Source organism: Streptomyces sp. NRRL F-6676 (genome assembly GCF_000725625.1).
Classification (GTDB): domain Bacteria; phylum Actinomycetota; class Actinomycetes; order Streptomycetales; family Streptomycetaceae; genus Streptomyces.
Genome location: NZ_KL647083.1, coordinates 1 through 115,343, shown reverse-complemented (window position 1 = coordinate 115,343; position 115,343 = coordinate 1). Strand labels below are relative to the sequence as shown.

95 protein-coding genes are annotated in these 115,343 nt (G+C 71.4%); 62 read left to right on the top strand and 33 right to left on the bottom strand.

Translation table 11 applies throughout. The features are described 5' to 3' along the window. Positions 1-335: 335 nt before the first annotated feature. Both IO29_RS31935 and IO29_RS31930 read left to right on the top strand, forming a co-directional pair. Positions 336-1,235, top strand: coding sequence for a helix-turn-helix domain-containing protein (locus IO29_RS31935; protein WP_078618127.1), 900 nt, complete (start codon positions 336-338; stop codon positions 1,233-1,235). Continuing rightward, complete coding sequence (locus tag IO29_RS31930) at positions 1,232-1,417, top strand: DUF397 domain-containing protein (protein ID WP_030378414.1); 186 nt, start codon at positions 1,232-1,234, stop codon at positions 1,415-1,417. Before IO29_RS31935 ends, IO29_RS31930 begins: the two co-directional genes overlap by 4 nt. A 52-nt stretch (positions 1,418-1,469) precedes the next feature. Here the strand turns inward: IO29_RS31930 and IO29_RS31925 are convergent, their stop codons facing one another. From IO29_RS31925 to IO29_RS31910, 4 genes are read right to left on the bottom strand one after another with little or no spacing between them, the layout of a single operon-like run. Then, positions 1,470-2,597, bottom strand: coding sequence for an EcsC family protein (locus tag IO29_RS31925; protein ID WP_030378415.1), 1,128 nt, complete (start codon positions 2,595-2,597; stop codon positions 1,470-1,472). Positions 2,598-2,635: 38 nt separating this feature from the next. Then, on the bottom strand, positions 2,636-6,793 hold the full coding sequence (locus IO29_RS31920; RefSeq protein ID WP_030378416.1) for an Eco57I restriction-modification methylase domain-containing protein: 4,158 nt from the start codon (positions 6,791-6,793) through the stop codon (positions 2,636-2,638). After that, positions 6,793-9,834, bottom strand: a complete 3,042-nt coding sequence (locus tag IO29_RS31915) for a DEAD/DEAH box helicase (protein ID WP_030378417.1) — start codon at positions 9,832-9,834, stop codon at positions 6,793-6,795. Before IO29_RS31915 ends, IO29_RS31920 begins: the two co-directional genes overlap by 1 nt. A 39-nt stretch (positions 9,835-9,873) precedes the next feature. Further along, positions 9,874-16,218 carry a protein kinase domain-containing protein gene (locus IO29_RS31910; protein WP_033224524.1) on the bottom strand — a complete coding sequence of 2,115 codons (6,345 nt, stop codon included), beginning with the start codon at positions 16,216-16,218 and terminating at the stop codon, positions 9,874-9,876. A gap of 160 nt (positions 16,219-16,378) precedes the next feature. Between IO29_RS31910 and IO29_RS35830 the strand changes: the two genes are divergently transcribed. From IO29_RS35830 to IO29_RS31890, 4 genes are read left to right on the top strand one after another with little or no spacing between them, the layout of a single operon-like run. Next, on the top strand, positions 16,379-20,191 hold the full coding sequence (locus IO29_RS35830) for a sigma-70 family RNA polymerase sigma factor (RefSeq protein WP_158709278.1): 3,813 nt from the start codon (positions 16,379-16,381) through the stop codon (positions 20,189-20,191). A 59-nt stretch (positions 20,192-20,250) separates the two neighbouring features. Next, complete coding sequence (locus IO29_RS31900) at positions 20,251-23,394, top strand: helicase-related protein (RefSeq protein WP_030378420.1); 3,144 nt, start codon at positions 20,251-20,253, stop codon at positions 23,392-23,394. Continuing rightward, positions 23,391-25,265 (top strand): DUF1998 domain-containing protein, encoded by a 1,875-nt coding sequence (drmB, locus tag IO29_RS31895; protein WP_030378421.1) that lies wholly within the window; start codon positions 23,391-23,393, stop codon positions 25,263-25,265. The genes IO29_RS31900 and drmB overlap by 4 nt, the downstream gene beginning before the upstream one ends. Continuing rightward, positions 25,262-26,371, top strand: a complete 1,110-nt coding sequence (locus IO29_RS31890) for a DEAD/DEAH box helicase (RefSeq protein ID WP_030378422.1) — start codon at positions 25,262-25,264, stop codon at positions 26,369-26,371. Before drmB ends, IO29_RS31890 begins: the two co-directional genes overlap by 4 nt. Positions 26,372-26,392: 21 nt before the next feature. On the opposite strand, the gene IO29_RS31885 is transcribed toward IO29_RS31890, so the two are convergent. Further along, positions 26,393-27,058, bottom strand: coding sequence for a TetR/AcrR family transcriptional regulator (locus IO29_RS31885; protein ID WP_051707244.1), 666 nt, complete (start codon positions 27,056-27,058; stop codon positions 26,393-26,395). Between the two features lie 90 nt (positions 27,059-27,148). Between IO29_RS31885 and IO29_RS31880 the strand changes: the two genes are divergently transcribed. Then, a complete protein-coding gene (locus IO29_RS31880) occupies positions 27,149-27,679 on the top strand; it encodes a TetR/AcrR family transcriptional regulator (RefSeq protein ID WP_030378424.1) in 531 nt (176 codons plus the stop codon). 307 nt (positions 27,680-27,986) lie between these two features. Here the strand turns inward: IO29_RS31880 and IO29_RS31875 are convergent, their stop codons facing one another. Further along, positions 27,987-29,135 (bottom strand): DnaJ-like cysteine-rich domain-containing protein, encoded by a 1,149-nt coding sequence (locus IO29_RS31875; RefSeq protein ID WP_158709277.1) that lies wholly within the window; start codon positions 29,133-29,135, stop codon positions 27,987-27,989. Between the two features lie 99 nt (positions 29,136-29,234). After that, entirely contained in the window at positions 29,235-30,095 is an 861-nt protein-coding gene (locus IO29_RS31870; protein ID WP_234307434.1) for a CDP-alcohol phosphatidyltransferase family protein, read from the bottom strand. A gap of 264 nt (positions 30,096-30,359) precedes the next feature. On the opposite strand from IO29_RS31870, the gene IO29_RS31865 reads away from it, so the two are divergent. The 5 genes from IO29_RS31865 to IO29_RS31850 all read left to right on the top strand — a co-directional run bounded on the left by IO29_RS31865 (position 30,360) and on the right by IO29_RS31850 (position 35,308). Further along, positions 30,360-31,307 carry a zinc-dependent alcohol dehydrogenase gene (locus tag IO29_RS31865; protein ID WP_030378427.1) on the top strand — a complete coding sequence of 316 codons (948 nt, stop codon included), beginning with the start codon at positions 30,360-30,362 and terminating at the stop codon, positions 31,305-31,307. A 197-nt stretch (positions 31,308-31,504) separates the two neighbouring features. After that, the gene (locus IO29_RS31860) at positions 31,505-31,903 is read left to right on the top strand and encodes a 6-pyruvoyl trahydropterin synthase family protein (protein WP_030378428.1); all 399 of its coding nucleotides are present in this window, start codon (positions 31,505-31,507) and stop codon (positions 31,901-31,903) included. Between the two features lie 140 nt (positions 31,904-32,043). Further along, positions 32,044-33,207: a glycosyltransferase family 4 protein gene (locus IO29_RS35825; RefSeq protein WP_106969698.1), complete on the top strand. Its 1,164-nt coding sequence runs from the start codon at positions 32,044-32,046 to the stop codon at positions 33,205-33,207. Then, entirely contained in the window at positions 33,204-34,181 is a 978-nt protein-coding gene (locus tag IO29_RS31855; protein ID WP_420705335.1) for a class I SAM-dependent methyltransferase, read from the top strand. Before IO29_RS35825 ends, IO29_RS31855 begins: the two co-directional genes overlap by 4 nt. Continuing rightward, complete coding sequence (locus IO29_RS31850) at positions 34,178-35,308, top strand: lysylphosphatidylglycerol synthase transmembrane domain-containing protein (RefSeq protein ID WP_033224520.1); 1,131 nt, start codon at positions 34,178-34,180, stop codon at positions 35,306-35,308. The genes IO29_RS31855 and IO29_RS31850 overlap by 4 nt, the downstream gene beginning before the upstream one ends. On the opposite strand, the gene IO29_RS31845 is transcribed toward IO29_RS31850, so the two are convergent. Then, complete coding sequence (locus IO29_RS31845) at positions 35,305-36,054, bottom strand: creatininase family protein (RefSeq protein WP_030378432.1); 750 nt, start codon at positions 36,052-36,054, stop codon at positions 35,305-35,307. The genes IO29_RS31850 and IO29_RS31845 overlap by 4 nt on opposite strands. 46 nt (positions 36,055-36,100) lie before the next feature. Between IO29_RS31845 and ribA the strand changes: the two genes are divergently transcribed. After that, positions 36,101-36,730 carry a GTP cyclohydrolase II gene (gene ribA / locus IO29_RS31840; RefSeq protein ID WP_030378433.1) on the top strand — a complete coding sequence of 210 codons (630 nt, stop codon included), beginning with the start codon at positions 36,101-36,103 and terminating at the stop codon, positions 36,728-36,730. A gap of 171 nt (positions 36,731-36,901) precedes the next feature. Here ribA and IO29_RS31835 read toward each other — a convergent pair whose 3' ends face one another. Further along, positions 36,902-38,086: a serine hydrolase domain-containing protein gene (locus IO29_RS31835; RefSeq protein WP_030378434.1), complete on the bottom strand. Its 1,185-nt coding sequence runs from the start codon at positions 38,084-38,086 to the stop codon at positions 36,902-36,904. An 86-nt stretch (positions 38,087-38,172) separates the two neighbouring features. On the opposite strand from IO29_RS31835, the gene IO29_RS31830 reads away from it, so the two are divergent. Further along, on the top strand, positions 38,173-38,595 hold the full coding sequence (locus tag IO29_RS31830; protein ID WP_030378435.1) for a TIGR03618 family F420-dependent PPOX class oxidoreductase: 423 nt from the start codon (positions 38,173-38,175) through the stop codon (positions 38,593-38,595). A 4-nt stretch (positions 38,596-38,599) separates the two neighbouring features. Here the strand turns inward: IO29_RS31830 and IO29_RS31825 are convergent, their stop codons facing one another. Continuing rightward, positions 38,600-39,511 (bottom strand): MBL fold metallo-hydrolase, encoded by a 912-nt coding sequence (locus tag IO29_RS31825; protein ID WP_030378436.1) that lies wholly within the window; start codon positions 39,509-39,511, stop codon positions 38,600-38,602. Between the two features lie 99 nt (positions 39,512-39,610). Here IO29_RS31825 and IO29_RS31820 point away from each other — a divergent pair, with 99 nt between their 5' ends. Further along, on the top strand, positions 39,611-40,009 hold the full coding sequence (locus tag IO29_RS31820; protein ID WP_033224516.1) for a winged helix-turn-helix transcriptional regulator: 399 nt from the start codon (positions 39,611-39,613) through the stop codon (positions 40,007-40,009). On the opposite strand, the gene IO29_RS31815 is transcribed toward IO29_RS31820, so the two are convergent. Beyond that, positions 40,006-40,929, bottom strand: a complete 924-nt coding sequence (locus tag IO29_RS31815) for an NAD(P)-dependent oxidoreductase (protein ID WP_420705334.1) — start codon at positions 40,927-40,929, stop codon at positions 40,006-40,008. The genes IO29_RS31820 and IO29_RS31815 overlap by 4 nt on opposite strands. 93 nt (positions 40,930-41,022) lie before the next feature. Here IO29_RS31815 and IO29_RS31810 point away from each other — a divergent pair, with 93 nt between their 5' ends. Then, the gene (locus tag IO29_RS31810) at positions 41,023-41,616 is read left to right on the top strand and encodes a TetR/AcrR family transcriptional regulator (RefSeq protein ID WP_030993870.1); all 594 of its coding nucleotides are present in this window, start codon (positions 41,023-41,025) and stop codon (positions 41,614-41,616) included. 144 nt (positions 41,617-41,760) lie between these two features. Here the strand turns inward: IO29_RS31810 and IO29_RS31805 are convergent, their stop codons facing one another. From IO29_RS31805 to tkt, 7 genes are all read right to left on the bottom strand, one after another. Beyond that, positions 41,761-43,224 carry a hypothetical protein gene (locus IO29_RS31805; RefSeq protein WP_030378791.1) on the bottom strand — a complete coding sequence of 488 codons (1,464 nt, stop codon included), beginning with the start codon at positions 43,222-43,224 and terminating at the stop codon, positions 41,761-41,763. 99 nt (positions 43,225-43,323) lie between these two features. After that, entirely contained in the window at positions 43,324-44,205 is an 882-nt protein-coding gene (gnd, locus tag IO29_RS31800) for a phosphogluconate dehydrogenase (NAD(+)-dependent, decarboxylating) (protein WP_030378790.1), read from the bottom strand. A gap of 1 nt (position 44,206) precedes the next feature. Next, positions 44,207-45,892, bottom strand: coding sequence for a glucose-6-phosphate isomerase (pgi, locus tag IO29_RS31795; protein WP_030378789.1), 1,686 nt, complete (start codon positions 45,890-45,892; stop codon positions 44,207-44,209). Next, positions 45,885-46,826 carry a glucose-6-phosphate dehydrogenase assembly protein OpcA gene (opcA, locus tag IO29_RS31790; protein WP_030378788.1) on the bottom strand — a complete coding sequence of 314 codons (942 nt, stop codon included), beginning with the start codon at positions 46,824-46,826 and terminating at the stop codon, positions 45,885-45,887. Before opcA ends, pgi begins: the two co-directional genes overlap by 8 nt. Continuing rightward, entirely contained in the window at positions 46,823-48,640 is a 1,818-nt protein-coding gene (gene zwf, locus IO29_RS31785) for a glucose-6-phosphate dehydrogenase (protein WP_234307455.1), read from the bottom strand. The genes opcA and zwf overlap by 4 nt, the downstream gene beginning before the upstream one ends. Continuing rightward, positions 48,640-49,809: a transaldolase gene (gene tal / locus IO29_RS31780; RefSeq protein WP_051707240.1), complete on the bottom strand. Its 1,170-nt coding sequence runs from the start codon at positions 49,807-49,809 to the stop codon at positions 48,640-48,642. Before tal ends, zwf begins: the two co-directional genes overlap by 1 nt. A gap of 62 nt (positions 49,810-49,871) precedes the next feature. Further along, on the bottom strand, positions 49,872-51,956 hold the full coding sequence (tkt, locus tag IO29_RS31775) for a transketolase (protein WP_030378786.1): 2,085 nt from the start codon (positions 51,954-51,956) through the stop codon (positions 49,872-49,874). 348 nt (positions 51,957-52,304) lie between these two features. Here tkt and IO29_RS31770 point away from each other — a divergent pair, with 348 nt between their 5' ends. From IO29_RS31770 to IO29_RS31660, 25 genes are all read left to right on the top strand, one after another. After that, the gene (locus IO29_RS31770) at positions 52,305-53,183 is read left to right on the top strand and encodes a helix-turn-helix domain-containing protein (protein WP_030378785.1); all 879 of its coding nucleotides are present in this window, start codon (positions 52,305-52,307) and stop codon (positions 53,181-53,183) included. Between the two features lie 240 nt (positions 53,184-53,423). Continuing rightward, positions 53,424-53,684, top strand: a complete 261-nt coding sequence (locus tag IO29_RS31765) for a phosphopantetheine-binding protein (RefSeq protein ID WP_030378784.1) — start codon at positions 53,424-53,426, stop codon at positions 53,682-53,684. Between the two features lie 528 nt (positions 53,685-54,212). Beyond that, a complete protein-coding gene (locus IO29_RS31760; RefSeq protein ID WP_234307454.1) occupies positions 54,213-55,286 on the top strand; it encodes a ParB/RepB/Spo0J family partition protein in 1,074 nt (357 codons plus the stop codon). Positions 55,287-55,365: 79 nt separating this feature from the next. Beyond that, positions 55,366-56,289, top strand: a complete 924-nt coding sequence (locus IO29_RS31755) for an isocitrate lyase/phosphoenolpyruvate mutase family protein (protein WP_051707236.1) — start codon at positions 55,366-55,368, stop codon at positions 56,287-56,289. Between the two features lie 2 nt (positions 56,290-56,291). After that, a complete protein-coding gene (locus tag IO29_RS31750; protein WP_030378781.1) occupies positions 56,292-56,762 on the top strand; it encodes a type II toxin-antitoxin system RatA family toxin in 471 nt (156 codons plus the stop codon). Next, entirely contained in the window at positions 56,759-58,114 is a 1,356-nt protein-coding gene (locus tag IO29_RS31745) for a nucleotidyltransferase family protein (RefSeq protein ID WP_030378780.1), read from the top strand. Before IO29_RS31750 ends, IO29_RS31745 begins: the two co-directional genes overlap by 4 nt. Beyond that, a complete protein-coding gene (locus tag IO29_RS31740; protein WP_063738081.1) occupies positions 58,111-59,412 on the top strand; it encodes an aspartate aminotransferase family protein in 1,302 nt (433 codons plus the stop codon). Before IO29_RS31745 ends, IO29_RS31740 begins: the two co-directional genes overlap by 4 nt. Beyond that, positions 59,409-60,044 carry a dTMP kinase gene (locus IO29_RS31735; protein ID WP_030378778.1) on the top strand — a complete coding sequence of 212 codons (636 nt, stop codon included), beginning with the start codon at positions 59,409-59,411 and terminating at the stop codon, positions 60,042-60,044. Before IO29_RS31740 ends, IO29_RS31735 begins: the two co-directional genes overlap by 4 nt. Before the next feature lie 18 nt (positions 60,045-60,062). Further along, on the top strand, positions 60,063-60,794 hold the full coding sequence (locus IO29_RS31730) for a PIG-L deacetylase family protein (RefSeq protein WP_051707234.1): 732 nt from the start codon (positions 60,063-60,065) through the stop codon (positions 60,792-60,794). Continuing rightward, positions 60,791-61,834, top strand: coding sequence for an aminotransferase-like domain-containing protein (locus IO29_RS31725; RefSeq protein ID WP_030378776.1), 1,044 nt, complete (start codon positions 60,791-60,793; stop codon positions 61,832-61,834). The genes IO29_RS31730 and IO29_RS31725 overlap by 4 nt, the downstream gene beginning before the upstream one ends. 55 nt (positions 61,835-61,889) lie before the next feature. Further along, complete coding sequence (locus tag IO29_RS38280; RefSeq protein WP_030378775.1) at positions 61,890-62,573, top strand: 2OG-Fe(II) oxygenase; 684 nt, start codon at positions 61,890-61,892, stop codon at positions 62,571-62,573. 17 nt (positions 62,574-62,590) lie between these two features. Further along, positions 62,591-63,058, top strand: a complete 468-nt coding sequence (locus IO29_RS31715) for an NUDIX domain-containing protein (protein WP_030378774.1) — start codon at positions 62,591-62,593, stop codon at positions 63,056-63,058. Next, positions 63,055-63,915, top strand: coding sequence for a hypothetical protein (locus IO29_RS38740; protein WP_030378773.1), 861 nt, complete (start codon positions 63,055-63,057; stop codon positions 63,913-63,915). The genes IO29_RS31715 and IO29_RS38740 overlap by 4 nt, the downstream gene beginning before the upstream one ends. Positions 63,916-63,950: 35 nt before the next feature. Beyond that, a complete protein-coding gene (locus IO29_RS38735; protein WP_051707231.1) occupies positions 63,951-64,706 on the top strand; it encodes a methyltransferase domain-containing protein in 756 nt (251 codons plus the stop codon). Between the two features lie 9 nt (positions 64,707-64,715). Next, positions 64,716-65,390, top strand: a complete 675-nt coding sequence (locus tag IO29_RS31700) for a dTMP kinase (protein WP_030378771.1) — start codon at positions 64,716-64,718, stop codon at positions 65,388-65,390. Then, complete coding sequence (locus IO29_RS31695) at positions 65,369-65,836, top strand: NUDIX domain-containing protein (protein WP_030378770.1); 468 nt, start codon at positions 65,369-65,371, stop codon at positions 65,834-65,836. The genes IO29_RS31700 and IO29_RS31695 overlap by 22 nt, the downstream gene beginning before the upstream one ends. 4 nt (positions 65,837-65,840) lie before the next feature. Then, positions 65,841-66,824, top strand: a complete 984-nt coding sequence (locus IO29_RS31690) for a nucleotidyltransferase domain-containing protein (protein ID WP_030378769.1) — start codon at positions 65,841-65,843, stop codon at positions 66,822-66,824. Further along, positions 66,821-67,309: a hypothetical protein gene (locus IO29_RS31685; protein ID WP_030378768.1), complete on the top strand. Its 489-nt coding sequence runs from the start codon at positions 66,821-66,823 to the stop codon at positions 67,307-67,309. Before IO29_RS31690 ends, IO29_RS31685 begins: the two co-directional genes overlap by 4 nt. A 1-nt stretch (position 67,310) precedes the next feature. Next, positions 67,311-68,270: a hydroxyacid dehydrogenase gene (locus IO29_RS31680; RefSeq protein ID WP_030378767.1), complete on the top strand. Its 960-nt coding sequence runs from the start codon at positions 67,311-67,313 to the stop codon at positions 68,268-68,270. A 136-nt stretch (positions 68,271-68,406) separates the two neighbouring features. Beyond that, on the top strand, positions 68,407-70,302 hold the full coding sequence (locus tag IO29_RS31675; RefSeq protein WP_078618169.1) for a radical SAM/SPASM domain-containing protein: 1,896 nt from the start codon (positions 68,407-68,409) through the stop codon (positions 70,300-70,302). A gap of 55 nt (positions 70,303-70,357) precedes the next feature. Beyond that, positions 70,358-70,528 (top strand): hypothetical protein, encoded by a 171-nt coding sequence (locus IO29_RS38730; RefSeq protein ID WP_158709276.1) that lies wholly within the window; start codon positions 70,358-70,360, stop codon positions 70,526-70,528. Between the two features lie 95 nt (positions 70,529-70,623). Further along, positions 70,624-70,767, top strand: coding sequence for a hypothetical protein (locus IO29_RS39155; protein WP_199806822.1), 144 nt, complete (start codon positions 70,624-70,626; stop codon positions 70,765-70,767). A gap of 140 nt (positions 70,768-70,907) precedes the next feature. After that, positions 70,908-71,828, top strand: a complete 921-nt coding sequence (locus IO29_RS31670) for an aKG-HExxH-type peptide beta-hydroxylase (protein ID WP_030378765.1) — start codon at positions 70,908-70,910, stop codon at positions 71,826-71,828. Position 71,829: 1 nt separating this feature from the next. Beyond that, the gene (locus IO29_RS31665) at positions 71,830-72,165 is read left to right on the top strand and encodes a hypothetical protein (RefSeq protein ID WP_030378764.1); all 336 of its coding nucleotides are present in this window, start codon (positions 71,830-71,832) and stop codon (positions 72,163-72,165) included. Then, complete coding sequence (locus IO29_RS31660; RefSeq protein WP_030378763.1) at positions 72,162-72,941, top strand: class I SAM-dependent methyltransferase; 780 nt, start codon at positions 72,162-72,164, stop codon at positions 72,939-72,941. The genes IO29_RS31665 and IO29_RS31660 overlap by 4 nt, the downstream gene beginning before the upstream one ends. A gap of 74 nt (positions 72,942-73,015) precedes the next feature. On the opposite strand, the gene IO29_RS31655 is transcribed toward IO29_RS31660, so the two are convergent. Together IO29_RS31655 and IO29_RS31650 are read right to left on the bottom strand one after the other, a co-directional pair. Then, the gene (locus IO29_RS31655) at positions 73,016-74,575 is read right to left on the bottom strand and encodes a class I adenylate-forming enzyme family protein (RefSeq protein ID WP_158709275.1); all 1,560 of its coding nucleotides are present in this window, start codon (positions 74,573-74,575) and stop codon (positions 73,016-73,018) included. Next, positions 74,572-75,588, bottom strand: coding sequence for an SDR family oxidoreductase (locus IO29_RS31650; protein ID WP_078618168.1), 1,017 nt, complete (start codon positions 75,586-75,588; stop codon positions 74,572-74,574). Before IO29_RS31650 ends, IO29_RS31655 begins: the two co-directional genes overlap by 4 nt. Positions 75,589-75,692: 104 nt before the next feature. Between IO29_RS31650 and IO29_RS31645 the strand changes: the two genes are divergently transcribed. The 5 genes from IO29_RS31645 to pgk all read left to right on the top strand — a co-directional run bounded on the left by IO29_RS31645 (position 75,693) and on the right by pgk (position 82,916). Next, entirely contained in the window at positions 75,693-76,637 is a 945-nt protein-coding gene (locus IO29_RS31645) for a hypothetical protein (RefSeq protein WP_158709274.1), read from the top strand. A 151-nt stretch (positions 76,638-76,788) separates the two neighbouring features. Beyond that, positions 76,789-77,955 carry a cytochrome P450 gene (locus IO29_RS31640; protein WP_158713246.1) on the top strand — a complete coding sequence of 389 codons (1,167 nt, stop codon included), beginning with the start codon at positions 76,789-76,791 and terminating at the stop codon, positions 77,953-77,955. Between the two features lie 113 nt (positions 77,956-78,068). Continuing rightward, positions 78,069-79,787 carry an ABC transporter ATP-binding protein gene (locus IO29_RS35820; protein WP_158709273.1) on the top strand — a complete coding sequence of 573 codons (1,719 nt, stop codon included), beginning with the start codon at positions 78,069-78,071 and terminating at the stop codon, positions 79,785-79,787. Beyond that, a complete protein-coding gene (locus IO29_RS31630; RefSeq protein ID WP_051707223.1) occupies positions 79,784-81,634 on the top strand; it encodes an ATP-binding cassette domain-containing protein in 1,851 nt (616 codons plus the stop codon). Before IO29_RS35820 ends, IO29_RS31630 begins: the two co-directional genes overlap by 4 nt. After that, positions 81,621-82,916, top strand: coding sequence for a phosphoglycerate kinase (pgk, locus tag IO29_RS31625; protein WP_030378756.1), 1,296 nt, complete (start codon positions 81,621-81,623; stop codon positions 82,914-82,916). Before IO29_RS31630 ends, pgk begins: the two co-directional genes overlap by 14 nt. On the opposite strand, the gene IO29_RS31620 is transcribed toward pgk, so the two are convergent. Then, a complete protein-coding gene (locus tag IO29_RS31620; protein ID WP_051707222.1) occupies positions 82,883-83,509 on the bottom strand; it encodes a CYTH domain-containing protein in 627 nt (208 codons plus the stop codon). The two genes, pgk and IO29_RS31620, sit on opposite strands and share 34 nt — an antisense overlap. Positions 83,510-83,733: 224 nt before the next feature. On the opposite strand from IO29_RS31620, the gene IO29_RS31615 reads away from it, so the two are divergent. Beyond that, positions 83,734-84,888 (top strand): glycosyltransferase family 2 protein, encoded by a 1,155-nt coding sequence (locus tag IO29_RS31615; protein ID WP_078618165.1) that lies wholly within the window; start codon positions 83,734-83,736, stop codon positions 84,886-84,888. Between the two features lie 16 nt (positions 84,889-84,904). Beyond that, positions 84,905-85,957, top strand: coding sequence for a methyltransferase domain-containing protein (locus tag IO29_RS31610; RefSeq protein ID WP_051707217.1), 1,053 nt, complete (start codon positions 84,905-84,907; stop codon positions 85,955-85,957). On the opposite strand, the gene IO29_RS31605 is transcribed toward IO29_RS31610, so the two are convergent. Genes IO29_RS31605 through IO29_RS31585 form a run of 5 tightly spaced genes read right to left on the bottom strand, consistent with a single transcriptional unit; the run spans position 85,950 to position 90,851 of the window. Beyond that, positions 85,950-87,068: a hypothetical protein gene (locus IO29_RS31605; RefSeq protein ID WP_030378752.1), complete on the bottom strand. Its 1,119-nt coding sequence runs from the start codon at positions 87,066-87,068 to the stop codon at positions 85,950-85,952. The genes IO29_RS31610 and IO29_RS31605 overlap by 8 nt on opposite strands. Then, positions 87,065-88,087 (bottom strand): phosphotransferase family protein, encoded by a 1,023-nt coding sequence (locus IO29_RS31600; protein WP_234307453.1) that lies wholly within the window; start codon positions 88,085-88,087, stop codon positions 87,065-87,067. The genes IO29_RS31605 and IO29_RS31600 overlap by 4 nt, the downstream gene beginning before the upstream one ends. Before the next feature lie 9 nt (positions 88,088-88,096). Beyond that, the gene (locus tag IO29_RS31595; protein ID WP_030993880.1) at positions 88,097-89,413 is read right to left on the bottom strand and encodes an ATP-grasp domain-containing protein; all 1,317 of its coding nucleotides are present in this window, start codon (positions 89,411-89,413) and stop codon (positions 88,097-88,099) included. Positions 89,414-89,415: 2 nt separating this feature from the next. Next, complete coding sequence (locus tag IO29_RS31590) at positions 89,416-89,673, bottom strand: acyl carrier protein (RefSeq protein WP_030993881.1); 258 nt, start codon at positions 89,671-89,673, stop codon at positions 89,416-89,418. A gap of 5 nt (positions 89,674-89,678) precedes the next feature. After that, positions 89,679-90,851 carry a radical SAM protein gene (locus IO29_RS31585; RefSeq protein ID WP_030378748.1) on the bottom strand — a complete coding sequence of 391 codons (1,173 nt, stop codon included), beginning with the start codon at positions 90,849-90,851 and terminating at the stop codon, positions 89,679-89,681. Positions 90,852-91,045: 194 nt separating this feature from the next. Between IO29_RS31585 and IO29_RS31580 the strand changes: the two genes are divergently transcribed. The 9 genes from IO29_RS31580 to IO29_RS31540 all read left to right on the top strand — a co-directional run bounded on the left by IO29_RS31580 (position 91,046) and on the right by IO29_RS31540 (position 101,339). After that, positions 91,046-92,443 (top strand): condensation domain-containing protein, encoded by a 1,398-nt coding sequence (locus IO29_RS31580; protein WP_078618163.1) that lies wholly within the window; start codon positions 91,046-91,048, stop codon positions 92,441-92,443. A 35-nt stretch (positions 92,444-92,478) separates the two neighbouring features. Continuing rightward, the gene (locus IO29_RS31575) at positions 92,479-92,820 is read left to right on the top strand and encodes an acyl carrier protein (RefSeq protein WP_030378746.1); all 342 of its coding nucleotides are present in this window, start codon (positions 92,479-92,481) and stop codon (positions 92,818-92,820) included. 38 nt (positions 92,821-92,858) lie between these two features. Continuing rightward, positions 92,859-93,794, top strand: coding sequence for a transglutaminase-like domain-containing protein (locus IO29_RS31570; RefSeq protein WP_030378745.1), 936 nt, complete (start codon positions 92,859-92,861; stop codon positions 93,792-93,794). A 14-nt stretch (positions 93,795-93,808) separates the two neighbouring features. Further along, on the top strand, positions 93,809-94,777 hold the full coding sequence (locus IO29_RS31565) for a ferritin-like domain-containing protein (protein ID WP_051707212.1): 969 nt from the start codon (positions 93,809-93,811) through the stop codon (positions 94,775-94,777). Then, complete coding sequence (locus IO29_RS31560) at positions 94,777-96,423, top strand: AMP-binding protein (RefSeq protein WP_051707210.1); 1,647 nt, start codon at positions 94,777-94,779, stop codon at positions 96,421-96,423. The genes IO29_RS31565 and IO29_RS31560 overlap by 1 nt, the downstream gene beginning before the upstream one ends. Positions 96,424-96,545: 122 nt before the next feature. Next, positions 96,546-97,766, top strand: a complete 1,221-nt coding sequence (locus IO29_RS31555; protein ID WP_051707209.1) for an MFS transporter — start codon at positions 96,546-96,548, stop codon at positions 97,764-97,766. A 52-nt stretch (positions 97,767-97,818) separates the two neighbouring features. Next, complete coding sequence (locus IO29_RS31550) at positions 97,819-98,913, top strand: LLM class flavin-dependent oxidoreductase (protein WP_051707207.1); 1,095 nt, start codon at positions 97,819-97,821, stop codon at positions 98,911-98,913. Next, entirely contained in the window at positions 98,903-99,910 is a 1,008-nt protein-coding gene (locus IO29_RS31545; protein ID WP_234307452.1) for a UDP-glucuronic acid decarboxylase family protein, read from the top strand. The genes IO29_RS31550 and IO29_RS31545 overlap by 11 nt, the downstream gene beginning before the upstream one ends. Positions 99,911-99,929: 19 nt before the next feature. Beyond that, complete coding sequence (locus IO29_RS31540; protein ID WP_030378739.1) at positions 99,930-101,339, top strand: condensation domain-containing protein; 1,410 nt, start codon at positions 99,930-99,932, stop codon at positions 101,337-101,339. A gap of 30 nt (positions 101,340-101,369) precedes the next feature. Here the strand turns inward: IO29_RS31540 and IO29_RS31535 are convergent, their stop codons facing one another. From IO29_RS31535 to IO29_RS31525, 3 genes are all read right to left on the bottom strand, one after another. Continuing rightward, a complete protein-coding gene (locus IO29_RS31535) occupies positions 101,370-102,473 on the bottom strand; it encodes a DegT/DnrJ/EryC1/StrS family aminotransferase (protein ID WP_051707205.1) in 1,104 nt (367 codons plus the stop codon). A gap of 148 nt (positions 102,474-102,621) precedes the next feature. Next, entirely contained in the window at positions 102,622-103,725 is a 1,104-nt protein-coding gene (locus IO29_RS31530; RefSeq protein ID WP_030378737.1) for a 3-dehydroquinate synthase family protein, read from the bottom strand. Positions 103,726-104,171: 446 nt separating this feature from the next. Beyond that, positions 104,172-105,584 (bottom strand): glycoside hydrolase family 16 protein, encoded by a 1,413-nt coding sequence (locus IO29_RS31525; RefSeq protein ID WP_030378736.1) that lies wholly within the window; start codon positions 105,582-105,584, stop codon positions 104,172-104,174. A 185-nt stretch (positions 105,585-105,769) separates the two neighbouring features. Here IO29_RS31525 and IO29_RS31520 point away from each other — a divergent pair, with 185 nt between their 5' ends. Further along, positions 105,770-106,978: an RNA-guided endonuclease InsQ/TnpB family protein gene (locus tag IO29_RS31520; protein WP_030378735.1), complete on the top strand. Its 1,209-nt coding sequence runs from the start codon at positions 105,770-105,772 to the stop codon at positions 106,976-106,978. 256 nt (positions 106,979-107,234) lie between these two features. Here IO29_RS31520 and secD read toward each other — a convergent pair whose 3' ends face one another. The 3 genes from secD to IO29_RS31505 all read right to left on the bottom strand — a co-directional run bounded on the left by secD (position 107,235) and on the right by IO29_RS31505 (position 111,395). After that, complete coding sequence (gene secD / locus IO29_RS31515) at positions 107,235-109,559, bottom strand: protein translocase subunit SecD (protein WP_030378734.1); 2,325 nt, start codon at positions 109,557-109,559, stop codon at positions 107,235-107,237. 150 nt (positions 109,560-109,709) lie between these two features. Then, on the bottom strand, positions 109,710-110,387 hold the full coding sequence (locus IO29_RS31510; protein WP_030378733.1) for a response regulator: 678 nt from the start codon (positions 110,385-110,387) through the stop codon (positions 109,710-109,712). Positions 110,388-110,390: 3 nt separating this feature from the next. Next, positions 110,391-111,395, bottom strand: a complete 1,005-nt coding sequence (locus IO29_RS31505) for a HAMP domain-containing sensor histidine kinase (protein WP_030378732.1) — start codon at positions 111,393-111,395, stop codon at positions 110,391-110,393. Between the two features lie 479 nt (positions 111,396-111,874). On the opposite strand from IO29_RS31505, the gene IO29_RS31500 reads away from it, so the two are divergent. From IO29_RS31500 to IO29_RS40470, 4 genes are all read left to right on the top strand, one after another. Beyond that, on the top strand, positions 111,875-112,204 hold the full coding sequence (locus tag IO29_RS31500) for a TraR/DksA C4-type zinc finger protein (RefSeq protein WP_030378731.1): 330 nt from the start codon (positions 111,875-111,877) through the stop codon (positions 112,202-112,204). Positions 112,205-112,387: 183 nt separating this feature from the next. Further along, on the top strand, positions 112,388-112,762 hold the full coding sequence (locus IO29_RS31495; protein WP_030378730.1) for a TraR/DksA family transcriptional regulator: 375 nt from the start codon (positions 112,388-112,390) through the stop codon (positions 112,760-112,762). Between the two features lie 255 nt (positions 112,763-113,017). Beyond that, entirely contained in the window at positions 113,018-113,563 is a 546-nt protein-coding gene (locus tag IO29_RS40475) for a hypothetical protein (protein ID WP_324609245.1), read from the top strand. Positions 113,564-113,618: 55 nt separating this feature from the next. Further along, the gene (locus tag IO29_RS40470; protein ID WP_030378729.1) at positions 113,619-114,239 is read left to right on the top strand and encodes an Rv1733c family protein; all 621 of its coding nucleotides are present in this window, start codon (positions 113,619-113,621) and stop codon (positions 114,237-114,239) included. Positions 114,240-114,380: 141 nt separating this feature from the next. Here the strand turns inward: IO29_RS40470 and IO29_RS31480 are convergent, their stop codons facing one another. Continuing rightward, positions 114,381-115,142, bottom strand: a complete 762-nt coding sequence (locus tag IO29_RS31480) for an IclR family transcriptional regulator (RefSeq protein ID WP_030378728.1) — start codon at positions 115,140-115,142, stop codon at positions 114,381-114,383. Between the last annotated feature and the right edge of the window lie 201 nt (positions 115,143-115,343).

Sequence of the window (115,343 nt, the reverse complement as noted above, 5' to 3'; positions counted from 1 at the left end):
GAAGATCCGCGCGGACGCGGCGGACGAGGCAGGGCTGTGACCTGACTGGAAGTGGGATGACAACCCGAACGAGGAGTACCCAGACCGCCGGCCTCCCGGTCGGTGTCATCGCCGAGGTGGGGCGGATCGCCACCGAACAGTTATCGCGTTGACCTCGGCAACGGGCATTTCCGGAAGTGCTCCTGCGGACTGCCGCGTGAACGTGTCCGTACGGTGCGTCAGCGTACGGACGCGTTCGGTGGACTGTACGAATTCCGGTGGGTCACGGTGGGAACCTTCGCACCCTGATCGCGGGGGACTTGGCGCGTGTGTATGTATCTGGAGGTGACCTCGCAATGACGACGACCGACCACGTGGGGGCCGTGGATCCGGCGGAGCCGGGGGGAGCGGTGGGGCCGGGGGTGTCGGGTGGGGAGTGTGAGCGGGAGCCGGATCCGTCGGACAGCCTGCGGACGTTCGGGGCGGTGGTGCAGGCGCTGCGCGAGCACGCGGGGCTGAGCCGGGCGGAGTTCGGTGAGCTGGTGCGGTTCTCCAGGCACACGGTGGAGTCCGTGGAGTTGGGGAGGAGGATGCCGGACGAGTCCTTCGTGGAGCGGGCGGAGGGGGCGACCGGTAACACGGGGGCGTTGCGGCGTTCGGCCAGGTTTTTGACGAGGGGGGACGTGGGCCTTGCGGCCTGGTTTCGGCAGTGGGCAAGGCTGGAGCGTACGGCGGTGAGTCTGTGCACGTACGAGTGTCGGCTGATCCCTGGGCTGTTGCAGTCGGAGGGGTACGTGCGGGCTCTCTGCGAGAACGAGATCCCGCCTCTGTCGGATGACGCTCTGGAAACCACCGTGCAGGTGCGCATGGAGCGTCAGCGACTGCTCCGCGAACGACCCAACACGGCGTTCGACTTCATCATCGAAGAGGCAGTGTTCATGCGCCACTTGGGAGGGCCGCAGGTCACTGCGGAGCAGCTCGACCTCATTCTTGAGCTTGGCTTGCTGCGCAACGTCACCGTCCAGGTCATGCCTGCGAACAGCGAGCAGCACGCGTGCCTTTCGGGGCCCGTACGACTGCTGGAGGTGCCGGACGGCCGCTGGCGAGCGTACTCCGAGGGGCAGGAGAACGGCCGCTTGATCACTGGTGCGAAAGAGGTGAGCCGCATCCATATGCGCTATGCAAGACTGCGTTCGCAGGCACTCTCACCCAAGGACTCCATGGGCCTGCTGATGCGGATCAGAGGAGCACTATGAAGACGTCCGAACTCGGTTGGTTCAAGTCCAGCTACAGCAGCGCACAGGGCGACGACTGTGTGGAGATCGCCGTCGCTGAGGAAGCCGTCCACGTACGGGATTCCAAGGACGTGGCAAGGCAGCCGTTCGCCGTAGGGCGTGAGGGCTGGGCTCACTTCGTGGCGTTCGCGGCCGGGGACTGAGCCGCTTGCTCCCGGCGGTGGGCGTGGGGACGCGCACCGCCGGGACGTCACGTCAGCGAAGGTCCGGGCCGCCCTCGTCGACGATCTCGTCGAGCACGCTGATCTTCTCGTCGACGTCGTCGGAGACGTCCGCGTCGGTGAACGTCACGAACGCCTCCTCCTCCGCGAGGTACGGGTACTTCTCCAGCAGGAACCGGCGTCGATACGCCATCTCGGCCGCGTCGACGATCCCTTCCAGCGTCGCCCAGTTGAGCGTGGAACCGACGACGATGCCGAAGGCGGGTACGGCCTTGCCGAGCCCCTTCTTGGTGAGGCGGACGCCGAACGCCTTGGTGAACTTCTCGGCGACCTTGGTGACGAAGGAGTTGCTGAGGACGTCCCACGTCTTGCCGCGGAAGAGTGCCTGGGTGAGCTTCGAGATGTCGGCCATCGCGGCGTTCTTGGCAGTGGCCGAACTCGCGGTCCCCAAGTTGACGACAGACATGATGAAGAGCTTCTCGGACGGGTCTTCGGGGTCGTATCCGTAGAACAGGGAGATCTGACCGACGGCCCGGGACGACAGTCCGAGTACGGCTGCGGTGTCGGCAGTGAACGCTCCCGCGATCGCACCGGCCGAAGGAGCCGCCGCGGCGCCGGCGGAGGCGGTGATCGCGAGCTGTCCACCGGTGATCGCAAGCCCGGCGCCCGCTCCTGAGAGCGCTGCCATGATGGGGTAGTACCAGTTCGCCGCCCGGCCGCGCACCTTCTCAACGAGTTCGAGGTCGAGTTGGCGCACGTCGGAGAGCGAGGCGACCTCGTGGCCTCGCTTGGTGTGGAGCGCCACCACCCGCTTGGGAGAGAGTCCCGCGCGCGAGATCTTCCCCACCGTCTTCCGTACGGACTGCACGGCCGTGCCGCCCCACTCCGGCATGTTCTCGGCGGCGTTGCGTGCCTTCGCGCCGGCCTTGGAGGCGCCCTTGGCTACGAACTCCTGACCTCGCGACACGGCCGACGCGGCGCGAGGGTGCTTCTCCAACTGTTTCGCCGCCTGCTTGCCGAGCCGTGTGACGCCGTTGGCCACGTGCTCGCCGGCGTTCTGCATCGCCTGTGACAGTGGGCGGCCCTTGTACTGCTGGATGGAGTCCCACACCTCGAGTTCGTACTTCGAGGGCATCGGATCGGGCTGGGTCGGGTTGCTCATGGTCCCCCCTGGGATGTGGATGGCGGTGGTGTGCTCTGTCAGGCGCTGTGGCGGGGGCCGTGGCCAGGGGGTGGAGTGAGGGGCGAGGTGTAGGCCTCGCTGCCCACGAGGGGGGACTCCAGGGTGAGGTCGGCCTGCGCCATGCGGTTGTACTCGGTGAGGACGAGGCGCTTGGTGCGGTACTCGCCGTGCTTGGCGATCTCGTTGTTCTTGAGGCCGCCCGACTCAGACTGGAAGGTCTCCAGAATGTAGTCGGTGTCCTCGGCGGAGATGCCGTACAGGTGGAAGAAGTAGGCGTCCAGCTCGGCACGGAGCTGAGCCCTACGGGACTCGTCCCAACGGAACGGCTCGCCCTCGTCGCCGAGGTCGCGGGCGAGGGGGGTCATGTCGTTGGCGGTGTAGACGAGTTCCAGGACGCGGGGGAGGAGGAAGGGGAGGTGCGGTTCGAGGGTGGTGGGGGTGGGGACGGGCAGTTGCTTCCACACGAACAGCTTCATGTGCGCGTCGCTGATCTTCTGCCGGCTGACAAAGTCGAAGATCAAGGAGGACTGGGTGGCGATGAGGGTGGCGACCAGGGGCGGCGAGACGCGCGGGAGCATCAGGGGGTACGTGTGGCCGACGGCGGCTCGTGGCAGGAACGCGGGAATGGCCGTTCGCTCGTTGGTGAAGTACGTGACGTCACGCCAGCCGATCAACCAGTCATGCTCCCAGTTCACTTCGCCGAGGCGGTCCGCGATGCCACGTTCCTTCAGCTCCTTGCCCTTGCGGACGGTGGCGATTGGTCCATGCTCCGCGACCCAGTAGCGCGGGTCGGCGCAGGCGGCCGGGTCCTGCTTCTCGACGGGGTCGATTCGACGGCGGTCCTCGGTGCCCGTTCCGGTGTAGCTGTTCCAACGGTGGTCGAACAGGTGCGCCATCTTCCCTTCGTACAGGGGCAGCATCCGTTCCTTACCGCGCAGGAACACGTTCCCGTCCAACAACCAGCCGGCGTCCTCCAGTTCCTTCCGTGAGCGGAAGAGGTCGGAGTCGTCGGTCATGTCGAAGAGGCGTTTGAAGAGGATGCCCCAGGGGTTGCCGTTCCGACGTCCCTCATCCCACAGCACCGGGATACGCCGATAGATGTCTGCCGCCAGGGCTGCATCACGCTGGGAACGGAACTTGGGAAGCGTGCCCGTATTGGGGTTGATGAGGGCCAGGTCCTCTGAACTCAAGGCGAAGACGCGCTCGGGATCATCGAGTTCGGTGATGTCGCCGATGGAGAAGCCGAACCGAGCAGCACTCTGCCGCAGGCCACGCCCAGTGAGGGAGAGCAGGCAGAACGACTGCTTTGAGTCGATGTCGAACCACTTGCCGCCCTGGGGCAGCGCTGCCGACCTGGGACGCCTCACCTCGAAGTCGTACAGCGAGACCAATGACTTCTGCCTGGTGAAGTGGGAGAAGAGGTGCTGTGAGCCCGCTCCCGTCGCGATGGAGGTCGGCAGGATCACGCCGAACCGCCCCTCTGGCCCCACCACACTGGACATGCGCTCGGCGAACAAGGTGTCGGTCTGGAGAGAGTTGACGCCCTTGACCGTCAGCCCCTTCGCGCACAGCGGGAACACTCCCGAGTTCCCGAGGAAATGGAAGTTCCCCTTGACCGTCCGCCGCGCCTCCCGGTACCGCGCCCCCGCCTCCGGGTGCTCGATCTCCCATTCCGCGATCCGCGTACGCCGAGCCGTACCGGAGATCGCCGCGATGTCCGGGTCGACCACGCTGAAGTACTTCTTGTCCTCGAAGTCGACCTTGTCCCACGGCGGGTTGCCCACCACGCACGAAAACCCGCCCGCCCAGCCCGTGCCCGGGTCGACCTTCGCCGACTCCCCGGAGCCGTCCTCCGGGACCGTGAAGATCTCCGGGAACTCCAGGTGCCAGTGGAAGAACGCGTACTGGTCCCGCAGGCGGGTGATCTCCTCGTGCGTGGACTCGGGGGCCGCGTCGCCCTCGGGGTCCTCCAGGCCGCGGAACACCTTGTCCGTGAGGGCCGGCGGTGCGTCCTCCCGCTTGACCCACACGAACGCCGCGCACCACGCGTCGGCGAGGTGCAGTGCCTGCCGGTAGTCGCCGGACGTCGACCACTCGCGGAACGCGGCCTCCTTGCGGCGTACGTCCGCGAGGTCGTGCGCGGGCGCCGTCGTGATGCGGCGCAGGCCGGACGCGAACGCCGTGTTGGCGACCCGCGTCTCGGACTCGACGTCGAACAGGCCGCCCTGTCCCGCCCGTTCCTGCTCGTTGCGGGCGAGCAGCATCTTCGCCCAGGCCTCGTCGTCGCCCTCGGCCTTCTTGAACGCCTTGTCGGGGATGCCGTCCCGCATCAGCGCGGGCGTCGCGCCGATCAGGCCGTTGCCGTGCCGGATATGGGCATCCAGGAAGCCCAGCGGACGGCCCGGTTCCATGGCCTCCAGCCACAGGGAGACCTTGGCCAGCTCCACGGCCATGGGGTTGAGGTCGACGCCGTAGACGCAGCGCTCGACCACCTCGTGCAGCGCGTGCCGTACCGCCTCCGCCGTCGGCTCGGGGTTGCGCTCGCGGACGGAGGCGACCCGCTTGGCGATGCGGCGGGCGGCGGCGACGAGGAAGTGGCCGGAGCCGCAGGCGGGGTCGCACACGGTGAGGGAGAGCAGTTCCTCGACGATCGCGTCGGAGGCGTCGGCGGGGTCCGTGCGGCCCGCCGCCGCGGCCCGTTCCTCACCGCGCGCGACGGCGGCGTCGATCACCGGGTTCAGCGTCGAGTCGAGGAGGGTCTCGGTGAGCGCGGTGGGTGTGTAGTAACTGCCTGTCTTCTTGCGGTCGTTGCCGAGGCGGTCGACGAGGGCGAAGGTGCGGTCGGAGGCGCTGTGCTTGGGGACCAGCTCCAGCAGCGCCTCGTAGACCGAGCCCAGTTCCTCGGCGCCCATGTTGCGGTAGTTGACCGGGCGCCAGCGCGAGGAGCCGTGGTCGCGCACGCGGGCGAGGTGGCGTACGGCCTCCAGGAAGTACCGGTTGGAGAGGCGGACGCCGTCGAGGGGCGCGTCGGCGTCCGTGGTGTTGAACAGGCCGCCGAGGCCGCGCAGGGCGAGCTCGGGGCGGCCCTCCTCGTCACCGAGGGCGGCGAGGACGAGTTGCAGGGCCTCGTACTGGTCGCTGTGGGCGGTGCCGGTCCGGCGCAGGGCGCGCTCGCGGAGGCGGACGGTGGAGAAGTAGCGGGTGTAGCGGTCGCGGTCCCGCCCGTCGGCCCGCGGGTCCGGTAGGGCCTCACGGTCCTCGGCGACGAAGAGGAAGATCAGCCGGTAGACGAGGCGGAGCAGAGCGGACTGGAACGCGGCCGGGTCCAGGTTCTCGCGCAGTGCCGCGTTGTCGGGGTGGCGCAGGAAGCCCGTGCCGAGCGCGGTGAGGGCGGCCTGGACGCCGTCACGGTAGTGCTCCAGCGCGCGGGTGCCGGACTCGATGGCGACGGTCCGCCAGCTCTCCAGCCAACAAGCCGACGGCGCCGCCCCCTCCGCCACCTCGAACCGGGACACGTGCAGCAGCCGGTACAGCAGCACGAACTCGCTGAAGAGTTCGCCGTCGAAGATCGACTCCAGGTCGAACTCGACGTAGGACGCCGTCGCGAGGGCGCTGGAGTCGCGGAGGAGGCGGACCTGGCGGCCGTTGGTGAGGACGGCCCACAGGTGGGCCTCCGTGCGGTTCAGGCACTCCTGGAGCATGGACTGGGGCGGGACGCTGCCCGGGCCGGCCGGGCGCTTGTCCAGCTCCGCGTTCCACGGGGTCTGGTGGACGAGGGCGTGCTGCCAGTGGTGGGAGACGGGGAACTTCTTCTCCGGGTCCGAGTCCGCCGTGATGCCCGCCGGGCCGACCGGGGTGAGCCGGCCGAAGCCCAGCTCGCGCCAGAGCGGGGCGAGCCAGTCCGTGTCGGCGCGGCCGGTGGGGTCGGTGGACGGGGCGCCCGTCTCCGTCGAACCGGGCAGGTGCTTGCGCAGGTCGCGCCAGAGCGGCTTGAGGTACTCCCAGCTGCGCTCCGCCTCGTCCCGTACCGAACGCGAGGACGGCAGGCCGTAGTCGGCGGGGCCCGAGCCGGGGACGTCCTTGCCCTCGGAGACGCGGACCAGCATGTCGGCCGGGAGCAGGCCGCCGACCGTGTGGACGGCGGTGAACACCTGGTTGCGGGTGGTGGCGGACATCAGGCGGTCACTCCAGCGGAGGCAGAGGCGGCGGAGGCGGAGGCGGCGGACGCCGGGACGGCGGAGGGAGCGGCGGGCAGGTAGACGTAGGCGCCCAGGACGTCGGCCGGTTTCTGGGCCGTCACGGACAGGCCGCGGACGATCTCGCCGGAGGCCGCGCGGACCCTGCGGTGCGAGGCGTCCAGCTCGGCGGCCAGGTCGTCGCCGTACGACTCCAGGTACGGGCGTACGTCGTCCAGTTGGCCGAGGATGCGGGTCATCGTGCGCTCGCCGGCAGCCGGGGCGGTGTTCTCCGTCGCCTGTGCGTCCAGCAACGCCGCTGCACGCTCCGGCGGGAGCCAGACCGCCTTGCCGGGGGCGCCCTCGAAGGCGAGCAGGCGGGCGTCCTCCGCCACGAGCTGCTTGTCGCCGTTGCGGGACGGCAGGGTGAGGTGGAAGCGGTAGCGGACCAGGAGCAGCGTGGTGCGCGTGCTCACCGCGTCCGTCGTGACGACACCGCAGCGGCGGGCCGGGCGGGCGCCGTCCGCCTCGGGGTCCAGGGCGGCGTTCAGCACGTGGGAGGCGAGCGCGCCCACCACCGGGTCCGTGCGGACGAGGGCGGCCTCGCCGCGTGCCACCGCCGGGTCCGTGCGGAACGGGATCGGGCGGTCCTGCTCCACCGTCTCCGGGCCGACCACCGGGGCGAGCGCGTCCCGCAGGCCGGCCGGGGTGCCACCGACCTGCGCGGTGAAGTCCGCGCCGGACGAGGCGGACGAATCGGACGCGCCGGACCCGCCGGGCGAGCCGGACGCGCCCGGTCCGCCGGACTCGCGCAGCACCGCGCCGAGCGCGTGCAGCGACTCCCGTACGAACGTGTCGATCTCGCCCGCCCCGCCCAGCGCCTCCCGCACTGCGGCGACCTCGCGGGCCACCTCCTCCGGGTGGATCGAGCGCTGCGCGAACCGCGAGCGGGACGCCTTCTCCCGGTCGGCGGCCGAGTTCCAGTCCTGCTCCAGGTCGGCGAAGCTCTGCTGGAACGCGTCCGACTCGAACAGCGCCTCCTGCTCGCCCTGGCGGCCGCGCAGCAGCAGCCACTCCACGATCGCGTCCGTGACGCCCGTCGACATCTCGTCGGGGACGGAGACCGAGATGCCGAGGTCCTTCTTGATCTGGCGGTGCTTCTTGATCAGCACCTCGAGCACCTTGCCGTCGATGCCGTTGTCCTCGCCGTACAGCGTGATGACGCGGACCTCGTCGCGCTTCTGCCCGTAGCGGTCGACGCGGCCCTCGCGCTGGTCGTGCCGGGTGGGGTTCCAGGCCAGGTCGTAGTGGAGGACGGCGTCGAAGCGGTGCTGGAGGTTGACGCCCTCGGAGAGGCAGTCGGTGGCGATCAGGACCCGGCGCGCGGCGGCGTCCCCGCCGGCCTCCGCCGCCAGCTCCTCGATGCGTTCGATGCGCTGCTGCGGGGAGAGCGTGCCGGTGACCGCCTTGACGACCGTCCGCGCGCCGAGCGGACCGCGCTTCTTCGCCTCGGGGTCGTTGCCGAGCTGGTCCGCCAGGTACTCGGCGGTCGGGATGTAGCGGCAGAAGACGATCGGGTTGTGGCCGTCGGCCAGCAGCGCCTTGAGATGCTTGATGAGCGCCTTGAGCTTCAGGTCCTGTGCCGGTCCCTCCAACTCCTTGGCGCGTGTGGCGAGTTCGGCCAGACGTGAGCCCGCGTTCTCCTCCGTCTCGGCGCCGGGGGCCACGTCCATGCCCTCCAGCGCGTCGCTGTCCGCGGAGTCGCTGGTGAGCGGGGCGCCGAGCCGGTCGGCCTCCTCGGCGGAGGCGGCCACCGCGGCGGCCGAACGGGTCCGGAGGGTCTGCGCCGCCGCCCTCGGGGACGACACCAGCGAGCGCAGCAGCGCGATCGCCGACCACCAGGCGATACGGGCCTCGCGCCGGCCCCGGCCGTCCGCCTCCTCCACGCGCTCGCTCGCGTAGGCGATCGCGTCGTCGAGGAGGGCCCGGTAGGCGGGGGAGAGCTTGTACGTCTCGTCCTTGAAGTAGCGGTCCGAGGGGAACGCCGTGCGCTCGGCGAGCGAGTCGTCCGCCAGGCCGTCCTCCTTGGTGAGGTACTGCCGTACGTCCGCCCGCTTGCGCGCCACGAAGTGCTGGGCGAGCAGCTTGCGGCCGGACTCCGAGTCCAGGTCCACGTCCGCCAGTTCGGGCCTGACCAGGGCCAGCAGGTTGCGGAACGCGGACTCCTTGCCGCTGTGCGGGGTCGCCGTCACGAGCAGCAGGTGGCGCTCGGCGTCCTCGGCGACGCGGCGCAGCAGCTCGTGGCGGAGCTGGTTCTGCGTGCTCACCTTCGTGTCGTCGGCGGTGACACAGGTGTGCGCCTCATCGACGATCACCAGATCGGGGCAGTGGCGCACGAAGTCGTCACGGTGGCGGGTGGACTTGATGAAATCCGTGGAGACGATGACGTGCGGGTAGCGGTCGAAGAGGGACTGGCCGAGGTCCAGGCCCCGCTCCAGGCGGGAGACCGTCGAGGACAGCACCAGCTCGGCGTCGATGCCGAACTTGGTACGCAGTTCCTGCTGCCACTGCTCGGCCAGCGCGGGCGAGCACAGCACCGCCAGGCCCGTCGCCTCGCCCTGCGCCAGCAGCTCGCTCGCGACGAGACCCGCCTCGACCGTCTTGCCGATGCCGACGTCGTCGGAGATCAGCATGCGCACGGTCCGCTGCCGGAGCGCCATCAGCAGCGGGACGAGCTGGTACGCCCGCGGCTCGACGGCGATCCCGGCCAGCGAGCGGAACGGGCCCGCGCCCGAGCGGAAGCCGACGCGGAGCGCGGTGCGCAGCAGGCCGGCGGCGCGCTGGTCGCCGAGGTCGCCGGGGACCGGGGGTGCGAACTCGGCGCCCTTCACCGTCTCGAAGGCCGGGAACACCGCCGCGATGTCGTCGTCCGAGCCGCCCAGCGGGCGCAGTACCAGCAGGTCGGGCTCGCTCTCGGGGAGCACGACCCAGTCCCGGCCGCGAGCGGTCACCAGCGAGCCGGCGGAGTACGTGAGTGCCATGTCAGTCGTCTGTTTCCTCGAAGGGCCGGATGCGGGCGGTCAGTCGGCGGCGGGGGTGCCGAAGCAGTCGGTGTAGGACGCGGCGAGCGCGTCCCAGTCGTCGCCGGGGCGGAAGCGTACGGCCTCCCAGCCGGCGTCGAGGAGGCGCTCCTCGGCGTCCTCGTCGCGCAGGGCGCTCCGCTCGGTGTCCGGCAGGTCCACGAAGACGGCCAGGCGCGTGCCGGGCTCCCGGTAGACGTAGTCGGGCATCGCGTTGGCCTCGGTGAGCAGGGTGGCGGTCTCCGTCGGCAGATGCAGGCCCCGGGCCTTCAGCCAGCCGAGGAAGTCGCCCTTCGACGCCAGTTCCGCCGCCGTGGCGGTCTCCACCGGCGTCGGCCCCGCCGTCGGCCCGGCGGTGTCCGCGACCAGGCGGCGGTACTGCTCCGAGCGGGACTCCCCGCGCGCCTCCCGTGTCGCCGTCGCCGACGCGAAGCGCACCAGGAGCGCCGCCACCGTGTGGCGGTCGATGCGGGCGTGGTCGAGCTGGTTGCCGTACGTCAGCAGGCACTCGTAGCAGCCGCGCGCGCAGGCCCGGCCGGGGCGGTGGGCCTCGTCGCCCTCGTCCGTGCCGTCGGCCGCGAAGTGGCAGATCTCCAGGGCGCGGCGGGCCGCCCGGGCCAGCGCGTCGTCCTCGGCCTGGAGGCGGCGCAGCACGCCCGCGCCGCCCTCGGCCGCCTCCATGAACAGGATGCGGCGGCGGGGGCCGTCGTCCGGCGGCAGCAGCTCGGCGGTCAGCTCCGCGTCCTCCAGCTCGAACGCCGCCTCGATGCCCCGCTCCAGCGCGTACATCAGCGTCAGCGCGACCGGCTCGGGCAGTGCCTCGTCGAGGGTGACGACGAGGATGTTGCGGCGGTCCTCCACGAAGGGGATGACCCGCTTCTTGCGGCGCCGCTCGTTGCCGTCGGCGTCCACCAGATCCAGTTCGCTGACGTCGCCGGAGGCCTCGGCGGCGTCCTTGTCGGTCATCCAGCGGCCGTCGGCCAGGTCGAGCCAGTAGCCCGGCGGCTCGTCCTGCTTGGCGCGCACCCGGCCGGTGTTGGTGATGCGGACCGTCGCCGAGTCGCCGTACGCGATCCCGGCGAGCGGCCCGCCCGCCGCGTCGGCGACGCTCGCGTTGAGGCGGCCCCGGCGGGCGCCGTGGTCGTGGAAGCGGTACGACGTCTGGAGCCGGAACCCGGCCCGGCGCCGCTCCTCCTCGTCGGAGGAGATCCGCTCCCGGCGGGTGGTGTACACCGTGTGCAGGTGCAGCAGCCCGTAGGTGGCCGAGCCCAGCGGCTCGTCGCAGAAGCCGCAGCGGTCCTCGCGGTTCTTCGGGTCGTGGTGGTAGCCGCAGTGGGCGCAGCGGCGGGCCTCGCCCGTGGTCAGCTCGCCGGAGGAGTCCGGCGGGAGCTGGATGCGGGTCACCTGGTAGCGGGCGCCCTCGTGGTAGATGAGCGCGCCGGGGCCGAACTCGCGGATGGCGAGGAAGCGGGGCCGCTGGAGGTAGTCGCCGTCGCCCCGGCGGCGGCCGACCGTCGGGATGTAGGCGGCCAGCGGCAGGCGCGGGAAGCTGTAGCCGGGCAGGAAGCCCTCGGAGGCCAGATAGCGGTAGGGGTTGAAGTCCGAGAGGACCGACTTGCTGTCGACGCTCTCGTTCATCAGCAGGTTGAGCTGGGTCTCCGCCTCGCGGCGGCGGGCGTTGGCGCGGTTGCGGTCGTACTCGGTGAGGCTGTAGTCCAGTCGCCGCTTGTTCTGCACGTACTGGTCGTCGAGCGCGGCACGGAACAGGGTGCGCCAGCGGTCGAAGGCGTCGTCGAAACGCTCGGGGACCGTGCGCACCCGGTCCTGGATCCAGTCGTCGTGCCACCAGGTGGTGTCGGCGAAGTCGGGCAGCAGTGGGCCGAGGACGCGCAGGGCGGCGTCGACCGTGCGGCGCCGGGCGCCCTCGTCGTGTGCGGCGGCCTCGATCTCCGGCAGCAGCTTCAGCGCCGGGTCGGGGCGGTCGCCGGTGTCGGGGTGGGAGACGTCCAGGACTTCGGGGATCGCGCGGCCGAGGCGCAGGCCCGCCTCGGCGATCCAGATGCCCTGGAGGTGGGAGAGGACCAGGTCCTCGTTGGCGAGGTCCAGGCGGGGCGGGGCGACCGCGCCCGCCACCATGCGCGCGGAGCGGCGGAAGTAGTACTGGTCGTGGCTGTTGCCCGTGGCGCAGTACGTCGTCACCAGCGCGGGCTGGCCGCTGCGGCCCGCGCGGCCGGAGCGCTGGGCGTAATTGGCGGGCGTGGGTGGCACATTGCGCATCATCACCGCGTTGAGCGAGGAGATGTCGACGCCCAGCTCCATCGTCGGGGAGCAGTAGAGCAGCTTCAGCTCGGCCTTGCGGAAGGCCTCCTCGCGCTTCTCGCGGTCCTCCGGCGCCACCTGCGCGGTGTGCTCGCGGGCGAACAGGCCGGAGAGCGCGTCGGCGGTCTCCCGGTACAGCTTGAGGAAGAAGGAGTTGATGCGCGGGCCGTCGCCGCTCTGGTAGGTGCGGGTGAGCGGGTCGTGCGCGCCCGACTCGCCCCGGCCCGCCCGCCACACGAGCGACTGCGCCGCGACCCGGTAGCCCGTCGTCGCCGGGCCGGAGGGCCTGCGGTAACGGCCTGGGCGCCGCGGGGCGGTCTCGACCTCCTTCACCAGGCCCGCCCCGGTGAGGACCGTGAGCAACTGGGCGATGATCAGCTGGAGATCGTCCTGGTCCAGGCCCGCGAACGAACCGTCCGCCCGCCTCAGGTACTTGCCGTACTTGCCGCGCGCGGAGAGGAACAGACTGGAGCGGTCGGCGCCCGGGCGGGAGGGGTGCGGGTACGCCGTGCCGACCCGCGGCTTGTCACCGGCGGACAGGATCCAGGGGTCCACCAGGCGTTCCTCGGTGGCGCGTTGCAGCGACTCGAAGGTGTCGTCGCGGAAGTACGAGACGTCGATGGCGAGGGAGCGGCGCATCTCGTTCAGGAGCGTCTTGACGATCTCCGCGCGCAGGGCGGGGTCGGCGTCCCGGAGCGCCGGGTGTGTGTCCGCCCAGCGGTCCTGCTTGCCGGCCACCCAGTGCAGGTCCTCGTAGTCGATCTCCAGCAGGCCCGTCTGCTCCAGGTTCGGCATGGTGATGCGCCACCCGCGCTCCAGGTCCAGGTAGAGCCGGAAGGCGACCACGTCGCGCAGCGTGCGGGCGGCGTTGCGGGCCAGGCCGGGGGAGAGGTCGGTGTCGCCGGTGTAGTCGGCGGGGGCGAGCGCGAGGGCGTTCGTCACCGCCGAGGCCAGCTCCTCGTGGTGCAGACCGTCCGCGCCGGCGTCCAGGGCCGCGCGGTACAGGGCGCCGCGCAACTGGGTGATCTGCACGAAGTCGTTGAAGTGGCCCGCCTGGAGGGAGGCGTCCTGACGGTTGTCGACGAAGGTGAGGAGCTTGCGCGCCTCCTTGTCCAGGGCCTCCTCCGGCACCGACTTCAGCGAGCGGACGATGGACGCCGAGACGAGGGAGGTCGCGGAGGAGCGGCCTTCCTGGTCGAGGGTGGCCAGCTTGGCGAAGTCACGACCGCGGGTCTGCTCGTAGGCGACGCCGCAGTGGAGGCAGAACAGGAAGGGGGAGGGGACGAAGGCGGCCTTGAGCTCGCCCTGGCCCTCCCGGCCGTAGGGGTCGACGGTGATCGCGCGCGGAACGCGGTCGCGGTAGGCGCGCTTGACGACCTCCTGGCCCCGGTCGTCCACCTCCAGCCAGGACTCCGGCAGCCGGCGGTCGTCCACGGCGTACTGCGTGTTCGACGGCCACTCGCGCTCGTGGTCGACGTACAGATAGCCGTCGCCCTGCCGGCCGCCCGTCGCGGAGGTGTCACGGCGGGCCTCGTAGCGGACCTCGCCGTCCTTCTCGGTGCGCCACACCGTCAGGTACTCCTGCCCGCACTCTCGGCAGAACGCCAGCGGCATCAGCAACTTGCCGCCGCTGCCGGGCTGTTCGAGCTGGTAGGAGCGGGTGAGGTGGCGGGAGGACTTGTCCTCCAGGGTGACGTAGACCGTGTCGCCCTTGGAGAGGAACTGGTGCAGCCGGAACGCGAACAGGGGCCGCTCGGTGACCGGGTGGCGGGCCTGCGAACCTGCCTCCAGAGTGGCGCGGATGGCGGCGGCGCAGTCCTCGGCGGGCACGCCGGACGCCTCGCTCAGCTCCTGCGCCGCCGTCTCGATCTTCGCCGGTCGCTGCCGCACCAGACGGCCCGATGCGTCGTCCTCGACGAGGCCGAAGCGGCCCTCGATCCAGCGGGCCAGCGGGTCGCGCACCAGGTCGTCGTAGCGGCGCGGGGCGGCGGGGGTGCGCAGCCGTTCGGCCGGGACGGTGTCCGGGGCCTCGCCGGTGGCGCGGACCAGGGTCTCGCCGATGACGTGCTCCGGCCGCACCCGGGTGCCGAACAGGGTGCTCGCCACGTCGGCGACCACCTGCCGCTGGTCGGCCGCCGTGCCCTCCGTCGACATCGTGGCGGAGGTGCCGACGCACTGGAGGGCGGAGGCCTGGCAGGCCTCGCGGACCCGGCGGATGAGCAGGGCCACGTCGGCGCCCTGGCGGCCGCGGTAGGTGTGCAGTTCGTCGAAGACGAGGAACTCCAGGCCCCGGGCCATGGTGATCAGGCTCGCCCGGTCGGCGGGACGGGTGAGCATCAGCTCCAGCATGACGTAGTTGGTGAGCAGGATGTCCGGCGGGTTGTCCCGGATCTCCTTGCGCCGGGCGTCGTCCTCCTGGCCGGTGTACCGGGCGAAGGTGACGGGCTCCTGGCCGGCGCCGTACCCGTCGCGCAGGTACTTCTCCAGCTCGCGGAGCTGGCTGTTGGCGAGCGCGTTCATCGGGTAGACGATGATCGCCCGGACGCGCTTGGTGGCGCCCGGGCCCTCCTGGTCGCGCTCGCGCAGCACCTTGTCGACGATCGGGACGATGTAGGACAGCGACTTGCCGGAGCCGGTGCCGGTCGTCAGGACGTACGACGCCCCCGCGGCGGCGGCGTCGATCGCGTCGCGCTGGTGGCGGTGGAGGGTGAGCGGCCGGCCGTCGCAGACGGTGCCGCCCTCGGTCTTGCGGGCCTGGAAGATGCGGGCGCACTCGGGGTGCAGCACCTTTTCCTGGGCGAGCTCGACGACCGTGCCGCCGCCCTGGAAGAAGGGGTTGAGGGAGAGCCAGGGGTCGGGCCACTGGGACTTGCCGTCCAGGTCCCGCTCGACGAAGTCGGCGACGCGGTCGTCGCGGATGACGGTGCCGCCCTCGGTGAAGGAGCGGTAGTCCTTGATGAGGGCGCGGTGGACGCCGAAGACATCCATGACGGAGGAGGGGGTGGGGGATGTGGTCGTGCCGGTCGGGGTGGCGGTCTCTCCGGGGGACCGCCCGCTTTCGGGCGCGGGCGCCGGGGCGGGCTCGCGGAGGGGGACCGTGGGGTCCAGGGCGCCCCAGTGCGGCAGGAGGGGGTGTCCGTCGTCCGCCGCGGCCAGGGGCAGGAGCGCGTCCCGTACGGTGACGGCGTCGGCGGGGCGGTCCGCGGGATTCTTGGCCAGCAGCCGCTCCACCAGCCGGGCCAGCTCGGCGGGGACCTCGGCGCGGATCGCCCGGACGGGGGCGGGCTGCTGGTTGACGTGCCGGTCGGCCAGCTCGTAGGCCGACTCGCTGGTGAACGGAGGGACACCCACCAGCATCTCGTACAGCACACAGCCCAGCGCGTAGAGGTCGGCGGCCTGCGTGACCTGCTTGGCCTGGCACTGCTCGGGCGCCATGTACCGGGCGGTGCCGACGCTGACGCCCGTGCTGGTCAGCCGGGTCTGGTCGGGGTCCTCGACGACGCTGCCCATGCCGAAGTCCAGCACCTTGACGGTGCCGCCCTGGGTGAGGACGACGTTGGCGGGCTTCAGATCGCGGTGGACGACGCCGACGGTGTGGGCGGCGGCCAGACCGGCGGCGATCTGCGCGCCGATGGCGGCGGCCCAGGGGACGGGAAGCTGGGGTTCCTCCGCGATCAGATCGCGGAGGGTCTCGCCGTCCAGGAACTCCATGGCGAGGTAGGGGAGCGGGGCCGCGTCCTCGCCTTCGGTGGTGACGGTGCCGCCCGCGATGAGGCGGGTGAGGTTGGGGTGGCGCAGACGGCGCATGATCCGCACCTCGCGCGCGAAGCGCTGCATCGCCTTGGTGTCGCCGCCGGTGTCGATCCGGCTGCCGGTGCGGCTGCGCAGGACCGTCTTGAGGGCGACGGTGCGTTCCGGGGTGCCCTCCGGGGCGTGCAGATCCTCCGCCTGATGGACCTCCCCCATGTTCCCCCTGCCGATGACACGCCCGACGCGGAATCTGCCGTCGACCAGCCCCTGGCTCACTGCCGCTCCCCTTGTCACCGTGGTCCGTGTTCCTCTGTGCGCGCTGAGTGTTCGTCACCGTACACGAGATGGGTGAGGAGCGGTAGCGTCTAGTCTGTTGACATCATCAACGCGCAGACTTACGGTCCTGAGTGAAACAAGCTGGGGGGTGACCGGGACGGTGCTGCGACCTGTGAACGGGGAGGAGTCGTCCGATGTGCGGGCGGCGCTGGGTGTGCTGCTCAAGCGGCTGAGGCGCGCGGCGGTGGACGGCGTCGTACCGGAAGGGGCCTTCCTTGCGGCCGTCCGGGAGCTCGCGCTCGGCGACGACGAGCGGGAGCGGGTACGCGACGAGCTGGCCCGGCTGGGGCTGCCCGTGCGGAGGTTGCACGTGCACACAGACGGCGACTCGCGGGGAGCGGAAAAGGTTGCACGTGTCGGCGGAAAGAGTGAAGAAAATGTGTTCCCCACGCGTGTCATGACGGCGCGGGCGCTGCTGGCGCGTTACGCGGACGTGGAAGGACGGGTCGGTTCCGGCGCGCTGGAGGGGGTGGTACGGCTCGCGGGGCTCGACCCGGCGGAGGCGGCGGCACTGCGGGGGGCCGTACGGGTCCGGGCGGTGAGGGCAGAGCCCGCGGGTGGTTCGGGTGGTCCGGGTGGTGCCAGGCCGGGGAACGGTGACGCCGCGGCGGTTGTGCCGGTTGCCGACGACGCCGCTCCGGACGTCCCGGATGCCGTGGATGTCTCAGACGTCGCGGACGTGGTGGAGGGGCTGGACGGTCTCGACGGGGCGATGGCGGCGGCGCGGGCCGTGCTGGAGACCGACCGCCTCCGCCGGGGACCGGAGAAGCGGCTGCTGAGCGCGGAGGCCGAGGTCGGGCTGGCCGTACTGCTGCGGGGCGGGCCGGAGCGCATCGCGGAGGAGGCCTCGGAGGAGGAGCTGAAGGCGCTGCCGAGTGGCGACCTCCGTATCCGTGCCAGGGACTGCCTGATCGTCCACAACCTGCGGCTCGTGCACTCCCTGGTGCGGTCGCACCTGGAACAGGGGCTGGAGTACGAAGACCTGGTCCAGCACGGTGTGCTGGGGCTGATGCGGGCGGCGCGGAAGTTCGACCCGAGGATGGGCAACAAGTTCTCGACGTACGCGACCTGGTGGATCCGGCAGTCGATGAGCCGGGCCATCGCCGATGAGGGGGCCCTCATCCGCATCCCCGTCCACATGCACGAGCAGGTGCGCAAGGTGGCGGCTGCCGAGCGGAACCTGGCCGCGCGGGGGCGCCCGGTGACCGCGGCGGACGTGGCGGTGGCCTGCGACATGACCCTGGAGAAGGTGGAGCACGCCCGGCGGCTTAGCCGCCGTACGGACTCGCTGGACCGCGTCATCGGCGACGGCGCGACCCTCGCCGACTTCGTGGCGCGCACGCATGTGCTGCCGCCGGTGGAGCAGCAGGTGGTGGGGGCGCTCTTCGTGCGGGACGTGCTGGACTTGGTGGGCACGTTCACGGAGCGGGAGGCGAGGATTCTCGTGCGGCGCCTCGCGCTCGACGGGGAAGATCCCTCGACACTGGACGAACTCGGAGGCGAGTTCGGCGTCACACGGGAGCGCATCCGGCAGATCGAGGCGAAGATGCGGCCCGCGCTGCGGGAGCGGCTGCGCGAGGTGGGCCTGGTCGGCCTCGACGCGGCGTGCGAGAGGGCCGAGCGGGCGGCGGAGAAAGCGGCGGCGGCCGCGAGGGCGGCGCGGTACGCACGGGCGACGCATGCGGCGCGGATCGCCCGCGCCCGGCAGGCCCTTCGCCGGGCCCGGGCGGAACGGCCGGTCCGGGCGGCGCGCGTGGCGCGGGCGGAGAGTGCGACCCGGCCGGAGAGCGCGGTGGAGGCCACGGTGGAGCCCCTGCGGGTGGAGCCGGTACTGGCGGAGGCCGTGCGGGCGGTCGCGGCTGGCGGCGAGGCGGGTTCGGCAGAGGCCGTGACGGCGGTTCCGGGTGGCGGCGAGGCGGGTTCGGAAGAGGCCCTGACGGCGGTTCCGGGGGGCGGCGAGACACCCGTGGAGCCTGCTCCGGAGGTTTCCAGCGGCGCGGAGGTCCCGGCGGAGCCCGGACGGGCGGCCCCTGACGGTGGCGAGAGTGTGCGCGTCGGGGAGCCGGACGTGGTCGCCGCCGACTGGACGCGTGCCCTTCGGCTGGCGAAGGCGCCCGGCGGGCAGAGTTGGCTCGCCGAGTACGTGCTCGCCGCCATGGGGCAGGAAGATCTCGTGGCGTACCTCGGGCAGACCGCGGCCGAGGCGGTCGTGAGCGTCGCCCGGGACCGGGAGCCGGCCGACCGGCCGGTGCTGACCGCGCTCGAAGTACTCCGACGCGTCTTGGACCACGTCGCGGATGCGGGGCTGCGGCCCGAGGACTTCTTCGAACGGCCCACCGAAGCGCTTCGCGGGGCGACGCCCGGTGCTTACCTCGCGGCCAGGCCGCTGGTGAACGGCGAGTCGCGGCTCGCGGTGCGAGACGCGCTGCGTGAGTTCCTGGCCGCGGTGCCGGCCCGCCCGGAGACGGCGGAGGAACTGGAAGAGATCGAGGCACCGGAGGGTGCGGGCGCGCCGGAGATCACCGCCGAGTGGGGCAGGGCCCTGGCGCTGGCGCAAGCGCCCATGGGCGGAGGCGTGCCCTGGCTCGCGGAGTACGCGGTGCTGGCGCTGGGGCAGCGGCAGCTGACGGCGTTGCTGGGCTCGTCCGCGGCGGACGCGGTGGTGCGGGCCGCGCGGGAGAAGGGGACGCTCGACCGCCCCGTGGTGCAGGCGCTCGAAGTGCTCCGGGAGGTATTCGACGGCGTGCGGGAGCTGGGGCTGCGGCCCGAACATTTCTTCGAGCACCCCGCGAAGGCACTGGCCGGCGTGGCGCCGCGGGCGCACCTTCGTACGGCGCCCCTGACGGGCGCCGAGCCGCGCCGAGCCGTGCGCGACGCGCTGAGCGAGTTCACCGCGAGGCACGCGGCAACGTCGGCGGGGCAGCACGCGCGGGTCGGACCGCCGCGGGTGGAGCCGCCGGTGGAGGCGATCGAGCCGACGGCAGTCGAGTCGCCGGCCGTCGAGCCGTCGACCGTGGCACCGGCGGCCGTGGAACCGGTGGCGGCCGAGCCGGAGGTCGTTCCCGCGGTGGAGGAGTCGCTGTCGGCGGCTGTACCGCTGACGGTCGAACCCCCGGCCGGCATGGCGCCGTTGACGGACGACGTCGATGGGTTGGTCGCCGGGGCGCGGACCCGGCGTGAGGTCAGGTTGGCACTGCTCGTGCGGGAGTACGGCCGTCGGCTGAAGGAGGAGCGCCGCAGCGCCGACGAACGTCTCGCGGCGGCCCGGGCGGAGGGCGAGCGGCAGCTCGACGCGTGGGAGGAGGAACTGCTGCACCGTGCGGACCAGGTACGGGAGCGGCGCGAGAGGCATCTCCAGCGGCAGGCCGAGGAGCGGCTCGCGCACGTGAGGGAGCAGCACCGGGAGTGGCTGCGCGCGTACCGGGAGGGTGCCGAGACCCGGATCGGCGACCTCGAGTCGCGGCTGGCGGACGCCCGGGCGGTCGGCGCCGAGCGGGAGACCGAACTGCGGCAGGCCGAGGCGGCCGCGGCCGAGCGGGAGCGCGCGGTCGCGTCGGCACGGGAGGAGTACCGCCGGGGCGCCCAGGCACGTGTGACCGAGCTGGAGCGGCGGCTGGGGGAGAGCGAGGCCGAGCTCGCGCGGCGGGACCGGTTCGTCGTGGCAGCCCGCGCGAGTGCCGAGGAGGCCGAGCGGCAGGCCACCGAGCGCATCGCGCGGAGCGAGCACGAGGCATGGGTCGCCCTCACCGATCTGCGGGCCCGGCTCGCGGACACCCAGGCGCAGCTCGGCGACGCCCAGGCGCAGCTCGCCGACGCCCGTACCCGGCTCGCCGAAGCCCAGGCGCAGCTCGCCGTCGTACAGGAGGCGGCCGGCAGCCGTACCTCCCTCCGGGACCGCTGGCGTCGGCCCTGAGCCGCCCAGTCCCCGCCTCCTGTCCGAGAAGTCCACAGACCGCGATCACCAGGAACGACATGGATCCCCGACACGAACTCGTCTCCTACCTCCGGCGGCAACTCGTCGGCCCGGCCCGCGGTGCGCACGAGACACTCGACGCCCCGCCCGACCGCCAGTACCTGATGGGCACCCTCTACCCCCAGGAAGCCGACCTCCAGCGCCAGTTGGACCTCGCCGCTGAGGAGCGCGAGGGGGCGGGGACGGAGGGGCGGGCCGAGGACACCGCACCGGCCGGGGACCCCGTACCCGAGTCCAACTCCTGGCTGCCCTCCTCCCTCGGCTTCAGCTTCTACACCGACGCCGACACCGTGGAGGTCGTCTGCGCGGCCGCCCACTACGCGACCCGCTCGCGCACGGGTGAGCGCGGCCGGAGCTGGCAGCGCATTCCACTGCCCGCCGAGACGCACACCCTCGGCCCCGACCGCGATCACGTTCCCGTACTGGACGGCCGCGCCGAACTCCGGCTGCGGCGACGGGCGTTCGGCACCGGGCAGCTCGTCACCGTCGCCCTTGTCAACTCCGCCACGCACGAACCCGGCCTCGGCAGGGCCGCCCACTGGGACCGCATGCTGTTCCAGGTGGAGCTGGAGGGGCGGCCGGTGAACGGCAGGGTGCTCCAGTACCCGAGCGTGCGCCTGGCCAGCCGTGACCCCGAGGAGCAGGAACTGCGGTTGCAGTACCGGCACGTCCGTACCCACGCCGTCGGCCACGGATGCGCGGTCGAGGAGCGGTACGACGAGACGGGTGAGCGAGTCACCGGGCTGCGCGCCGCCGTGCTCCCCGAGGCGGAGGTCACCGGTGTACGGGCGGCCGGCCCCAGCGGCTCACCTGTGCTCAACCTGTGCCACCTCGCCGACCCGGACGTTCCCGTCGACCAACTGCGCGAGGAGCTGGCCGAGTTCGCCGCCGACTACCGCGCCTGGTACGTGGGGCAGCTCAACGCGGACATCCCCGAGTGGGGGCGCGACGCCGCCGACCGGGTGCTCGGCCGGATCAACGCCGCCGTCACCCGCGTCGAGTCCGGCGTCCGCACCCTGTGCGATCCGCGCCGTCCCGAGCTGCTGCACGCCTTCCGCGCCGCCAACCGCGCGATGGCCCTGCAAATGCGGCACTCCGCGCCCGACCTCGCGGGCACCCGGCGATCCCGCCGGGACGCCGTACCGGCAGGCGCGGAGCCCGCGGCCGACGCCGACTGGCGCCCCTTCCAGCTCGCGTTCTTCCTGCTCGCCCTGGACGGGGTGTCCGACCCCCGGCACCCGGACCGGTCCGTCACCGACCTGATCTGGTTCCCCACCGGTGGCGGCAAGACCGAGGCCTACCTGCTGCTGGCCGCGTTCGCCATGGTGCTGCGCCGCCGCCGACCCGACGGCGGCGGTACCGCCGTACTCAGCCGCTACACCCTCAGCCTGCTCACCACCCAGCAGTTCCAGCGCGCCGCCACCACCGTCTGCGCCCTGGAGACCCTGCGCCGTGCCGATCCGGCCACGTACGGCGAGGAGCCCTTCTCCATCGGTCTGTGGGTGGGCGAGACCACCACACCCAACACCTACGAGAAGGCCCGCGCCGCCCTCGACAACGCCCGCCAGGCCGCCCGGCCGGAGGACGTGTTCATCCTCGACCGCTGCCCCTGGTGCGGCACACGCGTTCTGCCCGCACACAAGTCGCCCGACATCGGCGACTACGGAGTGCGCGCCGGCGCCGACTCCTTCGCCTTCTTCTGCCCGCGCGAGACTTGCGTCTTCCACGACGAACTGCCCGTCGCCGTCGTCGACGAGCAGCTCTACGACCGGCCGCCCACCTTCGTCCTCGGCACCGTCGACAAGTTCGCCCGGCTGGCCTGGGAACCGCGCGCCGGACGGCTGTTCGGGGCCACGGGCGGGACATCGGTACGGAACCTGCCGCCGTCCCTCGTCATCCAGGACGAGCTGCATCTGCTCACCGGCCCGCTCGGCACCACCGTCGGCCTGTACGAGGCGGCCGTCCTCGGGCTGTGCACCGCGCCCGACGGCACCGGCCCCAAGGTGGTCGCCTCCACGGCCACCATCCGCCGCTCCGGCGAGCAGGTCCGCGCCCTGTACGGTGGCGGCGTCCAGCTCTTCCCGCCGGCCGGACTCGACGCCCGTCACTCCTACTTCGCCGAACCCGACACCTCCCGCCCCGGTCGCCGCTACCTCGGCGTCATGGCTCAGGGACACACCGCCGGCCGCGCCGCCGTCGCCACCGCGGCCGCGCTGCTCCAGGGCGCGTACGAGCTGCCCGAGGAGCACCGGGACGCCTACTGGACCCTCGTCGCCTACCACCACAGCCTGCGCGAACTCGGCCGCACCGTCACCGCGGCGGCCGACGACATCCCCGCCCAGCTCGCCGGCCTCGACCCCGGTACCGGCGATGGCGTACGGCAGTTGGCGGACCACCAGGTGCAGGAGCTGACCAGCAACCTGCCGCGTGCCGAACAGCCCGTGCTGCTCGACCGGCTGGAGAAGCGGTGGGACGACCCGCAGTCGGTGTCCTTCCTGCCCTGCACGAACATGCTGTCCGTCGGTGTCGACGTCAAGCGGCTCGCGCTGATGCTGATGCAGGGCCAGCCCAAGACCACCGCCGAGTACATCCAGGCCACCAGCCGGGTGGGCCGGCACTCCGTGCCCGGTCTCGTCGTCACCTTCTTCAACGCCACCCGGCCCAGGGACCGTTCGCACTACGAGACCTTCGATGTCTACCACCGCTCGCTGTACCGGCACGTCGAGCCGACCAGCGTCACCCCCTGGTCCGTGCCCTCGCGGCGGCGGGCGCTGCACGCCGCGCTCGTCGTCCTCGTACGGCACCGGCTCGGGCTCGCCGCCGAGAACCAGGCCGGACAGATCCTCGACCGGCTGCCCGAAGTGGAGGCGCTCGCGGAGGAGCTGGCGGTCCGGGCCGAGGCGGCCGAGCCGTCGGCCGGGGACGAGGTCCGCAAGGAACTGGCCGGGCTGATCGCCGACTGGGAGGACGCCGCACGCGAGGCCCGCCGGGACGGCCGCGAGCTCTACTACCGCGGCCAGGGCAAGGGACAGACCAACCTGATCAAGAGTTTCGAACAGAACTACGGCCTCTGGGAGACACCGAACTCCATGCGCAACGTCGACCGGGAATGCCAGGTCATGGTGAAGGGAGCCGACCTGTGAGCCGCACGCTCCGGGTACGCCAGTCGCAGACGGTGGTGCCGTTCGGCGTCGGGGCCGTCTTCGACATCCAGGGTGAGTCGTTCGTGGCCACGGGCATCGGGGACTGGCCGGCCAGGGGCAGGCAGCGGATCGAGTCGGCCCGGCTCGCCGCCCGCCTCGGGGTCAGCGGCTTCCACGCCGCGCCCGCCACCGTCAACGACCGCTTCGACGTCCCCGACGCGCCAGGGGCCCCGTACATCCGCTTCCCGTCCTGGCTGTTCTGCGGCGCCTGCCGGCGGATGAAGCGGTGGCGGATCGCCGACGAGAAGCCCGGGCAGCCGCCGCGCTGCCCGTCCTGCTCACCGGCGCGGACCCTGGCGCCCATGCGGTTCGTGCAGATCTGCCAGGCCGGGCACCTGAGTGACGTCGACTGGTGGTTCTGGGCCCACTCCCAGCGCGACGCGGGTGAACGCCGCAACTGCGGCGAACGTGAGCGGCTGCGCTTCCAGGTCTCCGAACGGGCCTCCGGCCTGGAGGCGCTGTCCGTCGTCTGCACGGCCAAGGGCTGCGGCGCCGGCCGGGATCTGCTCGACATCCTCGGCACCCACGGCATGCGCTGCTCGGGACGCAACCCCTGGCAGCGGGCCGGTGACGCGGTGGACTGCGTCCGGCCGGTGCAGATCGTGCAGCGCACGGCCGGCAACCTGTACTACCCGGTCACGCACTCGGCACTCGACATCCCGGAGACGGACGTGCCCGCGCACGCGGACGACGCTCGCGCGGACGAGGTGCGTGCGCACCATCTGTGGGTGCCGTTGTGCCAGGTGGCGGGGACGCCGCGGGCAGTCATGTACCGGACGATCATTCAGGAGGACACCGGGGCGGACGAGGCGCTGCTCGACGCGTTGCTGGAGGAGGAGACCGGAGAGGCGGCGCCTCCGGGCGGGCCGTCCGGTGATGCGGGCGCGGCTTCCGACGCCGGTGGTGGAGCGGCTCGCCTCGATCTCAGCCGGGAGGAGTGGGCCGCGTTCATCGCCCCCGTACCGCCCGCCACCCGGGATTTCGCACTCCGCGAGACGACGCTCGGCCTCGCCGGTGAGACCACCGACCCCTGGGCCGCGCTCGGCCACCGCTTCGGCCGGATCGTCCTCGCGGATCGGCTGCGGGAGGTGCGTGCCCTGTCCGGCTTCACCCGGGTCTCCCCGGACGCGACCGTCGTCCCCGTCGACACCGCCCGCCGGCTGAAGTGGCTGCCGGCCGTCGAGGTGTTCGGCGAGGGCCTGTTCCTCACGCTGAACCGCACGGCGCTGTCGGAGTGGGAGGACGACCGGGACGTCCGCGCGCACGTGGCCGGAATGCGCGCCGACCTCGACCGCTCCTTCCAGAAGGACCGCCTCGAAGCGCTGACCGGCGCGGAACTCGCCCCCCGGTTCGTGCTTCTGCACACCCTCGCCCACCTGCTGATCCGCCAGCTCTCCTTCGAGTCCGGCTACACCACGGCGAGCCTGCGCGAACGGATCTACGCCCGCCCCGAACAGGACCAGTACGGCATCCTCGTCTACACCGCCGCCGGGGACGCCGAGGGCACCCTCGGCGGCCTCGTCCGCCAGGGTGAACCGCCGCGCCTGGCCGAGACCCTGCTGCGGATGACCGAGGCCGCCGCCTGGTGCTCGGCCGACCCGCTGTGCGCCGAACACACCGGCCAGGGCTTCGGCAACCTCAACCGCGCCGCCTGCCACGCCTGCGCGCTGCTCCCCGAGACCAGCTGCGAGACCGGCAACACCCTGCTGGACCGGGCCCTCGTCGTCGGCGGCGCACACGTACCCGGCTACCTGGAGACGATCGTCACCGCCGCCCGGGCCGCCGCGGCCGACGCACTGGAGCAGGCATGACCCTCACCTACCTCGACCTCACCTCGGACCAGCGCGGCTGCCTGGACGGACTCCCCTTCGACGGCAACCACCTGATCAGCGGCCCGCCCGGCACCGGCAAGAGCCTGCTGGCCGTGCAGCGCGCCGTCATGCTCGCCCTCACCGGCACCCCGGTGACGCTGCTGACCTACTCCAACCTGCTGCGCCAGTCGCTCGCCGGGGCGGTGCACGCGCTGGGGCCCGGCGACCGCTCGGTCCGCGTCACGACCGCGCACGCGTGGCTCGCCGAGTGGTACGGGCCGGGCGCGCCGCGCTCCGGCGACTGGTACGACTGGCCGGCTCTCTGGGACCGTGCCGCCGGCACCGGTCCCGTCCCCGGTCTCACACTGGTCGTCGACGAAGGCCAGGACCTGCCGCCGGAGTTCTACACGCTCTGCCGGATGCTGGGCGCCCGCACGACGGTCTGCGCGGACCAGTACCAGCGGCTCACCGACACCAACTCCACGGTGGAGGAGATCACCGGACGGCTCGGCCACTGCACCCGTCACGAACTCGACGGCAACCACCGCAACACCGCCCAGATAGCCGCGCTGGCCGCCCACTTCCACACCGGCACCGCGCAGCCGGTCCTCCCCGACCGGCAGGGGCCGCCGCCACGCCTGCACCGCTTCCCCGAACGAGGCGCCGCCGACCTGCTGATCCTGCTGGCCGAACAGCACCCCCGACGGAGCATCGGCGTGATCACCAACTCCAAGCACACCCAGTTCTCCCTGCTGGGCAGCCTGTCGCGCCGGGCACCGCGGCTCAAGCCGCAGCTCTACACATCCGACGCGAGGGGCGGCCAGTACCGCAACCTCGACCTGGGCCGGCCCGGCATCGTCCTCGTCCACCGCCGCAGCGCCAAGGGGCTCGGCTTCGACACCGTGGTCGTCCCCGACACCCACTCCGACGCCGCCGAGGACCCCACGTCCGCGACCCTGCGCATGGCGTACTACGTCCTGGCCACCCGCGCCCACCGCGAACTCCACCTCGGCTACGAGGGCGAACACGAGCCGCCGGTGCTGGCACGGGTGCCGAGGGGGGACCTGCTGCGGGAGGACTCACCGCCGCGGTCGCCGAAGGCCTGAAAGGCCCCGCCCCGTGCTCTTCTACGGCGTGCGCGAACTGCCGCCGCCCGCCGCGAAGTCGTGATCCCGGGGCCCGGGAGCTCGCGTCAGCGCCCGACGCCAGTGTTCCGTCAGGTACGTCCGCATCTCGCGCACGTTCACCGACTCGCGGTCGACCATGAGTTGGAGGGCCAGGCCGCGGAGTTGGGTGACGATCGCGGCTGTCGTCTCGTCGAGGGTGTGGGCGATGCCGGGGTGGATGGTGCCTTCGGTGAGGCCTGCCGTGAGGTCCTCGCGCAGGTCCCTGCGGAAGGCCTCCGTGCGGTCGTGGAAGAGGGGAGCCAGGTCAGGGGAGGTCGCGGCCTCGATCCAGAGGAGGAGGAACGCCTTGTTCAGCGGTCTCGCGTGCTTGGCCTGCTGCGCGAGGTAGCCGTCGATGAGGCGCAGGAGGCGGTCCAGGCCGGGGGGCACGTCCTCCAGGCCCGGGACGAAGCCGGACTGGGCCGCGCGGGCCAGGCGTTCGACCAGGGCCTGCTTGGAGCCGAAGTAGTGCGTGACGAGGCCCCTGCTGTAGCCGGCGCGTTCGCCGACGCGAGCCAGGGTCAGGGAGCGCAGGCCCTGCTCGGCGACCAGTTCGGCGGCGGCGTTGAGCAGGGCCGACTCCGCCTCGTCGCGGCGCTGCTTCTGGGTGCGGGCGGGGGTGGTCATGGGGTCAGACTACTCACTTACTTGTCAGCCGACCAACAAGTAGAGCAGGATGGCAGGCCTCAGGCCAGGCAACGCGAGAGGCGCCGGACCATGCCCCCTGCCCGCCCGCGGCGTGCGCCGCGCATCGATGCACGGGAAAACCGCGCACGCCTCGTCGAGTCCGCCCGCGCGGCCTTTTCCGCCGACCCCTCCGCGAGCCTCGCCTCCGTCGCCAAGGCGGCCGGGGTCGGCCAGGGCACGCTCTACCGGCACTTTTCCGGCCGGGAGGAGTTGCTGCTGGCCGTCCACGAGGCGGAGGTCGCCGGGCTGGCCGAGGACGCCGGGCGGCTGCTCGACGAGCATGAGCCGCTGGAGGCGCTTCGGTTGTGGCTGGAGCGGATCGCCGACGGGGGCGGGCGGTACGGACGGTGCCACCCGCCCGTCCTCGCCGCGCTGGAGCTGCTGCTCGCGGCGGGAAAGGACGCGGGGCAGGTGCGGGTGGACGCCGGGGCGGAGGACGTGCTCATTCTCGGGGCGTTCCTCTGGGAGAGCGGCGGCGACGGGGCCGCGTGGCGGGAGCGGCGGAAGCGCATGCTCGCCGTTCTCGTCGACGGGTTGCGGGGCGGGGCCGGTCCGCGCTGAGTGGGCGGGCGGCTCCCGCTGGGAGGGCGGAGAGGAACATGCCCAGGATGCCGCCGCCTCCGGCGACAGGCTGCGCATCCGCGCGGATCCGGCATCGGGCCGGGAGCCGGACGGGGCGATCGCGTCCGGCTTTCCGGCCGGGGAGACCGGGTCCGGCTTTCCGGACGGGGCGATCGCGCCCGGCTCCCCTGCCGGGGCGACCGCGTCCGCCGCGTCCGCCGTGTCCGCCCAGTACGTCGATCCCGACGGCTTCCACCCTTCCACCCGGCCGGTGGAGGCACGGCGCGCGAGCACTGCCGGAAACGGGTCAATGGGCCAGGAGCAGCACGAGGACGACAAGAGCCACGGCCGCCGCCACGGCCAGCAGGGCTTTGCGCCGCCCCTCCTCCGACACCCGCCGTCGTACTGTGAGTTGTCCGCCGACGTCTCGGAAAACGTACAGCTCGAGGTTGCCGGAGCCGGGTGGTGTCGCCCTGACGACCGTGAGCCGCCGGAGGACGACCTCGCGTTCCTTCTCGCCCGGCTGTACACCCAGTTCGGGCTCGAGTGCGGAGCGATGGGAAGGGAGGAGGCCGTCGGGAAGCGGATCGTCGGCGCCGAGCCGGTCCTCGCGCCAGCCGGCCGAGCCCAGTTCCGACGCCACCTGCCGGGGCCTCGGGACGGGGGGCGGCACCGAGCGGGTCCGGGAGACCCACTCTATTCGTCCGGCGGTCCAGGACGTGAGGCTCCCGTGCCCCTTGCACGTGGTGCAGTCGACGGTGCCCGACGCCTTGCACGGACCGCAGGGGATACGCCCCCTCGCCTCGCACTCCGTGCACCTCACCTTCCCCCAGCCCCGGCATCCGGGGCACGCGCTGTCAGGTGTCCGGCAGGCCTCGCAGGTCACCCGCTCCTGGGGGCGGTCGGCCCTGCCCGGCTTCACCGGCCGTGGTGGGGTGCTGGGCAGGCCGCCGTGTTTCAGGAGCTGCGTGCACGCCGTGACACCCTCGCACACCGTGCACGTCTGGGCGGGCTCGCACGGGCGGTATCTCATCCCCTTGCAGTCGGCGCACTGCCGTCGGCCGTTGCCGCAGTCGCAGGACGCGAGATGCACCGTGCCACGCCTGACCAGGTCGATCGGCCGGTCGACGGGCTTCTCGTGCGGGCCGAGCTTGTAGTCCCGCAGCACGTCGTAGAGGGGTCGCTCCGAGAGGTCGACGGTGCCGGGCCGGTGATGCGTCCTCTCGGAGCGCTGCTCGATGCGGCGGGTGACGGAGGCCTCTAGCAGATGCAGCCGGGAGAGCCGGAAATCCGTCGGAGCCGGTCCCGGACGTCTGCGCCGGCCGCGTGCCGAGAACGCGTCGAGCGCCTTGTGCACCTCGTCGTCGGACGGGTCGTCGTTCGTCACCGCGACGCTCACTCCCCCCAGGCGCGCCTCCACCGCCCGGGGCAGAAGCCGGACAGCGCCGAACGACATCAGTGTGACGGGACGGACCCCGTCACGAAAGGGCGCACAAGGGGAGGCCACGCCTCCCTTCCACCGCCCCCTTGAGCGGGTCGGAGGCGTGCGTCCTCCTCAGGCTCGGCCTGCCAGTTCAGGCAGTGAGGTCGCCGGCTGTGTCCTCACCTCGGCCGTCGGCCTCGGCTTCGGCTTCGGCGTCGACTTCAGCTCCTGCTCCTGCTCCTGCTCCTGCTCCTGCTCCTGTTCCTGTTCCTGCTCCGGGTCGGCCCGTTCCGTCCACAGCCAGCCCACGTCCCGCCCGAACGACCACACCAGCCAGCCCAGCGCCGACGACACCAGGACCGCCGACGCCTGGTACGGCAGCCAGCCCGACGCCGCCGCCAGCAGGGCGATGCCCTGGTACGCCGCCACCGTCTTGCGGGCCATGCTGTGCGGAAGCGGGGCGTTCAGCCATGGCTGGAAGCGGGCCGCCGCCACGAACAGGTAGCGCATCGCGCCGATCAGCAGGACCCACGGGCCCAGCGACATCGACACGTACACGCTCAGGACGAGGATGAGGAACGCGTCCACCTCCATGTCGAAGCGGGCGCCGAGCACCGACGACGTGCCCGTGCGGCGGGCGACCTTGCCGTCGACGCCGTCCAGGATCAGGGCGACCGCCGTCAGCCCCACGAAGAGCGTGACGGGCGGCGCCGTCTCGAAGGAGTCCGCCACCAGCGCCGTCACCCCGCCCACCAGCGTGGCCCGGCCCAGCGTGACCCGGTTGGCCGGGCCGAACGACGTCAGCCGGGAGCGGAGTACGGCGCGGGTGAGGACGGCCCAGGTGGCGAGGGCGAAGGCCAGGCCGGTCAGCCAGCCCGCCGGACTCATGCCCGTCGCCGTGCCCAGCAGGGCCAGCAGCAACACCTGCACGCCCGCCCCCACGGTCGTCTCCTGCTGCAACAGCCTCGCGTCGTATGTGTGGTTCAGGGCCACCGCTCACCCTCCGGCCGGTGTCGTCGAGATCAGCGAGATCAGTGAGATCAGCGAGATCGTCGAGTGACAGATTCGATCTTCGTTGCGTACGTTGTGCGCGACTTCGTGATGTGCTTCGGGACTTCTTGTAGCTGCGGTACGTGGGGAATCCGTCGATCGTTCAGAGGGGCGCAAATGAAAAGCACAGGAAGCACAGGAAGCACAGGAAACGCAGGAAGCGAACGAAGCGAACGAAGCACGGAACGTTCCGCTCGGGCCTTCTGGGTGCGGGAGCCCGGGCTCGGCGAGATCCGCGACGTCGCGCTGCCCGAGCCGGGCGAGGGCGACGTGGTCGTACGGGCGCTGTACTCCGGGGTCAGCCGCGGCACCGAGACCCTCGTCTTCCGGGGCGGTGTGCCCGCGAACCAGTACGGCGCCATGCGCGCGCCCTTCCAGGACGGCGACTTCCCCGCCCCGGTCAAGTACGGGTACCTCAGCGTCGGGGTCGTCGAGTGGGGGCCCGGGGAGCTGCTGGGACGGAACGTGTTCTGCCTCTTCCCGCACCAGACGCGGTACGTCGTGCCCGCCTCCGCCGTCACCCCCGTGCCCGAGCGCGTACCGGCCGGGCGGGCCGTCCTCGCGGGGACCGTCGAGACCGCCGTCAACGCCCTGTGGGACGCCACGCCGCTGCTCGGCGACCGCATCGCCGTCGTGGGGGGCGGGATGGTCGGATGCAGCGTCGCCGCGCTGCTCGCCCGGTTCCCCGGGGTGCGGGTGCAGCTCGTCGACGCCGAGGCGGGACGGGCCGACGTCGCCCGCGCGCTCGGGGTCGACTTCGCCCTGCCGGAGGAGGCGCTCGGGGAGTGCGACCTCGTCGTGCACGCCAGCGCGAGCGAGGCCGGGGCCCGACGCTCACTCGAACTGCTCGCCCACGAGGGCACCTTGGTCGAGATGAGCTGGTACGGGGACCGGATCGTCGGGCTGCCGCTCGGCGAGGCCTTCCACTCCCGGCGGCTCACCGTGCGCAGCAGCCAGGTCGGCACGGTCTCGCCCCGTGCGCGGTCCGGGCGTACGTACGGCGACCGGCTCGCCCTCGCCCTCGACCTGCTCGCCGACCCCGCGTTCGACGCGCTCATCAGCGGAGACAGTTCTTTCGAGGAGCTGCCGGAGCTGTTGTCGCGGCTCACCTCGGGCGAACTCGGCGGGCTCTGCCACCGGGTGACGTACGTCTGAAGCCGCCCGCCGGCACGGCTGGGGCCGCCCGCCGGCAGGTGGCGGCCCGTGAACCGGCGAAGCCGCTGCTGAACAACTGAACAACCCGCGTCGATCGGCCGTACTACACGGCATGCCTGGCCCGGCCGGGGTTCCCGTCCTCCGTGACGGGGGTACCGTCCGGGCGCTCAGACGCACCGCACCTGGAGGGTCGTCCGTTGTTCAGCATCACGGTCCGCGATCACCTGATGATCGCCCACAGCTTCCGCGGCGAGGTCTTCGGCCCCGCGCAGCGCCTGCACGGAGCGACGTTCCTCGTGGACGCCACCTTCCGCCGCCCCGAGCTGGACGACGACAACATCGTCGTCGACATCGGACTGGCCACGCAGGAACTCGGCGCCGTCGTCGCCGAGCTGAACTACCGCAACCTCGACAACGAGCCCGACTTCGCCGACACCAACACCTCGACGGAGTTCCTCGCGAAGGTCGTCGCCGACCGGCTCGCCCAGCGCGTCCAGGACGGCCGGCTCGGCGAGGGGGCCCGCGGGCTCACCGGGCTCACCGTCACCCTGCACGAGTCGCACATCGCCTGGGCGAGTTACGAGCGTGACCTGTGAGTGACGTGATCACCCAGCAGACGGCCCGTCCCACCACGGGGCAGGTGGCCCGTCCCACTGCGGGGCAGACGGCCCGTCCCACCACTGGACAGCCGGCCCGTCCCACCGCCGGGCAGACGGCCCCCGCCGTCCGTCGGCGGCTGGACTACGTGCCCTTCCAGCAGGCCGCCCCCGCTTCCGTCCCCACCCACGCCGAGATCATCCCCATGTCCCTGCGCACCCTGCACTTCGTGCTGCCGGCCGGGGTCGACGACCCCGCCAACCCCAGCGGCGGCAACGCCTACGACCGCCGGATCTGCCTCGACCTCCCCGGCTTCGGCTGGCAGGTCGTCAAGCACACCGTCGGCGGCGCCTGGCCCGCCCCCGGCGCCGACGCCCGCGCCGCCCTCGCCCGCACCCTGCGCGAACTGCCCGACGGCACGGTCGTGCTGCTCGACGGCCTCGTCGCCTGCGGCGTCCCCGAGGTCGTCGTCCCGGAGGCCGAACGGCTCTGTCTCGCCGTCCTCGTCCACCTCCCGCTCGGCGACGAGACCGGGCTCGACGCCGACATCGCCGCCGCGCTCGACGCCAAGGAGCGCGAGACCCTGCGCGCCGTCTCCGCGGTGATCGCCACCAGCGACTGGGCCGTACGCCGGCTCGTCTCCCACCACGGGCTCGCCCCCGACCGCGTGCACGTCGCTGCCCCCGGCGCCGACATCGCCCCCCTCGCCTCCGGCACCGACGGCCTCTCGCAGCTCCTGTGCGTCGCGTCCGTCACCCCGCGCAAGGGGCAGCACCGGCTGGTCGAGGCGCTCGCGACCGCCCCCGACCTGCCGTGGAGCTGCGTGTGCGTCGGCTCGCTCACGCAGGACCCCGAGTATGTCGCCGGGGTCCAGGAGCTGATCACCGCGCACGGGCTCGGCGACCGGTTCCGCCTCGTCGGGCCGCGCTCCGGCGCCGCGCTCGACGCCAGCTACGCCGCCGCCGACCTGATGGTCCTCGCCTCCTACGCCGAGACCTACGGCATGGCCGTCACCGAGGCGCTCGCCCGGGGCATCCCCGTCCTCGCCACCGACGTGGGCGGGCTGCCCGAAGCGGTGGGACGCGCGCCGGACGGCGGGGTGCCCGGCATCCTCGTACCGCCGGAGGACCCCGCCGCGCTCGCCGCCGAGCTGCGCGGGTGGTTCGGCGAGGCGGACGTACGGCGCCGGCTGAAGGCCGCCGCGCGGGGGCGCCGGGCCGCGCTCGACGGTTGGGCCACCACCGCGCGCAGCCTCGCGGCGGTACTGGGCCGGTTGCGGCCCGAGTCCCGGGAGGCGGCGTGAGGACGGGGGCGGGTGCGAACGCGGATGCGGGTGCGCACGTAAGTGCGGGTGCGGGGCCGGGGGCGGATGTGAGTGCGGGGCCCGTCGGTTCGCTTTCCGCCGTGCCCGCGCCCGGCGCCGGGCCCGTCGACGACGAGTCGGGCGTGCCCCGGTACGCCCCCCGGTGGCTGCGGCTGCGCGAGCCCGCCGACGCCGCCGCGCGCGCCCATGACCTGCTGGACCCGTTGCGCATCCGGCTCGCCAACCGGCCGGGCCGGCGCGGGGCCGGGCTCGTCGTGCACGACCTCGGCTGCGGTACCGGCTCCATGGGGCGCTGGCTGGCGCCCCTGCTCGACGGGCCCCAGCACTGGATCCTGCACGACCGCGACCCCTATCTGCTGCACTTCGCCGCCGTGGGGGCGCCCCGGTCCGCCGCCGACGGCAGCCGGATCGAGGTCACCACACAACGCGGCGACCTCGGCCGGCTCACCGCCGACGTGCTCGCCGGTGCCTCCCTCGTGACCGCGTCCGCGCTGCTCGACGTGCTCACCCGCGAGGAGATCGACACGCTCGCGGCGGCCTGTGTCGGGGCGGGCGTCCCCGCGCTGCTCACCCTGTCCGTCGTCGGACGGGTCGAGTTGACGCCCTCCCGCCCGCTCGACGCGGAACTCGCCGCCGCGTTCGACGCCCACCAGCGCCGCGGCGAACTCCTCGGCCCGGACGCGGTCACCGCCGCCTGCGAGGCGTTCGGCCGCCTCGGTGCGACGGTGCGGGTGCACCCCAGCCCCTGGCGGCTCGGGGCCGAGCACGCCGAGCTGGCGGGGGAGTGGCTGCGGGGATGGGTCGGCGCGGCCGTCGAACAGCGGCCGGAGCTGGCGGCGTGTGCGGATACGTATCTGCGGGAGCGGCTCGCCCAGTGCGGGGGCGGGGAGTTGGGGATCGTGGTCGGGCACAGTGATGTGCTCGTGCTGCCGGGGGCGGGTGGGGTGTCGTGACCACCGCGGTTTCGGAGGTGACGGGAGCGGCGGGGGCCGCGGCGGGGCGGTCGCGGGTGCCGGCGGTTGTGCGGCGGCACTTCGGGAGCGTGGCCGGGGTGGTCATCCTCGCCGTGCTGCTGTGGCGGCTCGGTACCGGGGTGTTCCTGGACGGGCTGCGGCGCATCGACACGCCGACGCTGCTCGCCGGGCTCGGCATCGGGCTGCTCACCACCGTGCTCAGCGCCTGGCGCTGGTGCCTGGTGGCGCGGCGCCTCGGCATCCGGCTGCGGCTGCGGGACGCCGTCGCCGACTACTACCGGGCGCTGTTCCTCAACGCCGCCCTGCCCGGCGGCGTCCTCGGCGACGTGCACCGTGCCGTGCGGCACGGGCGCGACTCCGGCGACCTCGGGCGCGGGGTGCGGGCCGTGGTGATGGAACGGACGGCGGGGCAGCTCGCGTTGGTCGCGGCGGGGGTGCCGGTGCTGCTTCTGGTCGAGTCGCCCGTGGTGCACCAGGTGCGGCACGGTGTGGCCGTGCTCGGGGTGGTCATCGTGGGTGTGGCGGCTGTGGTGGCCGCGGTGCGGATGGGGCGTGCGGGGCGTGTGCCTCGTACGGTGCGTGCAGATGGTGCGGGTGCGGGTGCGGGGGCGGATGCCGGTTCCGCTTCCGGTTCGCGGTGGCGGGCTGTGCGTGCGGAATGTGCCGAGGCGCGGGGTGTGCTGCTCGACCGGCGGGTCGGGGGTGGGGTGCTCTTCTCTTCCCTCGCCGTGCTCGGTGGGTATCTGCTGACGTTCCTCGTTGCCGCGCGGGCCGCCGGGGCCGACGTGAGTCCGCTGCGGCTGCTGCCGCTCGCCATGCTCGCGTTGATCGCCATGGGGCTGCCGTTGAACGTCGGCGGCTGGGGGCCCCGGGAAGGCGTCACCGCCTGGGCGTTCGGGGCGGCGGGGCTGGGTGCGGGGACGGGACTCAGTGTCGCCGTCGTGTACGGGGTGCTGAGCTTCGTGGCGAGTCTGCCGGGGGTTGTCGTGTTGGTGGTGCGGTGGGTCGGCGGTTCGCGGGTCCTGTCCCATGTTCCGTTTCCCCGGTCGCCTCCTGGGGTGACGGATTCGGAGACGGAGACGGGGCCGGGTTCCCGTTACGCCTAAGGGTTCAGCAGGGTGAAGTACGCGGCGAAGGAGTCGGTCAGTGCGGTGAGTATGCGTTCCCCCTTCTCCGCCGAGGCGAGTGAAGGACGGCCGATGACACCGGATTCCGTGTAGGCGGCCATGCCGGTCGTCAGCAGGTGCCGGCGGTCGTCGGCGACGAGATCGGTGGCCTCGTATCCACCGCGGACCACCTCGGGATGACAGTGGAGGAGGAGGGAGGTCTCTATTTCCCCCGCGTGCATGTCGGTCAGCAACGAGGTCTCGACTCCGGCCCGTTCGCGTGCGGATTCCCAGTCCTCCGGGGCCGGGAAAAGCGCCATGGTGGGTCCTTCGGCCGCGGTGGCTTCCTGCACCACATTGCCGAGTACGTAATTGCCGCCGTGGCCGTTGACCAGGACGAGGGCCTCGACTCCGGAGCGGCGCAGCGATTGTGCGATGTCCCGTACCACCGCGTGGAGAGTGACGGAGGAGATGCTGACCGTGCCGGGCCAGTCCGCATGCTCGTGCGAACAGGCGATCGTCACCGGGGGCAGGAGGTGCACCGGGTATCGCGCGGCGACCGCGCGGGCTATCGCGCAGGCGACCAGGGTGTCCGTCGCCAACGGCAGGCAGGGGCCGTGCTGTTCGAAGCTGCCGATGGGGAGGACGGCGACCTGGGGGTTCTGGCCGGCGGCCCGGCGTCGTACGTCCTCGGTGGTGTCGGTCGGGAGGACGCCGGTGGTGTCGGTCGGTGCTTCTTTCTTCATTTCGTGGCTTCCCTTCCTCAATGTGTTCTTCAGATAGGAACTGATCATGACAGAAGTTGTCGCCGGGGTCACTCGGGTGGTTACCGCGCCGTTGCCCACGAAATACGGTGATTTCGAGGCGGTCGGCTACCAGGACAACGTCCGTGGTGACGAGCAAGTGGCGTTGGTGTACGGGGATGTGCAGGCGGAGGGAATGCTCGTCCGGCTGCATTCCGAATGCCTGACGGGGGACGCGTTCGGGTCCACGCACTGCGAGTGCGGGCCCCAGCTCATCACCGCGCTGCGGGAGATCGTGGCCGAGGGGCGGGGTGTGCTGGTGTACTTGCGGGGGCACGAGGGGCGGGGCATCGGGCTGCTGGGGAAACTGCGGGCGATGAAGCTCCAGGCGGAGGGGCTCGACACGGTCGAGGCGAATCTCGCGCTGGGGTTGCCGGTGGATGCGCGGGACTACCGCGTGGCCGCGGAGATGCTGCGGGATCTGGGGGTGCGGTCGGTGCGGTTGCTGTCCAACAACCCGCGGAAGCGGGAGTCGTTGGAGCGGCACGGGGTGAAGGTCGAGACGCAGGTACCGTTGCTGATACCGCCGTGCGAGAACAACATCACGTATCTGCGGACCAAGCGGGAGCGGTTGGATCACTATCTGCCGCATCTGGACGCGGTGGTGCAGTCTTCTTGAGGGGGCGCGTCCGGTTCGGTGGTGGGTCGGGGCCGGGCCGGTGCATCCGCCCGTTGCCTGCTGACATGGCCGTATCCGGGGGGAGCTGAGGTTTCCTGGGCCGGGCGTACGCAACGGGCTTGTGACGCACCGGCCCGGCCCCTCCCGTTCGTGGGCGGCTTTCCCGGTCGGTCAACTGGTCACTGCCTCGTGGACCAGTCTGCGTAGGTCCTGGAAGAACGGGTTGCTGCCCTTCGGGCGGACCTGGGTGAGGAACTGCACGGTGAGGTCGTGGGCGGGGTCCACCCAGAATGTTGTGCTCGCTACTCCGCTCCAGCCGTAGGTGCCTGTGGTGCTTACTGAGACGCCCAGGCCGAAGCCGGTGTTCTTGTTGGTCTCGGTGCGGTGAGGTGGGGTGCCGTAGCTGTGCAGGTCGGTGTGGTGGGGGAGATGGTTCGACGTCATGAGGGTCACGGAGCGGGAGGTGAGGAGGCGAGTGCCGTTCAGTTCGCCCTTGCGGCGGAGGAACTCCATGAAGCGGTGGTAATCGCGGGCCGTCGCCACCATGCCGCCGCTGCCGGAGAGGAGCTTGGGGCGGGTGTGGAGGGGGAGGCCGGGGACGGGGGTGATGCCGCCGGTTTCCGTTTCGCCGTACAGCTCGGCCAGGCGGGGGGCTTGTTCGGGGGTGACGTGGAAGCCGGCGTCGCGCATGTCCAGGGGGGTGAAGATACGGTCGCGGAAGAAGTCGTCCAGGGGGGTGGCGGAGACTGTTTCGATGACGCGGCCGAGGATGTTCGTCGCGACCGAGTAGTTCCAGGCCGTGCCGGGGTCGAACTGGAGGGGGAGGCGGGCGTAGGTCTCGCAGGTCTCGGCGAGGGTGGTGCCCGGGACGACGGAGGACTCCAGGCCGGCCTCGCGGTAGAGCGCGTCGACCGGGTGGTCGTGGTAGAAGCCGAAGGTCAGGCCCGCCGTGTGGGTCATCAGGTGGCGGATGAGGAGTGGGTTAGAGGCCGGGCGGGTGTGGGTGGCGTCCACGTAGACCTGGGGGTTCGCGAAGGACGGGATGATCTCGGCCAGGGGTGTGTCGAGGGTGAGGTCTCCTGCCTCGACGAGCATGAGCGCGGCGACGGATGTCACCGGTTTGGTCATGGAGTACATGCGCCAGAGGGTGTCGGTGGTGACGGGGGCGTGCGTCCGCTGGTCGCGTTCTCCGTGGGTGGTGAGGTGGGCCACGTGACCGTGGCGGGAGAGGGAGAGCAGGTAGCCGGGGAGTCTGGCGTCCCTCACCGCGCGGGCGAAGTGGGCGTTCAGGCGGGTCAGGGCATGGGGGTCCAGACCGGCCTCGGTGGGGTCCACTTCTTGTCGCAGGTCCTTCATGGGTGTCTCCCTTCCCTGGTGGGGGTGGCCGGACGCCTGCCGGGTACCTCGTGGGGAGACGGTGCCGCGCTCAGGAGGTCGGTGTCATGGACGAAGCGCTGCTCGAACTTCTTGCCGAGCACAAGGGCGGGGTGCTGGTCACCCTCAAGCGCGACGGACGGCCGCAGTTGTCGAATGTCGCCCATGTGTACTACCCGGACGAGCGGCTCCTCCGGATCTCCCTGACCGACGACCGGGCCAAGACCCGCAATCTGCGGCGGGACCCGCGGGCCTCGTACCACGTGACGACGGCGGACCGGTGGGCGTACGCGGTCGCCGAGGGCACGGCCGATCTCACGCCCGTCGCGGAGGACCCGCACGACGAAACGGTGGAGGAGCTCGTGCGCCTCTACCGCGATGTGCGGGGCGAGCACGGCGACTGGGACGACTACCGGGCCGCCATGGTGCGCGAACGCCGGCTCGTGCTGCGGTTGCGGGTCGAGCGGGTGTACGGCGTTCCGAGGCGCTGAGCACCTACCTCGCCAGAAAGACCGGGGGATCGGCCAGGAGCTGGAACCGGCCATCCTGCTGGTGGACGCGGCCGCCGGTGGGATGCGTGAAGTGGGTGCCCAGCAGCAGGTCGTCCGTGCCGGCCAACTCGGTGAGCAGACGGTGGCGGGTGGTCCGTGCCCCGCCGGGATCGACGTCGCCGACGCTGCCCATCTCCGGGTGTGCCAGTTGCACGGGGTGGTGCAGGCTGTCGCCGCTGATCAGCGCGGTGCGGTCGGTGCCGGTCAGCCGTACCGACAGGTGGCCGGGGGTGTGACCGCGTGTCGGCACCAGGCGGACGCCGTCGGCCACCTCGAGGCCCGGGGCGGCGAGGTCGAGCAGGTCGTACAGGCCGTGGTCGCGGATGGGCCGCAGGGAGTCGCGGTGCACCTGGGCGACTTCCTCGTCGGTTTCGGCGGCGGTGGTCCAGTGGTCCCATTCCCTGCGGTCGGTCAGGTAGCGGGCGTTCGGGAAGGTCGGCGTCCAGCGCCCGTCCGCCAGGTGAGTGTTCCAGCCGACGTGGTCGACGTGCATGTGCGTGTTGATGACCAGGTCGACGGTGTCCGGGGCGAAGCCCGCGGCGGTCAGGGCGTGCAGCAGCGGGGTCCGCAGGTGGTCGGCGTCGGGTATCTGCCGGGGCTTGTCGTTGCCGATGCCGGTGTCGACCAGGATGCGTCTGCCGTGTGCCTCGATCGCGAAGATGTGAACGTGCATCGAGAAGGATGCCCCGTCGGTGAAGTCGGGTCGCAGCCAGGGATCCTGGAGGTGTCCCGGTGTGGCACCGGGCAGCAGCCATTGACTGGTCTCCGGGGACATGTCGATCTCGTCGACCCGGCGCACGATGATGCCCCCGAGATCCCAGCCCAGGAAGGCCGGGGATACGCGGCTCGCAAACATTTTTGATCCATTCGTCCGTGCTTGGTTCTCGATCTCGGGGCTGACTCTAGAACCGCCGGTATCCTTTCGTAAGTACGTACTTTTTTGTAAGCTGGTGCCATGGCGGTGAGTGAGCAGGCCCAGGATGTCTTCGCCCGGCTTCCGGCGGCGTCGTTCGACAAGGACTGTCCGACGCGTCCGGTGATGGCCCAGGTGACCGGCCGGTGGGGCGCGTTGATCATTGCCGCGCTGGTGCCCGGACCGATGCGCTTCTCCCGCCTGCACCAGCACATCGGTGGCATCAGCCAGAAGATGCTGTCGCAGTATCTGAAGTCGACCGTGCGGTACGGGCTGGTCGAACGAGTGGTGGAGCCGACGGTTCCGCCGCAGGTCACCTACAGCCTGACGCCGCTCGGAGAGAGCCTGGCGCAGCAGCTGTGCGCGCTGCTGAGCTGGTTCAGCGACAACACCTCCGCGCTGGAGGCCGCTCAGCAGCGGTATGACGCCGCCGAAGCCTAGAGATTCCGGGTGCGGGCTTCCAGGGCGTGGAGGACCGCCGCCATGTCCTCCGTGCCGTGGCCCAGGGCCACCGTCTCGGTGAACAGGGCGTGGCAGGCGTCGAGGAGAGGGGTGGCCAGGCCGGTGGTGCGGGCGGCGTCGCTGATCAGGTGGTTGTTCATCAGGACGTCCGCGGCGGCCGCCTGCACGGCGAAGTCGCGGTGCAGGAGTTTGGGCGCCTTCATGCGGGAGACCGCGCTGGCCATGGGGCCGGCGTCCAGGACGTCCAGGAACAGCTGTCGGTCGAGGCGGTGGCGGTCGGCGAAGTGGAACGCCTCCGCGAGACCGGTGACCTGGGTGATCAGGAAGAGGTTCACGGACAGCTTCATGAGGAGCGCGTTCGGTACGGGGCCGCAGGTGAAGGCCGTGCGGCACATGGGGGCGAGGAGGGGCTCGGTTTCTGTTACGTCCTTCTCGTCCCCGGCCAGCATGGCCACCAGCGTCCCTTGTTCGGCGGGGATGCGGGAGCCGGAGACCGGGGCCTCCACGTAGCGGCCGCCCGCTTCGCGGATGTCGGCCGCCAGGGCGCGGGAGTAGTCGGGGGCGGTGGTGCCCATGTTCACCACCGTGTGGTCGGCGGTGAGGGTGCGGAAGGCGGGGGTTCCGCGTTCCAGTACGGCGTCGGTGGCGTGGTTGTTCGCCAGCATGAGGATGACGGTGCCGGCGGTGGCGAAGACCTCCGTGGGGGTCGCGGCGATCGTCGCGCCGGCCGCGCGCAGGGGTTCCGCTTTGTGCGGGGTGCGGTTCCAGGTGATGAGGGGGGTGCCCGCGCGGGCCAGGTTGAGGGCCATGGGGGTGCCCATGACGCCGAGGCCGAGGAATCCCACTGTGCGCATGGCGACCACCGGGTGCTTGTGAGGTGTGGCTATGACGGTTGTCATAGTGGGGTGATTATGACAGGTGTCATGGTGGGGGTGGGGTCGTAAGCTGTCCGCCCGCTTCCGGGTGGTTCGGGGCGGGTGCGGAGGTGGACGATGACGGAGTCCGAGCGGGGGCCTCGGGAGCGGATGGTGTTCAGCGCCGCTCAGCTCATCCGGCGGCGGGGGGTGGCCGGGGCGGGGATGCGGGACGTGGTGGCGCACGCGCACGCGCCGCGCGGTTCGTTGCAGCACTACTTCCCGGGTGGCAAGGAGCAGCTCGTCAACGAGGCGGTGCGGTGGGCGGGGCGGTATGCGGCGAAGCGGGTCGCGAGGTTCGTGGCCGAGATGGCGGAGCCGACGCCGAGCGGGCTGTTCGCGGCGATGGTGGGGCAGTGGACGGAGGAGTTCGCGCGGGAGGGATTCGCGGGCGGATGCCCGGTGGTGGCGGCGACCGTGGGGTGTGCGGAGTCGGTGGAGTCGACGCGGGTGGCGGCGGCGGGGGCGTTCGGGGAGTGGGTGGGGGCGGTGGGGGAGGCGTTGGTGGGGATGGGTGTGCCGGTGGGGCGAGCCGGGGGGCTCGCCGTGGTGATGGTGAGTGCGGTGGAGGGGGCGGTGGTGGTGGCGCGGGCGGAGCGGGATGTGCGGGCGTTGGAGGCGGTGGTGGGGGAGTTGGGGGTGGCGCTGGACGCGGCGGTGGATGGGCGGTGAGTTTTCCGCCCCCTCCGCCCCTACCCTTCCCGTCCTTTCAAGAGGTTCCGCCCCTTGGATCCCCTGGGGGTGCGTTGTCGGCCGACCGACGGTGGGGCTTCTCGCGCAGTTCCCCGCGCCCCTGACAAGCAGGGGGCGCGGAAACTACTGGCGGCTGACCGCGCGGGTGACGCCTGCCAGGACCGTCGTTGCCAGGATCCAGCCGGTCAGGACCAGGACGTAGGACAGGGCCTGGTACCAGCCCGCCGGTGCGAACGCCCCCTCCTGGCCGAAGGAGATCACCGGGAGCATCAGGTCGAGCGCGTAGAAGACCGGGTTGAAGGGCGGCGCCTCCGCCGGCTTCAGCGCGGCGGGCGGGTGCACGCCGAACGCCACCGCGCCGACCGCCAGCAGCGACAGCAACCACCCGGCCGCCCGCAGCGGCCGGAACCCGTAGCCCACCGTCGCGTCCTGCACATGCCCCCACACCTGCCCGTACCACGGCAACGTCCCCCGATGCCGCCGCAGCTTCGCGAGCTGCACCGTACGGGCGGCGTGCTCGTCGCCGACGCGCCGGTACGCCGCCGCCAACTGCTCGTAGGCGTACGGCACATAGCCGTCCACGTCCCGCTCGAGCACGGTCAGGCGCCGCTCGGCCGGGGCGTGCGGGGTGAGGGTGGTGTACGTGAGGCCGTCCAGGCACAGCTCCTCGGGCCACACCTCCGGCGCCGCGTGCAGCGCGTCGATACGGGCGCGGCGGAGGTTGAGCGCGCCCTCGATCCGCTCGGGCTCGCGCAGCCACAGCTCGCCGATCACCGCGCTGCTCACCCGCAGTGCCGTGCCCTCGGGGTGGGACAACCGGCCGTACGACAGGTTCAGTTGGCCGGGGATGCGCGCGCCGCGCAGGTTCAGCATGCCGTGGGCGACGAGACAGCCGGCCTGGACGTCGGAGTCCACCGTGAGGTTGCGGGCCTGGAGGGCGGTCGCCCCGGGGTGGTGGAAGTGGGCGTCCTTGAGCATGACCAGGCCGGTCACCGTCGCACTCTCCAGCCGGGTCTCGCCCTCCACCCGCAGCCCCGGCGCCCACAGCGCGTCGCCGATGGTGACCTGGTTGAGCTGGAGCACCGGCTCCGCCAGGTTCTCCGAGGTGAGGTGTGCCTCGTCGAGGAACAGTGCTCCGGCGATGCGGGAGCCGCCGAGCCGTACCTGGTGGGTGATCCGGCAGCCGGTCAGCCGCAGGACGCCGTCCACCTGGAGGCGTGCGGCGTGCAGGCCGGGCATGACCGAGCCGCGCAGATTGAGCTGGCGGACACGGAAGTCGTACAGCGCGGGGCCGTCCGTGAAGTGGCAGTGCTTCAGCTCCACGGCGTGGTCGATCGTGGCGTACTTGAGGTCGAGCCGGCCGGTGATGCGGGCGCCGATGACTTTCAGTACGGGTATCTCGGCGGCGCGGGCGGGGCCGTCCAGGAGCAGGGAGCGCAACACCCGGGCGCGTACGGTGCGTTCGGGACCCCAGCCGGCGCCGTCGGCGGGGTCCTCGTCCGGTGACCGCCGGAAGTCCACCTCCGCGCCGTCGGGGAACGCCTCCCACACGCGCCGCTCGGCCGCCGTCAGCTCGTTGATCTCCATCAACGGGGACTTTTGCCCGGGTGGCCCCGGATGTCAACAGCCTCCTGACGGCGCGAAGGTGCGGCCGGTCCCCGGGACCGGCCGCACCTTCCGCCTGGCCTACTTCTTCGCGGACTCCACCGCGTGGCCGCCGAACTGGTTGCGCAGCGCCGCGACCATCTTCATCTGCGGCGAGTCGTCCTGCCGGGAGGCGAACCGGGCGAACAGGGACGCCGTGATGGCGGGCAGTGGGACCGCGTTGTCGATGGCCGCCTCGACCGTCCAGCGGCCCTCGCCGGAGTCCTCCGCGTAACCGCGTAGCTTGTCCAGGTGGGCGTCGTCGTCCAGGGCGTTGACGGCGAGGTCGAGCAGCCAGGAACGGATGACCGTGCCCTCCTGCCAGGAGCGGAACACCTCGCGGACGTTGTCCACCGACTTGACCTTCTCCAGCAGCTCCCAGCCCTCGGCGTACGCCTGCATCATGGCGTACTCGATGCCGTTGTGGACCATCTTGGAGAAGTGCCCGGCGCCCACCTTGCCCGCGTGGACGTAGCCGTACGGGCCCTCCGGCTTGAGCGCGTCGAAGATCGGCCGGAGCCGGTCCACGTGTTCCTTGCTGCCGCCGACCATGAGCGCGTAGCCGTTCTCCAGGCCCCACACACCGCCGGAGACGCCCGCGTCGACGAAGCCGATCTCCTTGACGCCGAGTTCGGCGGCGTGCTTCTCGTCGTCCGACCAGCGGGAGTTGCCGCCGTCGACCACCGTGTCACCGGGGGAGAGCAGGTCCTTCAGCTCGTCGATGACGGACTGGGTGGCATTGCCGGCCGGGACCATCACCCAGACGGTGCGCGGGGCTTCGAGCTTGTCGACCAGCTCCGCGAGGTCCTTGACGTCGGAGAGGTCGGGGTTGCGGTCGTAGCCGACGACGGTGTGGCCGGCGCGGCGCAGCCGCTCCCGCATGTTGCCGCCCATCTTGCCGAGACCGATCAGGCCGAGCTGCATGTCACTTCACTTCCCTGGACTTGAGTTCGCGGTAGTCGGCCACCAGCGCGGCCGTGGACGGGTCGAGACCGGGGACGTCGGCGCCCTCGCTGAGCGCGGGCTCGACGCGCTTGGCGAGGACCTTGCCCAGCTCGACGCCCCACTGGTCGAAGGAGTCGATCCCCCACACCGCGCCCTGCACGAACACCTTGTGCTCGTAGAGCGCGATGAGCTGGCCGAGGACCGAGGGGGTCAGTTCGGGGGCGAGGATCGTGGTGGTGGGGTGGTTGCCGCGGAACGTGCGGTGCGGCACCTGCTCCTCCGGCACGCCCTCCGCGCGCACCTCCTCCGCCGTCCTGCCGAAGGCCAGCGCCTGGGTCTGGGCGAAGAAGTTGGCCATCAGCAGGTCGTGCTGCGCCGCCAGTTCGTCGCTCAGTTCGGCCACCGGGCGGGCGAAGCCGATGAAGTCCGCCGGGATGAGCTTGGTGCCCTGGTGGATCAACTGGTAGTAGGCGTGCTGCCCGTTGGTGCCGGGCGTGCCCCACACCACCGGGCCCGTCTGCCACTCCACGGGGCGGCCGTCGTGGTCGACGGACTTGCCGTTGGACTCCATGTCGAGCTGCTGGAGATAGGCGGTGAACCGGGAGAGATAGTGCGAGTACGGCAGTACGGCGTGCGACTGCGCGTCGTGGAAGTTGCCGTACCAGATGCCCAGCAGGGCGAGGAGGAGCGGGGCGTTGGCCTCGGCGGGGGCGGTGCGGAAGTGCTCGTCGATGGTGTGGAAGCCGTCGAGCATCTCGCGGAAGCGGTCGGGGCCGATCGCCAGCATCAGCGAGAGGCCGATCGCCGAGTCGTACGAGTAGCGGCCGCCGACCCAGTCCCAGAACTCGAACATGTTGGCCGTGTCGATGCCGAAGTCGGCGACCTTCTCCGCGTTGGTCGACAGCGCCACGAAGTGCTTCGCGACCGCCTTGTCGTCCGCGTTCTCCTCGCCGCCGAGCCCGGCGAGCAGCCAGGAGCGGGCCGAGGTGGCGTTGGTGATCGTCTCGATCGTCGTGAACGTCTTGGAGGCGACGATGAACAGGGTCTCCGCCGGGTCCAGATCCCGCAGGTTCTCGTGCAGGTCCGCGCCGTCCACGTTCGACACGAACCGGACGGTGAGCTCGCGGTCGGTGAACGCGCGCAGCGCCTCGTACGCCATCGCGGGGCCCAGGTCGGAGCCGCCGATGCCGATGTTGACGACAGTGCGGATGCGCCTGCCGGTGTGGCCGGTCCACTCGCCGGAGCGGACGCGGTCCGCGAAGTCGGCCATGCGGTCCAGGACCTGGTGGACGGCGGGCACGACGTTCTCGCCGTCCACCTCGACCACCGCGTCGCGCGGGGCGCGCAGCGCGGTGTGCAGGACCGCGCGGTTCTCCGTGGTGTTGATCCGCTCGCCGCGGAACATCGCGTCCCGCCGTCCGAACACGTCGGTGGCGGTGGCCAGTTCCTGGAGCAGGGCCAGCGTCTCGTCGGTGATCAGGTGCTTGGAGTAGTCGATGAGCAGATCGCCGGCCCGGACGCGGTAGCGCTGTGCGCGCCCCGGGTCCGTTTCGAACAGGTCGCGCAGCCGGGGCTGCGGTATCGCGTCGGCGCGGTGGTCCTCCAGGGCCGTCCACTCGGGCCGGCGGGTGAGCCACGGGTGGCGGCCGGGGGTGGTCTCAGACACGGGCCACGGCCTCCTCGGTGGAGGCGTCGGCGCCGCGCAGCGCCACCTCGTACATCTCGTCCGCGTCCAGCCGGCGCAGCTCCTCGGCGATCAGCTCGGACAGCGGGCGCACCTTCAGCGCCAGGGAGCGCGGGGGCTGCCCGGGCAGGGTCAGCGTGGCCAGCGGGCCGGCCGGGCGGTCCAGGACGATCTCGCCCTTGTCCGTGCCGAGCCGCACCGTCGTCACCACCGGGCCGCCGCTCTCCACCCGGTCCACGTCCACCTTCAGCCGGGCCTCCAGCCAGCGCGCCAGCAGCTCGGCGCTGGGGTTGTCGGCCTCGGCCTCCACCGCGGCCGAGGTCACCGGCGTACGGGCCTGGTCCAGGGCGGCGGCCAGCATCGAACGCCACAGGGTGAGCCGGGTCCAGGCCAGGTCGGTGTCGCCGGGCGCGTAGGAGGCGGCCCGGGTGCGCAGTACGTCCATCGGGGACTCGACGGCGTACAGGTCGGTGATCCGGCGCTGGGCGAGCGCGCCCAGCGGGTCCTTCGCCGGGTTCTCCGGCGAGTCCACCGGCCACCAGACGACGACGGGCGCGTCGGGGAGCAGCAGCGGCAGCACCACCGAGTCCGCGTGCCCGGTCACCTCGCCGTACAGCCGCAGGACGACCGTCTCGCCGGTGCCCGCCTCGGAGCCGACCCGCACCTCCGCGTCGAGCCGGGAGGTGGTGCGGTCGCGCAGGGTGCGGGCGTGCCGCTTGATGACGACGAGGGTGCGCGAGGGGTGCTCGTGCGAGGCCTCCTCGGCCGCCTTCAGCGCGTCGTAGGCGTTCTCCTCGTCCGTGACGATCACCATCGTCAGGACCATGCCCACGGCCGGGGTGCCGATGGCGCGGCGGCCCCGCACCAACGCCTTGTTGATCTTGCTTGCCGTGGTGTCGGTCAGGTCGATCTTCATGGCCTGCGCCAGCTCCGTCCGTCTCGTGCGAGCATCTCGTCGGCTTCCTTGGGACCCCAGCTTCCCGAGGCGTACTGCGCGGGCGTGCCGTGCGCGTCCCAGTACCCCTCGATCGGATCGAGGATCTTCCAGGACTCTTCCACTTCCTGGTGGCGCGGGAACAGGTTGGCGTCGCCGAGCAGTACGTCGAGGATGAGCCGCTCGTACGCCTCCGGGCTGGACTCGGTGAAGGACTCGCCGTAGGCGAAGTCCATCGTCACGTCCCGGATCTCCATCGACGTGCCCGGCACCTTGGAGCCGAACCGCACGGTCATGCCCTCGTCGGGCTGGACCCGGAACACGATCGCGTTCTGGCCCAGCTCCTCGGTGGCCGTCGAGTCGAACGGCGAGTGCGGCGCCCGCTGGAGGACCACCGCGATCTCGGTGACCCGGCGGCCGAGCCGCTTGCCGGTGCGCAGATAGAACGGCACGCCCGCCCAGCGGCGGTTGTCGATCTCCAGCTTGATCGCGGCGAAGGTGTCGGTCTTCGACTTCGGGTCGATGCCGTCCTCCTCCAGATAGCCGCGCACCGGCTCACCGCCCTGCCAGCCGCCCTCGTACTGCCCGCGCACGGTGTGCGCGCCCAGGTCCTCGGGCAGCTTGACCGCCTTGAGCACCTTCAGCTTCTCGGCCAGCAGCGACTCCGCGTCGAACGCGGCCGGCTCCTCCATCGCGGTGAGCGCGAGCAGCTGGAGCAGGTGGTTCTGGATGACGTCACGCGCCGAGCCGATGCCGTCGTAGTAGCCGGCCCGGCCGCCGATGCCGATGTCCTCGGCCATCGTGATCTGCACATGGTCGACGAACGAGCGGTTCCAGATCGGCTCGTACATCTGGTTGGCGAAGCGCAGCGCCAGGATGTTCTGGACGGTCTCCTTGCCCAGGTAGTGGTCGATGCGGAACACCTGGTCCGGGGCGAACACCTCGTGCACGAGCGCGTTCAGCTCGCGCGCGCTCGCCAGGTCACGGCCGAACGGCTTCTCGATGACCGCGCGGCGCCAGGAGCCCTGCGGGGCGTCCGCCAGCCCGTGCTTCTTGAGCTGCTGGACGACCTTGGGGAAGAACCTCGGCGGCACGGAGAGGTAGAAGGCGTAGTTGCCGCACGTGCCGCGGGAGGAGTCCAGCTCGTCGACGGCCGCGCGGAGCTGCTTGAACGCCGTGTCGTCGTCGAAGTCGCCGGGGATGAACCGCATGCCCTCGGCGAGCTGCTGCCAGACCTCCTCGCGGAACGGCGTACGGGCGTGCTCGCGCACCGCGTCGTGCACCACCTGCGCGAAGTCCTGGTCCTCCCAGTCCCGGCGGGCGAACCCGACCAGCGAGAAGCCCGGCGGCAGCAGACCGCGGTTGGCCAGGTCGTACACGGCCGGCATCAGCTTGCGGCGGGACAGGTCGCCCGTGACCCCGAAGATCACCAGACCGGAGGGGCCCGCGATACGGGGCAGCCGGCGGTCCCGGGGGTCACGCAGCTCGTTGGCCCAGTCGCCGAGCAGGTCGTCGGGGGTGGCGCAGGCGCCCACGGCGTCCGCGGCGTCCTGGGCGGCTTGGGGGTTCTGAGAAGCCTGGGCGTTCCGGGAAGCCGTGGGTTCCTGGCTTTCCTGGCTTCCCTGGGATTCCTGGTTTTTCTGGGTTTCCTGGGGCCTCTGGGGCTTTTCTTCGGGTGCCTGGGCCACCTTGGGTTTGGCAGCCCGGGACCTGGTCCCGGCGGTCCCGGCGGCCCTGCTCCTCGTGCCCTTGGCCGCGCGCTTGGTGGCCTTGGCGGCCGTCTCGTCGTCGCTCATCAGGCGTGCACCTCCTTGCCGTCGTCGTCGGCGCCGTCCTTGACGCGCAGCGAGGCCGCGACCGCGTCCAGCAGCTCCTGCCAGGCGGCCTCGAACTTCGCCACGCCCTCGTCCTCCAGCAGCCCGACCACCTCGTCGTACGAGATGCCCAGCCGTGCCACCGCGTCGAGGTCGGCCCGGGCCTGCGCGTACCCACCGGTGACCGTGTCACCCCGGACGTCACCGTGATCGGCGGTGGCGTCCAGCGTGGCCTCCGGCATGGTGTTGACGGTGCCGGGGGCGACCAGTTCGTCCACGTACAGGGTGTCCTTGTAGGCGGGGTCCTTCACCCCGGTGGAGGCCCACAGGGGGCGCTGCCGGTTGGCTCCGGCGCTCTCCAGGGCCGCCCAGCGCGCCGTGCCGAACAGCTCCTCGTACGCCTGGTAGGCCAGGCGGGCGTTGGCGAGCGCCGCGCGGCCGCGCAGGCCGAGGGCCTCGTCCGTGCCCAGCGCGGTCAGCCGCTTGTCGATCTCGGCGTCCACGCGGGAGACGAAGAACGAGGCCACCGAATGGATGCCGGACAGCTCCGTACCGCGCTCCCGGGCCTGCTCCAGACCGGTGAGGTAGGCGTCCATCACCTGGCGGTAGCGGGCCAGGGAGAAGATCAGCGTCACGTTGACGCTGATGCCCCGGGCGATCACCTCGGTGATCGCGGGCAGCCCGGCCTCGGTGGCCGGAATCTTGATCATCACGTTGGGCCGGTCGACCAGCCAGGACAGCTGCACGGCCTCGGCGACCGTGGCGTCCGTGTCGTGCGCGAGCCGGGGGTCCACCTCGATGGAGACCCGGCCGTCCCGGCCGCCGGTCGCCTCGTACACCGGGCGCAGCACGTCGGCGGCGGCCCGTACGTCGGCGGTGGTCATCATCCGTACGGCCTCGTCGACCGTGACCCGGCGCACGGCCAGGTCGGCGAGCTGCTCCTCGTACCCCTCGCCCGAGCCGATGGCGGCGCGGAAGATGGACGGGTTGGTGGTCACGCCGACGACGTGCTTGTCCGCGATCAGCCCGGCCAGGTTCCCGGAGGCGATACGGCGGCGGGAGAGGTCGTCCAGCCACACGGAGACACCCTCCTTCGCCAGCAGCGCGAGCGGCTCGGGGGAGGGGGCGGCGGACGTTCCTTCGGTGGTCACAGTGATCTTTCTTTCCTTCTGCTGCGGATTTCGGTGGACGTGGACGTGAACGTGGGCGCGGGTCAGCCGCGCGCGGCGGCCAGGGACTCCCTCGCCGCGGCGGCCACGTGCTCCGCGGTGAACCCGAACTCGGCGAAGAGCGTCCCGGCGTCCGCGGAGGCGCCGAAGTGTTCGAGGGAGACGATGCGGCCGGCGTCCCCGACGTACTTGTGCCAGGTCAGCCCGATGCCGGCCTCGACGGCGACGCGTGCCTTCACGGCGGCCGGCAGCACCCGCTCGCGGTACTCCGGGCCCTGCTCCTCGAACCACTCGACCGACGGCACCGACACCACGCGGGTGGCGACGCCCTCGGCCTCCAGCCGCTCCCGGGCACCGACGGCGAGCTGCACCTCGGAACCGGTGGCGAGCAGGATGACGTCGGGGGTGCCGGTGGAGGCCTCCTGGAGGACGTAGGCGCCCTTGACCGTCTCGGGGTTGGGCGCGTACGTCGGCACGCCCTGGCGGGTCAGGGCCAGGCCGTGCGGGGCCGGATGCGTGGCGTGCCGGCGCAGGATCTCCGCCCAGGCGAGCGCGGTCTCGTTGGCGTCGGCCGGGCGGACGACGTTGAGGCCGGGGATGGCGCGCAGCGAGGCCAGGTGTTCGACCGGCTGGTGGGTGGGGCCGTCCTCGCCGAGGCCGATGGAGTCGTGCGTCCAGACGTACGTCACCGGGAGCTGCATGAGGGCGGACAGCCGTACGGCGTTGCGCATGTAGTCGGAGAAGACCAGGAACGTGCCGCCGTAGATGCGGGTGTTGCCGTGCAGCGCGATGCCGTTCATCTCCGCGGCCATGGAGTGCTCGCGGATGCCGAAGTGGACCGTGCGGCCGTACGGGTCGGCCTCGGGGAGCGGGTTGCCCTTGGGCAGGAAGGAGCTGGTCTTGTCGATCGTGGTGTTGTTCGAACCGGCGAGGTCGGCGGAGCCGCCCCACAGTTCGGGCAGGATCGCGCCGAGTGCCTGGAGCACCTTGCCGGAGGCGGCGCGGGTGGCGACGGCCTTGCCCTCCTCGAACACCGGCAGGGCGTCCTCCCAGCCCTCGGGCAGGCGGCCGGCCACGACCCGGTCGAACAGCTCCGCGCGCTCGCCGTTGGCCTCGCGCCAGCCGGCCAGCTCCTTGTCCCAGGCCGCGTGCGCCTCCGCGCCCCGGTCCAGGGCCCTGCGGGTGTGCGCGAGGACGTCGTCGGCGACCTCGAAGCTCTTCTCCGGGTCGAAGCCCAGGACCCGCTTGGTGGCCGCGACCTCGTCCGCGCCGAGCGCCGAGCCGTGCGCGGCCTCGGTGTTCTGGGCGTGCGGGGCGGGCCAGGCGATGATCGTGCGCATGGCGATGATCGAGGGGCGCGCGGTCTCGGCCTGCGCCTCACCGAGCGCCGTGTACAGCGCGTGCACGTCGATGTCGCCGTTCTCGGCGGGCTCGATGCGCTGGACGTGCCACCCGTACGCCTCGTAGCGCTTCAGTACGTCCTCGGAGAACGCGGTCGCGGTGTCGCCCTCGATGGAGATGTGGTTGTCGTCGTAGAGGAAGACGAGGTTGCCGAGCCGCTGGTGGCCGGCGAGCGAGGAGGCCTCGGCGGAGATGCCCTCCTCCAGGTCGCCGTCGGAGACGATCGCCCAGACGGTGTGGTCGAAGGGGGACTCGCCCTCGGGGGCCTCCGGGTCGAACAGACCGCGCTCGTAGCGGGCGGCCATCGCCATGCCGACGGCGTTGGCCACGCCCTGGCCCAGCGGCCCCGTCGTCGTCTCGACGCCGGCCGTGTGCCCGTACTCGGGGTGGCCGGGGGTCTTGGAGCCGTGGGTGCGGAACGCCTTGAGGTCGTCCAACTCCAGCTCGTAGCCGGAGAGGTAGAGCTGGGTGTAGAGCGTGAGGGAGGTGTGGCCGGGGGAGAGGACGAAGCGGTCGCGGCCGGTCCACTCCGGGTCGGCCGGGTCGTGCCGCATCACCTTCTGAAAGAGCGTGTACGCCGCCGGGGCCAGGCTCATCGCCGTGCCCGGGTGGCCGTTGCCGACCTTCTGCACGGCGTCGGCGGCCAGGACACGGGCTGTGTCCACGGCACGGCGGTCGAGCTCGGTCCACTCCAGGCGGCCGGGGCGGCCGAGGTTCTGAATACTCATCTTCAAGAAGTCCTCACATCGTGTGGCAAGACCGGTCGGACGCCTTCAAACCTAAAAGTCTGACTTTTGGCAGGCCAGGTCGCACTGTGCCACGCTTCGGTGAAAGTGGGACACGGCCCCGGTCGGCGGGCGCCGTGCGGCCGGATGAACTCACGCGAGACGGACATGGTGGACACGGGCACGGGTACCTACGGAGACGCGTTCCAGACCTCCGACGCGGAGATCGGCCCGTCGGAGGGGTCGTCGGAAGGGGCGCAGGGGCCGCAAGGGCCGCAGGGGCCAGAGGGGCCAGAGGGGCCAGAGGGGCCAGAGGGACCGCAGGGGCCAGAGGGACCGCAGGGGTCTCAAGTGGCCCAGGGGGCGATCCAGACCTTTCCGTTCGATCCGCGCGCGAGCGTGAGCGGGGTCGGGATGCAGATCGGGCCCATGGGGGAGGACGGGCCGACATGGCAGTCCCGGGCGGTGCCGGAGCGGGTCCACCGGGTGGACTTCCATGTCGTCATGCTGTTCACCGGGGGGCCGGTGACCCACATGATCGACTTCACCGATCACGAGGCGCGGGCGGGTGACGTGCTGTGGATCCGGCCCGGGCAGGTCCACCGGTTCCGGCCCGCGCACGCGTACCGGGGGACCGCGCTGACGATGCAGCCCGGGTTCCTGCCGCGGGCGATCGTCGAGGCGACGGGGCTGTACCGGTACGACCTGCCGCCCCTGCTGCGCCCGGACGGCGCGCAGCTCGCCGCCTTGCGGCACTGCTTGCGGCAGTTGGAGCGGGAGTACGTCGATACGGCGACCTTGCCGTTGAGCCTGCACACGGCGGTGCTGCGGCACACGCTGACGGCGTTCCTGTACCGCCTCGCCCACCTCGCCGTCGGCTCGGCGGGACGGCCGGGGGTGGAGGGGGCGGACAGCACGACGTTCGGGCGGTTCCGGGAGGCGGTGGAACGGGACTTCGCGACGAACCACAGCGTGAGCGCGTACGCGGATGCGCTCGGGTACAGCCGGCGCACGCTGGTGCGCGCGGTGCGCGCGGCGACGGGGGAGACGCCGAAGGGATTCATCGACAAGAGGGTGGTGCTGGAGGCGAAGCGGCTCCTGGCACATACGGATGTGCCGGTCGGCCGCGTGGGCGCGGCCCTCGGGTTCCCGGACGCGGCGAACTTCTCGAAGTTCTTCCACCAGCGGACCGGCCTGACGCCGGCGATCTTCCGGGCGGAGATGGGGTGAGGGGTGGTTCCCCGTGTCCCCGTGCGGGCACGGCGTGGGCCTCGTCGCGGGAGCCGGCGACTCGGGCGGCGATGGCCCGGCCCGCCTCGTATCGGTACATTGACGCTGCCCGGCCGACGCCGGCGCGGGCCGGACCGATCCCGTCGACCGCACCACCGCACAGGAGCCCGGTTCGGCTGTGCAGGCCTGGCAGTTGAACACTCGGGCGTGATCGGTCCCCTGTGGCGAGAGGAGCCGGACATGCGGGGAGCGTCATGGGATGCTCGGCTGGAGGCGATCGTTCGGGAGAACTGTCCTCATCTCGACGACGACGTGTCCCTCACCGCGGACGATCTGCTCGTGGACCTCGGGCTGGACTCCCTGGCGATGGCGGCGATCGTCGTCCAGACGGAAGAGACGTTCGGCTTCGTCTTCCCCGATGACGAGCTGACGGCGGAGACGTTCGCGACCATGGGCACGGTCTGGGAGGCCGTCTCACGGCTGTTGGCGACGGCTCGGTGAGACCTCTCCGGACGGCATCCGGGCGGCGTCCGCGCGGTGATCGGCCGGACCTGCGAGGGCGGGCCGGCGGCTCCGGTTCACCTCGGCGGCGCCGTTCGGACCCGGCCGGGTGGCCACTATCACGATGACACAGGCCTCGGTGACGATTTTGGGGAAAGTTGGTCGCTTTATTCAGGGTGCGCGCACTGTCGCCGCTTCGAAAACTTTCGAGAATATCGCGGGGTTTAAGTGTCAGATGTTTCGTGTAGACTCGATCGAGTGACGAGGCATGGCTGAGTAAGCGTTTGCTGTTCCTGTCATTCGGACGGTCCGCTTTACGGGCCGTCGCCCACCGGTGAGCGCAGCACTCCGCGAGCAGAGCAACTCGATCGTGTTATTGAGGTAGTCGGCCGTCGCCTGTAGGGGCCCTGGGGATGACGGGCCGGTGCGCCCTCATTCCTGACATGGGGCGGTGTCGGGTGATCGTTTTCGCGGAGTAATGGAAATCCGTGAGAGCGGCGTGGCCGCACTTCGTCAAGGAGTTGAACATTGACGATCCTGGTTATTTCCGGCGGCGAGAGTGAGGAGAATGCGGAATGTCTGGATCCGGGTGGGCGGACAGGGGTGACCGCACCCGACAGTGACAGCGCCGGCGACGTCGTAAAGATCGATACGGCACGACTCGTACCCGCCGACTCTCCGCGGCTGACGGGACTGAATCAGGAACACGTCAAACTGATGGCGGAGTCCGGCCAGGAGCTGCCCCCCATCATCGTGCACCGGCTGACGATGCGTGTGATCGACGGTATGCACCGCCTGCAAGCGGCAGTCCTCAGAGGCGACAAGCGGATCCGGATCCGCTTCTTCGAAGGCAGCCCCGAAGAGGCGTTCGTCCTCTCGGTCAAGGCCAACAACGCGCATGGCCTGCCGCTGACGACCGAGGACCGGCGGGCGGCGGCGCAGCGGCTGCTCGCCTCGCACCCCGAGTGGTCGGACCGCGTGGTCGCCGAGGTGGTGGGGCTGTCGGCGCACACCGTGGCCGCCGTAAGGCGTTCGACCGAGGAAATTCCACAGTTGAACGGCCGGGTCGGCAGGGACGGCAGATTCCGGCCCAACAGCACCGCGGACGCCCGGCGCAGGGCCGGCGAGCTGATGCGGCAGCGGCCGGAGGCGTCACTGCGGCAGATCTCCAAGGAGACGGGTCTGTCTCTGGGTACGGTGACCGATGTGAAGCGCCGCGTGGAAAGAGGCGAGAATCCGGTACCGGCCGGCCGGTCATGGAAAGGCGGAGAGGCGGATCGTCGTACACGGCCCGCACCGGAGGTATCGCCGGCGGGCGTGCAGTCCCTGGGGCTGAAGAACTCCTGGCGCCGGCTCAGCCGGGATCCTTCACTGAAGTACAGCCGAGGGGGACGTCAGTTATTGCGGTTACTGAGCGCGCATGCCATCGTCTCAGAGATCGCCGACGTGGTTCCGCGGCACTGTGCACGGAATGTCGCCCTGCTCGCGCGTGAATGCGCCGAAGCGTGGAATCAATTGGCGTGCAGACTCGAGTCGGCGGAACAAAATGGTGACGCTTCCCAGAAAGCGGTTCCGGTGTCCCAGGAACGCGCCTTGGCGTGAAGGCCTGTACGGCCGGCCGGAGTGAAGGTCGTCTGGTTTCCCAACGAGAACTGGTTGCCCAACGAGAAGGGGGCCGGCCTTGGCGGTCGACCGTGAATTTCTGACGGAGAAGCTGTGGATCGGGGTCTACGATGCGCTGACCGCCAGGCTCGTGGGGGAAGGTGCCCGAGCATGTGAATTCGGTTCCATCGGCGGGCTGTGGGTCTCCAGCTACTGCGTATCGGCCACGATGCGCGCATGTCCGGATGCCTCGATCGTCAGTTCCGCCGAGATGGTCGCGATCGGCCGGCGCATCGATCTGGCGGCCCGGGGGCTGCCGGTCGTACTGGACTGCGACAGCGGTTACGGCGACGACATCGTTCTCCGCCACGTCGTGGAGGAGGTGTGCCGGACGAGCGGCATCGCCGGGATCTGCGTGGAGGACAAGGTCTTCCCCAAGCGGAATTCCTTCTATTCGGCGCAGGAGCAGCGCCTGGAGGAGATCTCCGTCTTCGCGGACAAGATCCGCGCCGCGGACGCCGCTCGGCGCGCCACCCGTCCGGATCTCGCCGTCATCGCCCGCACGGAGGCTCTGGTGGCGGGACAGGGCGTCCCGGCAGCGCTCGAACGCATGCGTGCGTTCACGGAAGCCGGCGCCGATGCCCTCATGGTCCAGGGCACCGGCCCGTTGGAGGACCTGTTCGAGGTCGCCCGCCGCTGGAAGTCCGAGTCCTCCGTCCCCCTGATCGGTGCGCCGACGCTCTACCCCGACCAGTCACCCCGGGCCTTCTGGAAGGAGGGATTCGATGTCTACATCTATGCCAACCAACTGATGCGCGCGGTGGGGCCCGTCATGGACCGACTCGTCAGAGAAGCGGCGGACACGGAGCGCGGTCCCTCCTCCCTCGGCCAGGAGCTGTGGTCGCTGAGGGACGTCGACCGCCTTGTGGGGGTCGGGCACGGACTGGCCGACCGGGCGGTGCCCGCCGAGACCCTGGCGTCGAGCAGCGGGCCGGAGGTCTAGCCGTGCCGACGATCGACTTCGAGCTGACCATCGGCGCCCCTCCGGAAGCCGCCTGGGGCACCATCCTGGACGTCGAGTCCTATCCCGTCTTCATGGAAAGCGTTCTGACCACCCGGCTCGGCCGGGACGACGGTGCGCACCGCGTCAGTTCCTGGGAGATCCTGCTGAAGGGCGCCGTGTTGCGGTGGACCGAGGACGAACAGGTCGACCACGGCGCCATGCGGCTCGAATTCACGCAGACCGAGGGGGACATGGAGCACCTCGAGGGCTTCTGGCAGGTGCACCCGGTCTCCGCCCGCAGCGTCCGCGTGCAGATGCTCATCGGGTTCCGCATCGGCATCCCCCTGCTGGCCGACATGCTCAACCCGATCGCGGCACGGGCCGTCGAGGACAACAGCAAGAGCATGCTCCTGGGTCTCGAACAGAGGCTTGAACACGGGACCGTCCTCCCGCCCGTGAAGGGGGCGCGATGAAGCGCGGGCAGCGTGAGCAGGAGGACCTGCTCGCCGTGCTGTCCCTCGGCTCCGTCGCCCCCGCCATGGACGGCGCCCGGGCCCGTGCGCGGATCGACTCCCTGCCGCCCGCGCGGGCCGCCGAGTGGCTGACCCGCAACAAGGTCGTGGGGCGCTGCGCGCCGCGGATTCCGCCCGCCCTGCGCGAGGCGCTCGCACCACACATCGCGCGCCGGGAGAAGCTGAACCGGTACCTCGACGAGCGGATCGGCGTGGTCGGCCGCGCCGCCGAGGAGGCCGGCGTGCGCTGCTTCCTCATCAAGGGGATGGCCGCGCGGACACTCTATGAGCGGCCGGAGGACCGGGACACCGGTGACATCGACGTGTGGGTGCCGACAGCGGATGAGGCATGTGCCCTGTCCGCTTCCCTGATGGGAGCGGGATTCGACGTCGACCCGCATGAACTGCCCTGGCTCAAGGCGACCCCCGACGGCCTGGTGTACGGACAGATGCTGTTGCGCGTCCAGGCCGACGCGGAGATGTCGGTCTCCGTGGACATCCACTTCGGGGGCTATTCCGTGCGGCACTGCGGCCTGCTTCCCCTGGATCCGGGGAACGCCGGCCCCGGGCTGCACCGGCTGGACAGCGAACAGAACCTCCCCGTCCTGATCGCGAACGCGGCGGGCGACTTCTTCACCCCGCTGAAGGACCTCAACGACCTCTACCTGTACCTGGATCCCGACATCGCCGCCGTCGACTGGGACAAGGTGCGGAAGCAGCTGTCGTCGGCCGGACTCGAGTCGTACTTCGACGGCATGCTGGACCGGGTCGCACGCTGGTACGCCCTCGAACCGCGTCGGCGCAGGCGGATGGCCGGCCTGCGCTTCGGGGCCCGTCACGAGCCCGCGCCCTCGCCCTTCGCGCCGCAGTGGTACCACCGCTGGGGGGTCACGACCGCGCACGCGGCCCGACTGGGACTGCGTCAGTCGGCGCGCGCGGGACTGCGCTGTGCCACCACGGCGGCGCGGTACTACGGGCGCCATCTGCGGCTCGATGTCGACCGGTCCCGGCGGGCACACCGGCACGCCGTGCGGATGCGCGAGAGCCTCAATCCCTGGACCTGTGTACGGCTCGTCCCGGTCGACCTCGCGTCCGAACTGCTTCCCGGCGTGAGTCCGGTGGGCGGGGGGACACCGGCGTACGCCGACAGCACCGGCCGTTCCTGGACGCTGCCGGGTGCGTCGGGCGTCCGCGTGATCGAGCTGGCCGACGGCGACCTGGTGACCGTCAACGACCGGGTGTACGTGCCGACCGTGTGGTATCGGCTTCCGGAGCCGCTGCTGCGCTCCGCCGCCCGGTACGCCGCCACATGAGGCAGGGCGAGGCGGCCGAGGCCGCGTTCGACAGCATCCGCGCGCACCTGGCCCCGCCGCTCGGACTCATGCAGCGGATCGCCGGACAGTCGTCGGTCGAGTGCCGGGCCTCCGGTGCGACCGTCACCTTGTCCGACGGCCGTACCGCCCTGGACCTCGGCAGCTATGCGGTGACGCTGCTCGGCCACGGTCACCCGGAGGTCGTGGCAGCCGTCACCCGCCAGCTGGCATCGCAGGCCACGGCCACCAGGACGCTGGCCAACCCTGTGACGGCGCGGTTCGCCCACGAACTGGCCGCGGCCGTCGACCCCGAGCGGCTCCCGAGGGTGTGGCTGGGCCTGAACGGCAGCGATGCCGTCGAGGCCGCGTTGAAGCTGGCCCGGGCGCGTACCGGGCGCAGCCGGGTCCTGGCGGTACGCGGTGCCTACCACGGCAAGTCGATGGGGGCCCTCGCCGCCACCTGGAGTGAGCGCTACCGCGCGCCGGTCGCCGGTCTGCTGCCCGAGGTCGTCCACCTCGATCCCGGAGATCCCGGGGCGGTGGCCGAGGCCTGCGCGCGGCACGAACCCGCGGCCCTGATCTTCGAGCCGGTGCAGGGCGAGAACGGCGTCGTCCCGCTGGCCTCCGACATCCTGCGGCGGTGGGCTGACGACGCCCACGCGGCCGGTGCCTTCGTCCTCGCCGACGAGGTGCAGACGGGTTTCCGCTGCGGGGCGGTGTCCCTGGCGCTGGCGGCGCGGATCCCGGTGGACGCGGTCATTCTCGGCAAGGCGCTCGGCGGGGGAGTGATGCCGCTGTCGGCGGTGGTGTGCACGGACGACCTGTACGGCCCGTTGAGACGCGACCCCTTCCTCCACACCACCACCTTCGGCGGGCATCCCCTGAGCTGCGCCGCGGGCATCGCGTTCCTGGACGTCCTGCGGGAGTCGGCCGACCGGGCCGCCCGCCTGGAGGCCGCCGTGCGCGGCGGGCTGACGGACCTCGCCGCCCGCCACCCCGGCGTCCTCATACGGGTGAGGGGGCGAGGCCTGCTCTGGGGACTTGTCTTCGACCGGCCGGAGACCGCGGGCTCCGTCCTTCTCACGGCCTGCCAGGAGGGCCTTGTCCTGTCGCCTTGCCTCGGCAGGCCGGAAGTGCTGAGGTTGTTGCCGCCGCTGATCTTGAGCACGGGTGAGACGGCCGACGCGCTCGGCATTCTCGACGGGGCCTGTGCCCGGGCGGACACCGCACCCGCGGCCTCGCGGCCGGACGCCGGGCGGATTTCGACCACGACCTCACCTCAGGAGCTGTTTCCATGACGCGGTACCGCTGGGTCGTCCTGGAGGGCGGTGACGGGGCCGGCAAGACCAGTATCCGCAAACACCTGTACGGCGCCGCGCAGCGCGCGGACCAGGAGGTGCTGACGGTGATCCAGACCTCGTGGCTGGTTCCGGAGCACACCGAGGTGATCACCAATGCCCGGTTCCACAACCGCCCCCTTCCCCGGCCGCGGATCACCGCCGCGTATGTCGGCGACAAGGAGGCGATGACCGACCGGCTGATCGATCCCCACCTGGCGGAGCGCCATGTGCTCGGGGACCGGTTCGTGATGAGTGACATGGTGTACCACCAGGTCCTGTGGGACATCCCGATGGACGACACCTACCAGGCGTACGCCCGTAGCCGGGTGAGGTTCCCCGATCTCACGCTGTTCGTCGACACCGCGCCCGAGACCGCCGTGCGCAGGCTGATGGCCCGCGGCTCCGACCGCCGCAACCGGTGGGACAACCTGGAGACGCAGCGCAGGGTGCACGAGCTGTTCACGCACATCCTCTACCACAGCGACCGCTATCCGGCCCTGGGCCGGATCGTGGTCGTCGACAACAGCGGCGACCTGGAGACGACGTTCGCCCACGTCGACCGGGTCTTCCTGCCCTGGCTCGTCCCGTGAAAGGAGAGCACACCGGACATGACGGAGCAGAGCGCACTCGAGATACCCGAACGAGCCCTCGCCGTCTGCGCGCACCCGGACGACGTCGACTTCCGCTGCGCCGGCACACTCGCGTCCTGGGCCCGCCGGGGGACCCGAATCACCCTGCTCGTCCTCACCGACGGGGCCAAGGGGTCGCACGACACGAGCCTGACCGACGCCGAGATCAGGGACAGGCGCCGGCAGGAACAGCGCGCGGCCGCCCGTGTCGTCGGCTACGACGACGTGCGCTTCCTCAGCGAACCGGACGGCCTGCTGAACGCCGGCGAGGAAACCGTCGAGCAAGTCGCCCTGGTCATACGTGAGGTGCGTCCACAGGTCCTGCTGACGTACGACCCGTGGGCGCCGTACATCCTGCACCCCGACCACACGGAGGCCGGCCGCATCGGATTCCTGGCCGCGGTGCGGGCCCGGGAGCCCAGGTTCTACCGGGAGGCGGCGCGGCGCGGCCGGAACCACTGGAGCGTCGGGGAACTGTGGCTCTTCGCTCCCTTCCAGGCGAACCGCCTGGAGGACATCTCCGACACGTTCACCACCAAACTCCAGGCCATCATGTGCCACGAGAGCCAGTACGAGACGGAGATGGGCTTCTCGCCGGGCGACGAGAAGGGGCGCGACAGGTTCGAGGAGCAGATGCGGGCCATGTTCGCCGCGATCGGCGAACGCGGCGGCCACCGGTACGGGGAAGAGTTCCGCCGGATACCGCTGTGAGCATCGCGAGCCCCTTCGCGCTCGCCGACGACGGCCCCGACTGGCACCGGAAGATCCGTGCCCTTCTGCCCGGTACACCAGGGAAGGCTCCCGTCGCCCCGCAGGCGGCGCTGACCACGTGGGTCGCCCAGCACTTCGGCGCGGACGTGGTCCGTTCGCACCGCTGGTCCTTCACACCGGGCACCGGCCGCGCACTGGAGGCGATCTTCGCGGCAGCTCCCGGACGTCCCTGGGGCGCGGTGCTGCCCGCCTACCAGCGGACGGCGCGCCATCTTCCCGCCGACTGGCGGACGACCTGCCCGGTCCTCCCGGTCGCGCGCTGGTCCGCCGCCGAGTTCGCCGCCCCCCGGCACACGCCCGCGATGCTCGTGGTCAACCCCGTGCACGCCAACCCCGTCGCCTCCTCCCTGTCCGGGACGTACCTGGACTCCCTCGCCCGCTGGGCCGGGGCGACCGGGACCTGGATCGTCGAGGACGACGCGTTCCGGGGCCTGTCCCACCTGGGCGGTTCCCCGGCCGGGGAACCGCTGCCCCTGCTCCGGCGCATCCCCGAGCGCACCATCTACCTGGGCAGTTGGACCAAGAAGCTGGGATGGCCGCACAAGGCGGGGTTCGTGGGGATGCCGCACGGTGCGCCCTTCACGGTGCCCGCTCCGGATCCGGCGTCCGTGTCCGGACTGGCCGAACTCCTGGTGACCGGAGGCGCGGCCGACCTCATGGCCGCCAGACGGGAACGCTTCACCCGACGGAGCCACGAACTCCTGGCCCTCCTGCGGCGGTTCCGGCTGCCCTGCCGCACACCCTCCGGCGGTATGCACCTCCTGGTGGAACCGTCGGACGAGCGCGCCCGGCTGATGCTCGGGGCGTTGGCACGCTCGGGGCTCGCGGGAATCGGCGCGGCACACTTCTACGGTTGTGGAGAAACGCCGGAGAATTTTCTCCGCATTGCTTTCAGTGCCGTGGAGGAGTCTTCGTGGCCTGGCACTCTCAAGCTGTTGGATGACATTCTGGGCGAGGCGGCCGAGTCTTTCGGTCATTGATCCCTTCGTCGGTTGTGCGCAGGAAAATCCGCCCCGTATCAGGGAGTTTGCAGTCATGGTATGGCTCGAAACGCTGGTGCCCGGTTCACTCGAGGCGTTTCTGGATCCGCAGGAAGCCGCGAAGGTCCTCATGGAGATCGACCGATATCAGGAAGTGCTCGACGCCCGTAGGCGGACGGCGATGGAGGGCAACTCCATACACACCGTCAAGGGCTTCACGGTGCAGCAGGCCGTGGATGTCTTCGAGCCGGCCGGCCGGGGAGAGATCCATGAGCTGCCGGCCCCGGTGGAGGAGATCCTCACCGCGGCCGTGGCGCGCCGGATGGCCGAGATCAGGCGCTACTTCCCGAGCGCGGCCGACGTCGGTCCGTGGTTCTACGCCGAGTACGGAGAAGGGCAGTTCATCACCGCGCACGCCGACCAGTACAAGAACAAGAAGCAGCCCGACCATCCCAAGATCGCGGCCATCAGCGTGCAGCTCAATGACGGCTTTACCGGCGGGGAGATCTTTGTGGAGACCTCCGGGGCGAGCGATCTCTGGACACAGGACGACGGAACCGAACGGCTCATGCGGATGGCCAACTACGCTTCCGAGAAGTTCCGGAGCATTCCGAGGACGCGCTGGACCGCCGAGCCCGCCCTGGGCACCGCGTACCTCATCGGCTCCCAGGTCGTCCATGGCACCCGGCCCGTCACCCGGGGGCGGGTGCGGAAGGTCATCTCGTGGATCAACGCCTGACCACAAGGCCGACGAGAGTGAGCGCCAAGGCGGCGGTGGTGCACGAAGACCGGATCCTGCTGGTCGAGTACCGCTGTCCCGGAGACACCGGTCACTTCAGTCTGCCGGGCGGGCGGCCGGTGCCCGGGGAGGGGGCGGAAGCGGCCGCCCTGCGGAAAGTGGCGGAGGAGACCTGCCTCGACGTCGTTTCCCAGGGGCTGCTGGCGATCGTCGAATACCTTCCCGACCGGCATGACCGCGTCCATGGACCTCTGCCGCGACTGCAATTGGTGTTCCGCTGCACGCCCGCTCCCGGGCGTACCGCCACGGACGCCCGTATGCCCGCGCGGCCGGAACCGGGCCATGCCGCCGTCACCTGGCTGCCACTCGTCCGCATTCCCCGGGTGACGCTCCAGCCGGCCGTTGGCCCGCACCTGCTGCGGGCCCTGACGGCCGCGCCCACGGGCCCGTCCGCTGTTCCCCTGGTACGTGAGGAGCGACCATGAGCACGCGTCAGTACTCCCTGGAATGGGCCTGGACGCTGTTGGCCGACGGACTCCAGACGCACCGCCACTACCTCTCGGTGGAACCCCTGCGGGAGCGGTACGTGGCGGAACTCCACCAGAAGGCAGAAGAGCGGCGGGGCGCCCCGCTGCCCGCGCTGGCCGACCTGCGCGCGCGTTTCGGCGATGCCGTGCTGGCACACCTGCTGCATCCGGCCCAGTCGGCCGACTGGCCGCACCACCCGCCGGCCCGGGTCCCGGCCACGGTCTCCCTGGCCGGCACCCCCGTGGTCGTCAGACGAACCGGCCACCTCGCCGGATGCGACGGAATCGTCCACGGCGACACCCTCCTGGACGGGGAGCCGGACCTGGAGCCCGACTACGCACGGGCCGTGGACCGGTGTCTCGGGGTGGCCGGGCTAGGGTTTCTCGTCCCCCTGTGCGCCGAAGTGATCGTGCACGGTGGTCCCCCGCCGTCCCGGCGCCCGCCCGGCACCGTCTACCTGGCACCACCGCAGGACTCTCCCGTCCAGTACGGCCTGCGCCTGGTCGCTGCCGCCGCCCGTGCGCTGGTGTCCGGCTTCGCGGCCTCCGGTCCCACGGCCGTCGAGCCCGACCGCACCTGGGACCTCGGTCCCGGTACGGGCACCCTGCGGCGCGACGCCGCAGCGGAACAGATCCTGGAGAGCGGGCTGTGCCTGCGCTACCTCACCGCTCACGCCCGGCCCCTGGAGGCCGTGCTCGACGAGGTCGCGGAGGCCTTCTCGGAGGTCAACACCGCCGATCTGCTCACCACGTCGTTCCCCGGCGGGCAGCGGTTCGCGAAGTACACCGACGGCGGGGGAGCGGGCCAGCACTGAGGAAAGGCGGAAGGGCCCATGCGGCGGAATGCGACATGAACGCGGACTTCGCGCACTACTTGGACGTGATGAGCACCGTGGAGGCCGTGCGGAACTACAAGGACCGCTCGCACCGGCTCCTCGGGGCGAGCCCCGGCGACCGGGTTCTGGATGTGGGCTGCGGACGGGGCGACGACGCCGAAACGCTCGCCGGGGCAGTCGGCCCCACCGGTGTGGCGGTGGGTGTCGACATCGACCCCGGCGTCATCCCCGCCGCCACCCCCGGCGAACGCTCGGCACGCCTGCTGAGGGCGGACGCCACGCGACTGCCCTTCCGGGCGGAGACGTTCGACGCCTGCCGGGCCGACCGGGTCCTGGTCCGCACCACGGACCCGTGGCCGCTCCTCGCCGAGATGGTCAGAGTCTGCCGCCGGGGCGGAAGGATCCTCACGGTCGACCCGGACTACGGAACCCTCGTCTACGATTCCGCCGATCCCCGTCTCACCGCCAGGATCGTCGACGCGTACGCCGGCCTCGTACCCGGCCCCCACTCCGCACGCCGGATGCCGGCACTCTTCCAGGACGCCGGACTGGAGCGCGTCAGCGTCTTCGCCGACACCCTGATCGTGACGGACTACGACCTCGCCGTCGCGGCGTTCGAGATACCCATGGTGCTCGAACGCGCGGTCGCGTCCGGTGCGCTGCACGCGGAGGAACGCCGGACCTGGCTGGACGACCAGCGCGAACGCGCCGCGGCCGGCCGCTTCTTCGCCGCCGTCACCGGCTTCGCCGTACTGGGCCATCTCCCCTGAGGAGGAAGCGTGTTCATCGCCATCGAAGCAGTCGACGGCTCGGGCAAGACCACACTGCGACGCCATCTGTACCGGCGTCTCGCACACACCGGCGCCTCGGCCCTCACCGTCAACCATGTGTCCTGGCTCTCGCCGCACAGCGCACGGACCATCACCCGGGCCCGTTACCGCGGACTGCCCGTCGACGACGGGGAGATCCTGCGGGCCTACCTCGACGACAAGCTCGTCATGGACACCCGGTTGCTCTCCCCGCAGCTCGAACGGGGTCATGTCGTCGCCGACCGCTACGTCGTCAGTGACCTCGCCTTCCAGCGGGCGCTGTGGAACATCCCGATCGAGGAGAGCTACCCTGCCTACCTGGCCGCCGGGGTGCGCATGCCGGATCTGACGGTCTTCCTGGACAGACCGCGTCACCAGGTTCTCGAACGGGTGGAGGCCAGGCCTCCGCACGAGCGCGCCTGGTGGCAGACGGCCGACACGACGGGGCACCTGTGGGACGCCTTCCAGGAGCTGCTCGATGGAACCCGGCCCGAACTCGGTGCCGTGCTGCGGCTCGACGCCACCCGTCCTCCCGAAGAGCTTCTCCGGCAACTCGACGAACACGTGGTCCCGCGCTCGTCCGGCACGGCTTCCCCGCACCGACCCACTCCCCAGGAGACCTCGTGGACCAGCAGATCAGCGTAAGCGTCAAGGCGGCCCTCGTCCGCTCCGGCCGGATCCTGGTGGTGGAGTATCTCTACCCGGGCGACGACCTGCACTACAACCTGCCGGGAGGCAGGGTGAAAAACGGTGAGGGGCTGCGTGACGCCGTCGTCCGCAAAGTGCGCGAGGAGACCCTCGCCGAGGTGGATCCCGGCCGGCTGCTCCTGCTGACCGAATACATCCCGGAGCGCTGGAACGGGGAGTTCGGGGACTACCAGAAGGTGCAGGCCACCTTCGCCTGCACGTTACGGCCCGGCAGCCCCGAACCGGCTATGCCGCCCGAGCCCGACGATCCCCACCAGACCGCCGTGACATGGCTTCCGCTGGAGAAACTGCGGTCGGTCGTCCTCCTGCCGAAGATCACCGAGCCTCTGCTCACCGCTCTGGGCAGCGGCTCGGACTTCGATCCGCTGATCGACCGGTGGTGACGCCGTGACACTCGACTGGTCGCGCCGCTCGGGACTGACGGTGGCGCAAGCCCTGAAGAGGATCGATGTCCAGCCGTCCGCCGTCGTGCAGCTGGCGGGGAGCATCTTCGCCGACAGGGAGGCCTTCCTCGTCGGATCACTGGCCGCAGGGCTGGGGAACCGCGGCAGCGACATCGATGTGCACGTCTTCGGCGAGGCCCATGACGTCGGGCTCATGGAACTCTTCGCGGACGACCGGCCGGTGGAGGTGCAACAGTTCACCTACGCCATTCCCCGCGGACTCATGCGGGGGTTCCGGGACAACGACACCCGCGTACTGCCCCTGTCCATCGGTCCGTGCAGCACTGGTGAGACCCCGGCACGCGCCACCCAGCGGCGTATGGCGCACTGGCTGTACGCACTTCCCTTCCAGGACGGCGGGAACGAAACGGTCTTCACCCGGGACGAGCAGGACCTCGCCCACGCGGTGCTCGTGCGAGGCGGGATCGAGGAAACGCTGCTGTGCTGCACGACGGCCGAACTCGCCGCGCGGGCAGGCCATGCCGGTGCGCCCTACCTGTGGCGCCGCGCCGGCCGGTGGCTGCTGGAGACCGTACTGCGCGGTGCGGGAGAACTCTTCGTGGCGGAGAAGTGGCTGCCCCAGCGGGTGCGCCGGGCCGCGATCCCCGATGACGTGGTCGTCGCGCTCTCCCACGTCCGCGACCGTGACGGCTTCCGAGCTGCCCTGCGGCGGGTGGGGCTGCCCCGGCTCGATCCGCGGGAGCTGATCCGCCTGCGGCCCTACCACGACATGCGGGAGGTGGCGCTCGGCCGGGAACGGTACCTGCTGCTGTCCCGGGCCCGGTTGGTCGAACGCTCGGAGCTGGGACCCTGCACCCTCGAGGAGGCGATGGCCGCGATGCCGGCGAAGCAACTGCTCGACACGCTCACCACTCAGCAACTCGTCCCCCGGCTGGACACCGCCCTGGTGGACGAGGCCCTGTCATGAGGACACTCGACGCGCATTGGACCGCCACCAGTGCCAACGTGGCGATCTGGGTGTACGGCCTGCACGTACAGGCCTTCCACACCGACGTGGAGGCGGCGCTCGACGCGTGCCAGTGGGAGACCGCCGTCGAGGCCGCCGGATTGATGCTGAAGGAGATCGCCGTCGCCGAACTGGCGCTGCGGGGGTACACGGACATTCCCTTCGAGGCCGACGTCCATCTGGCCCTGCTGGCGCAGGACGGCCCCCTGCTGGCCGACATGGACAGCATTCCGCCGCCGTACGGCAGTGATGAGACCACCGCCCGGCAGGCGGCGGACGTGGCGTTCGAAGCCGAGCGGCGGCTGGTCGGGGCGCTGCCGTTTCCGCTGCCGACCCTGCGGACCCCGGAGGGCTTCTTCCCCACCTTGAAGATCGGGAGCGACCTGGACGGACTGCGCGACGCCCTCGGCCTGCCCAAGTCGTTCTGGCGGAACTGGATCCCGTGACATGGCACGCACACCGCACCGCAGGGCCCGCGTGGTGGTCCTCGACCCGATAGCCGAGGGAGCCGTCCGGGAACTGGGGCGTCACTTCGACGTCGAGGTGCACCTCCGGCCCTCCGCGCGCGAGTTGCCCACGCTGATCCGCGGCGCGCAGGCCGTCGTCGTGCGCAGTGGCGTCCTCCTCACCGGCGACGCGATCAGGGCAGCACCCGGACTGCGGCTGATAGCCCGCGCCGGCACGGGCGTCGACAACATCGACGTGGAGGCGGCACGGCAGGCCGGCATCGTGGTCTGCACCGTCCCGGGGGCCTCTGCCCAGTCGGTGGCCGAGCTGGCCTTCGCCCTCATGCTCGCCCTGTCGAGGAGGATCGTCGTGGCGGACCGGCAACTGCGTGCCGGGGTCCGTGCCAAGGAGAGCCTGCTCGGTACCGAACTGGCCGGCCGGACCTTGGCCGTGATCGGGCTGGGCGCGGTCGGCGGCCGGGTCGCCGGGATCGGCCGGGCCATGGACATGGAGGTGGTGGGGGTGGTCCGGGACCCTGTGGCGCGCCGCCCGGCGCCGGGCGGCGCGGACGTGCCACTGGTGGGCCTGCGTGCGGCACTGCGGTGCGCGGACGTGGTGTGCGTGGCCGTCCCTCTCACCGCGGGGACGACCCACCTCATCGGACGGACCGAACTGCGGCTGATGAAGCCCTCCGCCCTGCTCGTGAACGTTGCCCGAGGCGAGGTGGTGGACGAGGCGGCTCTCGTCGAGGCGCTCAGGACGGGCCGTGTCGCCGGGGCGGGCCTCGACGTCGGCGGCCACGAGCGGACGAACACCGCGCTGGTCGGCATGGACAACGTCGTTCTCACCCCGCACATCGGAGCGACGACGGCCGAGGCCCAGGCGCGCGTCGGGCGGGCGCTGGTCGAGTCGGTACGGGCCGCGCTGGCCGGTGAACCGGTGCCCCACCGGATCTGCTGAATCAGATGGCCCGCGAAAACGGGGGAGTCGCCGGGCAGTTGAACGGTATTCGCGTTCTCTACAATCGCATTGTTCCTCCACGGGCCGTCACGGCAGGGCCAAGGGCGTCGACCGGGAGGGCAGGAAGGGGCAGCTCATGCACCCCGTCACAGCAGCGGAAAGCGGAATCGAGCAGCTGTATCGGTTTCTCGGTCCCGATGATGCGGACAGTGCCGTGTCCGTCATTCTCAAAATGAGGGGCGAGACGTGCGACATTGACTGCCTCTACTGTTATGAGAAAAGGAAGGAGTCCCCGGGCGGGGCTCGCGTGGACGCCTCGCAGGTTCACGCTCTGGGCACCCTTTTCAGCGGCAGACCGCTCGCGGTGGAGCTGCACGGCGGCGAACCGCTGACCGCGGGGCACGACCAGATGGCCGAGGTGCTCGGGGCACTCGCCGCCGAACCGTCGGTGGTGAGGGTGTCCCTCCAGACCAACGGGGTGCTTCTGGACGACGCCTGGCTGGATCTCTTCGAACGTCTCTGTCCCGACCTGCGGATCGGGATATCCCTCGACGGCGACGAGCGGGGCAACGCGTGGCGTGTCGGATATGACGGCCGCCCCGTCTACCCGCGGGTCGCCGAGTCCCTGGGCCTGCTGGCCCGCCGCGGGAAGCGGGCCGGCGTGATCTGCGCCGTCACGCCCGCCGTGCTGGGCAGGGCCGAGGCGGTCCTGGACCATCTGGCGGCATTCGACGCGGTCGACGCCGTCAGTTTCGTCCCCTGCTTCGACACCTCCGTCGTACGGCCCACCGCCGTCTCCGCCCGCAGGGAACCGGCCAGCCGGGTGCTCCAGCGGGCGCATGTGAACGGCGCAGCGGGAGCGGACTGGGCGATCCGGCCCGCGGAATACACCGAGTTCGTCCTGCGGGCCACCGTCCGGTGGATCACCAAGGGGCACTTCACCCGCCTCAAGCTCGAACCGGCGGTCTCCGTCATCAGGCGGCAGCGTGGCCTGGACACCGGCTTCTGCCACTTCACCAACCTCAAATGCGACCACGTCTTCACGCTCTACCCCGACGGCCGCCTGGGAAGCTGCGACGAACTGCCCTGGCCACAGGCGCGACTGGGCATGCTGGACGACATGGCCGAGCAGTCCGACGTCGTCCGGGCGCAGCGGAACTCCCGGCTGCTGAACCAGGGCAAGTCCCTGATGGGGCGCTGCGTCAGCTGCGACTACCGGGACACCTGCGGTGGTGGCTGTGTGGCCACTCGATGGCGGTACGACCGGGCAGGGGAGGAGGACGAATACTGCGACTCCCGCATGCGCCTCGTCGACGGCGTCGCGGCCCTGGCCGCGCATCCCGGCCGGCCGGCCGGGGCGTGGTGCCGTTCCGCACGGTGGCACCAGCCGTCACCGAACAGCATGCACGACGTCGCGGCCTTCATGGCGCGCTGGAACCGACCCGCGGTCCCGCGGCCTGCTGCCAGGCTGCGCACCAGCCCCTACGGCAACATCAACACGGTGGGTCTGCCCGGCGTCCACGAAGCCGACGACCTCGACCCCGCCCACCCGGACTGGTACGCGGCCCTCGAACCGGGTGTCCGGCCGTTGGTCGACGTCCTGACCGCCGGCTGGGGACTCATCACGTACGACAGCTGTGAAGGCCACGACTACACAGGCACGGACCTGCCGATGGCCGAACGCATGGCGGGCATCCTGCCCCGGGACCCCGACGAGTACGCGGCAGTGGCGTCGGCACTGTGCCGCACCGTCACCCGGGCGGCACCCGCTCTCCCCGCGGAGGTACGGGCAGCCGTCGACCGGTGCTATCTCACCTGCGAGACCACGGGCCGGATGTGGCCGGTCCTCAATCTGCGGCTGCGCCCCTCGCCGGGGTACGGCCGGCAGGCGTACCGCGACGTCCTCTCGCGGGCCACGGACGTCCTCACCGAGGCGGCCCGGCACGACGGTCCCGACCCGGGGACGGCCTGTGGCTGTACGCGGTCCGGGGGAACCGCACCCGCCCGTGACGCCCGGGCGCACACCCTCTGACACATCCGCACCGGAATCACGCCCGAGTGATCACGAGAGGGAAGAGGAGCCGACGATGGAGAGCACCGGGAGGATGTCGGACTTCCTGGAGGCGGTGGACGTCCTGCGGGACGGGGAGCTCCCCCGCACGACCGCACACACCGCCAGTGTCTCGGCCGAGGGCTGGGCTGCCGACTCGGCACCGGCAGAAGAGGGAGAGGAGGGAGCGCAGGTGCTCGGCGAATGACCCCGTGAACGGGGCTCTTCCGGAGCACCGGGGCGGGCCGCCGATGCCCGTCGCTGGAGCACGACCACCGATCGTCGTCAGAAGGGTTCATCGAGATGGAGAGCACCGACAGGATGGCCGACTTCCTGGACGCCGTGGACGCGTTGCGGGACGAGGAAGAAGTGCGCAGCACGGCACACACCTCCAGCGTGTCGGCGGACGGCTGGGTGCCCGAAGCGGATCAGGGGCACGAGGCCTGATCGGCGGGTGCCGCGGAGCGGCACCCGTCCGTGAACCGCCCGGTGCCGGTCAGGACGGTCGGCACCGGGCCCGTCGGCGGCGGGAGCCCCAGCCGAGGAAGCCGCCGGGGAGGGAACCACCGATCGCAGGGGAAGGCCCCATGGACGCTCTGAAGGCAGCTCTCGCCCCGTTCCCGGCCGTCGAGCGGCTGCACCGCACGCGCACCGCACGCATCCACGGCATCGTCGCGCCGGCGGCCGTAACCGGCCGCACGGCCACGGACTACGCACTGGCCCACCACGTCCTGGAGGGCGCGGAGGCCGCCGCACGTGCGGGCGACAGCCGCGTTTTCGCCTGGTACCGGTCGAACCCGGGCGCCAACGGGGCGGAACTGGCAGTGGACACGGCCGTCGGCCCCAGGATCGTGCTCTCCCCCGGTCTGGACCGTATGTCCCGGGGGGCGATGTCCGAGACGGCCTACTACGTCATCGGGGCGGACACCACCGCCGCCCCCGGCCCGCTGCGGGAACTCGCCGCGCAGGCGTGCGCGATCGGGGCGGACGCCGGGTTCACCGACCTTCTCGCCGACCACGCCGTCGTGATCTGCCTGCTGCGGCGGATGGGCCTCGAGGACACCCTGCACAGCTGGGCCATCACCCGGCTGCCGGGCACGGTCTTCTGCGACCACACCGGTCACGCGGCGGTACTGGGACGGGACCTCGTCCACGAGGCGGGCCACAACTGGCTCAACGACGCACTGGCGGCCACGGGCAGTGAGATCGGCGCCGGAGAGACCTTCTACTCGCCCTGGCGGCGGACCGACCGTCCGGCCTTCGGCTTCCTCCACGCGTGCTGGGCCTTTCCGCTCACCATGATCTACACGAGTCGAATCCTGGACCGGACGCGGGGACCGGTGCGCGGATTCCTGAGCGCCTACCTCCGGCAGCAGAGCGAACTCCTCGCGAGCACCGAAGCCGACCACGCACGCGCGCTCCTCCTGGTGTCCGACGAGGAACTGCGCGAGCGCCTTGCCGCCGTGTACCGGGACGCCCTGGAACTCCGAAGGACGATGCGAGGTTGATGTGGAAGAAGGAGCAGCCGGCTGCGTTCGGGTCTTCGCCGGCAGAGTACGCAGTGCCGACATCGAAGCAGGCATCGAGCAGGCCCGGGCCGAGCTGCTTCCGGCACTGCGCGCGGCCGGTGCGCAGGGGGCGGTGCCCCTGCTCACCGAGGTCGTTCCCAAGGACGAGGAGACCGCCGAGATCGTGGTTCTGACGCGCTGGAACTCCCTGGACGCCCTGCACGAGGCCATGGAGTCCACGGAGATCGGGCAGGCCCTGCTCCGGCTGCTGCTGCTCGTGCAGGGCGAGCCCCGCATCGTCACCTACACGGTGCTGTCCGCGGAGGCGGACGGGTGAACGGCGTCGATCCGCTGTGGCGCACGGTCCAGGAAGGGCTCGGCCCGCAGCCGCCCGCGGACTTCTCCCAACATCCCTATGTGCGCTGGTACATGTTCAACTCCGGTGCCGGCATCCGCACCGACTTCCTCGCCCATGCGCGGCAGGCGGACCCGCAGCTGTACGAGGAGCTGCGGGCACGGTACCGGGCCGTCTCGCACGGGGCGCTGGAGGAGCCGGAGCCGGGAGATTTCGCGGCGAACTCCCGCACGGCGCAGCACTTCTACTACCTGACGCGGCAGTGCCACAGCTTCCCGGACCTCTCGCGCCGGCGCATCTGCGAGATCGGCGGCGGCTACGGCAATCTCATGCGCATGTTCGTGCAGCTCGGGCTGTGCGCGTCGTACACCATCGTGGACATCGATCGAATCGTCGACATCCAGCGGCTCTACGCCGACTCCTGCCTGACCGCCGCCCAGCGCGACCGGGTGCGGATCCTGGACATCGAGAATCCCGCCGACGCCACCGCTCTGGAGGAGGCGAGCTTCGATCTCGTCGTATCGACGTTCGGGCTGACAGAAGTCCCCGACGACATGCGGGACTGGTATCTGGACAGGCTCGTCCTGCGGGCGCCGGCCGTTTACCTGGTCGGCCAGTACCTGTGGCGGGGGAACAAGGTCGGTGAACAGTGTCTGAGCCGGCTCGGGGAACGCTTCGCCGTGGAGCACCGGCCGTTCGTCTGGTCCTCGGGAAACGAGGGGCCGACCTTCGAGGCGGTCGGCCGGGCAACGGACTGATCCGGGGGACGCGGTTCAGTGGGCGCGTCCGTGCGGTGGTCCGGCGGGAACGGCTGCCGGACCACCGCACGTCCTCATTTCTCGCGCCCCGCGCTTCGTGTCGCCGCCGGTGCCGAGAACGACTCGCGCAGCCGCCGTTTGAGAACCTTCCCCGTCGCGTTGTGCGGCAGCTCGTCGACGATCCGGACCAGGGCCGGCACCTCGTGCCGGGCCAGCCGCTCACGTGCGAAGGCGCGCAGCTGGTGCGCGCTCACCCGCCGGTTGACGGTGACCGCCGCGGCCAGGACCTCGCCCAGCGACCGGTGCGGTATCGAGAACACCGCCGCCTCGTCGACCGCCGGGTGGTCGTGCAGCACGTTCTCCACCTCCAGCGTGGAGACGTTGAAGCCGCTGATGTTCGCCGTGTCGCTCATCCGGTCGGTCAGATACAGATAACCGTCCTCGTCCAGGAAGCCGAGATCGCCGGTGCGTACCCAGCCGCCCTCGGTGAAGACCTCCGCGCTGGCGTCCGGATCGTCCACGTAGGCCCGGGGACCCACGCCCCGGGCCCGCAGCAGGACCTCCCCCCGCTCGCCCGGCCGGAGATCGCGGCCGTCGGCGCCCACCAGGCGTACCGACGAGTTGTCCTCGGGGCGGCCGACGGACGTGGGACGCCGGGGATCGAACTCGGTGCTGACACCGGCGGGAGCCGCCTCCGTCGAGCTGTAGTAGTTGCGGATCCGGGCCCGGGGGAACAGCGCGCGGATCACTGGGATCGCCGTGACGGGCAGCGGCGCACCGACGAACGTCACCCCGCTCGCACTCGGTATCCGATACCGGCGTCCGGCGCCGGCACGGGCCAGGGACAGCGCCGTGGCGGGAGCCATGGCCACCCAGGACGCCTCGTACTTCCGCAGCGCCTCGCAGTACAGCGCGGGAGCGAACGACGAGAAGAGCAGCAGTGTCTGCCGTCCGCGGACGCCGTCCACCAGCAGTGTCTGGGAAGCCGTCGTGGCGATCGGCAGCGCATGGGCGATGACGCGGGGGTCGACCCGCTTCTCCCAGTGCGTCAGATGGGCATGGGTCACCTCCACCCCGCGGGTGACGCCGGTGGTGCCGGAGGTGAAAAGGATCTCCGCGACATCCTCCGGGTCGTTGCCGGCCGGGACCGCGGCGGGTGCCGTGCCGCCCTCGGCCAGCAGGGTCCGGTGCGACACGGTCCAACCGGGGATGCGGGCCGGCACGGAGAGCCCGGAACCGGCGACGACCCCGCACGGCCGCAGCCGTCCCAGATGACCGGCCAGCTCCGCGGCGGTGAACCGGTCCGAGAGGAGCACCGCGACGGCACCGCGCTTCAGTACCCCGAAGTAGGCGCTCGCGAAGTCGAGCCAGCCGCTGCCTGGATACACCAGCGCCACCCGGTCCCCCCGGCGTATCCCTCGCTCCGCCAGCGCGGCCGCGAGGACGTCGGAGGTCCTGTCCAGTTCCCCGTAGGAGAGCACATGGGTGCCGTCGAGTACGGCGACCGCCCGGTCCGGGTCCGCGGCGGCATGCGCCCGCAGGGTATCCGGCACCGACCGCCGGGCCGTCGGGGCGCCTTCCCGCGCGGTACGGCGGGGGAGGGGGCCATCGGCGTCCGGTGCGGACGGGCTCACGGTGCCACGCTCCACGGCCGGGGTTCGCGCGAGGCGATGTGGCTGCGCTGTTGTGCCCACCACCGCACCGCGGTGGCCAATGCCTCAGCGATCCGTTCCACGGGTTCGTCCGGCGGCGGAACCGATGAACAGGAGAAGTAGCCCTCGAACTCGCCGAGCAGGCCGATGACCCGTTTCTGACGCTCAGTCAGATGGGGTCGGATGAACGGAAGATGGAACCGGTTCCACACCTCGGGCGAGGTGAAGACCGGCGGGGCGACCGGCGAGGCGCCCCGCTCGCGCCGCCAGGCGCCGAGGGCGGTGAAGGCGGTGCTCACCAGCCGGCCCAGGGTCAGGGCGGCCGGCCCGCAACCGATGGTGCGGACGGCGGGCGTCCTCGAGGGGTCGGCGGCCAGCCGGAGGATCCAGGCCGCGGTGACGTCCGTGGGGGCGAGGTCCACCAGCGCGTCAGGCTCCCCGACCATCGTCGGCAGCATTCCGGTCAACGCGGCCGTGAGGACCGAGTAGATGCCGCTGAAACGGGCCACGAAGCCGTCGGAGCGGCGGCCGATCAGCAGTGGCGGTCGGGCGATCACCGCGTCGGGTCTGCGCGCGCGCAGCAGGCGTTCGGCGGCCGCCTTGGACCACTCGTAACTGTTGCGGTAATCGGTGAGCCGTGTCGATTCCGTCGATCCGCGTAATCCTCCGACGTACGACGTGGAGACATGCAGGAACCGGGTCCGGGGGCCGCACATGGAAAGCAGTGTTTCGAGCGGCCGGACATTGGCCTCCCACGCGGCGGCGGGCGGGTTGTTCCACCGGGTGTCCGCGGCTGAATGCACCACGACATCCCATTCCGTTCTCAGTATTTCGGGCGGAGGCTCGAATCCGACGCGCCACGGCAGGACTCCGAGTTCCTTGTCGCCGCGGGAACTGACCGCGAGGACATCCCAACGCCCGTCGTACCGCGCATGCTCAAGAATCTCTCTGCCCAGAACCCCCGTTGCGCCGGTCAGCAGCATCTTCAACGGCACGTGGTCTCCTCATCGGAAAGGGTGCCCGAACATGACGGAACTAGTGTCGGTGTGACCAGGGCGCTAGGCTAGCGGCCCGCTGAACGCACCCAGGGAGACAGAGCGTGCCGACCCTTGCAGACGGCTGGTCGACGATTGCCGACGGCCTGCACATCCACCGGTGGTTCCTGCACGTGGAGCCTTATCGCCGTGAGCGGGTGTCGGCTCTGCGGGAAAATCACGCGCGGAGGCACGGCCCCCGGTTGTCCCTGACACCCACCGAGGCCGAATCAGTGGCCGACACCTACGGGGCAGGAGTGGCGGAACACCTTTTCCGGCAGGAACTGACACCCGACGCCCTCGTGGCGCTGCGGAGCTCCTCTCCGCTCCCGGCCGTCGTGCGGCTGGCGGGACGGCGCGTCGTCAGCGTGCGGGGCGAGGACCTGACCGGGCACTCGCCCGCCGTGCTGCCGGCGGAGGTCCTGCGCACGCGCGGTCCCGCACTCGCACCGGAGTTCGCCGCGGAGGTGACCGCACTGCTGGACCACACCCAGGTGGCCTTCGTACCACAGCTGGTGGCGGACGTCGTGGTGCACGGAGACGTCACGGAGGTCCCCGCGGGAACGGTCGTCCTCCAGCCCCCGGCGACGCCGGACCGCTACGCCGAGAAGCTGCTCGTCTCGGCGGCGCGGCAGTTCGCCACACTCTTCGTGGTGACCCGCGGGATGTACCTCGGAGGCCGGACCACGCCCGCTCCGGCGCCGGGCGGGACGTGGAAATCGGTCGAAGACGGCTCCGAGGTCGGGACCACGGAGATGTTCGCGGAAATCATCGCGGCGAGTATGCGATTCAGGTTCTGGGAACGACTGGCCGGGGCGGGGCATTCGGCGGCGACAACTATTCTGCCCGACCAGCGGGAGAGGGTGAGCTCTTATCTTCCGGTGGTGTACGACGTGGCGCACGCGGCGGACGACTTGAACTGCTACGACCTCATCACGACACTGTGCCCGGGACCGCGCCAGTTCGCGAAGTACCGAACCGGAACCGGAGCCGGGCAGGGAGCCGATTAGCGCCACCTCGGTGCGGGTCCGGTATCCCACCGGAAAACCGACCGGGCCACAGGACTCCGCGATCAACTCTTCACCACGAAGAGAAAAGGTGCGCTTTGTCTGGAAAGGGACGGTGGGTGGGCAAGTGACAGCTCCTGCGATCATGGATCTTATGAATCCCGCGGCGCGGGCCGATCCTTATCCGCTCTACCGTCGACTGCGTGAGTCGGATCCGGTGCACTTCTCAGAGTTCCCCGGATTCTGGGTCGTCTCCCGTTACCGGGACGTCGCCGTACTGCTGCGTTCGGCCCATCTCGGGCGCGACCCCAAAAAGGTCCCACCGGGCGGCCTCTCCGTTTCCCAGGCCCTGCTCGAAGGGGCGCAGGACATCCTCTACCTCGACCCGCCGGATCACACCCGCCTGCGCACGGTGGTCAACCGCGCGCTGACGGCCCGCCGCATCGAGGCACTGCGGCCGCGGATTGAGCGACTCGTGGAGCAACTGCTGGACCGGGCTGCCGAGGCAGGAGGGATGGACGTCATCAGGGACCTGGGTCTCGTGCTCCCGATGACGCTGATCGCCGAACTCATGGGTGTACCCGCCGAGGACCACGCCAAGGTCAAGGCGTGGTCGACCGAGATGTTCTCCCTCACCGACCCGGTCGTGTCGTTCGAGGCCCACGACCGCGGTCTGCGGGCCCGCCGGGAGCTGCGCGCCTACTTCGCGGAGCGAATAGCCGCCCACCGTACGGCGGACGCCGGCAGTGATCTGCTCGGCGACCTGATCGCGGCGCAGCGTCAGGGCGGGCGTCTGAGCCACGAGGAACTGCTGTCGATGTGCGCCCTGTTGCTGGTGGCCGGACACGAGACGACCAGCAACTTCATGGGCAACGCGGTTCTCGCGCTCATGCGGGACCGTCCGGCCTGGCGGCGGCTGGCCGCCGAGCCGGAGATCGCCCCCGCGGCGGTGGACGAACTGTTGCGCTTCGACACGCCCGTGCAGCTGACGAGCCGGGTGGTCGTCGAGGAGTTCGCCCACGCCGGCCGAACGCTGGAGCCGGGACAGAGTGTCATCCTGCTCCTGGGATCCGCCAACCGGGATCCCGAACGCTTTCCCGGGCCGGACCGTCTGGACCTGACCCGGAAGGACAACCACCACCTCTCCTTCGGCGCGGGCATCCATTTCTGCCTCGGATCCCCGCTGGCCCGACTGCAAATGGAGATCCTGCTGCCGCGGCTCGCCGCCAGATTCCCCGACATGCGCCTGACGGGTGCCGAGCCGGAATGGCTGGACACGGTGACGCTGCGGGGCCTGCGCAGCCTGCTGGTGACGGTGTGAAGAGGGCGGAGACGTGGCGGGAGCGTCGCAGGGCGGTGGCCCGTGCCCGGGGTGAGGTGTTCTCCCTCCGGTCGGCCCTGACGCCACGTCAGTTCACGTGGGTGGTCGCCTATATGGTGGCGCGCGCCGTGATTCCGGTGGCGTTCGCGTGGCTCGGGGGGCAACTGCTGGGCGCCGTCCTGAACGCCCGGCTGGGCGCCCCGGCCGGTCCGCTGACCGGTCTCGTCATCGGGCTGTCGCTGCTCTTCGCCGTGGAGGAGACGCTCAAATGCGTCCAGGAGGCGCTGCGGCTGTGGGTCGTACGCACGGTCAACGGCGCGCTGCGCGGGCGCGTGATGCGTGCCGCGCTCAGCGGAACGCGGGTGGACCACCTGCACCGGCCCGAGATGCGCGATGCCCTGGGAGGACTCACCGGCCTCGCCTCTACGTCGGCCACCCCGGGGGCGGCATTCGCCGGTCAGCTGTTCGTCATGAGTGAGTACCTCAAGGCCGGGGCGGCGGCGGTGCTGCTGGCCGTGACGTCCTGGTGGTGGCTGGCACCGCCCGTGCTGGCGGCCGGTCTGTGGGTGCGGTTCGCCTTCCGGGCCCGCTGCGTCCAGTTGGCCGAGGTCGGCGGACGCCATGGGAACGACCAGCGGGAGGCGGACTACTTCTTCGGCATCGGCACCTCTCCCGCCACGGCCAAGGAGGTCCGCCTCTTCGGCCTGGGACCGTGGCTCGTGGACCGCGTGCGCCAGAGCACGCGGCGGATGGGCGGGGCGTGGAACGCCGAGCTGGAGGGGTTCGCCATCCCCGGCCTGATCCGTGCCTACGCCGTCGAACTGGTGGTGCTGACGGGCACCCTCGCGGCGCTGGCCGGGCTGCCGCACCTGAACGGCTCGGACCTGGCCCGGATCACTGCCGCGCTCGCGGCCTGCCTCCTGGTCGCGGGCGTGGGGCGGTTCTTCGAGGCCTGGGACTTCGACGTCGAGTACGGCGGGGCGGCGGTCCGCCTGGTGGCCGGCATCATGACCCGCACCGCGGGCCTGCCTGTCGCCGACGGCTCAGTGCCGCCGCGGGGACGGCCCCGCCAGGGGATCGAACTGGCGGGGGTGACCTTCGCCTACCCCGGGTCCCGCCCTGTGCTCAGCGGGCTCGACCTGTTCCTTCCCGCGGGCCGCTCGATGGGACTCGTGGGTGTCAACGGTGCCGGGAAGAGCACTCTCATCACGCTCCTCGCCGGGCTGCGGCGCCCCCAGGAGGGCCGGATCACCGTGGACGGCCGCCCATTGGCCGAGATCGACTCCTGGCAGCGGGACATCGCGGTCCTGACACAGGAGTTCATCCGCTACGACTCCTTCACTCTCGCGGAGAACATCGCCACGGGGGCCTGGCACCATCGCGACGACCTGCCCGGTATTCGCCGGGTCGCGGATCAGGTGGGTCTCACCACCGCGATCGACGCACTGCCCCGGGGGGCGGCCACCGTCATCGGGCCGGACGGCGTCGACCTGTCGGGCGGGCAGTGGCAGCGGCTGGCCCTGGCGCGGATCCTCTTCGCCGCCCGGCACGGGGTGCGATTCCTGGTCCTGGACGAGCCCACCGCCAGCCTGGACGCGACTGCCGAGAGCGCGTTCGTCGACCACTTCCTGGAGGCGACCAAGGGCATGACGATGGTGATGATCTCGCACCGGCTCTCCACCGTGCGCCGCATGGACCGTATCGCCGTACTGGACGGCGGACGCATCGCGGAGTCGGGCACGCACGCCGAACTCGTGTCACGGCAGGGTGTGTACGCACGGATGTTCGCGCTTCAGGCGGCTCCGTTCGCCGGGGCGGACCCCGCCCGGTGACCGGCACCCGTCGTCTCCTGGGAGGGCTCCTCTTCGCCGTGCGTACGGCCGCGGCATGCCGCAGGAGACGGTTCGCCGCCGGCACCGTCCTGGTCCTGGGCGCCGGTGCCGCGGGCGGACTGGTGCCTCTGGGGTCGCAGCACTTCGCCGACGCCATGTTCCACGGGCAGCCACGGCAGGCGGTGTGGTGGGGCCTGGCCCTGGGCGGACTGTGGACCGTGGCCATGGGCGCGGCCAACATCGGCGCCCTCGTCCTGCACGGGGTGCGGGAGAGCATGCGGCTGACCGTGGACTGCGCCGTCGTGCACGCGGTCTGCTCCGTCCCCGAGCCCCAGCGTCTGGAATCGGGCCGGGCGGCGGACCGGTTGACGCTCCTGCGCAACGAGCGCGACGTCGTGTGCCTCGCGGCGCTCACTCCGATGGTCGCGGCCGGTGTACTGGTCCAGGTCGGCGTCACCTGGATGCTGCTCGCGACCGTCAGCCCGCTCCTGGGAACGCTGCCCGTCCTGGCCGTGGGAGCCTTCGTCGTCTCGGCACGTGTGCAGCGCACGGCGGAAGCCGCGGAGGAGGTCATGGCGGCCGACGAGCGGAGTGCGGCGTTCCTGTACGAACTGGCCACGCGGCCCGCCCACGGTGGTGAACTGCGCCTGTCCGGTATGCCCGAGGAGCTGCTGCGCCGGCACACCCGACTGTGGCGCGGTGTCACCAGGGGCCGGATCAGAGCGGAGCTGCACGCCTCCCTGGTGGCCGGCAGCGCCCTGCTGCTGGGGCTGGGAGCCTTCTTCGCCGTGGTCCTCGTCGCGGCCGACAGGGCGCGACGAGGCACCCTCGGCATCGGCGAGTTGCTGTTGATCCTCACCGCGGGACAGCAGCTGTACTGGCAGATCGGCCGGGCGGTGTCGATCAGCTCCGACCTGCTGCGCGTGGCACGTTCGGCGACCCGTTACCGATGGCTGGTCGAGCAGGCCCGCCCGACGGCTGCGGACGTGCCGGGTACGGCTTCGCCCGTAGGGCGGGAGCTGCCCGGCCGCCTCCCGGCCGGCCGCCGTACGCGGGTCCCCGGCCTCCGGCTGGAGAACGTCTCTTTCACCTATCCGGGCGCCGGCACGCCCGCTCTCTCGGAAGTGACGCTGGACCTGCCGGCGGGCAAGGTGGTGGCGGTGGTGGGCGCCAACGGATCGGGCAAGTCGACCCTGGTCAGACTGGTCTGCCGCTACTGCACTCCGTCGCGCGGCAGCGTCCTACTCACCTTGCCGGACGGCGGGACCAGCGATCTGGCCCGGGTGCCGCTCGACGACTGGAGCGCCACCACCACAGGGGCCTTCCAGGACTTCCTGCGTCTGGAAGGCCTGCTGAGCGAGTCCATCGGCGCCGGTGAGCCGTCCCGCATCTCGGACGAGGCGGCAGTCCGTCAGGCACTGCTGCGCAGTGGTGACGGGGCGCTGGAGCACCGCTGGCCCGACGGCCTGCGCACACTCCTGGGCACGTCGTTCCATGACGGTGTCGTGCCGTCGACGGGCCAGTGGCAGCGCATCGCCGTCGGGCGGGCCACCATGCGGCGACAGCCGTGGCTGGTCGTCCTCGACGAGCCGACAGCCAGTCTGGACCCGCATGTGGAGGACGGCGTGTACCGCGCCTACGCACGCATGACCCGTGCGGGCGGGGAGTCCGGAGCCGCACCGACGACGGTCCTGGTCTCACACCGGTTCTCGACGGTGAGGACGGCGGACGTGATCGTGGTCATGGACCGCGGCAGGGTGGCGGAGTACGGGAGCCACGAGGAGCTGTTGGACGCCGGCGGCCTGTACGCGCGGACCTATCGGACGCAGGCCCGTGGGTACCGGTGAGGGGCCCGGGCACGCGGTGGACGGGGCCCCGGTCCCGCCGGGCCCGTACGGCCCCGGGACGGCCGCCGGGCGCACCCCCGACCTCCTGGCGGGCGTGCCGCTGCTGCGCGGGCGGAGCGTGGCCGCCGGCCAACGATGGGTGTACTCGGCCGGATTCAACGTCGGTCCGGCGCTGACCGACACCTCCCGCATCGACAGCGAGCTCGACGACCTCCGCCGGCTGTCCGACGCCGGCGCCCGGGTGGCCGTCCTGTCGCACCAGGGTCGCTGGGACGACGGATCGGCGCGCCACCTGGACTACGTCGCCAGGTACCTCCAGGACCGCTTGCGGCGCCCCGTGCGGTACTTCCCGGAGAACGACTCCGCGGCGGCCCAGCGCACAGCCCTGGCCATGCGTCCCGGCGAGGTGACCCTCTTCGGGAACACCAGGTTCCATGCCGGAGAGGCGGCCGACGACTCCGCCCTCGCCCAGCGGTTCGCCGCGCTGGGCGAGGTCGTGGCGCTGGCCGGGTTCTCCAAGGCCCACCGCAGGCACGCCTCGAACGTCGGCCTCACACGTCACCTCCCGGCATGCGTGGCGGGCAGCCTGGAGACCGAGGTGCGTCGGCTGTCCTCGTGGGCGGCACGTCCCCCGGCCGGCCCGTCGCTGGCCGTCCTGGGCGGCCGCAAGCCGGAGAAGACCCTCATCGGGCTGCCGGGCTTCTGCCGGATGTACGACGTGGTCGTGCCCGGCGGGGTGGTGCTGAACACCGTGCTCAAAGTGCTGGGGTACGACGTCGGCGGTTCCGATCTCGGCTCCGACCCCCGCCGGTGCGCGCAGGTCACGGAGCAGGTGCTGGCCCTGCCCGCCCGCGCGGTCGTCCACGTTCCGCACACGGTGATGATCGCCCCCGTCGCACCGAGGGACGGGCGGCGGGCCCGCCGGATCGGCGTGGCACAGGGCGTCCCCGACGACCACATGATCGTCGACTTCGTGCCCCGCCCCTGGCTGCGCAGCCGCCTGAGAGCACTCGGGGCCCGGGGCGGCCGGGCCGTGCTGGCCGGCACACCGGGCTGTTATCCGCAGGGACACCGTTTCGCCTGCCGGACACTGCTGGCCCACCTGTCCCGGCCCTCGGTCGACGCGCTGCTGGTGGGCGGGGACACGGTGGCCGAGCTGCCGTGGGGCGGAGCTTCCTCGACAGGCGGTGGATCCGCCCTCCAGATCCTGGCGCACGGCACCTGCACCGTACTCGACGCGCTGCGCGGTCAGGGGCGAGCCGGGGGACCACTGCTCAACTGAGAATCCCGGGCAGTCGAACACGCGGGCCGGGCAGCGCCTTCGAGCCCGTACTCGGCCAGCCAGGACAGCAGTTCCTCCCGAGTGGCACCCACGAGGCGGCCACCCGTGAAGCGGATGTCGTCGGTGACTTCCGCGACGCAAGCGGGCGGGCGGCGGAACGACGCCGCGTCCTCGTCCGTGGCGAACTCGGCCTCGGCCAGCACCAGTCCGTGCCGAGGGGAGTCGAAGACGTCGACGCCCAGCGGGGGCACGCTCAGCCGGGTCTTCGTAAGGACGGCGCCCGGGAGCCCGCTGAGCACCTCGTACTCGGCACGGGACAGGTAGACGTTGGTCACCAGTCCCTGAAGGGCACCGGGCCGTGCGGCAGGGACCTTCTGGGTGAGCTTGTACTCGATGGTTCCGTCCTCGAGGAAACGTGTCCGCCGCAGCCGCAGGCGCGTGTCCGCCAGATACAGGTCGGTGATGCGCCGTGTGGCGACGACGCCGGAGGCGTCCGGGGGGTGAGCCAGCAGAAACCGCCTCTCCCGCTCGGCCCGGGCGTACTTCTCCCGGGGGTGAGAGGGGCGTGGTACGAGATCGTTGTCTTCCGTCACCCGTCCGTTTCTACTGAACACGCGGCTCAGACGGGGCGCGAACCACCGTCCGGCACCGAATCGTTGAGCACTCCCCAAGCCGGTTGGCCGTGTGGCAGCCTGCCCTGGGACCTGTGACGCCGACTCCCTTCCCCGACCGCAGCCGCACGCACCGGCCCGGCGCTCCCGCGCCGTACCGTGCCGCACCGCAAAGAGCCGTGAAGGTGTCACGAAAGGTGGAGGGAATGCGAGAGGCCATCGTTCCAGCGCCGCTGGGGGCAGTGGGCGGCGGGCCGGGCGGGCACCCCGCGCGCGGGGTGTCGGTCGTCGTCCCCGTCAAAGGCCGGGTCGACGAGGTGCGCAGACTGCTGGAGAGCCTGAGCGCGGCCACCGAGGCGGCCCCGGGACCGGTCGAGGTCATCCTGGTGGATGATTCGCACGACGCGGACGCCCGCAGACACCGGGAGCACTGCCGCCTGTACGGAGCCCGTTACCTCACCGGACCGCGTCATGTGGGTGCCAAGCGCAATGTGGGGGCCGGGCTCGCCTCGTACGACCTGCTGCTGTTCACCGATTCCGACTGCCGTGTCTCGCCGGACCTCCTGGCGCGGCACGTGGCGACCATGCGAGCGGCCCCGGACGACGTGGCGGGTGTCGCCGGTCCCACGGTGGTGGACGACTGCGACAGCCGCGTCTTCCGCGTCATGCGGCGCGGACACGTGCTCAACGGCGACCTCGAACGCCCTCTGCGGTACCGGCGGCTCCTGTGGGCGACCACGTCCAATCTCATGCTGCGGCGCGAAGTGTTCCACCAGGTGGGCGGGTTCGCCGAGGAGTCGCTGACCGTGGTGGCGGGCGAGGACGTCGATCTCGGCATCAGGGTGTCCGAGGCGGGTTACGCGATCCTCTGCGACGCCGGCGCAGTCGTCTCCCACAGCAGCGCCGGCTCCGACGCCCTCGGGGCGGTGTTCCGCCGGCTGCTGACCTACGGCAGGTCCGAACAGTGGCTGTGCACGGTCCATCCCGCCTACCGGCGGTTCAAGCTGAACCCGGTCAGTGCCCTCGCCGCGACGTTGACGCTGGGCCTCGCCCGCGGCCGGCTCCGGCACGCGGCTCTGCTCGGCGGCGCCGTGGGCACCGCGCTGCTCGCCGGGCACGTGCGCCGGTCGCTCGGCGACGACCGGTCGGTGCGGGCGGTCGCGGAGACGACGGTCTGCGCACTGCTGGAGTGGTCCTTCGATCTGGGGGCGTTCATCGCCGCCTTGCAACTGCACCGCCCCGACCTGTTCTTCTCACGACTCGACATCGACGAGTCCCGGTTCGCATCCGCCGGCGAAGAGCGGCCCGGGGAAGCGACCGGAAGAGGAGCGCACGCTGATGTCCAGGCGAACAGGGTATGACTCAGGAGGGCACGGCATGACCGAGGGACTGCGGACGGAAGTGCCCTGCCACGGCTCGGCCGCACTCGCGGACAACCGGGCGTACCTGCCCGGAATGAGCTTCGCGCGCTACCGGAGCCGCATGGCGGAGTTCCCGAGGTTCTTCCCGGTGCTCCCCGCCGTTCCACCGGGCGACGCGGTGATGGACACACTCCGCAGGGGCAACGAGTTCGACACCGACGAGAGCGGCCGCGGTGACTCCTACCGCAACGCCCAACGCGCACCGGAGGTCCGGCTCCGCGGCATTCGGGCGCTTCTCCAGCTGGCGCTGGACGGGCCGGTCCCGCACCGCTGGCCGGACACCCTGCGCATCCTGGACGTGCTGGGCGGGGACGGGACACTGGCCCGTGCGCTGGCCCGGCTGCGGCCGTACGCGGTACAGGACCGGCAGTGCGTCCTGACGAGCGACCTGTCCCGGCACATGGTCGCCCAGGCACTGCGCTACGGGCTGCCCGCCATCTGCGAGCCGGCGGAACACCTGCTGCTGCCCGACGGGACCTTCGACGCGGTCATCCTCGCCTACGGAACCCACCACATACCTGTGCCGGACCGGCGGAAGGCCTACGCGGAGGCGCTGCGGGTGCTGAAGCCCGGCGGCCGCGTGGTGGTGCACGACTTCGAGGAGGGCGGCGCGGTGGCGCGGTGGTTCTCCACCGTGGTCCACCGCTACGCACCCAACGGCCACTCCTACGAGCACTTCACACGGCGGGACCTGCTGGCGGACCTGCGCGCGGTGGGCTTCCGGGACGTGTCGGCACGAGAGATCTACGACCCGTTCACGGTGTCCGGGACGACACCGCGGTCCGCGCGGCGCGGGCTGTGCGCGTACGTCGCCGACATGTACGGGCTGTTCGGACTGCGGCAGGCTCCCGACTGGCAGCGCGGACTCTGGGAGCTGATCACGGAGCACGCGGCGCGATCACCCCGGCCGGACAGCGGCGAGGTGGTCACGCGACTGGTGGAACCGACAGGCACGGGGTTTGCCGCCACCATGCCCCGCAACGCGCTGGTGGCCGCGGGCGTCAAGTGACCGGCGGTCCCTGCACGGCCAGTCGTGCCGCCAGGTCGGCCGAGTAGTCGGGTGCCCGGCGCGCGACCGGCAGGATCCGCTCGTGCAGTTCGGCGAGGACGCCGAGGGAGAAATCCGTCGCGCGCCAATCCTCGAACGTGATGCCGAGGCCGAGCTCGCGCCACAGCTCGCCGTTGCGCCTCTCCGAGTCGCTCCATGACTCGAGAATCACCAGAGGGGTGGCCGCCCACAGCCCGTCGAGCAAGGTGCCGGCGCCGGGTTTGCTCATGACCGCGACGGCGTTGCGCGCGAGGTCGAACGCGTGGGGGTACTCCGCCTTCCGGGCGAAGGGGAGCGCGGACACGTCCACCGTGCCCGTCGCCCCGGTGTGTCCGGGTTCCACCTCTGCGAACGGCGGATAGCCGTCGTCGTGCCACGGGTGCCAGCGCGGATCCATCATGAAGTAGCGCGCACCGGGTTTGCCGTGGTCCACGTCGCTCGGTTCATAGGCGATCATGTCCAGTCCGAACCGGTGCTCCACCAGTTCGTCCGCTCGCTCACGATAGGTGCCCAGTCCCCACCCTCCGCCGTGGACCAGCAGTCGGCCGGCGCGGTCCGCCCACGGTACGGGCGGCTTCGCGGACACGGGGATCGTCCAGGGTATGGCCCGCCCCGGGCCGTCGGCGAGCGCGATCTCGCGTGCTCCCTCCGGCGGCGGAGCACCGCCGAGGAGGAACGACTGCATGGGGGCCGCGTCCCCCCGGCACAGGTCCACCCCGATCGGCGTCCCGAGGAATTCCCGGTAGCCGCGCAGTACCGAGAGCCAGTAACCGGAGAACACCACGAAGTGCCGCACCCCGCGCTCCCGCCAGCCCTGCCACAGAAGACGCACCGCCTCCTCGCCGAGGTCCGACGAGGTGTCCCGCTCCATGCGGCGGCCCGCGAGCGCGAACCGGAAGCTGCGGTGGTAGGCCCACTTGAGGTCGCCCATGGTGACGAGCTTCTCCGGGGGCAGCAGGCGTTCCAGGACGTTCACCTCGGCCACCACGCCCCGCTCGCGCAGCCGATCGGCGAGCAACAGCCCGGGAACGTGTACGCCCAGTGTGGCGCCGGAGGTCAGTATCGCGATCATGCCGGCCCTTTCCGCCCCTGGGCCGCCCAGAGGTCGAAGGTAGCTGCGAGGGGTTGTACGACCTGCTGGCGGAGCCAGGCACACCGCTCGGCGTCGAACCTGCGTGGCACCGCCTCCACCCACATGATCAAGTAGAGGTAGGAGCGGTAGAGGGTCAGCCGCCGTCGCGCGGACGCGTCGAAGGCCACGGTGCCGCCCGCCATTCGGTACCCCTCCAGGAAGGCGTCGTCACGCTCGATGTCGCCGAAGAGGGACAGCGAGACCAGCTCGGCCAGCGGGTCGCCCCAGAAGGCCCGCTCGGCATCGATGAGCGCGCCGATCCGTGCGCCCGCCGGGCCGCGGTCCACCAGGATGTTGCCGTCCCACAGGTCGAAGTGGACGAGCCGCGGGGTGCTCACCTCGTCGAGGACCGCGCTCTGCGCCGCGAACAACTCCCTGATGCGATCGGCGTCTTCGGGCAGCTCGACGGCGAAGCGCCCGGCGTCCGTGAGGACGGCGCCGACCATCTCGAGGAACGCCTCCCGCCAGCTCCCGCGCAACGGGCCCAGCGGTTCGGCCGGATACCCGAAGGCCTCACCGGTGATCGAGTGCAGTGCGGCCGTGAAGCGCCCCAGCTCGGTGCGCAGGCGTTGCCGCTCACCGGCCTCCAGCGCGTCCCCCAGCTCGTACCAGTTGCCGCCGGGGCACTCCGACATGACCAGGTGGTCGCCGGCGGCGGTGCCCTTGTCACCGGGCGGGGTGAGGACGGCCGGCACGGGGACGCCGGTGGCCTTCCGGACCGTGTCGTAGAACCAGGCCTCCGTGGCGAGGATGCGGTGCTCGTACCGCAGTACGGGCTCGCTCGCATCGGGTGCCAGCTTCACCACCAGTCCGGAGCCGTCGGTCCGGCGCACCCGGAAGACGGTGTTGAAGGTGCCACCGCCGAGCTCCCGTACGTCGGCCACCTCCTCTTTCGGTACACCCGCGGCGGCGAGGGCGTCGCTGAGCCGGGTTTGCAGGAAATCGCTGCTGTCGTCCACGTGTCCTCCTCAACGTGCTCCCGCGGGAGCCCCCACCGGTCTCATGCCGACCGCCTCGGCAGCCCGGGTCAGACGCTGTCGCCAGGTCTCCACCTCCGAGGGCAGGCAGATGAAAGCACATTCGAGCCGGCCGCGCGGCGGCCGCAGAACAGATCCCGTCAGCGGCAGCACCCCGCCGGGCGAGGCTTCGCTGTGCAGAGCGCCGGCGGCGGCGAGTTCGTCGAGCAGCCGGCCGATGGCGTCCTCGTGCCGCACCACCAGCGACACGCGCCACAGATGGGAGCGCAGGCCGGTGCCGCGCACCCGGCGGTCGATCGCCATGTTGAGCATCCCGATCGAACGGCGTGCGTTGATCTCCAGCACGGGCACGATCCGCCCGTCCCCGAGCAACAGGGAGTCGACGCCCACGGGGCCCCAGTAGCCTTCCGCGGCGATGGCCGCACCGAGTCGTACCAGGGTCCGGGAGAAGCCCTGCCGGTCCGCCTCGTCCGCGAGTTCGCCGGAGAGCGGGCCCACCCCGACGTGGCTGAGCCCGCGGTGCTCGACGGACTGCGTGCCGAGGAACTCGACACCGCCGGCCCGGGTGATGTCCAGATATCCGGAGAAGTCGGCGCGCTTCGGCCACTTCGGCTGCACCACCAGCTCGACGCGCCTGCCGTCACCGACCTGCCGGCCGAGGTACCTGGTGATGGTCCGCAGAACGGCCGGCCGGTCGACCTCCAGGATCCCCCGGCCCCCGACTCCGAAGGGATCCTTGATCACGGCCGTGCCGTCCGTCTCCGCCACGGCGGCCGACAACTCGGCCACGGAGCGGACGGTGCGGCCCGCGGGCAGGCCCAACCGGTGTGCCAGGTCGTCGGAGAACACCTTGGAGTTCGCCCGGGCCACCGCCGCGACGTCGGGAACGGAGTGCCCGTGGCCGGTCCGGGCGGCGAGCTCCACGGTGTCGGGCAGCACCGCGTAGGGGACGAATCCCGGATACCGGGAGATCTCCCGCAGCGCCCGGGGGGCGCCCAGCAGCAAACGTTCCACCGTGGCGCCCCGCGGTGCTTCCGAGGACAGCCACTCGTCCTCGTCCACGACGGAGAGGTAGCGGGGGGCGAAGCCGGCCCCGGCGAAGGCCTCACGCAGCGGAGCCGCCACCGGGTAGCGGGTGACCAGCGCGTCCCCGGGCTCGCAGAAGCCGAGGAGCATCTCGTCCATCGTGGCGACCTGAGCCCGGCTCTGGACGTCCGCGACGGCCGGCAGCTGTGCCAGGTCGTCCGGGCGCCACCGCGATTCGGCGTCGAAGGTGCCGAGGTTGACCGTGCCGACCGTCTCTGCCACGCTCACTCGGACCCGACCAACAGGCCCGAGATGTACTCACCGAAGGTCCGGACGGATCGGAGCAGGTCCAGACTGAGTGTCTCGAAATCGAGTTGCACACCGAACGCATCCTCGATGGAGAGCAGGAAAGAGATCGCCTGGAGAGAATCCAGGCCGTACTCTCCGACCATGTCCCCGTCCGACCGAATCGTGTCCACGGACACATCGTTCTCGAGTACCTCGACGAGTACCTGTTTGATGGTGGACTCGATGTCCTGCACGCCAGTCACACTCCATTCAGGTAGAGCAGGATGCACCGTGAGCAGATAGGCATCATGCCGTTCTCCGCCATGATTTCCCGGACCCGCCGGAAATTGGGGCTGTGCCACAGATCTTCCGCCGACGTGTCGTACAGATTGCCGACCACGAACTCGGGGAAGAATTTGCAGGAGCTGACATTGCCGTCCGCATGCACTTCCATACGGTTGTGGACGGCCAGGCAGCGGCTCCTTTTCTGCACCGGGGCGGGCCTTCCGAGGATGAAGTCCTCGATCTCGTCCTCGGCAACCTGCGGCTGGTAGCGGATACGGATTTTCCACTCCCGTGCGGCCAGCTCGGCCATCGACTGCCGCAGCGTCGGAATGAGTTCCTCGGGCAGCCGGTAGGTGTAGGAATGCCAGGTGGGCCTCTTCGTTTCGCCCGAGTGGGGCAGCCACGCGAAACTCTGCTCGTACAGCCGGTCCATCGCCCCGGCGACCTCCGGCGAGATGTACCACGGGAACTGGAAGTAGACGGTGTGCACCCCCATGTCCTCGGCCCACTGCATGAACTCGTACATCCGCGACACGTTCGTGTGCGAGACCATGCACGACAGCGAGATCTCACCCAGGTACTCGCCCCGGCGCTTGAGCTCCAGCATGGCGCGGATGTTCTCGGCGGTGCGCTCGAAGGACCCGCTGCCGCGCAGGGCGTCGTGATCCTCCACGAGCCCGTCCAGGCTGACCAGCATGTTGAAGTCCTCGATGCCGAGCAGCTGAGCCCGGTGCCGCTTCAGCAGCAGCCCGTTGGTGCACATGTTGACCGTACGCGGGTAGCGGCGCAGTAGATCCGCGACCGCGGCGAACTTGCTGTACATCAGGGGCTCGCCGCCCCAGAGGAAGAGCTTGGAACGCAGCGGGGCGGTGAGCTCCAGGACGTCCTCGACGACGCCGATGCCGAGTTCGGACCGCTGCTTCTCCCGGCTGTAGTCGCGAAAGAATCCCTGTTCCGCCCACTGATAGCAGTGGGTGCACCGCAAGTTGCACCGATAGGTGAGCTGGAGGCAGACCTCTTGCGGCAGCGGAGAAGCGTAGGTGGGATCTTTCTCGGCCTGCCGGCGTGCTTCCGATTTCAGAGCCACCGTGTGCTTGATGTCGGCGAACTCTTTGACGTTGAGCTTTCGAGACGTTCTTGGAGGCATGTGTCCCCCGAATCAGCGTGATTTCGCCGTCTGCGGTTCGCGGGCGCCACAGGTCGCCCGGCCGGATATCGGCATCGTAGCTCCGAAATCGCGTTGTCGCTACGGCACTTGGGTCCCGGCCGGCTCTTGAACAACTCCAGACCGCGGAGTAGGTTGATGGATCTGTTGATCACCCCCACAGCGAAGGGGCGGACGTGACAGAGGGACAGGCCGGACGTTCGGAATCACTCCCGCTGGCGCCGGCGCAGGAGACCTTGTGGGAATTCGTCAAGTATTTCGCACCGGAGAATCCCAGCCACGCGGGCATGAACGTGGTGGGCTCCGTGCGGATTCCGGAAGAAATCGAGCCCACGGCGTTCCGCTCGGCGGTCGCGGACCTCGCGCGACGCCACGACGCACTGCGGACCGTCTTCGTCCGGACGGGAGTCGACCCCCTTCTGCGGGTCGCGGCCCGCATGGCACCGGCGGTCTCCTTCCACGATCTGTCCCCGCTGACCGACGAGGTGCGCACGCGGCGCCGGTACGAGCTCGTCGACCGGGCCGCGACCGCGACGTTCGATCTGCTCCAGGGGCCGCTGTGGAAGGTCGTGGTGATCAGAACGGCGGCGAAGGACCACCTGATCGTGGTCACGCTGTTCCACCTCGTCGCGGACGGCCACTCCGTCGGGCTGTTCCTGGCCGACCTCAAGGCGGCCTACCAGGCCCGCCGCGGCCTCGGCCCCCGCCCGCCCGCTCCCGCGACGCGGTACTGGGAAGCCGCCGCCCGCAGGCGCCGGGACGTCGCCGCCGCGGCCGACGGCATCCGGCAGTGGGCCGGCCGGCTCCTGCCCCTGGCCGAGACGCTGCCCTTTCCCGTACTCGACCGGTCCGCCGTCTCCCCCGAGAGCGCGGTGGCCAAGCACGTCCACATGTTCCCCGACGGATTCCCGGACGAGCTGCTCGCCTTCGGCCGCCGGGCCAGGACCACGCCCTTCATGGTGCTCCTGGGGGCGTACGCGGTACTGCTGAGCCTGCGCACGGGCTGGGACCGCGTCGTGATCGGCAGTACGACCGCCGGCCGCGATCTGCCCGGTACGGGCAGAGTGATCGGCCAGTTCACCAACAACGTGTACCTGGACATGCGCGTCCTGCCGCACCTGACCTTGCTCGAGGTGACCGGTCAGGCGCACGCCCGCATGCGTGAGGCGACCCGGTTCGCCGCGTCGTTCAAGGCGATCGCGCGCGCGGTGCATCCGCGCTTCGACGAGGAGCGTCCGTGGCCGTTCGTGCACCTCTTCCACGGATGGTTCCAGGCGGCTCCGCCCCGGGCCGAGGCCCGCTTCCCCGAGTACGGCGACGACCATGCCGAACTGTCCCTGGAACGCGTGGCGGCCGCGCCCGCGCCTTCCTACGACGGCTCACTGACGTGGATCAGGCGGGGCGCCCCCGGCGTCATCATCAGCGGGGACAGGCGCGCCGCGATGGTGAGCTACGACCCGCGCTTCTTCGCGCGGGAGATGGTGCGCGAACTGATGGAGCAGTACGGCGCCCTGGTGCGGCGGATGCTGCTCGATCCGAGTCGGCCGGTCAAGGAATTCGGCCACTTGGTGTGAGCCGGAACCCGACAGCGGAAGGCGGAGGTGCCGACATGATGGATGACCTGCGGACGAACACCCCTGAACAGGGCGTGGACCAGGCGTATGCGCGTGAGGTGGTGCTGCGGGTGGTCGCGGCCTACGCGCCGGACGGCTCCGGCGGGATCACTCCCGCCACGGTGCTGGAGGAGGAGCTGGGCTACAACTCGTTGCGGCTGGTGGAACTGTCCTTCGCGATCGAGGAGCTCTTCGGCCTCGGCTCCCCGGGCACGACGCACCTTCCCCCCATCGAAACCGTCGCACAGTTGCAGGACTTCGTGGCGGCCACGGTCGCGGCGGGCACCAGCGAGCCGCCGACACCGGAGGCGGTGGAGGACGCGCTGGCGCGTGTGTGAGGCCCGCCGACGGCCCTGACGACCGGAAGGATGGCGACATGCAGGCCTCCGTGCCCCGAGAGGACGCCCTGAGGTTGCTGGACAGGATCACCCGCGTACCCGATGAGGCGCGCACCTTCGACGTGCCGCCGGAGAAGGTCAGGGAGCGCTACCGCATCCCCGCCGACCTGCTGGACTTCATGGGATCCCGTGGTCTGCCGCGGGAGCTGACCGCGGACGGCGGGGTTCGGTACGACGACAAGGACCTGACCAACGTGGCTCTGCACCTCGGGTACAGCCCCGCTGCCCGGGCGGCGCGCAGGTACTGGGCCGCGGGGCTGAACCGGGACCCGTCCGCCGGCCGGCTGCGCTACCGCATCGAGTACCAGGCGGCATGTCCGGACCCCGGGCACGCGGCGGTCTGCCGCTACCGGCTCGCGCTGCCGGGGCAGGGCCGCGTCGAGCGGCTGGTCGACGCCGGCAGCCGCGTCCTGGCGTGTGAGTCGATCTCTCCCGAGACCGACTGGCCGCGCTTCGCGGGGCCCGCCCGCGCCCTGCTGGCAGAGGCGGCGGACCTCGACCTGATGTTCGTTCCGCGAGCGCTGCGCTTCCGGCTCGACTTCATCAGACGGACCCGCATCTGCGACTGCTCGGGCGCCACCGCCCTGCTGCTGCACTCCGCGGCACGGTACGGCGTCCGGGCGAGGTGGGCGTTCGGGCTCATCGCCGTGCCGCCGTACGCGGCCACGCACAACTGGATCGAGATCCGCACCGACGACCGGTGGGTACCGGCGGACCCGGTACTGATCAACGCGATGCTCGACTGGGGCGCCCTGCGGCGGGACACCTGGCATCCGTACCGGTCACCGGGGGCGATCTTTCTCAGGCTCGCCGACGAGGACGGCCCGATCGCGGTGCACGAGGGCACGCCGGTACCGGTCTCGTTGGGGATCCGGCTGGCCGAGGAGCCGGCCCCGGCGGACGCCGGACGATGACAGCGGGAGGAGACATGCAGCACCACGACGACACGACGACGATCGATGTCACCGTGCCCATGACGTTCTCGTGGCAGCACACGTCCACCGCCCCGAAGCTGAGGGCGCTGTACGAGAAGGCCAAGACGATGCAGTGGGACGTCGACACGGACATCGACTGGGCACACCGGATCAACTTCGGTGAGCAGCTGCCCGCGGTGACGGACGGTGCCAGGAGCCCACTGGGAAGCGCCGAGGGCTGTCCGGTCCCCCGCTCCCGCTGGAGCGAGCTGCACTGGGCCTACCACTCCTGGTCGGTGAACCAGTTCCTCCACGGTGAACAGGGCGGACTGCTGGGCACGGCGCGTCTGGTCACGACGGTGCCGGACGCCGACGCGAAGCTGTACGCGGCCAGTCAACTGGCCGACGAAGCGCGCCACGTCGAGGTGTACGGACGCTATGTCGACCTGCTCGGCGACACGTACCCGATCAGCCCGGCCCTGCGCACGATGATGGAGAACATCGTCTCCGAGAGCCGCTGGGACATCGTCTACCTCGGCATGCAGATCATCGTGGAGGCCCTCGCGCTGGCGGTGTTCCGGCTGGAGGGCCGGGCGCCCCAGAACCCGGTGATCGGGCGGATCACCGAACTGGTCGCCCGCGACGAGGCACGGCATGTGGCGTTCGGCGTACTGGCCCTGAAGGACCAGTACAGGGAACTGTCCAGCCACGAGCGCGCCGAGCGCGAGGAATTCGTCAAGGAGTCCGCGTTGCTGATGGCGCGCCGGTTCCGTATGGAGGAGGTCTGGGAGCGCGTGGGCGCGGACGTCACGACAGGCATCACCTACACACTCAACGACCCGTACATGATCGAGTTTCGGCAGGCCATGTTCTCCAAGATCGTCTCGAATCTGGGCCACATCGGCATGCTGACCCCCGGCGTACGCGAGCACTTCGAGGACCTCCGGCTGCTCCGCACCGCCGCTCCCCGGCGGGAGTTCTGATGACGGACGTGTTCGGCTGGCTCGAGAACCCCTCTGCCGACCGTGGCCTGCACTTCGCCGAGGACGGTGGCAACGGCTGGTCCTTCTGCTCCTACCAACACCTGGCCCGGCTCTCGCGGTCGGCCGCCGTCGACCTGCGCTCGGCCGGTGTCGGACCGGGGGACACGGTCCTGCTCATCTGTCCCACGTCGGCCGGGTTCGTCGCCGCCCTCTACGGGGTCCTCCGGTCGGGAGCGGTCCCGTCGGTGGCCGCCACGCCGACCGCCTTCCGCGACAGGGCGGCCTACACCGAGCACCTCGGCCGGCTGCTCCGGCTGGTCGCCCCCCGTGCGGTCGTGACGGTGCCGGAACTGGCCCCTCTGCTCGAACCGACCGTCACCGCGCTCGGCTGCGCGCTGCTGCTCCCGCCGGCCGGGGCCACCGCCGACGACGACGGCCTCGTACCGGTCCGGCCGCGGCGAACGGCCGTCATCCAGTTCAGCTCCGGCTCCAGCGGCCCGCCGCGCGGGGTACGCATCGGCATGGCCGCACTCACGGCCAACATCCGCGCGATCGGGCAATGGCTGGACTTCGATCCCGCCGTCGACCGGTTCTCCACCTGGCTCCCGCTCCACCACGACATGGGGCTCGTGGGATCCCTGCTGTTCCCCATGGCCCAAGCGGCGGACCTCTGGCTGATGCGGCCCGAGCAGTTCATCAGAGAGCCGCTGCGGTGGCTGCGGACCTTCTCGGACCACGCGGCCACCACGACCACCACACCGATGTTCGCGCTCGGTCATGTCCTGCGGCGGGTCCGCGAGGACGACGTGGCGGGTCTCGACCTCCGCTCCTGGCGGACGCTGATCGTCGGAGCGGAACGGGTCGATCCCTCGGTGCTGGACGCGTTCACCCGTCTCCTGGCACCGGCCGGGTTCGACGCGGGCGCGATCCTGCCGGCGTACGGCCTGGCGGAGGCGACGCTCGCGGTGACCGGTGTACGGCATGCGGAGCCGGTACGCACGCTGTCGGTCGAGGTGGGCTCGCTGGCGGTGGGGCGCGCGGTCCACGAGGCCGCCGGGGACGACCGCACGGCCACCTTCGTCGGGTGCGGCCGGCCGCTGCCCGGCACGGAAGTGACCGTCGTCGACGACGAGGGACGGCAGGTCGCGGACAGGGTCCTCGGCGAGGTCCGGGTTCACGCACCCTCCCTGGCGGACGGGTACGTCGAGGAGCCGGGCACTGAACCGGAGCCCTTCGACGGCGTGCTCGCGACGGGGGACGCGGGCTTCCTGGCCGACGGTGAGCTCTTCGTCGTCGGGCGGCTGGGGGACAGCGTCAAGCAGTTCGGCCGGTGGGTGTTCGCCGAGGACGTGGAACGCGTGGCCGCGTCCGTCGCCGACCGTCCGAACCGGATGACGTGTCTGCTCGGCTTCCTCGACCGGTGCAACACCGCGGCCGTGGTCATCGAGGGGGGCCGGGCCGCCGAGGCCGAGCGCATCGGCCGCGCGATCACCCGGCACGGCTACGAGCTGAGGGTCCTGGTCCTGAGCGCGCCCGATGGCTGGATCAGGCGCACAACGAGTGGCAAACCCAGGCGTCGGGCCATGTGGCAGGAGGTGATGGAACGCCGCGACGACACCGTCGTGTGCTGGGACTCGGCAGGCTAGCTGGCCGGGAGGAGACCGATGTCCGGCAGGAGAACCGGGACGGGCACGGGGTTCGTCGCCCGGACACCGGCACGGCGACCGCACCCACACGGTGCGCCGCTTCCGGGGAGAGAGGGCCGTGGATGTTCCTGCACCGCTACCGCAGTGTTCTCGTCCTGCCGAAAGTCGGGTCGACGATCCTGCTGATGTTCCTCGCACGGCTGCCGCTCCCGGTCATGGGGCTCACGCTGACGCTGCACGTGGTGGGTGACCTCGGCCGCAGTTACGGAGAGGCCGGCCTGGTGGGCACCGGGACCACGGTGGGCACCGCACTGGGCGCTCCGAGCGTGGGCCGAATGATCGACCGGTACGGCCTGCGGCGCGTGGTGGTGGTCTGCGGGGTGCTCACCACGTTGTTCTGGTCGACCGTCGCCCAACTGCCGTACGCGCTGTTGCTGGTCCTCTCCCTGCCCGCCGGACTGATCGCGCTCCCGATGAGCTCCCTGGCACGCCAGTTCCTGACCGCGCTCGTCCCAACGGCGCAGCGGCGGGCGGCGTTCTCCCTCGACACGGTGCTCGCCGGCGTCTCCTACATCCTCGCGCCGACGCTGGCGGTGCTGGCCGTCACCCAGTTCTCGGCGGGTGCGGTACTGCGGGGCATCGGTGTCTGGCTGGCGACGTCCTCCGTGCTTCTCTGCGCGACGAACCTGCCGACGCGGACCGCGGAGGAGGTGGCGCGGGCCACCCCGCGGACGAGGCCACGTGTGCGCAGCTGGCTGGACGGCAGGATGCTCGGGGCCTTCGCCGTCTGCTTCGGCTGCATGGTGTCGATGGTCGGCGCCGAACTGTCCGTGATCGCGACACAGCGGGCGGGGGGCGAGACGGCCTGGACCGGCGTCGTGATCGCCACCATGGCGGTCGCCTCCATCGTCGGAGGCATACCGCACGGCGCCATGCGCCGCACACTGCCGCAGGACGTGCTGGGCATGCTGCTCGGCCTGCTGACGATCCCGGTGGGGCTGTTCGCCGCCCCCTGGTGGGTCCTGGGTCTGGCGCTGGTACCGATGGCGCTGCTGACCGCGCCCGCCACGGCGGCGAACAGCGAGACGATCAGCAGGCTTGCCCCCGCGCATTCGCGAGGTGTGGCAATGGGGCTCCTGGACTCCTCCACACGGCTGGGCGTGGCGCTGGCCGGCCCCGCGGTGGGGTTCGTCATCGACCACTCCTCACCCGCCTGGGGATTCGCGGCGGCCGGACTGGGAGGTCTGGCCTTCGCGGGGCTCGGCACCGTGTGCGGCAGGCGCCGCCCGGCACCAGGGCCGGCGCCGACGGCGTCGGCGCCTCCGGTGGACCGGCCGGTATGACGCCGGGACACCGCCCGGCCACGACCGAAGCCGATCAGGAAAAGGGGCTGCCATGACACTCCCACCCCTCGAGGTGTACGGAACGATGGAGGCGCCGCACGCGGACGCCGGCGACTCGCTCGGACACATCGCCGGTCTCGCGCGGCGGGCGGAGAAGCACCGGCTGGACGGGCTGCTGGTGTTCTACAACCACCGTTCGCCCGACCCCTGGGCGGTCGCCTCGGCGATCCTGCACAGTACGGAAAGACTCGTCCCCCTGGTGGCCGTGCAGCCGTACTCCCTGCCGCCCTTCACGGCGGCGAAGCTGATCCACACCCTCTCGACGCTGCATCGGCGCCGGGTGGACATCAACCTCATCACCGGCGCCACGGAGGCCGATCTCGCCCAGCTCGGCGAAGGGCTCGGACACGACGAACGCTACGCCCGCGCGGAGGAGTTCTGCGACGTGCTGATGGCCCTGCTGAGCACGGACAAGGCGCTCGACCACGACGGGCGGTTCTACCGGTACGCGTCGCTGCGGACACACTCGTTCCTGGAGCCGGAGCACCGCCCCCGTGTCTTCGTCGCCGGCTCCTCCTCGGCCGGCGTGCGGGCCGCGGCCGCGGTGGCCGACGTCGCGGTCACGCATCCGGAGCCGGTGGCGCGCTTCGCCGAGACCCTCGCGGAGCGCGGCCCGGCGCGGGCGCGGCCGGCGATCCGGGTGGGGCTGATCGCCCGCGCGACGGACGAGGAGGCCTGGGCCGTGGCCCGTGCCCGTTACCCCGAGGACCGGCGGTCACGGGCCATGACACTCATGCGCACGCATGCGCGGTCCGACTGGAGCCGGCGCCTGGCCCGCCTGGCGACAGCCACGGAGGACGGCACGTACGACGAGGTGTACTGGACCGGTGCCTACCGGGCGAACCGGGACAGCATGCCGCTGCTGGTGGGGAGTCACCAGCGGGTCGCCGACTACCTGGAACGGTACGTCGCGACGGGCGTGAGCACCGTGTTGCTGGGCGCACTCGCGACGGAGGAGGACTTCCAGCACGCGGTCGCGGTGCTGTCGCGGGTGCGCCGTACGCGCACCGGCCGGACGGCCTCCCCGTTCTCCGCGACCACTCACGAATCGAACACGCAGACAGGGAGTGATCACTGTGACACGTAAACGAGTTGTGGTGTTGGGCGGGGCCGGCTTCCTCGGCTCGCATCTGTGCGAGAGATTCCTCGCCGAGGGATGGTCCGTCACGTGTGTCGACAACTTCCTGACCGGCTCGCGGGCCAACCTGGAAGGTGTGGACGACAGCGGCTTCGACCTCGTCGAGGCCGACGTGTCCCAACCGCTCACGGTCGGCGGTCCGGTGGACGCCGTCCTGCATTTCGCGTCACCGGCGTCACCGGCCGACTACGCGGCCCACCCGGTGGAGACCCTGCGGGCCAGTTCGCTCGGCACCTTCCACGCGCTCGAACTCGCCCGCACCACCGGAGCCCGCTTCCTGCTGGCCTCGACCTCGGAGGTGTACGGCGACCCCGACAGGCACCCCCAGACGGAGAGCTACTGGGGGAACGTGAACCCCGTGGGCCCGCGTTCGTGCTACGACGAGGCCAAGCGCTTCGCCGAGGCGACCGTATGGGTGCACCGCGAAAGACTGGCGGTCAACGCGGGAATCGTCCGCATCTTCAACACCTACGGGCCGCGCATGCGACGTCAGGACGGGCGCGCCGTACCCAACTTCATCGACCAGGCCGTCACCGGCCGCCCGCTGACAGTGGCCGGGGACGGCAGCCAGACCCGTTCCTTCTGCTACGTCGACGACCTCGTCGACGGTGTGGTGAGGGCGGTCCGCAGCGACCTCTTCGGCCCGGTCAACCTGGGAAACCCCAGCGAGAAGACCGTGCTCGGCCTGGCCGAGCTGATCCGTTCGCTGACCGGGTCCGACTCGGTGATCCGGCATGTGCCGCTGCCGCAGGACGACCCGCGCGTCCGCTGCCCGGACATCTCACGGGCGACACGCGAACTCGGCTGGCGCCCCACCATCGGTCTGCGCCGGGGACTGCTGCGCACCATCGCGTGGGCCGAGGAGCACTGGGATGTGCCGGCAGGCCGCGACCGGTCCGCGCAGGCGTCCACCGCCGCGCTCGTCGGGCAGGACGCGCCGCACTGATCCGACAGGAGACACACGTATGGAAGGCACACCTCCGCGGGAGGGGGACGACGTGCTTCCGCTCGCGCCCAGCCAGGAGGCCCTGTGGGAGTTCCTGAAGTACTTCTCGCCGCGCGACCCCGGAGGCGCTCCGTTCAATGTGAGTGATTACAGACAGCTGGACGGAGTGATGCACCTGGAGTCTCTGTGCCGGGCCGTCTCGGACGTCGCCCGGCGCCACGACTTCCTCCGCATCGCCTTCACCGACCTCACGTGTGATCCGGGCGTACGGATCACGAGCGGGACCGAGCCCGACATCTCGTTCGTGGACCTGTCCGGGCGGCCGGACAGGGCACGGACGGAACGGCTGCGGGACCTGGTCGCGGCAGGATGGCAGCGGGGTTACGACGTGCTCAGGGCGCCGCTCTGGTCGGTATGCGTGGTACGCCTCTCGTCCTGTCGGCACGTGGTGATCGTGAGCCTCTGTCACCTCGTCGCGGACGGCTGGTCCCTCGGCGTCTTCTTCGACGATCTCATGACGGCGTACGCGGCGCGGTGCGACGACGGCCCGGTTCCGGAGCCGGTCGGGATCACCTTCCAGGACGTGGCCGAAGCCCAGCGGAGGGCACAGAGTGCGGCCCCGGGTGAGGATCCGCTCCCGCACTCGGGGCCGGTGAGCCCGGCGCTGCTCTTTCCGGTCCGTGCGCGCCCGGGCGACGAACCGACTGCCGAGGCGCGGTGCCCGTTCTCGTTCGGTCCTGAGCTGACTCTGAAGGTCCGCGCCCTGGCCAGGGAACTGCGGACCACTCCGTTCGTGCTGCTCTTCTCCGCCTACCAGATCTGTCTGCGGCAGCGGACGGGGCTGGACGGACTGCGGTTCGGAACGGTCACCCTCGGCAGGAGGGCCAGGGGGTACGCGCGACTGGTCGGGCAGTTCACCACGAACGTGTACGTCATGTCGGCCGCTCACCCGCGAACCTCGCTGCGGGAGGCCGTCGGGGAGACGCACCGCCGCCTGGAGCGAGCGACTTCCCGGGAGTGGTCCTTCAGACGCGTCGCCCGCGAGGTGCACCCCGGATTCGTGGCGGAACGTCCCTGGCCGTTTCTCCATCTCTTCCACTCCTGGTTCCAGGCGGGGCCGCCGGCCTCCGCCCGGACGACCCGGACCGGTGGTCTCACCGTCAGCCGGCCGCCCTCCCTCGACGAGCAGCCGCGGGAGCCGGCGACGGTTCTTCCCACGGCGGTCCCCGGGGCCCTGGAGCTCTGGGCCAAACGCGGGGCACCATCGATCACGCTGAACAATCGCCGGGAAGGCGGCGATGTCACCTATGACCCGCGCTTCTTCGACGGCGGGATGGTGGCTCACTTCGCGGCGGACTACGTCCACGTCGTACGAAGCGTCGTCGACGAGCCCGACGGCCTGGTGGGCCGGGTCACACTGAGCCCGTGAACACGCCTTCCGGCGGTGGGCGTGCGCCGGTCAGGTGCGGCGGACGCGTGCCGCCAGGGCGCGCACGGCGTCGCCGAGGGCGTGCATGCTGTCCTCCCCGCCGAGGAACGCGCTGTGATGAAGGAGAACGGCGGACGACGACAGGTGGGCCGCACCGGGGAAGCGACGTCCGGCGTTGCGACGGTTGAAGCGTTCGGCGAGCGGACGCAGTCCCGGTTTGCTGTCCGGGCGGAGCAGCGGGCTGCGGTCCAGTGGCTCGCGTGGCGTGTAGACGCGCACACCAAGCTCGCGGCTCATCTCCTCGGCGATCCTGGCGTTCGGCCACGCGCTGTCGTGGAAGACCAGCGGCACCTCGTACAGGGACAGTTCGTCCTGCCGGGGGTCGCGGCGGAGCGGCGACACGCCGTCGATGTCCTCCAGGAGCCGCTCCAGCAGGTGGTAGTTGGCGTTCCGCCGCGCGTGCTGCTCGGGCAGAATCTCCAGTTGAGCGCAGAGGAGCGCGGCGCTGAGCTCGTCGATCCCGAAGTTGGCGCCCATCACCGAGGCCGTCTCGGCCAGTTCCAGCTGTCCCGGGAGCGGGCGGGCACGATGACTCCGTGAGTCCGCCCGCAGTTCCTCCAGGCGCTGGACCAACTCCACACGATCCGTGACGAGGGCCCCGCCCTCGCCGCACGTGAGCACTTTGGCGTGCTGCATGCTGAAGCAGCCGAAGTCGCCGAGGGTCCCCGCCCGCCGGCCCTCCCAGGCGGCGCCGTGGGCTTGCGCGGCGTCCTCGACGATGGCGATCCCGTGGGGGGCGACTGCCGCACCGATGGCGGGAACGTCGGCCATCACACAGGCCCAGTGCACCACGATCACCGCTCTGGTCGAGGAGGTCCTCGCGGCGTCGACGGTCTCGGGCGTCAGACAGCCGGTGGCCGGATCGACGTCCGCGAGGACCGGCACCAGGCCCGCACGGAAGACGGCCGTGGCAGTCGCCGTCCAGGTGAGGGCCGGGACTATCACCTCGGAGCCGTGCTCGATCCCGAGTGCCTCGAGTGCGATGATCAGGGCGCTGGAGCCGTGATCGACGGGTACGCACCGTCTGGCCCCCAGATACCTGGCGAACTCCTCGGCGAACCTCCGTTCGTACAACGCCGACCCGTTGTAGGGAGTGCTGATCGCCCATCTCCCGCTGTACAGGGCCTCGGTGAGGTACCGAGAGGCGTTGGGCGCCACTTCGGGCCACGACGGCGGGCCGGGAGGGGAGGCATCGGCTGCCGGAGAACGAGGGGTCGTCGTATCAGTCATCGGCACCACCCGTGAGAAGCCGGTCCACCACGGTGTCGAGCAGGGTGTGGGGCACCGCTGTCAGAGGCCGCTTTCCGGTGGTGGCCGGACGACCGAGGTCTTCGAGCAGGACCATGGGGGAGTGGTCGTCCGGACACGGCAGGTAGCCGCGCTTGTTGTCGGTACGCAGCAGGGCCTTGACCGCTTCCGGGCGCAGCGCCGAAAGCCGGTCACGGCGCATGCCCAGAGCCGCCACGAGTTCATGGTGGCGCCGCCACGCCGCGTCCGGCAGGCCGCGAAGCTCCCGGGCGACGTCCGCGGCGGCGAGCATGCCCCAGGCCACCGCCTCACCGTGCGACATGACACCCCGTGACGCGAACTCCAGGGCGTGGCCGACCGTGTGGCCGTACTCGAAGACGAGTGCCTGGTTCTTCTCCCTGGGGTCCATGGCCAGGTAGGGCTCCTTGGCGTCGATCCCGATGTCCAACAGCGCACGCAGACCGCGGTCCGGATCGCCGAGGGGGCCGAGTGCGTCGAGTGCGCCGAGGAAGGACCCGGTGGCCGAAGGCGCGACGGCCAGTACGTTCTTGGCCATCTCCGCGGCGCCCGTGAACATCCGCTCGCCGGGGACGGTGGTCAGCCAGGCGAGGTCACAGGCGACGAGGGAGGGCCGCAGGAAGGTGCCGCAAAGGTTCTTGCCCTGGCTGAGGTTGACGGCCTGCTTGGCGGAGAGCACCGCGTCGAACGCCGCCACGGGGGTCGTGGGCAGGTGCACCAAGGGGGTGCCCCGATAGAGCAGAGCGGCGACCATTCCGGCGATGTTCCCGAGTACGCCGCCTCCCATGGCGAGTACCACGGAATCGCGGGACACACCGGCCGAGACGGCCTGCTCCAGCAGAGCGCCGACCCGGGAGAACGTCTTGTCGTCCTCGCCGGTCGTCAGCACCAGCGGTACGACTCGCGGTCCGCGGCCGGCCGTCAGGTCCTCGAGAACTCCCCGTGCATGACGTTCGACGGCTGCGTCGACGAGCATGAGGGCGTTCGAGTACTCGGCGAGTTCCCGGCGGAGCAGGTCGCTCAGGGCTTGTCGGCAGTCGAATCCATGGAAGTAGGGCATGCGCGCGGTGCCGAGTCTGAGTTCACGGCAGCTGATTCCCTGATCTTTCGCCACATCAAGCATATGTCCTCGGGAGATGTGAGGCGGATGGTTGCGCGTTTCCGTGTGCGCGGGAGGCGAGAGGAAGGCGAGGTGCCCGGGGGCGACGGCGGGGTGCGTGTCGACGGGCGGCCGTCCGGGCCGGCCCGGGCCGTTCAACTGCGGAGTCCGTGTGGTTGGACGCCGATGCCACGGATCGACTGTCTGTCCGGGCGGATTGCTGCACGGATCGTATGCCCGGGACCTGCCGACAGGCCAGAGACCTCGAGGGAGCGCCGACGCTCGCAGACGGCCTTGACGGTGTGCGGGGCGGGGCTGATCAGGGGTGTCGCCGGTCCGCTGAGGAACGCCGCCCCTGCCCCGCCCCCGGGTCGAAGGGGCGGGGCAGGGGCGGCGGGGGCCGGAACTCAGTGGCCGAAGCTGAACCAGTTGACGTTGACGAAGTCGGACGGCTGGCCGCTGGTGAAGGTCAGGTAGACGTCATGGGTCCCCGTCACCCCGGAGATGTTCGCCGGCACCGTCCGCCAGCTCTGCCAGCCCCCGGTGTTCGCCAGCGCGAAACTCCCGATCGGCGTGGCGCTGCGGCTGTCCAGCCGTACTTCGACCAGACCGCTCACCCCGCTCCCCGCCCCGCTGGCGACCCGCGCGTTGAACTGGTGCGCCGCGGTGGACCCGAAGTCGACGCCCTTGTACAGCGCCCAGTCCCCGTTCGCGACCGCGCCGATGTTCTGGCCGCCGCCGCTGTCGGACGTGGACTCCGTGAACGTCCCGGACTGGCTGTCGAACGACTCCGCCTGGATCGCGCTGTAGGCGTCCCGGTTCCCCGGCTGCGGGGTGGTACCGCTCCCACCGCCCGAGGACAGCACCTGTACGTAGTCCACGGTCATCGGGTGCCCCGGCTCCGTGCCGGCGTCCGGACCGCCGCCGAAGGCGCCCGGGAACCCGCCGCCCATCGCGACGTTGAGAATCACGAAGTAGCCGTGGTTCGTGGCGTTCGCCCACGTCGTCGCGTCGACCTGATTGGCGCGCACGGTGTGGAAGTTGACCCCGTCGAGGTAGAACCGCACCTCCTCGGGGCTCGTCGACCTGTCCCACTCCATCGCGTAGGTGTGGAACCCGGCCTGACAGGTCGTACTCGTGCAGGAGGCCGTACCGCCGATGCCGTTCGTCTCCTTGCAGGGCCCGTCCGGGTTGACACCGCAGTGCATCGTCGCCCAGTCGGTGTTGAGCCCCTGGACGTTCTCCATGATGTCCAGCTCGCCGACGGCCGGCCAGTTCTGGTAGTTGCCGCGGAACGGGGCGCCCAGCGTCCAGAACGCCGGCCAGTAGCCCTTGGCCGCCGCGCCGGTGACGTTGGGCAGCTGGATGCGGGCCTGCACCCGCAGCTTCCCGCCGGACGGCGGCTGGAAGTCGGTGCGGCGGGTCTCGATGCGGCCGGAGGTCCAGTGCCCGGAGGCATCGCGGCGCGGGGTGATCTGAAGATTGCCGGCCCCGTCGAGCGCGACGTTGCTGGTGCTGGAGGTCATCGTCTCGACCTCGCCCGTGCCCCAGTTGGCGGCGCCGCCGGGGTACGACGTGCCCGTGTCGTACTGCCAGTTGTTGGTGTCGACCCCGGTGCCCGCGGCACCGTTGAAGTCGTCCAGGAAGACCTGGGACCAGCCCGCCGGGGGAGTGGGCGCCGAGGCGCTGGCGGAGCCGGTGGTGGCGGTCGCCGCGGCGGCGGCCAGGCCCAGGGTGCCGATGACGGCGACGAGCGCGCGCCGCAGGGGCCGGCGTCTGTGAGGGGTCCGGCGGATGCCGGTGGAGGATGTCTCGGTCATCGGGGCTCTCCTTCGTGGACGTCCCGGCCTTCGGGCCGGGGTGGGGTGTCTCCCGCTTGCGGGGGAGCAATCGAAGCTCGTGCGGAGCGGGGCAGGGAAGGCCGGTTCGCCGTCAGGGTGGACCGGCGTCCACCATCGGCCGGCTGACATCCGTCGCTTACACGGGACCTGATTGGGTGTGAGATGTGATGCGGCAGGTCAAGCGGGCGTTCAAGTACCGCTGTTACCCCACGGACGAGCAGGCGGCAGAGCTGTCGCGCACGTTCGGCTGCGTCCGCCTCGTCTACAACAAGGCGCTGGAGGAGCGCACGCGGGCCTGGTACGGCGAGCAGCGCCGTGTCTCCTATGTGGAGTCGTCGGCCGCGCTGACGGAGTGGAAGAAGACGGAGGAGCTGGCCTTCCTGACGGAGGTGTCCTCCGTGCCGCTTCAGCAGGCGCTGCGGCATCTTCAGACGGCGTTCGGGAACTTCTTCGCCAAGCGGGCCAAATATCCCCGCTACAAGAGCCGGAAGAAGTCCCGTGCTTCGGCGGAGTACACCCGTAGTGCCTTCAAGTGGCGTGAGGGGAAACTGACTCTGGCGAAGATGTCGGAGCCGTTGGACATCCGCTGGTCGCGTCCGCTGCCCGAGGGCGCGGAGCCGACGACGGTGACGGTGTCCCGGGACGCGGCGGGGCGCTGGTTCGTGTCTCTGCTGTGCGAGGACACGATCCTCTCGGCTCCTGCCACCACGGACGCGGTCGGCATCGATGCGGGCATCACCTCTTTGGTGACCCTGTCCACCGGGGAGAAGGTCGCCAACCCGAAGCACGAGCGGCGTGACCGCGCTCGGCTGGCCCGCGCCCAGCGGGAACTGTCGCGGAAGGCGAGGGGCTCGGCGAACCGGGACAAGGCCCGCCACAAGGTCGCCCGCGTGCATGCGCGGATCGCCGACCGGCGCCGCGACTTCCTGCACAAGCTGTCGACTCGGCTCGTCCGTGAGAACCAAACGGTCGTGATCGAGGACCTCACCGTCCGCAACCTGCTGAAGAACGGCCGTCTCGCACGCGCCATCTCCGATGCCTCGTGGGCCAAGCTGCGCTCCATGCTGGAGTACAAGTGTGTGTGGTACGGGCGTGAACTCGTGGTGATCGACCGCTGGTTCCCCAGCTCGAAGCTGTGTGGGAACTGCGGCACGGTCGCGGCGAAGCTGCCGCTGAACGTCCGTGAGTGGACGTGCGAGTGCGGCACCGTGCATGACCGCGACGTGAACGCGGCACGCACCATCCTGGCCGCCGGGCTGGCGGCGTCTGCCTGTGGAGACGGTGTAAGACCTCAACGGGAGTCCTCCCGGACGGGGCGGTCGTCGGTGAAGCAGGAACCCCAGCGGGCGACCGCTGGAATCCCCCGCTTCTAGGCGGGGGAGGAAGTCAACTGATGAATGCCTCTTCTCTCATCACGTACGGGGAGTGGGGGTACGCGGGTGGTGCATGCACTCCGGAAGGCTGCTGAGAGCGCTCTCAGAGCGCGCGCTCAATGTGCTCTCCGGTGCCCCGGCCGTCAAGAGGTAAAGCGGGGAAATCACTTTCCGTGCGCGGGAGTTCAAGGGATGAAGGGGGCGGTAGGGGGCGGTACGGGATGCACCGCCCCCTCGGCCGTCGGTCCCTCCCGGGTCAGGACGCCCGGGACGGCGTACGGGCGCCCCGCGCGCCCTCGGAGCCGCGCTCGCGCCGTCCGCCGCGCCCGCCGGACCCTCCCGCCCCACGGCCCTGCAAGGCCACGGCCAGCGGGGTCGCCGTGAAGACCGACGAGTACGTGCCCACCACGATGCCGATGAGCAGGGCCAGCGCGAAGTCCGTCAGCGTGTCGCCGCCCAGTGCCACCAGGGCGACCAGGATGAACAGCGCCCCGATCCCCGTGTTGACGGTGCGTGGCAGGGTGCTGAGGATCGCCGAGTTGGCGGTCCTCGCGAAGGGCCCGCTCCGGTCGGTGGCGGTGAGTTCGCGGACCCGGTCGAAGACGACGACGGAGTCGTTGACCGAGTAGCCGATGACCGTGAGCAGGGCCGCCAGGAAGACGCCGTCGAGCGGCTTGCCGAGCCAGGCGAACACCCCGATCAGCAGGACGACGTCATGGGCGAGGGCCACCACCGCCGAGGTCGCGTACGTCCAGCGGAACCGTACGGCGAGATACAGCAGTTGGGTCGCGAGAGCGGCGCCGAGGGCGAGCAGCGCGTTGGTGCGCAGTTCCTCGCCGAGGCTGGGCCCGATCATCTCGTCGCGCACCTTCTCCGTCTTTCCGCCGAGTTCGCCGACGGCCTCCCGTACCTCCCGCTCCTCGGCGTCGGTCAGATCGGTCGTACGGACGGTCAGATCGCCGTCGGCGGAGGAGTGCACGACCGCACGCGGGAACCCGGCGTCCGCGAGCGCCTCCCGGGCGTCGTCGGCGGAGACGGTGCGCGAGGTGGAGTACTCGACGAGCCGGCCGCCGGTGAACTCCACCCCCAGCTCCACCCCGCGCATCGCGATGCCCGCCGTCGCCAGCACCAGCGCGACCCCCGACACGGCCAGCCAGCGCCGCGGCCGCCGCATCAGATCCGGGTCGCGGCGGCCCAGCCAGGCCCGCACCCGGCCCGTGCGGTCGATGCCCGACCATGCCGGACGCGTGCGCACCGCACGCCGGTTGACGGCGAACTCGGCCAGCACCCGGGTGATGACCAGTGCGCTGAACATCGACGCCAGCACACCGATGCAGAGGGTCACGCCGAAGCCGCGGACCGGCCCCGAGGCGAGGAAGAACAGCAGTCCGGCCGCGATCAGCGTGGTGATGTTGGAGTCCGCGATCGCGCTGAACGCCTTGCGGAAGCCCACGTTCAGCGCCGTGCGCGGGGTCGTGCGCCGGCGCGCGGTGTACTCCTCCCGCGCCCGTTCGAAGACCAGGACGTTGGCGTCCACCGCCATGCCGATCGCCAGCACGAAGCCGGCCAGCCCCGGCAGGGTGAGCGTGGCGCCGAGCGCGGCCAGGGCGGCGTAGGAGACGAGGGCGTAGCAGGCCAGCGCGAGGGTGGCGAGCGCGCCGAGCAGCCGGTAGACGACGATCACGAACAGCGAGGTCAGCGCCGCGCCGATGACGGCGGCCCACGCGCTCGCGGTGATCGCCTCCGCGCCCAGGGTGGGGCCGATCGTCCGCTGCTCGATCGTCTCCACCGGCACGGGCAGCGCCCCGCCGTTGACCAGCAGCGCCAGCTCCTTCGCCGCGCTGTCGGAGAACCCGCCGGTGATCTGCGTGGAGCCGCCCGCGATCCCCGCGCCGCAGGAGACGGACGGGTCCACCTGGGGCGAGGAGATGATCTCGTCGTCGAGGACGATGGCCACCCGGCGGGCCGGGTCCCCGGCCGGTTTGCACGCGGCCTGACCGGTCAGCTTCGCCCACAGGTCGCTGCCCTTGCCGCCGAAGTCCACGGTGACGAACCAGCCCACCGCCTGCTGCGGGTCGATCCGGCCCTCGGCGCCCTCGACGTGCTCGCCGGTCATCGCGGCCGGGCCGAGCCGCAGCCGCTGCCCGTCCTCGTCGGCCAGGACCCGCTCGCCGCCCGGGGACTCCCGCCCGGTGGCGTCGGTGGCGGTGGCGGTGCCGAGGACGGGGTGGAACGTCATCTGCGCGGTGCGGCCGAGGACGTCGGCGGCCTGGCGCGGGTCCTGCACGCCCGGCAGCTCGACGATGATCCGGTCCTCGCCGGAGCGGACCAGGTTGGGTTCCGACACCCCCAGTCCGTCGATCCGGCGGCGCAGCACCTCCAGCGCCCGGTCGGTGGCGTCCGCGTCCGCCTTCGCGGCGTCCGAGTCGCGGGTCTGCAACACGATCTGCGTGCCGCCGCGCAGGTCGAGCCCCAGCCGGGGCGGGACGGTGAGCGCGATGTACACAGACAGGGCGAGGACGACGAGGGCCAGGACGGCCCGCACACGGGAGGCGCGTTGCACGCGGTCGACGCGTTTCACAGAAGGGCTCCAGCCGTACGGCTACGGATATGAGGAAACAAATACGGGTACGGGGTATGGGTATATGCGCCGGCGCGCGAGGCTGCCCGAAGCGTGCCGTGCCGGTGTGTCAGTGGGGGAGCGGGCCGGGGCGGGACCCCGGCCGGACGGTCAGGGTTCGACCAGGCCCGCCCGGATGGCGTACCGGGTCAGTTCGAGGCGGTCCCGCAGGCCGAGCTTGTGCAGCAGGTTCGCCCGGTGGCGCTGGACGGTCTTGATGCTGATGAACAGGGTGTCGGCGATCTCCTTGGAGGAGTGGCCCTCGGCGATCAGCTTGAGGACCTCCTCCTCGCGCGGCGTCAGCACGCTGTCCGGGGCCTCGTCGCCCGAGCGGACCCGGTCGAGGAAGTTGCGGATCAGCGCCGTGACCGCGCCCGGGTACAGGAACGGCTCGCCCCGCACGGCCGCCCGGCAGGCCTCGACCAGGTCGCGGTCGGCCACCGACTTCAGGACGTAGCCGCACGCGCCGGCCTTGAGGGCCTGGAAGAAGTACTGCTCGTTGTCGTACATGCTCAGCATGAGGATGCGCAGGCCGGGCTGGAGCTGGGACAGCTCCCGGGCGGCCTGCAACCCGGTCATACGGGGCATGGCGACGTCGAGGATCGCGAGGTCGGGGTGGTGGGCGCGGGCGGCCTGGACGGCCTCGGCGCCGTCACCGGCCTCCGCGACGACCTCGAAGTCGGGTTCGCCCTCCAGGATGAGCCGCACCCCGCGGCGCACCAGGGCGTGGTCGTCGGCCAGCAGGATGCGGGTGCGGGTGGCGGCCGGTGGGGTGGTCGGTTCTGTCATGGGTCAGGCGTTCTTCCGGGTATGTGGAGCGGGGGCGGGCGGCGGCTCGGCGGGGGCGGGGGCCACGGTCGTGGTGGGCACGGTCAGCAGCAGCCGGGTGCCGCCCTCGGGGGCGGGGGAGAGGTCGAGTGCGGCGCCCAGCAGCAGGGCGCGCTCCCGCATGCCGCGGATGCCGGCGCCCTCCCGGGCCGGGCCGATGCCGCGGCCGTCGTCGGTGATCTCCAGGACGACGGCGGTGCCGGTGCGACGCAGCGCGAGCACGGCGCACCCGGCCTCGGCGTGCCGGGCGATGTTGGTCAGGCCCTCCTGGGCGACCCGGTAGAGCACCAGCTCCGCCTCCCGGTCCAGCGGGGGCAGTCCGTTCTCCAGTCGGCGGACGACCCGCAGCCCGGTGTGGGTGGCGAAGTCGGTGGCGAGCGAGGTGAGCGCGGCGATCAGGCCGAGGTCCTCCAGCACGCCGGGACGCAGCCGGCGGGCCAGTCGCCGCACCTCGTCCAGGCTCTCCCGGGTGATCTCCTGCGCCTGCCGCAGGTCCTCGCGGAGCGGTTCCGGAGCCTGGTCGGCGGCGCGCTTCAGGCCGAGCAGCACGGCGGTCAGGCTCTGGCCGACCTCGTCGTGCAGCTCGGCGGCGATCCGGCGCCGCTCGGCCTCCTGGGCGGAGAGCACGCGGGCGCTGGAGGTGGCGCGCTCGGTCTCCAGCCGTTCCAGCATCGCGTTGAACGTACGGATCAGCTCGGCGACACCGCTCTGCGCGGGGACGGGCAGCCGCTGCCCCGGGCGCAGCAGGTCGACGGTGGACATCAGCCGGGACAGCCGCTCCAGCGGGGCCAGGCCGATGCGGAGCAGGGCGGCGTTGGCCACCAGCATCACCGCGAGGCCGGCCAGCAGGATCACGGCCTCGGTCAGCACCACCGGTACCGAGACGGTCACCGGGGCCCACAGCAGGAGCGCGGTGGCCGCGCCCAGGACCAGGGCGTTCAGGCCGAAGATCCGCCAGAACAGGGACACCGGGGCTCATGCCTTCCGTCGTTGTCGTCGGCTGTCGTTGCTTGTCGTTGCTTGTCGTTCGGTACGTGGCCGGTCGTTCGGTACGTGCCGGGTGGGCGCGTACGTCCACTATCGCCGTTCGCGGGCGGCCACCGGCCGTGGGGTCACGGAGGGTGGGGTGGCGCGGTGGCCGCCCTGGTGCCAAGACTGCCGTGCCGGGCGGGCGGGGGTCGATGGGGAGCGGGCCCCATCTGCGCGGCGCGCGGGGGCCGGGAAGCCCGTCGGCGTGCACTGCGCGACCCACCGGAAATGGGGTCCGCGACCGATGGCCCGTCCGGGGGCGGCCGACGAAGGTGGAGGGCGAGCGGGGAGACCGTCAGCTTCCCGCCCGGCTCCCGGGGCGCCCGTCGGCCCCGGTCGGGGCCGGTCCGTCCGACGTGAGGGACGGACGGGCCGGCCCGGGCCGAGGGAGCCGCTTTTCGTAGAAAGGACCTGTTGCGATGTCGCTGGACACCGCCCGCGCCGGTTCGTCCGCCGGGCGTCTGAGCATGCACGAGGCCCGGCAGCGCCTGGAGCACGAGCGCAATGCGCGGCTCGCGCAGTTGGAGGCGTTGCGTGAGGGGCAGGGGGACGCGGTCGCCGATGACCTGGTGTCGGCGCAGCGGATGGCTGTGCGGAGGGCGCTGAAGGACATCGACGCGGCGTTCGGGAGGCTGGAGGACGGGTCGTACGGGGTGTGCGGGGGGTGCGCGAAGCCGATTCCGGTGGAGCGGCTGGAGATCCTTCCCTACGCGGGGTCGTGCGTGCCGTGCGCGCAGCGGGCGGACTGAGGGGTCCGTCCGCCGGGGCTCCGCCCCGTTGACCCCGGGGCGCGTCGTCGGGTGCGGGTGGGGTGTGGCTGGTCGCGCCCACGTGGCGGAGCCGCAGATCGACACAGTCCCGCGCCTCTGGGTCGGCCGGGGGTTTCGGGTGGCAGCCGTCCGTGTCGCATCCCGTTCGGAGAGGGGAAAGCCGTGGAGCAGCAGGTCGTCGTCGGTGGTGTCAATGCCGGGATCGGGCCCGGGGAGCTGGGTGCGTTGCGGGAGGGTCTGGTCGAGCAGCGGGAGTTCCGGCTCGATCAGCTCGCGCAGCTCGGGCATGTCGCGCCCGCGCGGGCGCGGCGGGCCCGCGAGCGTGGTGTGGCCTCGCAGCTGGAGGTGCACGTCAAGCTGTGCGCGTCCGCCCGCATGGTGCTCGCCGACGTGGAGGCCGCCCTCGCCCGGATGGACGAGGGCAGCTACGGGCTCTGCCTGCGCTGCGGCCACCCCATGGACCTGCCCCGCCTCCGCATCGTCCCCCAGGCGCGCTACTGCGCCCCCTGCCACCGGACCAGGGAGGTGAACCGGTGACGTCCGCACGGCGCGAGCCCGGGTGGCGGGCGCTGCGGCGCTCCCCCGGCCTCGCGCTCGACCTCGGCAGCGCCCGTACCCGCGTCTGGACCCGGGCACACACCATCCTCGACGCGCCCACGGTCTCGTTCGGTCCCGCGGACGACGCCGGTGTCGTCCGTCCCGTCGAACGCGGTGCGATCGTCGACTCCGACGGGGCCGCGCGGCTGCTCACCCGGCTGCTCGCCCCCCCGCGTTCCCCGGTACGCCCGCCCCGTGATCGTCTGCACCACCCCGGTGCTCGGCGGCGCGGAACACCGGGCGGAGCTCGCCGCGGCGCTGGCCGGACTGCGGCCGCGCAGCGTGCTGGCGATCGACACCGTCCGCGCGATCGCGCTCGCGGCCGGTGCCGACCTGTCCCGGCCGCTGCTCGTCGTCGACCTCGGTGCCCAGCTCACCGAGATCGCCCTGCTGTGCGACGGCACCGTCTCCGTCGCCCGCCGCGTCGAACACGGCACCGGCGATCTGCGGACCCTGACCGCGAGGCAGCTGGCCGACAGGGTCACCGAGGCGGTCACCGGCCTGGTGCGGGAGGATCCACGCCCGGAGTTCGTCGACGCGCTCGGCCGGGGGCCGCTGCTCGGCGGGGGCGGCGCGCTGCGCCCGGAGCTGGTCCACCGGCTCGCCCGGCAGCTCGACACCTCCGTCCGGCCGGTGCCCCGGCCGCACACCGCCGCCGTACGCGGGGCTGCCGTCGCGCTGGACTCGGCGCGGCGCCATCCCGTCCTGGCCACGCCGGTCGGCCCGGCGGGCCGCGCCTGACCGCCGCCGGCCGACCACCCCGTCCGCCGGTCCGATGTCGTACCAAGGAGGCGACATGCCCGACCTCGTTCCGCGTGCCGAGCCGCCGCCGGCCGTCTCCGCCGACCGCTGGTGGCGCTGGCGCCCCGGCCCGCTGCGCCGGCCCGGGGACCTGCTGCTGGCCTGGGCCGGACTGCTGCTGGGCGCGGTGGTCGCCGCGGCCGCGCCGCTGACCGGGTACGCGGTCGGCACCGCCGTGTACGACCGGGCGACGCACAGCGCCCGCGCCGAGACCGACGGCGGGCGGCACACCACCGCCGTACTCGTCCAGGACGTGCCCCGGCACCCGGAGCCGGGGTCGGAGGAGGAGCAGGAGAGCCGCTACCCGGCGAAGGTGCGGTACACCGCGGCCGACGGGACGGTCCGCACCGCCACCGCCGAGGTGGCGCCGGGGCTCGCGGCGGGCGACCGGGTACGGGTGTGGACGGACGCGGCGGGCACGATCGCCGAGCCGCCGCGCACGGCGGAGGAGATCCGCAGCCGGGCCATCGGGTCCGGGATCCTCGCGGGGGCCGGGGTGCTGGTGCTGGGGCGGCTCGCCCACCTGGCTGCCGCCTGGGCGGTGCTGCGGCGGCGGATCGCGGCGTGGGGGTGCGAATGGGAGCGGGTCGCGGGCCGGTGGACGGCCCGGCCGTGAGGGGGCCCGGCGGCTGGTGGGCGCCACCGCCGTCGTCGAAGAAGATCCGCGCCCGTGGAACCCGGCCGCCGATTCCCCCCTCTTCACGGTCGGAAGCCGCACGGCGCACTCCCCCCGCGCCGTGCGGCTTCCGTGTGTCGCTCAGGGTGTCGTCGGGCGCCAGCCCAGGGCGCGGCTGATGCCGCGTGCGGCCAGGCGTACGGTCGGGGTGAGCGCCGGGACGTGGACGTCGTCGAGGGGGACGACGACCGACACCGCCGCCGTCACCCGGCCGTCCGGGCCGCGGACCGGTGCCGCCACCGAGACCGCGTCGTCGGTGATCTGGCGGCTGCTCACCGCCACGCCCGCGCGGCGCACCTCGGCGAGCCGGCGGCGCAGTTGGGCCGGGTCGGTGACGGTGTGCGGGGTGAACGCGGCGAGCGGGCCGGCGCAGTACTCCTCCTGCACGGACTGGTCGCTGTGGGCCAGCAGGGCGAGCCCCACGCCGGTGGCGTGCAGCGGCCAGCGGGCGCCGACGCGGATGTGCACGCCCACGGCGCTGCGGCCCGAGAGCCACTCGATGTACACGACCTCGCCGCCGTCGCGGACGGCCAGTTGCACGTTCTCGTGCGTGGCCTCGTAGAGGTCCTCGAGGTACGGGAGCGCGACCTGCCGCAGCGCCAGACCGCGCGGGGCGAGCGCGGCGACCTCCCAGAGCCGGAGGCCCACGTGGTACACGCCGGCGCCGTCCCGCTCCAGCGCGCCCCACGCGGTGAGCGCGCCGACGAGACGGTGGGTGGTGGTGAGGGGGAGCGCCGCGCGGCGGGCGATCTCGGAGAGGGAGAGGGCGGGGTGCGCGTGATCGAACGCGGCGAGCACGGAGAGAAGCCGGTCGGGGGCGGAGCGGGGTGGCTGTTCGACGATGACGGTTCCAGGGGCGGCGGATGACGGACGAGGGCTGCGCCCTCAGCATGCCGTACCGGGGGTTCGCGGTCGGGTGCGGGTGGGACGCGGCTCGTCGCGCCCACGCGGCGGAGCCGCACATCGATACAGCCCCGCGCTTTCAGGGGCGCGGGGAACTGCGCGATCAACCCCCACCCACCCGCACTCCCCCCACACCCCCAC

Coding starts and splice junctions, on each gene's coding strand:
- IO29_RS31815 (WP_420705334.1), bottom strand. CDS start 40,929: ATGACAACCGTCATAGCCACACCTCACAAGCACCCGGTGGTCGCCATG.
- IO29_RS31890 (WP_030378422.1), top strand. CDS start 25,262: ATGACCCTCACCTACCTCGACCTCACCTCGGACCAGCGCGGCTGCCTG.
- IO29_RS31765 (WP_030378784.1), top strand. CDS start 53,424: ATGCGGGGAGCGTCATGGGATGCTCGGCTGGAGGCGATCGTTCGGGAG.
- IO29_RS31500 (WP_030378731.1), top strand. CDS start 111,875: ATGTCGCTGGACACCGCCCGCGCCGGTTCGTCCGCCGGGCGTCTGAGC.
- IO29_RS31830 (WP_030378435.1), top strand. CDS start 38,173: ATGGACGAAGCGCTGCTCGAACTTCTTGCCGAGCACAAGGGCGGGGTG.
- IO29_RS31730 (WP_051707234.1), top strand. CDS start 60,063: ATGACGGAGCAGAGCGCACTCGAGATACCCGAACGAGCCCTCGCCGTC.
- IO29_RS31680 (WP_030378767.1), top strand. CDS start 67,311: ATGGCACGCACACCGCACCGCAGGGCCCGCGTGGTGGTCCTCGACCCG.
- IO29_RS31810 (WP_030993870.1), top strand. CDS start 41,023: ATGACGGAGTCCGAGCGGGGGCCTCGGGAGCGGATGGTGTTCAGCGCC.
- IO29_RS31875 (WP_158709277.1), bottom strand. CDS start 29,135: ATGTCGTTCGGCGCTGTCCGGCTTCTGCCCCGGGCGGTGGAGGCGCGC.
- IO29_RS31900 (WP_030378420.1), top strand. CDS start 20,251: ATGGATCCCCGACACGAACTCGTCTCCTACCTCCGGCGGCAACTCGTC.
- IO29_RS40470 (WP_030378729.1), top strand. CDS start 113,619: ATGCCCGACCTCGTTCCGCGTGCCGAGCCGCCGCCGGCCGTCTCCGCC.
- opcA (WP_030378788.1), bottom strand. CDS start 46,826: ATGAAGATCGACCTGACCGACACCACGGCAAGCAAGATCAACAAGGCG.
- IO29_RS31540 (WP_030378739.1), top strand. CDS start 99,930: ATGGAAGGCACACCTCCGCGGGAGGGGGACGACGTGCTTCCGCTCGCG.
- IO29_RS31920 (WP_030378416.1), bottom strand. CDS start 6,793: ATGTCCGCCACCACCCGCAACCAGGTGTTCACCGCCGTCCACACGGTC.
- IO29_RS31885 (WP_051707244.1), bottom strand. CDS start 27,058: ATGACCACCCCCGCCCGCACCCAGAAGCAGCGCCGCGACGAGGCGGAG.
- IO29_RS31575 (WP_030378746.1), top strand. CDS start 92,479: ATGATGGATGACCTGCGGACGAACACCCCTGAACAGGGCGTGGACCAG.
- IO29_RS31555 (WP_051707209.1), top strand. CDS start 96,546: ATGTTCCTGCACCGCTACCGCAGTGTTCTCGTCCTGCCGAAAGTCGGG.
- IO29_RS31845 (WP_030378432.1), bottom strand. CDS start 36,054: ATGAAGAAAGAAGCACCGACCGACACCACCGGCGTCCTCCCGACCGAC.
- IO29_RS31670 (WP_030378765.1), top strand. CDS start 70,908: ATGGACGCTCTGAAGGCAGCTCTCGCCCCGTTCCCGGCCGTCGAGCGG.
- IO29_RS31675 (WP_078618169.1), top strand. CDS start 68,407: ATGCACCCCGTCACAGCAGCGGAAAGCGGAATCGAGCAGCTGTATCGG.
- IO29_RS39155 (WP_199806822.1), top strand. CDS start 70,624: ATGGAGAGCACCGACAGGATGGCCGACTTCCTGGACGCCGTGGACGCG.
- IO29_RS31745 (WP_030378780.1), top strand. CDS start 56,759: ATGAAGCGCGGGCAGCGTGAGCAGGAGGACCTGCTCGCCGTGCTGTCC.
- IO29_RS31510 (WP_030378733.1), bottom strand. CDS start 110,387: ATGACAGAACCGACCACCCCACCGGCCGCCACCCGCACCCGCATCCTG.
- ribA (WP_030378433.1), top strand. CDS start 36,101: ATGACAGAAGTTGTCGCCGGGGTCACTCGGGTGGTTACCGCGCCGTTG.
- IO29_RS31525 (WP_030378736.1), bottom strand. CDS start 105,584: ATGACCGAGACATCCTCCACCGGCATCCGCCGGACCCCTCACAGACGC.
- IO29_RS35820 (WP_158709273.1), top strand. CDS start 78,069: ATGGTGGCGCGCGCCGTGATTCCGGTGGCGTTCGCGTGGCTCGGGGGG.
- IO29_RS31740 (WP_063738081.1), top strand. CDS start 58,111: ATGAGGCAGGGCGAGGCGGCCGAGGCCGCGTTCGACAGCATCCGCGCG.
- IO29_RS31820 (WP_033224516.1), top strand. CDS start 39,611: ATGGCGGTGAGTGAGCAGGCCCAGGATGTCTTCGCCCGGCTTCCGGCG.
- tkt (WP_030378786.1), bottom strand. CDS start 51,956: ATGAGTATTCAGAACCTCGGCCGCCCCGGCCGCCTGGAGTGGACCGAG.
- IO29_RS31925 (WP_030378415.1), bottom strand. CDS start 2,597: ATGAGCAACCCGACCCAGCCCGATCCGATGCCCTCGAAGTACGAACTC.
- IO29_RS31530 (WP_030378737.1), bottom strand. CDS start 103,725: ATGCCCTACTTCCATGGATTCGACTGCCGACAAGCCCTGAGCGACCTG.
- IO29_RS31570 (WP_030378745.1), top strand. CDS start 92,859: ATGCAGGCCTCCGTGCCCCGAGAGGACGCCCTGAGGTTGCTGGACAGG.
- gnd (WP_030378790.1), bottom strand. CDS start 44,205: ATGCAGCTCGGCCTGATCGGTCTCGGCAAGATGGGCGGCAACATGCGG.
- IO29_RS31880 (WP_030378424.1), top strand. CDS start 27,149: ATGCCCCCTGCCCGCCCGCGGCGTGCGCCGCGCATCGATGCACGGGAA.
- IO29_RS31915 (WP_030378417.1), bottom strand. CDS start 9,834: ATGGCACTCACGTACTCCGCCGGCTCGCTGGTGACCGCTCGCGGCCGG.
- IO29_RS31825 (WP_030378436.1), bottom strand. CDS start 39,511: ATGTTTGCGAGCCGCGTATCCCCGGCCTTCCTGGGCTGGGATCTCGGG.
- zwf (WP_234307455.1), bottom strand. CDS start 48,640: ATGAGCGACGACGAGACGGCCGCCAAGGCCACCAAGCGCGCGGCCAAG.
- IO29_RS31560 (WP_051707210.1), top strand. CDS start 94,777: ATGACGGACGTGTTCGGCTGGCTCGAGAACCCCTCTGCCGACCGTGGC.
- IO29_RS31735 (WP_030378778.1), top strand. CDS start 59,409: ATGACGCGGTACCGCTGGGTCGTCCTGGAGGGCGGTGACGGGGCCGGC.
- IO29_RS31685 (WP_030378768.1), top strand. CDS start 66,821: ATGAGGACACTCGACGCGCATTGGACCGCCACCAGTGCCAACGTGGCG.
- IO29_RS38735 (WP_051707231.1), top strand. CDS start 63,951: ATGAACGCGGACTTCGCGCACTACTTGGACGTGATGAGCACCGTGGAG.
- IO29_RS31640 (WP_158713246.1), top strand. CDS start 76,789: ATGAATCCCGCGGCGCGGGCCGATCCTTATCCGCTCTACCGTCGACTG.
- IO29_RS31930 (WP_030378414.1), top strand. CDS start 1,232: ATGAAGACGTCCGAACTCGGTTGGTTCAAGTCCAGCTACAGCAGCGCA.
- IO29_RS31565 (WP_051707212.1), top strand. CDS start 93,809: ATGCAGCACCACGACGACACGACGACGATCGATGTCACCGTGCCCATG.
- IO29_RS31610 (WP_051707217.1), top strand. CDS start 84,905: ATGACCGAGGGACTGCGGACGGAAGTGCCCTGCCACGGCTCGGCCGCA.
- IO29_RS38280 (WP_030378775.1), top strand. CDS start 61,890: ATGGTATGGCTCGAAACGCTGGTGCCCGGTTCACTCGAGGCGTTTCTG.
- IO29_RS38740 (WP_030378773.1), top strand. CDS start 63,055: ATGAGCACGCGTCAGTACTCCCTGGAATGGGCCTGGACGCTGTTGGCC.
- IO29_RS31835 (WP_030378434.1), bottom strand. CDS start 38,086: ATGAAGGACCTGCGACAAGAAGTGGACCCCACCGAGGCCGGTCTGGAC.
- IO29_RS31550 (WP_051707207.1), top strand. CDS start 97,819: ATGACACTCCCACCCCTCGAGGTGTACGGAACGATGGAGGCGCCGCAC.
- IO29_RS31605 (WP_030378752.1), bottom strand. CDS start 87,068: ATGATCGCGATACTGACCTCCGGCGCCACACTGGGCGTACACGTTCCC.
- IO29_RS31615 (WP_078618165.1), top strand. CDS start 83,734: ATGCGAGAGGCCATCGTTCCAGCGCCGCTGGGGGCAGTGGGCGGCGGG.
- IO29_RS31805 (WP_030378791.1), bottom strand. CDS start 43,224: ATGGAGATCAACGAGCTGACGGCGGCCGAGCGGCGCGTGTGGGAGGCG.
- IO29_RS31935 (WP_078618127.1), top strand. CDS start 336: ATGACGACGACCGACCACGTGGGGGCCGTGGATCCGGCGGAGCCGGGG.
- IO29_RS31585 (WP_030378748.1), bottom strand. CDS start 90,851: ATGCCTCCAAGAACGTCTCGAAAGCTCAACGTCAAAGAGTTCGCCGAC.
- IO29_RS38730 (WP_158709276.1), top strand. CDS start 70,358: ATGGAGAGCACCGGGAGGATGTCGGACTTCCTGGAGGCGGTGGACGTC.